The organism is Vannielia litorea (assembly GCF_018424695.1).
GTDB lineage: Bacteria > Pseudomonadota > Alphaproteobacteria > Rhodobacterales > Rhodobacteraceae > Vannielia > Vannielia litorea_A.
On sequence record NZ_QTNQ01000001.1, the window covers coordinates 1 to 113725 of the forward strand.

At 63.1% G+C, this 113725-nt stretch carries 108 protein-coding genes and 2 pseudogenes (1 of these 110 cut by a window edge); 59 read left to right on the forward strand and 51 right to left on the reverse strand.

Annotated elements, in window-relative coordinates:
• The 9 genes from DYI42_RS00005 to DYI42_RS00045 form a co-directional block, all read left to right on the forward strand.
• Positions 1-1283 (forward strand): IS3 family transposase gene (locus tag DYI42_RS00005; protein ID WP_213543976.1). Its coding sequence is split into 2 segments (ribosomal slippage), with 1284 coding nucleotides annotated over them: positions 1-268 and positions 268-1283; the frame shifts between segments, so codons are not numbered across the junction. This gene is flagged as partial in the annotation.
• A gap of 35 nt (positions 1284-1318) precedes the next feature.
• Positions 1319-2215 carry a hypothetical protein gene (locus tag DYI42_RS00010; protein WP_213544079.1) on the forward strand — a complete coding sequence of 299 codons (897 nt, stop codon included), beginning with the start codon at positions 1319-1321 and terminating at the stop codon, positions 2213-2215.
• 8 nt (positions 2216-2223) lie between these two features.
• Positions 2224-3387: a CaiB/BaiF CoA transferase family protein gene (locus DYI42_RS00015; protein WP_213543977.1), complete on the forward strand. Its 1164-nt coding sequence runs from the start codon at positions 2224-2226 to the stop codon at positions 3385-3387.
• 42 nt (positions 3388-3429) lie between these two features.
• Positions 3430-4650 (forward strand): acyl-CoA dehydrogenase, encoded by a 1221-nt coding sequence (locus DYI42_RS00020; protein ID WP_213543978.1) that lies wholly within the window; start codon positions 3430-3432, stop codon positions 4648-4650.
• A 13-nt stretch (positions 4651-4663) separates the two neighbouring features.
• Positions 4664-5422 (forward strand): electron transfer flavoprotein subunit beta/FixA family protein, encoded by a 759-nt coding sequence (locus DYI42_RS00025; RefSeq protein ID WP_213543979.1) that lies wholly within the window; start codon positions 4664-4666, stop codon positions 5420-5422.
• Complete coding sequence (locus tag DYI42_RS00030; RefSeq protein WP_213543980.1) at positions 5422-6348, forward strand: electron transfer flavoprotein subunit alpha/FixB family protein; 927 nt, start codon at positions 5422-5424, stop codon at positions 6346-6348. The genes DYI42_RS00025 and DYI42_RS00030 overlap by 1 nt, the downstream gene beginning before the upstream one ends.
• 174 nt (positions 6349-6522) lie before the next feature.
• Complete coding sequence (locus DYI42_RS00035) at positions 6523-7356, forward strand: MBL fold metallo-hydrolase (protein ID WP_244867331.1); 834 nt, start codon at positions 6523-6525, stop codon at positions 7354-7356.
• 216 nt (positions 7357-7572) lie between these two features.
• On the forward strand, positions 7573-7821 hold the full coding sequence (locus DYI42_RS00040; RefSeq protein ID WP_213543981.1) for a hypothetical protein: 249 nt from the start codon (positions 7573-7575) through the stop codon (positions 7819-7821).
• A 111-nt stretch (positions 7822-7932) separates the two neighbouring features.
• Entirely contained in the window at positions 7933-8679 is a 747-nt protein-coding gene (locus DYI42_RS00045) for a hypothetical protein (protein WP_244867333.1), read from the forward strand.
• Between the two features lie 241 nt (positions 8680-8920).
• Here the strand turns inward: DYI42_RS00045 and DYI42_RS00050 are convergent, their stop codons facing one another.
• Complete coding sequence (locus DYI42_RS00050) at positions 8921-9178, reverse strand: helix-turn-helix domain-containing protein (RefSeq protein WP_213543982.1); 258 nt, start codon at positions 9176-9178, stop codon at positions 8921-8923.
• Between the two features lie 157 nt (positions 9179-9335).
• Positions 9336-9656, reverse strand: a complete 321-nt coding sequence (locus DYI42_RS00055) for a hypothetical protein (RefSeq protein ID WP_244867335.1) — start codon at positions 9654-9656, stop codon at positions 9336-9338.
• Positions 9657-9800: 144 nt separating this feature from the next.
• Here DYI42_RS00055 and DYI42_RS00060 point away from each other — a divergent pair, with 144 nt between their 5' ends.
• The 17 genes and pseudogenes from DYI42_RS00060 (at position 9801) to DYI42_RS00140 (ending at position 22535) form a co-directional block, all read left to right on the forward strand.
• A complete protein-coding gene (locus tag DYI42_RS00060) occupies positions 9801-10157 on the forward strand; it encodes a hypothetical protein (protein ID WP_213544083.1) in 357 nt (118 codons plus the stop codon).
• A gap of 43 nt (positions 10158-10200) precedes the next feature.
• Entirely contained in the window at positions 10201-10821 is a 621-nt protein-coding gene (locus tag DYI42_RS00065; protein WP_213543983.1) for a lytic transglycosylase domain-containing protein, read from the forward strand.
• Positions 10818-11117, forward strand: a complete 300-nt coding sequence (locus tag DYI42_RS00070; RefSeq protein WP_213543984.1) for a TrbC/VirB2 family protein — start codon at positions 10818-10820, stop codon at positions 11115-11117. The genes DYI42_RS00065 and DYI42_RS00070 overlap by 4 nt, the downstream gene beginning before the upstream one ends.
• Positions 11118-11129: 12 nt before the next feature.
• Positions 11130-11408 (forward strand): type IV secretion system protein VirB3, encoded by a 279-nt coding sequence (locus tag DYI42_RS00075; protein WP_213543985.1) that lies wholly within the window; start codon positions 11130-11132, stop codon positions 11406-11408.
• Positions 11398-13761 (forward strand): type IV secretion system protein B4, encoded by a 2364-nt coding sequence (locus tag DYI42_RS00080; RefSeq protein WP_213543986.1) that lies wholly within the window; start codon positions 11398-11400, stop codon positions 13759-13761. The genes DYI42_RS00075 and DYI42_RS00080 overlap by 11 nt, the downstream gene beginning before the upstream one ends.
• The gene (locus tag DYI42_RS00085) at positions 13758-13925 is read left to right on the forward strand and encodes a hypothetical protein (RefSeq protein ID WP_169726939.1); all 168 of its coding nucleotides are present in this window, start codon (positions 13758-13760) and stop codon (positions 13923-13925) included. The genes DYI42_RS00080 and DYI42_RS00085 overlap by 4 nt, the downstream gene beginning before the upstream one ends.
• 10 nt (positions 13926-13935) lie before the next feature.
• Positions 13936-15069: pseudogene (locus tag DYI42_RS00090) on the forward strand (lytic transglycosylase domain-containing protein).
• An 11-nt stretch (positions 15070-15080) separates the two neighbouring features.
• Positions 15081-15896 carry a type IV secretion system protein gene (locus DYI42_RS00095; RefSeq protein WP_440870613.1) on the forward strand — a complete coding sequence of 272 codons (816 nt, stop codon included), beginning with the start codon at positions 15081-15083 and terminating at the stop codon, positions 15894-15896.
• Between the two features lie 10 nt (positions 15897-15906).
• Positions 15907-16563, forward strand: coding sequence for a virB8 family protein (locus DYI42_RS00100; RefSeq protein ID WP_088652949.1), 657 nt, complete (start codon positions 15907-15909; stop codon positions 16561-16563).
• A gap of 123 nt (positions 16564-16686) precedes the next feature.
• Positions 16687-17355, forward strand: a complete 669-nt coding sequence (locus DYI42_RS00105) for a TrbG/VirB9 family P-type conjugative transfer protein (protein ID WP_213544085.1) — start codon at positions 16687-16689, stop codon at positions 17353-17355.
• A complete protein-coding gene (locus DYI42_RS00110) occupies positions 17352-18734 on the forward strand; it encodes a TrbI/VirB10 family protein (RefSeq protein ID WP_213543987.1) in 1383 nt (460 codons plus the stop codon). Before DYI42_RS00105 ends, DYI42_RS00110 begins: the two co-directional genes overlap by 4 nt.
• Position 18735: 1 nt before the next feature.
• Complete coding sequence (locus DYI42_RS00115; protein ID WP_213543988.1) at positions 18736-19734, forward strand: ATPase, T2SS/T4P/T4SS family; 999 nt, start codon at positions 18736-18738, stop codon at positions 19732-19734.
• The gene (locus DYI42_RS00120; protein ID WP_213543989.1) at positions 19721-19915 is read left to right on the forward strand and encodes a hypothetical protein; all 195 of its coding nucleotides are present in this window, start codon (positions 19721-19723) and stop codon (positions 19913-19915) included. Before DYI42_RS00115 ends, DYI42_RS00120 begins: the two co-directional genes overlap by 14 nt.
• Positions 19912-20310 carry a hypothetical protein gene (locus DYI42_RS00125; protein WP_213543990.1) on the forward strand — a complete coding sequence of 133 codons (399 nt, stop codon included), beginning with the start codon at positions 19912-19914 and terminating at the stop codon, positions 20308-20310. The genes DYI42_RS00120 and DYI42_RS00125 overlap by 4 nt, the downstream gene beginning before the upstream one ends.
• A 6-nt stretch (positions 20311-20316) precedes the next feature.
• The gene (locus DYI42_RS00130; RefSeq protein WP_213543991.1) at positions 20317-21396 is read left to right on the forward strand and encodes a type IV secretion system protein; all 1080 of its coding nucleotides are present in this window, start codon (positions 20317-20319) and stop codon (positions 21394-21396) included.
• 313 nt (positions 21397-21709) lie between these two features.
• Positions 21710-21979 carry a hypothetical protein gene (locus DYI42_RS00135; protein ID WP_213543992.1) on the forward strand — a complete coding sequence of 90 codons (270 nt, stop codon included), beginning with the start codon at positions 21710-21712 and terminating at the stop codon, positions 21977-21979.
• Complete coding sequence (locus tag DYI42_RS00140) at positions 21972-22535, forward strand: hypothetical protein (RefSeq protein WP_174147571.1); 564 nt, start codon at positions 21972-21974, stop codon at positions 22533-22535. The genes DYI42_RS00135 and DYI42_RS00140 overlap by 8 nt, the downstream gene beginning before the upstream one ends.
• 70 nt (positions 22536-22605) lie before the next feature.
• Here the strand turns inward: DYI42_RS00140 and DYI42_RS00145 are convergent, their stop codons facing one another.
• The 4 genes from DYI42_RS00145 to DYI42_RS00160 all read right to left on the reverse strand — a co-directional run bounded on the left by DYI42_RS00145 (position 22606) and on the right by DYI42_RS00160 (position 28310).
• A complete protein-coding gene (locus DYI42_RS00145) occupies positions 22606-24630 on the reverse strand; it encodes a type IV secretory system conjugative DNA transfer family protein (protein ID WP_213543993.1) in 2025 nt (674 codons plus the stop codon).
• Positions 24630-26957, reverse strand: a complete 2328-nt coding sequence (locus DYI42_RS00150; RefSeq protein WP_213543994.1) for a relaxase/mobilization nuclease domain-containing protein — start codon at positions 26955-26957, stop codon at positions 24630-24632. Before DYI42_RS00150 ends, DYI42_RS00145 begins: the two co-directional genes overlap by 1 nt.
• A complete protein-coding gene (locus DYI42_RS00155) occupies positions 26944-27537 on the reverse strand; it encodes a transposase (protein WP_213543995.1) in 594 nt (197 codons plus the stop codon). The genes DYI42_RS00150 and DYI42_RS00155 overlap by 14 nt, the downstream gene beginning before the upstream one ends.
• 566 nt (positions 27538-28103) lie before the next feature.
• Positions 28104-28310 carry a hypothetical protein gene (locus DYI42_RS00160; RefSeq protein WP_213543996.1) on the reverse strand — a complete coding sequence of 69 codons (207 nt, stop codon included), beginning with the start codon at positions 28308-28310 and terminating at the stop codon, positions 28104-28106.
• A gap of 731 nt (positions 28311-29041) precedes the next feature.
• Here DYI42_RS00160 and DYI42_RS24405 point away from each other — a divergent pair.
• From DYI42_RS24405 to DYI42_RS00170, 3 genes are all read left to right on the forward strand, one after another.
• Positions 29042-29170 carry a hypothetical protein gene (locus tag DYI42_RS24405; RefSeq protein WP_274608772.1) on the forward strand — a complete coding sequence of 43 codons (129 nt, stop codon included), beginning with the start codon at positions 29042-29044 and terminating at the stop codon, positions 29168-29170.
• The gene (locus tag DYI42_RS00165) at positions 29167-29790 is read left to right on the forward strand and encodes a helix-turn-helix transcriptional regulator (protein ID WP_342344575.1); all 624 of its coding nucleotides are present in this window, start codon (positions 29167-29169) and stop codon (positions 29788-29790) included. Before DYI42_RS24405 ends, DYI42_RS00165 begins: the two co-directional genes overlap by 4 nt.
• A gap of 71 nt (positions 29791-29861) precedes the next feature.
• The gene (locus DYI42_RS00170; protein ID WP_213543998.1) at positions 29862-30719 is read left to right on the forward strand and encodes an NmrA family NAD(P)-binding protein; all 858 of its coding nucleotides are present in this window, start codon (positions 29862-29864) and stop codon (positions 30717-30719) included.
• Positions 30720-30879: 160 nt separating this feature from the next.
• Here DYI42_RS00170 and DYI42_RS00175 read toward each other — a convergent pair whose 3' ends face one another.
• The 3 genes from DYI42_RS00175 to DYI42_RS00185 form a co-directional block, all read right to left on the reverse strand.
• Positions 30880-31809 (reverse strand): DUF2493 domain-containing protein, encoded by a 930-nt coding sequence (locus DYI42_RS00175; protein ID WP_213543999.1) that lies wholly within the window; start codon positions 31807-31809, stop codon positions 30880-30882.
• A gap of 586 nt (positions 31810-32395) precedes the next feature.
• Positions 32396-33193 carry a hypothetical protein gene (locus DYI42_RS00180; RefSeq protein WP_213544000.1) on the reverse strand — a complete coding sequence of 266 codons (798 nt, stop codon included), beginning with the start codon at positions 33191-33193 and terminating at the stop codon, positions 32396-32398.
• 4 nt (positions 33194-33197) lie between these two features.
• Positions 33198-34214, reverse strand: coding sequence for an endonuclease/exonuclease/phosphatase family protein (locus DYI42_RS00185; protein WP_342344584.1), 1017 nt, complete (start codon positions 34212-34214; stop codon positions 33198-33200).
• 663 nt (positions 34215-34877) lie between these two features.
• Between DYI42_RS00185 and DYI42_RS00190 the strand changes: the two genes are divergently transcribed.
• From DYI42_RS00190 to DYI42_RS00205, 4 genes are read left to right on the forward strand one after another with little or no spacing between them, the layout of a single operon-like run.
• Positions 34878-35879 (forward strand): hypothetical protein, encoded by a 1002-nt coding sequence (locus DYI42_RS00190; RefSeq protein WP_213544002.1) that lies wholly within the window; start codon positions 34878-34880, stop codon positions 35877-35879.
• A gap of 4 nt (positions 35880-35883) precedes the next feature.
• Positions 35884-36966, forward strand: a complete 1083-nt coding sequence (locus DYI42_RS00195) for a hypothetical protein (RefSeq protein WP_213544003.1) — start codon at positions 35884-35886, stop codon at positions 36964-36966.
• Entirely contained in the window at positions 36959-37945 is a 987-nt protein-coding gene (locus DYI42_RS00200) for a hypothetical protein (protein WP_213544004.1), read from the forward strand. Before DYI42_RS00195 ends, DYI42_RS00200 begins: the two co-directional genes overlap by 8 nt.
• A complete protein-coding gene (locus DYI42_RS00205; protein ID WP_213544005.1) occupies positions 37938-38255 on the forward strand; it encodes a hypothetical protein in 318 nt (105 codons plus the stop codon). Before DYI42_RS00200 ends, DYI42_RS00205 begins: the two co-directional genes overlap by 8 nt.
• Positions 38256-38441: 186 nt before the next feature.
• Here the strand turns inward: DYI42_RS00205 and DYI42_RS00210 are convergent, their stop codons facing one another.
• The 12 genes and pseudogenes from DYI42_RS00210 to DYI42_RS00265 all read right to left on the reverse strand — a co-directional run bounded on the left by DYI42_RS00210 (position 38442) and on the right by DYI42_RS00265 (position 50824).
• Positions 38442-39170: a DUF736 family protein gene (locus DYI42_RS00210; RefSeq protein ID WP_213544006.1), complete on the reverse strand. Its 729-nt coding sequence runs from the start codon at positions 39168-39170 to the stop codon at positions 38442-38444.
• Between the two features lie 195 nt (positions 39171-39365).
• Positions 39366-39566 (reverse strand): annotated as a pseudogene (locus DYI42_RS00215) (hypothetical protein); the annotation flags it as partial.
• Positions 39567-39647: 81 nt separating this feature from the next.
• Positions 39648-39929 (reverse strand): hypothetical protein, encoded by a 282-nt coding sequence (locus tag DYI42_RS00220; RefSeq protein WP_213544007.1) that lies wholly within the window; start codon positions 39927-39929, stop codon positions 39648-39650.
• A complete protein-coding gene (locus DYI42_RS00225) occupies positions 39926-40366 on the reverse strand; it encodes a DUF6915 family protein (RefSeq protein ID WP_213544008.1) in 441 nt (146 codons plus the stop codon). Before DYI42_RS00225 ends, DYI42_RS00220 begins: the two co-directional genes overlap by 4 nt.
• A gap of 1 nt (position 40367) precedes the next feature.
• A complete protein-coding gene (locus DYI42_RS00230) occupies positions 40368-40754 on the reverse strand; it encodes a DUF6878 family protein (protein ID WP_213544009.1) in 387 nt (128 codons plus the stop codon).
• Between the two features lie 124 nt (positions 40755-40878).
• The gene (locus DYI42_RS00235) at positions 40879-45138 is read right to left on the reverse strand and encodes a strawberry notch-like NTP hydrolase domain-containing protein (protein WP_213544010.1); all 4260 of its coding nucleotides are present in this window, start codon (positions 45136-45138) and stop codon (positions 40879-40881) included.
• Between the two features lie 112 nt (positions 45139-45250).
• Positions 45251-45907: a DUF6927 domain-containing protein gene (locus DYI42_RS00240; RefSeq protein ID WP_213544011.1), complete on the reverse strand. Its 657-nt coding sequence runs from the start codon at positions 45905-45907 to the stop codon at positions 45251-45253.
• Positions 45907-46500 (reverse strand): regulator, encoded by a 594-nt coding sequence (locus DYI42_RS00245; protein WP_213544012.1) that lies wholly within the window; start codon positions 46498-46500, stop codon positions 45907-45909. Before DYI42_RS00245 ends, DYI42_RS00240 begins: the two co-directional genes overlap by 1 nt.
• 68 nt (positions 46501-46568) lie before the next feature.
• Positions 46569-48545, reverse strand: a complete 1977-nt coding sequence (locus DYI42_RS00250) for a ParB/RepB/Spo0J family partition protein (RefSeq protein WP_213544013.1) — start codon at positions 48543-48545, stop codon at positions 46569-46571.
• A 149-nt stretch (positions 48546-48694) separates the two neighbouring features.
• Positions 48695-49084 (reverse strand): DUF3768 domain-containing protein, encoded by a 390-nt coding sequence (locus DYI42_RS00255; protein ID WP_213544014.1) that lies wholly within the window; start codon positions 49082-49084, stop codon positions 48695-48697.
• Between the two features lie 73 nt (positions 49085-49157).
• Positions 49158-50087, reverse strand: coding sequence for an ArdC family protein (locus DYI42_RS00260; RefSeq protein ID WP_213544015.1), 930 nt, complete (start codon positions 50085-50087; stop codon positions 49158-49160).
• A gap of 287 nt (positions 50088-50374) precedes the next feature.
• Positions 50375-50824 carry a winged helix-turn-helix transcriptional regulator gene (locus tag DYI42_RS00265; protein WP_213544016.1) on the reverse strand — a complete coding sequence of 150 codons (450 nt, stop codon included), beginning with the start codon at positions 50822-50824 and terminating at the stop codon, positions 50375-50377.
• 97 nt (positions 50825-50921) lie between these two features.
• On the opposite strand from DYI42_RS00265, the gene DYI42_RS00270 reads away from it, so the two are divergent.
• The 3 genes from DYI42_RS00270 (at position 50922) to DYI42_RS00280 (ending at position 53883) form a co-directional block, all read left to right on the forward strand.
• Positions 50922-51809: an SDR family oxidoreductase gene (locus DYI42_RS00270; protein ID WP_213544017.1), complete on the forward strand. Its 888-nt coding sequence runs from the start codon at positions 50922-50924 to the stop codon at positions 51807-51809.
• A 51-nt stretch (positions 51810-51860) separates the two neighbouring features.
• The gene (locus tag DYI42_RS00275; RefSeq protein ID WP_213544018.1) at positions 51861-52766 is read left to right on the forward strand and encodes an NADP-dependent oxidoreductase; all 906 of its coding nucleotides are present in this window, start codon (positions 51861-51863) and stop codon (positions 52764-52766) included.
• 70 nt (positions 52767-52836) lie between these two features.
• Entirely contained in the window at positions 52837-53883 is a 1047-nt protein-coding gene (locus DYI42_RS00280; protein ID WP_213544019.1) for an LLM class flavin-dependent oxidoreductase, read from the forward strand.
• A 93-nt stretch (positions 53884-53976) separates the two neighbouring features.
• On the opposite strand, the gene DYI42_RS00285 is transcribed toward DYI42_RS00280, so the two are convergent.
• A complete protein-coding gene (locus DYI42_RS00285) occupies positions 53977-54702 on the reverse strand; it encodes a class II aldolase/adducin family protein (protein ID WP_213544020.1) in 726 nt (241 codons plus the stop codon).
• 113 nt (positions 54703-54815) lie between these two features.
• On the opposite strand from DYI42_RS00285, the gene DYI42_RS00290 reads away from it, so the two are divergent.
• Positions 54816-55802, forward strand: coding sequence for a TAXI family TRAP transporter solute-binding subunit (locus DYI42_RS00290; protein WP_213544021.1), 987 nt, complete (start codon positions 54816-54818; stop codon positions 55800-55802).
• A 54-nt stretch (positions 55803-55856) separates the two neighbouring features.
• Positions 55857-57761 carry a TRAP transporter permease gene (locus DYI42_RS00295; protein WP_244867339.1) on the forward strand — a complete coding sequence of 635 codons (1905 nt, stop codon included), beginning with the start codon at positions 55857-55859 and terminating at the stop codon, positions 57759-57761.
• Positions 57762-57883: 122 nt separating this feature from the next.
• On the opposite strand, the gene DYI42_RS00300 is transcribed toward DYI42_RS00295, so the two are convergent.
• The 10 genes from DYI42_RS00300 to DYI42_RS00345 all read right to left on the reverse strand — a co-directional run bounded on the left by DYI42_RS00300 (position 57884) and on the right by DYI42_RS00345 (position 69429).
• On the reverse strand, positions 57884-58825 hold the full coding sequence (locus DYI42_RS00300; RefSeq protein WP_213544022.1) for a LysR family transcriptional regulator: 942 nt from the start codon (positions 58823-58825) through the stop codon (positions 57884-57886).
• Between the two features lie 46 nt (positions 58826-58871).
• Positions 58872-60014 carry a mandelate racemase/muconate lactonizing enzyme family protein gene (locus DYI42_RS00305; RefSeq protein ID WP_213544023.1) on the reverse strand — a complete coding sequence of 381 codons (1143 nt, stop codon included), beginning with the start codon at positions 60012-60014 and terminating at the stop codon, positions 58872-58874.
• Positions 60015-60107: 93 nt separating this feature from the next.
• Positions 60108-61118: a TAXI family TRAP transporter solute-binding subunit gene (locus DYI42_RS00310; RefSeq protein ID WP_213544024.1), complete on the reverse strand. Its 1011-nt coding sequence runs from the start codon at positions 61116-61118 to the stop codon at positions 60108-60110.
• A gap of 48 nt (positions 61119-61166) precedes the next feature.
• Positions 61167-63029 carry a TRAP transporter permease gene (locus DYI42_RS00315; protein WP_213544025.1) on the reverse strand — a complete coding sequence of 621 codons (1863 nt, stop codon included), beginning with the start codon at positions 63027-63029 and terminating at the stop codon, positions 61167-61169.
• Positions 63030-63578: 549 nt separating this feature from the next.
• The gene (locus tag DYI42_RS00320) at positions 63579-64034 is read right to left on the reverse strand and encodes a MaoC/PaaZ C-terminal domain-containing protein (RefSeq protein WP_213544026.1); all 456 of its coding nucleotides are present in this window, start codon (positions 64032-64034) and stop codon (positions 63579-63581) included.
• 68 nt (positions 64035-64102) lie between these two features.
• Entirely contained in the window at positions 64103-64915 is an 813-nt protein-coding gene (locus DYI42_RS00325; RefSeq protein ID WP_213544027.1) for a p-hydroxycinnamoyl CoA hydratase/lyase, read from the reverse strand.
• Between the two features lie 66 nt (positions 64916-64981).
• Positions 64982-66547: a long-chain-fatty-acid--CoA ligase gene (locus tag DYI42_RS00330; protein WP_213544028.1), complete on the reverse strand. Its 1566-nt coding sequence runs from the start codon at positions 66545-66547 to the stop codon at positions 64982-64984.
• Between the two features lie 19 nt (positions 66548-66566).
• A complete protein-coding gene (locus tag DYI42_RS00335) occupies positions 66567-67871 on the reverse strand; it encodes a TRAP transporter large permease (protein ID WP_342344576.1) in 1305 nt (434 codons plus the stop codon).
• Positions 67868-68368, reverse strand: a complete 501-nt coding sequence (locus DYI42_RS00340; protein WP_213544029.1) for a TRAP transporter small permease — start codon at positions 68366-68368, stop codon at positions 67868-67870. The genes DYI42_RS00335 and DYI42_RS00340 overlap by 4 nt, the downstream gene beginning before the upstream one ends.
• A gap of 92 nt (positions 68369-68460) precedes the next feature.
• Positions 68461-69429: a TRAP transporter substrate-binding protein gene (locus DYI42_RS00345; RefSeq protein ID WP_213544030.1), complete on the reverse strand. Its 969-nt coding sequence runs from the start codon at positions 69427-69429 to the stop codon at positions 68461-68463.
• Positions 69430-69995: 566 nt separating this feature from the next.
• Between DYI42_RS00345 and DYI42_RS00350 the strand changes: the two genes are divergently transcribed.
• The 5 genes from DYI42_RS00350 to DYI42_RS00370 all read left to right on the forward strand — a co-directional run bounded on the left by DYI42_RS00350 (position 69996) and on the right by DYI42_RS00370 (position 75252).
• Positions 69996-71129 (forward strand): acyl-CoA dehydrogenase family protein, encoded by a 1134-nt coding sequence (locus tag DYI42_RS00350; RefSeq protein WP_213544031.1) that lies wholly within the window; start codon positions 69996-69998, stop codon positions 71127-71129.
• The gene (locus DYI42_RS00355) at positions 71126-72712 is read left to right on the forward strand and encodes an AMP-binding protein (protein WP_213544032.1); all 1587 of its coding nucleotides are present in this window, start codon (positions 71126-71128) and stop codon (positions 72710-72712) included. Before DYI42_RS00350 ends, DYI42_RS00355 begins: the two co-directional genes overlap by 4 nt.
• 44 nt (positions 72713-72756) lie before the next feature.
• Complete coding sequence (locus tag DYI42_RS00360; RefSeq protein ID WP_213544033.1) at positions 72757-73629, forward strand: amidohydrolase family protein; 873 nt, start codon at positions 72757-72759, stop codon at positions 73627-73629.
• An 84-nt stretch (positions 73630-73713) separates the two neighbouring features.
• The gene (locus DYI42_RS00365; protein WP_213544034.1) at positions 73714-74325 is read left to right on the forward strand and encodes a TetR/AcrR family transcriptional regulator; all 612 of its coding nucleotides are present in this window, start codon (positions 73714-73716) and stop codon (positions 74323-74325) included.
• Positions 74326-74361: 36 nt separating this feature from the next.
• The gene (locus DYI42_RS00370; RefSeq protein ID WP_213544035.1) at positions 74362-75252 is read left to right on the forward strand and encodes an NAD(P)-dependent oxidoreductase; all 891 of its coding nucleotides are present in this window, start codon (positions 74362-74364) and stop codon (positions 75250-75252) included.
• A 2-nt stretch (positions 75253-75254) separates the two neighbouring features.
• On the opposite strand, the gene DYI42_RS00375 is transcribed toward DYI42_RS00370, so the two are convergent.
• The 5 genes from DYI42_RS00375 to DYI42_RS00395 form a co-directional block, all read right to left on the reverse strand.
• Entirely contained in the window at positions 75255-76019 is a 765-nt protein-coding gene (locus DYI42_RS00375) for a citryl-CoA lyase (protein WP_213544036.1), read from the reverse strand.
• Between the two features lie 23 nt (positions 76020-76042).
• Positions 76043-77170, reverse strand: coding sequence for a CaiB/BaiF CoA transferase family protein (locus DYI42_RS00380; RefSeq protein WP_213544037.1), 1128 nt, complete (start codon positions 77168-77170; stop codon positions 76043-76045).
• A 142-nt stretch (positions 77171-77312) separates the two neighbouring features.
• On the reverse strand, positions 77313-79307 hold the full coding sequence (locus tag DYI42_RS00385) for a tripartite tricarboxylate transporter permease (RefSeq protein ID WP_213544038.1): 1995 nt from the start codon (positions 79305-79307) through the stop codon (positions 77313-77315).
• 69 nt (positions 79308-79376) lie between these two features.
• Entirely contained in the window at positions 79377-80447 is a 1071-nt protein-coding gene (locus tag DYI42_RS00390; protein WP_213544039.1) for a Bug family tripartite tricarboxylate transporter substrate binding protein, read from the reverse strand.
• A gap of 52 nt (positions 80448-80499) precedes the next feature.
• Positions 80500-81783: an acyl-CoA dehydrogenase family protein gene (locus DYI42_RS00395; RefSeq protein ID WP_342344577.1), complete on the reverse strand. Its 1284-nt coding sequence runs from the start codon at positions 81781-81783 to the stop codon at positions 80500-80502.
• Between DYI42_RS00395 and DYI42_RS00400 the strand changes: the two genes are divergently transcribed.
• Positions 81758-82570: an IclR family transcriptional regulator domain-containing protein gene (locus DYI42_RS00400; protein ID WP_213544041.1), complete on the forward strand. Its 813-nt coding sequence runs from the start codon at positions 81758-81760 to the stop codon at positions 82568-82570. The two genes, DYI42_RS00395 and DYI42_RS00400, sit on opposite strands and share 26 nt — an antisense overlap.
• A gap of 86 nt (positions 82571-82656) precedes the next feature.
• On the opposite strand, the gene DYI42_RS00405 is transcribed toward DYI42_RS00400, so the two are convergent.
• Positions 82657-83184: a MarR family winged helix-turn-helix transcriptional regulator gene (locus DYI42_RS00405; RefSeq protein ID WP_244867342.1), complete on the reverse strand. Its 528-nt coding sequence runs from the start codon at positions 83182-83184 to the stop codon at positions 82657-82659.
• A 231-nt stretch (positions 83185-83415) separates the two neighbouring features.
• Here DYI42_RS00405 and DYI42_RS00410 point away from each other — a divergent pair, with 231 nt between their 5' ends.
• The 6 genes from DYI42_RS00410 to DYI42_RS00435 all read left to right on the forward strand — a co-directional run bounded on the left by DYI42_RS00410 (position 83416) and on the right by DYI42_RS00435 (position 89617).
• A complete protein-coding gene (locus DYI42_RS00410) occupies positions 83416-84696 on the forward strand; it encodes a Rieske 2Fe-2S domain-containing protein (RefSeq protein WP_213544042.1) in 1281 nt (426 codons plus the stop codon).
• Between the two features lie 245 nt (positions 84697-84941).
• Positions 84942-85880, forward strand: a complete 939-nt coding sequence (locus tag DYI42_RS00415; protein WP_213544043.1) for a PDR/VanB family oxidoreductase — start codon at positions 84942-84944, stop codon at positions 85878-85880.
• On the forward strand, positions 85870-87057 hold the full coding sequence (locus DYI42_RS00420; RefSeq protein ID WP_244867344.1) for a Gfo/Idh/MocA family protein: 1188 nt from the start codon (positions 85870-85872) through the stop codon (positions 87055-87057). The genes DYI42_RS00415 and DYI42_RS00420 overlap by 11 nt, the downstream gene beginning before the upstream one ends.
• Positions 87054-88046, forward strand: a complete 993-nt coding sequence (locus tag DYI42_RS00425; RefSeq protein ID WP_244867346.1) for an ABC transporter substrate-binding protein — start codon at positions 87054-87056, stop codon at positions 88044-88046. The genes DYI42_RS00420 and DYI42_RS00425 overlap by 4 nt, the downstream gene beginning before the upstream one ends.
• Positions 88047-88060: 14 nt before the next feature.
• Positions 88061-88504, forward strand: coding sequence for a hypothetical protein (locus tag DYI42_RS00430; RefSeq protein WP_213544044.1), 444 nt, complete (start codon positions 88061-88063; stop codon positions 88502-88504).
• Between the two features lie 69 nt (positions 88505-88573).
• The gene (locus tag DYI42_RS00435) at positions 88574-89617 is read left to right on the forward strand and encodes an amidohydrolase family protein (protein WP_213544045.1); all 1044 of its coding nucleotides are present in this window, start codon (positions 88574-88576) and stop codon (positions 89615-89617) included.
• 405 nt (positions 89618-90022) lie between these two features.
• Here the strand turns inward: DYI42_RS00435 and DYI42_RS00440 are convergent, their stop codons facing one another.
• Both DYI42_RS00440 and DYI42_RS00445 read right to left on the reverse strand, forming a co-directional pair.
• Positions 90023-91510 (reverse strand): aldehyde dehydrogenase family protein, encoded by a 1488-nt coding sequence (locus tag DYI42_RS00440; RefSeq protein ID WP_342344578.1) that lies wholly within the window; start codon positions 91508-91510, stop codon positions 90023-90025.
• A gap of 213 nt (positions 91511-91723) precedes the next feature.
• Positions 91724-93075 (reverse strand): IS3 family transposase gene (locus DYI42_RS00445; protein WP_213544046.1). Its coding sequence is split into 2 segments (ribosomal slippage): positions 91724-92737 and positions 92740-93075, totalling 1350 coding nucleotides; the frame shifts between segments, so codons are not numbered across the junction.
• Positions 93076-93164: 89 nt separating this feature from the next.
• Here DYI42_RS00445 and DYI42_RS00450 point away from each other — a divergent pair.
• Positions 93165-95684, forward strand: a complete 2520-nt coding sequence (locus DYI42_RS00450) for a hypothetical protein (RefSeq protein WP_213544047.1) — start codon at positions 93165-93167, stop codon at positions 95682-95684.
• Positions 95685-95824: 140 nt separating this feature from the next.
• Here the strand turns inward: DYI42_RS00450 and qatD are convergent, their stop codons facing one another.
• Genes qatD through qatA form a run of 4 tightly spaced genes read right to left on the reverse strand, consistent with a single transcriptional unit; the run spans position 95825 to position 100753 of the window.
• On the reverse strand, positions 95825-96568 hold the full coding sequence (gene qatD, locus DYI42_RS00455) for a Qat anti-phage system TatD family nuclease QatD (protein WP_213544048.1): 744 nt from the start codon (positions 96566-96568) through the stop codon (positions 95825-95827).
• A 5-nt stretch (positions 96569-96573) separates the two neighbouring features.
• Positions 96574-97938: a Qat anti-phage system QueC-like protein QatC gene (gene qatC, locus DYI42_RS00460; RefSeq protein WP_213544049.1), complete on the reverse strand. Its 1365-nt coding sequence runs from the start codon at positions 97936-97938 to the stop codon at positions 96574-96576.
• Complete coding sequence (gene qatB, locus DYI42_RS24545; protein WP_342344579.1) at positions 97935-98810, reverse strand: Qat anti-phage system associated protein QatB; 876 nt, start codon at positions 98808-98810, stop codon at positions 97935-97937. Before qatB ends, qatC begins: the two co-directional genes overlap by 4 nt.
• Positions 98810-100753 carry a Qat anti-phage system ATPase QatA gene (qatA, locus tag DYI42_RS00470; RefSeq protein ID WP_213544051.1) on the reverse strand — a complete coding sequence of 648 codons (1944 nt, stop codon included), beginning with the start codon at positions 100751-100753 and terminating at the stop codon, positions 98810-98812. The genes qatB and qatA overlap by 1 nt, the downstream gene beginning before the upstream one ends.
• A 109-nt stretch (positions 100754-100862) precedes the next feature.
• On the opposite strand from qatA, the gene DYI42_RS00475 reads away from it, so the two are divergent.
• The 4 genes from DYI42_RS00475 to DYI42_RS00485 are packed head-to-tail and all read left to right on the forward strand — an operon-like array spanning position 100863 to position 103876.
• Positions 100863-101711 carry a type IV toxin-antitoxin system AbiEi family antitoxin domain-containing protein gene (locus DYI42_RS00475; RefSeq protein ID WP_213544052.1) on the forward strand — a complete coding sequence of 283 codons (849 nt, stop codon included), beginning with the start codon at positions 100863-100865 and terminating at the stop codon, positions 101709-101711.
• Positions 101701-102039 carry a nucleotidyl transferase AbiEii/AbiGii toxin family protein gene (locus tag DYI42_RS24715; RefSeq protein WP_274608775.1) on the forward strand — a complete coding sequence of 113 codons (339 nt, stop codon included), beginning with the start codon at positions 101701-101703 and terminating at the stop codon, positions 102037-102039. The genes DYI42_RS00475 and DYI42_RS24715 overlap by 11 nt, the downstream gene beginning before the upstream one ends.
• A complete protein-coding gene (locus tag DYI42_RS00480) occupies positions 101955-102614 on the forward strand; it encodes a nucleotidyl transferase AbiEii/AbiGii toxin family protein (protein WP_342344580.1) in 660 nt (219 codons plus the stop codon). The genes DYI42_RS24715 and DYI42_RS00480 overlap by 85 nt, the downstream gene beginning before the upstream one ends.
• Positions 102611-103876, forward strand: a complete 1266-nt coding sequence (locus DYI42_RS00485) for a hypothetical protein (RefSeq protein WP_213544053.1) — start codon at positions 102611-102613, stop codon at positions 103874-103876. Before DYI42_RS00480 ends, DYI42_RS00485 begins: the two co-directional genes overlap by 4 nt.
• Before the next feature lie 119 nt (positions 103877-103995).
• Here the strand turns inward: DYI42_RS00485 and scpB are convergent, their stop codons facing one another.
• The 5 genes from scpB to DYI42_RS00510 form a co-directional block, all read right to left on the reverse strand.
• Entirely contained in the window at positions 103996-104613 is a 618-nt protein-coding gene (scpB, locus tag DYI42_RS00490) for an SMC-Scp complex subunit ScpB (RefSeq protein ID WP_213544054.1), read from the reverse strand.
• The gene (locus DYI42_RS00495; RefSeq protein ID WP_213544055.1) at positions 104610-105563 is read right to left on the reverse strand and encodes a DUF1403 family protein; all 954 of its coding nucleotides are present in this window, start codon (positions 105561-105563) and stop codon (positions 104610-104612) included. Before DYI42_RS00495 ends, scpB begins: the two co-directional genes overlap by 4 nt.
• Before the next feature lie 145 nt (positions 105564-105708).
• Positions 105709-106767, reverse strand: a complete 1059-nt coding sequence (locus DYI42_RS00500; protein ID WP_244867348.1) for a TniQ family protein — start codon at positions 106765-106767, stop codon at positions 105709-105711.
• On the reverse strand, positions 106764-107696 hold the full coding sequence (locus tag DYI42_RS00505) for a TniB family NTP-binding protein (protein ID WP_244867351.1): 933 nt from the start codon (positions 107694-107696) through the stop codon (positions 106764-106766). Before DYI42_RS00505 ends, DYI42_RS00500 begins: the two co-directional genes overlap by 4 nt.
• A complete protein-coding gene (locus DYI42_RS00510) occupies positions 107693-109339 on the reverse strand; it encodes a Mu transposase C-terminal domain-containing protein (RefSeq protein WP_213544057.1) in 1647 nt (548 codons plus the stop codon). Before DYI42_RS00510 ends, DYI42_RS00505 begins: the two co-directional genes overlap by 4 nt.
• A gap of 210 nt (positions 109340-109549) precedes the next feature.
• Here DYI42_RS00510 and DYI42_RS00515 point away from each other — a divergent pair, with 210 nt between their 5' ends.
• Both DYI42_RS00515 and DYI42_RS00520 read left to right on the forward strand, forming a co-directional pair.
• The gene (locus tag DYI42_RS00515) at positions 109550-110554 is read left to right on the forward strand and encodes a tyrosine-type recombinase/integrase (protein ID WP_213544093.1); all 1005 of its coding nucleotides are present in this window, start codon (positions 109550-109552) and stop codon (positions 110552-110554) included.
• A gap of 58 nt (positions 110555-110612) precedes the next feature.
• Entirely contained in the window at positions 110613-111509 is an 897-nt protein-coding gene (locus DYI42_RS00520) for a recombinase family protein (protein ID WP_027263653.1), read from the forward strand.
• Here the strand turns inward: DYI42_RS00520 and DYI42_RS00525 are convergent.
• Together DYI42_RS00525 and DYI42_RS00530 are read right to left on the reverse strand one after the other, a co-directional pair.
• On the reverse strand, positions 111493-111888 hold the full coding sequence (locus DYI42_RS00525; protein ID WP_017467198.1) for a PIN domain-containing protein: 396 nt from the start codon (positions 111886-111888) through the stop codon (positions 111493-111495). The two genes, DYI42_RS00520 and DYI42_RS00525, sit on opposite strands and share 17 nt — an antisense overlap.
• The gene (locus DYI42_RS00530) at positions 111878-112105 is read right to left on the reverse strand and encodes an AbrB/MazE/SpoVT family DNA-binding domain-containing protein (protein ID WP_009815510.1); all 228 of its coding nucleotides are present in this window, start codon (positions 112103-112105) and stop codon (positions 111878-111880) included. Before DYI42_RS00530 ends, DYI42_RS00525 begins: the two co-directional genes overlap by 11 nt.
• A gap of 313 nt (positions 112106-112418) precedes the next feature.
• On the opposite strand from DYI42_RS00530, the gene repA reads away from it, so the two are divergent.
• The gene (repA, locus tag DYI42_RS00535; protein ID WP_027263652.1) at positions 112419-113606 is read left to right on the forward strand and encodes a plasmid partitioning protein RepA; all 1188 of its coding nucleotides are present in this window, start codon (positions 112419-112421) and stop codon (positions 113604-113606) included.
• On the forward strand, positions 113603-113725 hold the 5' portion of the coding sequence (gene repB, locus DYI42_RS00540; protein WP_057796633.1) for a plasmid partitioning protein RepB. The gene runs 894 nt beyond the window's last position; only the first 123 of its 1017 coding nucleotides appear in the window; its start codon is at positions 113603-113605; its stop codon lies beyond the right edge, outside the window. Before repA ends, repB begins: the two co-directional genes overlap by 4 nt.

The window sequence follows — 113725 nt, forward strand, 5'->3', positions numbered from 1 at the left end:
AGGAAGCATCATTCGGCCGAGGAGAAGATCCGGATCGTGCTGGAGGGCCTGCGCGGCGAAGACAGCATTGCCGAGTTGTGCCGACGCGAGGGGATCGCGACGAGCCTGTATTACAGCTGGTCGAAGGAGTTCCTCGAGGCCGGCAAGAAGCGGCTCGCGGGCGACACGGCGCGGCAGGCGACGAGCCCCGAGGTCAAGGAGCTCCGGCACGAGGCGGTCGCTCTCAAAGAGGCCGTCGCCGACCTCACGCTCGAGAACCGCATGCTCAAAAAAAGCATGCTCGGGGATGGGGAGTTCGAGGAATGAGGTACCCCGCATCCGAGAAGCTCGAGATCATTCGGCAAGTGGAGCGGTCTCACCTGCCGGCGAAGCAGACCCTAGACCTGCTCGGCATTCCCCGGACGACCTTCTACCGCTGGTATGATCGGTATCTGTCTCTGGGCAAAGCTGGGCTCGAAGATCGGGCGTCATGCCCGGCGCGCGTCTGGAACCGGATCCCGGACAAGGTGCGTGACGAGATCATCGAACTGGCCCTCGACGAGCCGGAGCTGTCGCCGCGGGAACTGGCTGTGCGGTTCACGGACACGAAGCGCTACTTCGTCTCGGAAGCCAGCGTTTACAGGCTCTTGAAGGCACAGGACCTAATCACGAGCCCGGCGTTTGTGGTTATCAAAGCTGCCGACGAGTTCCGAGACAAGACGAGCCGACCGAACCAGCTTTGGCAGACCGACTTCACCTACTTCAAGGTGGTCGGCTGGGGGTGGTTCTACCTGTCGACGATCCTCGATGATTACAGCCGCTACGTCATTGCCTGGCGGCTGTGCACGACGATGAAGGCATCGGACGTGACCGCGACGCTGGAAGATGCCCTGGTCGCCTCGGGCTGCGACCGTGCCAAGGTTGCGCATCGGCCCCGGCTGCTCAGCGATAATGGCAGCAGTTACATCTCCGGGGAGCTGGCCGACTGGATGGCCAGCCAGGACATGGATCATGTTCGCGGTGCCCCGCGCCATCCGCAAACCCAGGGCAAGATCGAGCGCTGGCACCAGACCCTCAAGAACCGCGTCCTGCTCGAGAACTACTACCTGCCAGGCGCCTTGGAAACGGCGATCGCCGACTTCATCGACCACTACAACCACCACCGCTACCACGAGAGCCTCGGCAACCTCATCCCTGCCGATGTCTATCTCGGCAGGGCTGAAGCCATCCTGCGACGACGAAGGGAGATCAAAGCCAGGACCATCGAGAAGCGCCGCTTGCTGCACCGCCAGACAGCGGCATAAACTGAAACCCCAACGAGCCAGACCCTCCGTTCGAGATCAGGCGCTCGTGTTCCAAATCACCTGACGACGGACATGGCGACCTTCCTGGATTAGACACTTTCAAAGGTGAGATCTTACATTCCGCCACGTTCCAGAATGGTGCGGATTACAAGGGCAAGAGAGCGATGGTTGTCGGCACAGGCAACAGTGCGCATGATGTCGCCCAGGATCTTTATATGAAGGGCGCTGAAGAGGTTTCAATCCTTCAGCGCGGGCCAACTTGCGTCGTTAGTCTGCAACCAAGTGCCGAGATGATCTATAAGATTTACTCCAATGGCGATCCACTGGAAGACGTCGATCTGATTGCCGCCTCGACCCCATATCCGGTCCTGGTAGATGCCTACAGGTCTATATCGCAGAAGGCCGCCCAAATCGACGCAGACATGCTTCAAGCCCTTAACGATAAGGGGCTAAAGACCTATTTTGGCGAGGACGGTACCGGCTTTCAAATGATGTTCATGCGCGGAAAAGGCGGCTACTACATCGACGTGGGTTGCGCTGACCTAATCGCCGACGGCAAAGTTGACATCGTCCAACACAGCGAAATGGACCACGTCGAGGCCAACGGAATGCGAATGAAGGACGGCAGTCTGATCCCGCTTGACCTTCTAGTGCTTGCAACCGGCTTCAAAAACATGCAGGAAAACATCCGGCTTATCTTCGGCGATATGGTGGCGGAACGCGTCGGCCCGGTCTGGGGGTTTGACGAGCATCACCAAATGCGCGGGATGTGGCGACGAACCGGTCAGGACGGGTTCTGGATCACCGGCGGTTCGCTGCTCGATTCCCGCATCTTCTCACGCTATCTCGCGATCGAAGTGAAGGCTGCGCTTCTAGGAATGTTGCCTGCCCGATCAGAGCTTCCGCTTGCCGAAAAGGTCGAAGCGATTTGACACCCGAGATGACAACGGTCCCCCCGCAGTCCGGACCTCTCGCCGGCATTCGCATTGTTGAGTTTGCAGGCGTGGGCCCGGGGCCGTTCTGCGCAATGTTGCTCGCCGACATGGGTGCCGAAGTCATCACCGTGGACCGGGTCACGGCCCATGGGCTGGGGATCAAGAAAGAACCGCGACACAACCCGACGTTACGCAGCCGTCAATCGATACGTATCGATCTGAAAACGTCGAACGGATTGGCCACCGCATTACGTTTGGTCAGCCAGGCCGACGCTCTCATCGAAGGCAACCGCCCGGGTGTGATGGAGCGCCTCGGCATCGGGCCCGCCGAATGCCTTACGGCCAATCCGGCGCTGGTCTACGGTCGGATGACCGGCTGGGGGCAGGACGGACCAATGGCGCAGGAAGTGGGCCATGATCTCAACTATCTCGCCCTCTCCGGCGCCCTTTCGCTTCTGGGACCACGCGACCGCCCGCCCACCATTCCGCTCAACCTACTGGCCGATCTAGGCGGCGGCGGCGTCTATCTCGCCCTCGGCATCCTCGCCGCGCTGCTCGACGCCCGCACCAGCGGCAAAGGACAGGTTGTCGACGCCTCCATGCTCGACGGCATCGGCTCGCTGATGACCCACCAGTTCGGCTACTTTGGCGCCGGCACATGGTCTGACAAGCGCGAGGACAACTTCCTCGACGGCGGCGCGCCCTGGTACAACACCTACGAAACCTCCGACGGCAAGTTCGTCGCCGTCGGCGCGATCGAGCCCAAGTTTTACCGCGTGCTGCTGGAGGCCATGGGCATCGACCCCGACGAGGTGCCAGAAGCGATGGACCGCGCCTCCTGGCCCGGGCTGAAGAAACGGTTCGCCGAGATCTTCAACCAGCGCAGTCGCGCCGAATGGGAAGCGATCATGGAAGGCAAGCCCGCCTGCTTCGCCCCGGTCCTGCGTCCCGAGGAGGCGGTGAATCACCCTCACATGCAGGCGCGGGGCAGCTATGTCGACGTCCAAGGCATCACCCAACCCGCCCCCGCGCCCCGCTTTTCCCGCACGCCCAACGCCGTGCGCAGCGCACCGCCCGAGCCGGGGGCCAACACGTACGACGTGCTCAACGGCTGGGGATTTTCTGCGCAAGAGATCGAAGACCTCGCCGCCAGTGGCGCCATCGCCTGACCGGCCCGTGCCCGGCCCGAAACAGCCTTAAAGGAGACTCCGATGAACGTTCAGTCCCCCCTGAAGCCCAAAGACGCCCCCGATCTCGGCCCCTATTCCTGGGACGACCCGTTCCGGCTTGAAGACCAGCTTTCCGAAGTGGAGCGGCTGATCCGCGACGCGGCCCGCAACTACGCCGCTGAAAAGCTCGCGCCCCGTGTCATCGCAGCGTACCGCGACGAGGCCGTTTCTCCGGAGATCTTCGCCGAAATGGGGCAAATGGGCCTGCTTGGCGTCACCATCCCCGAGGCCTACGGTGGCGTCGGGGCCTCCTATGTGTCCTACGGTCTCGTGTCGCGCGAGATCGAGCGCATAGACTCCGGTTATCGCTCGATGATGTCGGTGCAAAGCTCGCTGGTGATGTATCCCATCTACGCCTACGGTACCGAGGAACAGCGCCAGAAATACCTTCCCAAGCTGGCCTCCGGCGAGTGGATCGGCTGCTTCGGCCTCACCGAGCCCGATGCCGGCTCCGATCCGGGCAGTATGCGAACCGTGGCGAAGAAAACCGAGGGCGGCTACGTGCTCACCGGTACCAAGATGTGGATCTCGAACGCCCCGATTGCTGATGTCTTCGTGGTCTGGGCCAAGTCAGAAGCCCACGGCGGCAAGATCCGTGGTTTCGTGCTGGAAAAAGGCATGAAGGGCCTCTCCGCCCCCAAGATCGCGGGCAAACTCTCCCTGCGGGCCTCGGTGACCGGCGAGATCATTCTAAAAGGCGTCGAGGTGGGCGACGACGCGCTTCTGCCCAACGTCGAAGGGCTCAAGGGCCCCTTCGGCTGCCTCAACCGCGCCCGTTACGGCATTTCCTGGGGTGTCATGGGCGCCGCCGAGTTCTGCATGCACGCCGCGCGGCAATACGGGCTCGACCGCAAGCAATTCGGCAAGCCGCTGGCCCAAACCCAACTGTTCCAGAAGAAGCTGGCCGATATGTCGACCCAGATCGCCATGGGCCTACAGTCCTGCCTGCGGGTGGGCCGCCTACTCGACGACGCCGAGGCAGCCCCGGAGATGATCAGCATGATCAAGCGCACCAACTGCGGCAATGCACTGGATATCGCCCGGATGGCCCGCGACATGCACGGCGGCAACGGCATCTCCGAGGAATTTCAGGTGATGCGCCACGCCGCAAACCTTGAAACGGTGAACACCTACGAGGGCACCCACGACGTCCACGCGCTGATTCTCGGACGTTCTATAACCGGCCTCCAGGCCTTTTTCTAAGGAGGTTGGACCAGTGAAAATCCTCGTCCCCGTCAAGCGGGTGATCGACTACAACGTGAAAGTCCGGGTGAAATCGGATGGCTCGGGTGTCGATCTTGCCAACGTGAAAATGTCGATGAACCCCTTTGACGAGATCGCCGTCGAAGAGGCGATCCGCCTGAAAGAGGCCGGGACCGCCGAAGAGGTGATTGCCGTCTCCATCGGCGTGAAACAGGCGCAGGAAACGCTGCGTACCGCGCTCGCCATGGGCGCCGACCGGGCAATTCTCGTGGTGGCCGCCGATGACGTGCACCAGGACATCGAGCCGCTGGCCGTCGCCAAGATCCTTGCCAAGGTGGTCGAGGAAGAGCAGCCGGGCCTCGTGCTCGCCGGCAAGCAGGCGATCGACAACGACATGAACGCCACCGGCCAGATGCTTTCGGCCCTGCTGGGCTGGAGCCAGGCCACCTTCGCCTCCGAGGTGAAGGTCGAGGGCGACAGCGCGGTGGTGACCCGCGAAGTGGACGGCGGCCTCCAAACCATCAAGGTGAAGATGCCCGCCATCGTCACCGTGGACCTGCGCCTCAACGAGCCGCGTTATGCCTCGCTGCCCAACATCATGAAGGCCAAGAAGAAGCCGCTGGATGAGAAGACCGCCGAGGATTACGGCGTGGATGTCAGCCCGCGCCTTGAAGTGGTGAAGACCTCCGAGCCCGAAACCCGCCAGGCCGGCGAGATCGTGCCCGATGTGGATACGCTGGTGGCCAAACTCAAAGAAAAGGGGGTCGTGTGATGGCTGTTCTCCTTCTTGCCGAAGTGACCGATGGCGAACTGTCGATGGACGCGACCGCCAAGGCTGTCTCGGCCGCCAAATCGCTGGGCGAAGTGACCGTACTCTGCGCCGGGGCTTCTGCCGCCGCCGCCGGTGAGGCCGCCGCGAAGATCGACGGCGTGGCCAAGGTGCTGGTTGCCGAGGATGCCTCGCTGGGCCACCGCCTGGCGGAGCCGACCGCGGCGCTGATCGTCTCCCTCGCGGGCGACTACAGCCACATCTGCGCGCCCGCCACGACGGACGCCAAGAACGTCATGCCCCGCGTCGCGGCGCTACTCGACGTGATGATTTTGTCGGACGTCTCCGGCGTGGTCGATGCCGACACCTTCGAGCGCCCGATCTACGCTGGCAACGCGATCCAGACGGTGAAGTCGAAGGACGAAAAGAAGGTTATCACCTTCCGGACCTCGACCTTCGACGCCGCCGGCGAAGGTGGCGCGGCTTCGGTGGAAAGCACCGCCGCCGCTGACAACCCGGGCCTGTCGGAATGGGTCGAGGACAAGGTGGCCGAGAGCGACCGCCCCGAGCTGACCTCGGCTGGCATCGTCGTCTCCGGCGGCCGCGGCGTGGGCTCGGAAGAGGACTTCGCGCTGATCGAGAAGCTGGCCGACAAACTCGGCGCCGCCGTGGGCGCCTCACGCGCCGCAGTCGATTCCGGCTTCGCGCCGAACGACTGGCAGGTGGGCCAGACCGGCAAGGTCGTCGCCCCCGAGCTCTACGTCGCCGTGGGCATCTCGGGCGCGATCCAGCACCTCGCCGGGATGAAGGACAGCAAGGTGATCGTCGCGATCAACAAGGACGAGGAAGCGCCGATCTTCCAGGTCGCCGACTACGGCCTCGTCGCAGACCTCTTCACCGCCGTCCCGGAGCTTATCGAGAAGCTCTGAGATGGATTTCACCCTCTACCTTCTCCCTGAGGGCGAAACCCTGGTGACACCGATAGTATCGGTGCCGCCGCTTTTCCGTACCACGAGGTTGCCTGTGAAGAAGCGCCGTCCGGACAGGATCCGCCCGAACTGGTTTCGGACCTTGGCAGGTTCTCTTACGAAGGAAATCGCCTGTTGACCGAGAAGATGTTCCTTGAGGAATCCGAACCAGTACGCGGTCGAGTAGTGCCAATTGCCGGCGGGCTCAGGCGGCTCGTCGCCAACAATCCAGGCAAGATGACCTACCACGGGACCAATAGCTATCTGCTCGAGAGTTCGGAAGGTATGTACGTCATTGATCCGGGGCCGGCCGAACTGGGCGGACATTTGGACGCAATCGTCGAGCATCTGGGAACCAACGGAGCCGGGATCCTCGTCACGCATCACCATTCCGACCATTTTGGGGCGGCGCCGGCTCTGCGCGAGCGGACGGGAATGCCTGTCTATGTTTCGAGCACATTTCCCGACGACGCGTTCGAACCGGACGGCTATCTCGAGGACGGCCAAGTTATCGCCGGCCTGACCGTCCTGCATACGCCCGGGCATGCCAGCGATCACCTCTGCTTCGCGAGATCGGACGGTGTGCTCTTTTCGGGCGACCACGTGATGAGCTGGAACAGTTCGATCGTCAGCCCACCAGACGGGAACATGCGCGATTACTGCGAGCAGCTCCAAAGACTCATCGAGCGCGACGACCAGATCTATCTCTCCGGACACGGGCCGGTTCTTCGCGATCCAAAACCTTACGTCCAGCGGCTGCTCGGCAACAGGATGAGGCGGGAAGCCGAGATCCTTGCCCATCTGTCAGCGGCGCCTGACACGATCCCGGAGATCGCAGCCGCAGTCTACCAGAAGGCTGACCCGCACATCGCGAAGGCAGCTGAACGGAATGTCGCGGCGCACCTTGAGAAGCTTCTCGCGGAGTCGCGCGTCGTCCAGAATGGCGCGCTATGGCAGGCGATTTATTAACATAAGTTCTATTATGCGATTCTTGGTAAGCTTTTGGATTCACGTCATAATTCGTCCTCTACCACCTCCCTGTGGACGAATTCCTGGCGGCGCCGGGTTTCCCGGTGCCGCCTCCTTTTCCAGCGAGGCGTAAGGAGCCCAGCCAAAAAACCGAACGCGACACTGACTCGCACGGTTCGGGTGACCACCGCAATCGGCTCAGAAAGGCAGGTACCGATGGATGCCAGACAGGACGAAGGCACGGCGATTGCCCGTTTGGTCGGTGGCTCATCGAGTCGGACTGTCGGCTGGGTGTATCTCTGGAACACGTTCGAGCTTGGCGTCCTGTGGCTGCGCCGCGATCTGGCACCGGAGTACATCGAACCGCCGCTGGACCCGGAGGTTCTTGCAAGGGCCAAGTCCGTGACCACCGACGAGATCACTGCGCTTCTTGATAGACTCGCAGCGGGTGGGACAGCCCGGTAGATTGAATGGGTGTCGGACGCCAGGCCCGATCATCCATTGATATATTTTGCGTGACATTGCTATATTATTGATGAATGATACGGGAAACCTCCATCCTGATGGACCCCGCCCATGCTTCGCTCAACCACCCGTTACATTGTCGCCGCCGCCATCGGCGCTCTCCCGTTCCTGGGCGGCACAATCCACGCCTCGGCACAATCCTACCCGATCGATTGCGCGATCCTGCTGTGCCTCTCAGGCGGATGGCCGGCATCCGTTCCCTGCGCGCGGGCCCGCGCCGAGTTTATCCGGCGGATCACGCCCTGGCCCGTTGAACCGCCGCTGCAGATATGGCGCTGCCCGATGGGCGCGTCGTTCCACCCCAACGGTGACGGCGACCACAGCGGTCGCCTCTACGACATCCTGTTTGACAGCGCCCCCCTGCCCCAAAGCCGTCCTGTAAACCAGCAGCGAACCGGGACTGACGCCACACCGGCAGTACTTACTTTGAACCCGGATCGAGATGCCAGGTTGCCGAATGGGCTCGCGCTACACCTGGCACAGGACCGGGCAGACATCGATATCAGCGGCCCCGAGTTCAATTTCGTGCGCTCGATCCGAGTCTATGACGTGCGATACGCCCGACAGCATGAATCCGGCCGCGATGGGAATTGCAATCGAACCGCGACGGTCCGCCTCGGAACCTACGGGGTTCAGGGTGAATTCGCCTGGACGCCATCCGCTCCGACGTCCCTGCCCGACGCCCATCTAGGCCTTGAACGGTGGGGCGAGCATTGCCCGGGCATCTTTCATCGGTCGGTCTTCGTCGACTGGCGCGATTACGAGGGCAACTACGGCTACGAGCAGGTCAACTACTGAGCGACACATCGTGCCTGCTCGTCGCGTGGCAAAGTGAACAGCGCCTGCCCCACATGACCCTGGCCGTCCCGGATGACTCTGTTGTGACCCTTGAGCCACCACTCAGGACAGAACTCGCACAATACTATAGGGTTGTCTTCCGCGCGTTCCGCGAGCCCGCGGCCCTGACCACTACCAGTCGGAGATGAACGAGCCGTGCGCCTTGCGCCAGCTTCCCATCGACTGACGCCCACTTCCAGCTTCAGATCCTATGATCCGGCTCCGTCGCGCCCTCTGCAACCGACAACAATTCGTGAGCCTCTATCCCCAGGGCCCGCGCGAGCACGATCAGCTCGATGACGTCGATCCTGCGCTCGCCGCTCTCGACCCGCGCGACGAAGGACTGATGACACTTTAGCCTCCCGGCGAGTTCCTCCTGCGTCAACGCAGCAGTCTTTCTCGCCGCGATCAATGCATCGCGCAGCGCCTCATGTCCCGAACTCCTGATCGTCTTAGCCACGCGTCACAAACCTCTTGTGAACGGGCTAATCCAGTTTGTAGATTATCTAAAAAGTGGATATTGTGGGCGCGACATGGATTCTGCGGTCAAACCTGTTCCTTCGTATGGCATCGTGGGCCCTTCCAATAGATCCACGACAGGTTCGCGCTTCCAGACGTCACCGATCGATCGTCTCCAGGAAACGTCCGTATTCCTCGCTCACTTCGCGCGCTTCTTCGAAGGCCCGCGCACGCTCAGCTTCGAGACAGCGGAAGTAGCGCTGGATGTTGCGGATGTAGAGCTCGAAGTCGCGCCGGATGAGATCGGCGTAGTCCCGGGCGGCCTGTGCGTCGCCTGGGACATAGGGGCGATTCGGGGCGAGGCAGGATTCGGCCGAGGCATTTCCGGTGGATAGAAAGAGCAGAAGTATAGCCTGCGATGCGCAAGCCCCACTCAACCGGAGGTTACGCAAATCCCTTAATTTCTTGATCAATCGCATGCGCCCGGTTAATCCATTGCGTGAGCGAGAATCCGCCTGCCGCGCGGTCAATATATCTTGTGCGTCAATACTATATCATTGTATGTCTGGGCTTCTACATCTTTGGCCCGGTCATTCGCCTTTATGGAGAACGTGATCCGGGTGATGGACCTAGAAAAAGAAGCCCCGAATGTGGTCACCGAACCCAGATTCCGCGATCTGGTCGCCAGCGGCTATCGCGTCGAAGTTGTCTGCAAGGAGGACGCCTTCAAGAAAGGCCCCAACTGGCACGGGGTCTGGATTTTGCGGGCTGTCAGCGACGAAGGCGTCGAAAAGCTCTTGGTCACCGCCCGGACCCGGACCTCGCGCAATGATATCAAGATCCGCGAGATCAGGACTGTCACCGGCGTCATCTCCTTCCTGCAGGGCATCGGCTTCTCCCATGCCGACATCCCACTCGAGGAGGGCAAGCGGACGGTCCAAAAGCTCTCAGGCGAGGAGATTTCTGCCCGCCGGGGCTAGCGCCCTTCTTTTAACCTTCCTGAGCTTTCCGGCGTCAGCCGAAATGGTATTGGTAATGGGGAGCGACGGTTCGCTCTCCCCGTCGGCCGCGCAGACAAGCTTTACCCGCACCTACAATGACGGGATCGGGCAAGGATCCGCTTCGGACGGGCTGCGCATCTTTGGCGAGGACAAGGATGCTGCAGAGAACTATAAGTTCCGGGTCGCGGCTATCGCACCGTATGGGCCCGCGCCTCGCCCGGACATCCTCGCGGCGATCCAGGACACCGGGCTGCGCTATTCCGGCCACCCCGGACTTCGCGCGGCGGACATCACCGTCACGGACTGGCTCAAGCTCTATCGGGCCAATATCGAGATCGAGAGCGCCTATGATCCGCGCGCCGTCTCCCATGCCGGGGCCATCGGGCTCGGGCAGCTCATGCCCGACACGGCCCGCGCGCTCGGGGTCGATCCCCATGACTGGCGGCAGAACCTCGACGGATCGGCCCGCTATCTCGCGCTGATGCTGGCCGAGTTCGGTGACGTGCGCCTCGCGCTTGCCGCCTACAGTGCCGGACCCGACGCCGTGCGAGGCAACGGCGGCATTCCCCCGTTTCAAGAGACCCATTCCCACGTCCAGCGGGTGCTGGCCGTCTTCAACCGGCTGGAAGGAGCGTCCCCATGAAGCCATTGACGAAATCCCTGATCACCCTTGCCGCTCTCCTCATCGTTGCGGCAGAACCGGCCCTGGCCCAGAGCATCGATCTCTCCCCGATTCAAAGCTTGCTTCAGGGTATCGTGGACGCGCTGACCGGACCACTTGGCGTCGTCATCGCCACCCTCGCGGTCCTCGGCGTGTTCCTCAGCTGGTTCTTCAACATCATCGATCTGCGCCAGGCGCTCTGGGTGCTGGTGGGCATCGCGGGCGTTGCGGCCGCACCGACCATCGTCGCCGCGGTCTTTGGTGGTGGTACGCCGTAAGGGGTCGGCAACGTGGCAGAGCGCTCCCCCCTCTTCCTGGGCCTTGTCCGCCCGCCGAAGCTCCTCGGCCTGCCGATCATGTACGCCATGGTCTGGCTCTTCGGCTCGGTGCTGCTCTTCGTCTGGGTGCAGCACATGGTGGTGCTCGGTGTGGCGGCGGTGCTCTACCCTGTGCTCTGGAAGGCGGCGGACTGGGATCCGCGCTTCATCGACGTGATGATGACGGCGCTCCAGGAGACGCCGCCGACACGGAACCGCGCCATCCACGGAGGCGACAGTTATGCCCCGTGATGAGACCTACGACGAGCGCACCCTGTTGCCAGACTGGTACGCCCGGGAAAAACGCCTCGCGCATATGCTGCCCTATGTCAGCCTCGTCGATGACAACACCGTCCGGACCCGGGTCAACGAACTCTTCCAATGCGTCCGGCTGAGCGGGGTCAACAGCTACACCACGGACGATACCTATCTCGACAAGGTGACGGCGCTCTTTGCCCGGATCATCGCGCAGCTGGGACCCGAGTTCAGCTACTACGTGCACAAGGTCTCGAAGTCGATCACCCCGGACTTGCTCCCGGTCCAGGGTGACGGCTTCGCGGCGGCGGTGGATGATGCCTGGCGTGCAAAGCTTGCCACAGCAGGTCTTCGGGACAAGACCCTCACACTCACCATCATCCACCGCCCGCCACCCAAAAGCTTCCTTGGTTTCGTGAATCGATCTGCACCGGAGCGGTTCAAGGAAGAGACGGCCAAACGGATCAGACGTCTCAAGGAGGCGGTCGGCGTCTTCACCTCCGGCCTAGCCGAACTCAAGCCCCGCATCCTCTCGGCGACCTCCGGCGAGTTGGTCGGGTTCCTCGGTTCGCTTAACACAGGTCGCGAACTGCCGCTTCACCCCGCAAACCGCTACGGGTTTCTGGCCTACAACGTTGCCAATACCCGCGTGACGTTTCTGGAGGATCACTTCGAGCTCTCGGACGGTGTGGTCGGCCACCGCTTCGGCAAGAGCTTCACCATCGGCGAATATGCCGAAGGGACGACCTGCACCATGTTCGACATGCTGAACCTCCCGGTCGACATGATCGTCACGCACTCTTTCACGCCGATCAATTCGAACCTGATGGCGGGCCGGATCAAACGCCAGAAACGCCAGATGCAGGCCTCGCAAGACGCCGCGCTTTCGCTCCTCGAGGCGCTCGACATCGCGCATGATGATCTTGAGGCCAAACGCCAGAGCTTCGGTGAGCACCACATGGTGGTGACCGTCTTCTGCGACAGCCTCGAGGAGTTGCAAACCCTCGGGGCCGAGATCGTGAACGCCGCGGCCGCCGAGGGCGTGAAGATGATCGGCGAGCGGATGGCCGCGAAATCGCACTACTTCAGCCAGCATCCGGGCAACCAGCCGAAACGCGTCCGCGCCAGCGCCGTCACCAACCGCAACTTCGCGGATTTCGCAGCACTTCATCGCACGCAGCTCGGCAAGGAGAAACACCAACTGCCCTGGGGCCAGGAGATCACGCTCTTCCCGACGCCGGAACAGAGCGCCTATCGTTTCTCTTATCACGAACAGGGTTCACCCGAGAAAGAGCCCACCAGCGGGCATACCCTGATCCTGGGTCGTCCCGGCTCGGGTAAATCCGTCCTCTCGGCCTTCCTCATGACGCAAGCCAGGCGGGTCGGCGCCCGCATCTTCGTCTTTGATTATCGGCTCGGGATGGAGATGGCAGTCCGCGCCAATGGCGGGCGCTATGCCTCGATCAAGGCGGGACAGGCGACCGGCCTCAACCCGCTCTGGACCGAGATCGATGAGCGCGGCACGGCCTGGCTCTCTGATTGGCTCGCCTCGCTCCTCTATCGCTCCGACAAGCCCCTGACCCCGGCCCAGACCAACCGCATCCAGGAGGTGGTCCGCCAGAACGCCACTGCCAGTAACCCCGCTCTTCGGAACTGGAAGGACTTCGCGTCGCTCTTCGTCTCGACCGACGACAATGGCGATCTGCACGAGCGGCTCTTCGAGTGGACTGAGGACGGCCGCTACGGCTGGATCTTCGGCCAGAGCCTCGAGGACACCTTCTCCCTTGATGGCGATGTCGTGGGGTTTGACCTGACCGGCATTCTCGACAGCGAGAGCGAGAAGGAACGAATGGCGGTTCTCTCCTATCTCTTCCGCCGGATCGAGCGGGAGATCGAGGACCGTCGCCCCACGATCATTGTGATCGACGAGGCATGGAAGGCGCTCGACAACCCGTACTTTGCCGAACGGCTCTCGAACTGGCTGGTGACCGCCCGGAAACAGAACACGGTCGCGGTGATGATGACACAATATGCGAGCCAGTTAGAGCGCACGCGGACCGGCAAGACCATCGTCGAGGCGGTGCCTACCCAGATCCTGCTCCCGAACATCCGCGCCCACGCCTCGGATTACGCGATGCTCAACCTCTTCGAGAAGGAACTCGACGTGCTCCTCAACACCGGCAGCGACAGTCGCCTCGCGCTCATCCGTGACGACAGCGGCTCCGTGGTGGTCGATGCCGACCTCTCCGCCCTCGGTCCTCTCCTCACCATCCTCGGCGGCATGGAGAAGGGCGAAGCCCTCGTCGGCTCCGACTACCGCGACAGACCTGATTTCTGGAGGCTCCCATGATCCGACCCCTCATCCTCCTCGCCGCACTCGGCGTTCTCTCTTCTTGCGCCGAATATCGCGAGCCCCAGGCCAACTGCTTCGCCTTCCGCGCCTCGTTAGATCAGGTCGAGCCGGATTGCATCTTCACACCCATCGGAAACCCGGAAGACGGCGTTGAGGTCTAGGGTCGCACATATCCTCCTGGCGGCTCTCCTACCGGCGGCCGCGCTCGCCCAGGGCGTTCCCACCAACGATTCCGGGCTGACGGCCCGCGATATCGTCGAGACGGGCGACCGGGACGCCGACCTCGCCGTCCAGCGTGAAAAACTCACCGTCAAAGAGCTCCTGACCGAGATCGAACGGGAACAGCTCGCCACGCTGCGCGCGATCCTAGACGCGCAGACGAGCTTCGGAGGCTAGGGTCTTCCGGGCATGGTCGCCGATCTGGAAAGCGGCAGCGACGATCCGGACCGGTCCGCAGCGGCGGTCTATGGCTCCGGCGACGTCGATCCCAATCCGGGCGCCGCGGGTATGTTCGGGGATGCGGCAGAAAACATCGAGCAGCTGATCATCCGGGTCGCCCAGGAGACCCACGGGCGGCCCGGGGTCGGGCGGGCCGGACTGTCCGTCGTGCAATGGCGCGCCCTCCTGCAGGCGCTCATCTGGCAGGAGAGCCGCTTCTCCATCGGCGCACGCTCGCCCGTGGGCGCCTTCGGCCTCACCCAGATCATGCCGGGCACCGCGAGCGATCTCGGGATCAACCCGGAATATTATGACAGCCCCTACCTGCAGGTTACAGGCGGCGCGCGCTACCTCGCGGCCCAGCTCAACACCTTCGACGGCAACGTCGTCAACGCGCTCGCGGCCTATAACGCGGGCCCTGGCCGGGTGTTCGAATATGGCGGCGTACCGCCCTTCAAGGAGACCCAGCACTACGTCGCGGTCATCCCCGAACGCTACAATCTCTACCTCGCGCGGATCGGCGGCATCGAAGCGCTCGGCACGATCGACCCCGCGCTTCTCGCCAACGCCCATCTCTCGCTCAGCGGGTTCGGCGCCGCCTTCTACGGCAGCAATTCCCGCACCGCCATCCGGCAGGCCGCCCTGCGCATCCAGGACATCGTCATCCGGATCGGGAGCACAGAGGACATCCAGGAGAGCATGGCGCTCAACACCTATGCCCGCGCCGAACTGGTCCGGCTGATGGCCGCGCGCATTCGCCTAAAAGCCGCACGGACCCAACCGCTCAGTGCCGCCCTATTGGCCCAGGCCGCGGCCCGTATGGCCGAGAACGAATTCATGGAGTTCACATTGGAGGATCTGGAGTGATGCCCCGCAGAATGTTCATTTCAGCACCACTTCGCACCTTGACCCTGGCCAGCGTCCTGGCGCTTTGCTCGCCTTTCGTGACCAGCGCCCCCGTCCTGGCCCAGGGTGTGCCGGTCGTCGACACCCAGAACATCGCCCAGAACATCCAGCAGCTCCGGCAGATGATCGAGGACGAGATCCTGCAGAATGAGCAGCTCGTGCAACTCCGCGAACAGCTTGCCACGCTTACGGAGCAGCTCGCCGAGCTACAACGAACGTATGAGGCGTTAACGCGTCTGGCAGAGCTGCCCGAGATCATCCGAACACAGATGGAAGACGAACTGAACGGTCTCCTGGACCAGGAGTTCGGCGACATCATCGCCACGATTCAAGCGATCAAGACAGGGGATTTCTCCGGGCTCACCGGGTCCGGTGCCAGCGAGATCGAAACCCAGATGGACCGGGTGCTGGCCGATCTCGGCTTCGACGAGGACACGCTCTCGGAAATGGCGCGCAGTGGCAATCCCGGGGCCGAGCGCGTGGCGACACAGGCCACGACCGGCGCGCTGGTCTCGGCCGCGGCCCAGAACAGCTACGAGGATGCCGGGCAATCGCTCGAACGCGTCGACCGGCTCGTCGGGCTCATCGACGACATGGATGAGCTGAAAGAGAGCGTCGATCTCAACACGCGGGTGACGGCCGAGCTTGCCATCGCGCTCGTCGCCATGTGGCAGCTCGAAGCGATCCAGACGGTGGGCGACGGCACCGGCGGCGTGATCGATGCCGCCACCATCGCCGAAGAACAACGCTTCATGGAGTTCACGCTCCCGGAACTGAATGCGGATTGAGGGCTGATTGTTGGACGAAGAAACCGCCATCATCGAGGAGGAACTGGTCTACGGCGCGCTGAGACGGGAACGGCTCTGGCAGCGCCTGGGACTCTTCGGCCTTGGCTTTGGCATCCTGGGCTGCCTCAGCGCGGCCGCCGTGGCCATCCTCGATGTCGATCCGCCCCCCGTTGTTGTGCCTTACGACCCCGCCACCGGCTTCGCCCTCCCCGAAGCCACCGTCGGGGCCACCACCGTCACCGAAAACCGCGCCATTATCGAGGCGGAGGTCTTCCGCTACGTGACCGACCGCGAGGTTTACAACCAGCTCGACAATGACGTGCGCATCCGCAGCGTATTGCGCCGTTCGGACCGTGCAGCAGGGGCCTCACTGCGCCAGATCTGGAACTCGGCCAATGCCGACTATCCCCCGACCGTCTATGGACCCAACGCCCGCCTCGACGTCGAGATCCTCAGTATCAACCTGATCGGCAACAACCGGGCCACGGTGCGGCTTCGCAAGCGCCTGACCTCGATCCAAGGGGTTCAGGCGGGCCTCTTCACCGCGACGCTCCTCTTCGAGTTCCGCCCCGAGGAGAGCCGCTCCATCGACCAGGTCTGGACCAACCCGTTTGGCTTCACGGTTGTCGAATACGCGATCCGCTCGGACAGATTGGAGAACCAGTAAGTGCGTTTCCGGAACAAAAAATCAGAGAACGCCTTGCCAGCGCCCCAAATGCGCGAGACATGGCAGGGCAATAGCAATGCGAAACTCGCCGGACACGCCCGGGCGTTCGTCGCGGCCTTTTTGATGGTCTCTCTGTTTGCGTCCCACGCGTCAGCCGAGGCGATCCCGCGCGGGGGACCCAACGACCACCGCGTGCGGGTCGCCTCCTATCAGGAAGGCCAGGTCTACAGGCTGAACGTTTCCCTGACCCATGTCACGACCATCGAGTTCGGGACAGGCGAGAGCATTCGCTCAATCATCGCCGGCGACACGGAAGGATTTGAGATCGACGGTGTGCCCGGCGGGCGGGCCTTTGCGATTAAACCCGTCGCGCGCGGCGTCCACACCAATGTAACCATCTACACCAACAGACGGAGCTACTATTTCAACGTGAACGAGGTCTCGAGCCCGACCTTCTATGTCGTGCAGTTCCGCTACCCCGAGGACAATCGCCGCCCTTCCAACGCCATCGCGCGCGCCGCACCGAACACGAATTACCGGGCCAGCGCACGGACGGAGTTCACGCCGACCCGGGTCTGGGACGACGGCACCTTCACCTATTTCGCCTTCCCTCGAAACGCACCCGTCCCGGCGATCTTCCGCTACACGAACGGGCGCGAGCGCACGGTGAACACGGGCGCGGTCGAAGACGGTGTGATCCGTGTCTCGGGCGTGGGACGCCAATGGGTGCTGCGTCTGGGAGAGGACGTGGTCTGTATCGAGGCGACCCCGCCCGCGGAGGCCGCCTCATGAGTGACAATAACACCGATCTCGAACAGCGCCTCGCCGCGCTCGAACGGGGCAATCCGCGCCACGGACCCGCCCCGAAACGCCGCTCACCGCTCCTCGCCCTCCTCCTCGCAGGGCTCATCCTGGCGGGCGGCTTGGTCCTCTTGCTGTTTTCGGGCCCGGGGGAAGAGGTAGCCCTGCCGACGGCCACCCCGGACGAGTTCCAGACCGAGGGTGACGGGTTCGGAGAGATCGAACCCTTCGTACCGCCGCCTGCCCCGGAACCCGAGATCGTTCTCGTCGAACCAGAACCCAACGCCGAACTTCTGGCGCAGATCGCCGCACTCCAGGCCCAGATCGAGGAGCTGCGCGACGCGCCGGGCACCGACGCCGGGGCGGACAGCGCGGCAGCCGAGGCGATCGATGCGCTGACCGCACGGATTGCCGCCCTACAGGACGCCTCCGAGAATGCTCAGGAACAATTCCAGGCCGAACTGGCCAAGCGAGATCGGGAGCTGCAACAGCTGCGTATGGACCTGGACCTCGCGCGGCTGGAGGCCAACAAGCCGGCACCCGCCCCGCTAGGACCCACCGACGAAGAGTTGCGCGCCCGCGAAGAAGAGCGGCTGCGGCGCGAGGAAGAGGCGCGCCGGCTGGCCGAGCTGCAACGCCGGGCCGAGGAGGAGCGTGCCTTCCAGGAACGGCGGATTTCCTCCCCCGTCATCGCCTTCGGCGGAACGGGCGGCGCCAATGCGGGCGAGACAGAACTTACCCAACGCACCTTCGGCGAGGTGACAGACTTCGTGCTGAACGGTGCGTTGCCGAGCGCCATCACACAAGCCGAAGTCATCGCCAACCCCTCGAACACCGTCATCCAGGGCACGATGATCCAGGCCGTGATGGAGACCGCGCTCGATAGTTCGCTCCCCGGCCAGACCCGCGCCATCATCTCCGAGGATGTGTTCAGCTATGACGGCTCGCGGCTCCTGATCCCGCGCGGATCGCGCCTGATCGGGCGCTACCGCTCCGGTATCGAGATTGCCCAGAAACGTGTCACCATCGCCTGGGACAGGATTGTCCTGCCCAACAACCAGACCGTCCAGATCAGCTCCTTTGGGGGAGACGCGTTGGGCCGTTCGGGTGTCACCGGTTTCGTCGATACCCGCTTTGATGAGCGCTTCGGATCTGCCGCGCTGATCTCGATCATCTCAGCGGCTCCGAGTGCAGCCTCGGCTCAGGTCGAAGACGAAACAACAGCCGAAGTCCTGCAGGATGTCGGGGACGATCTGGCCGACGCCACTGACAGCGTGATCGGCGAATATCTCTCCATCGGTCCGGTCATCTATGTCGACCAGGGCGCGCGCGTCACCGTCATGGTCGACCGCGATCTGGAGATTTTCTGAGATGACGCTCTCCTACCTCCAGACCTCGCTCGACAAGCTGAAGGACGCCGCGCGCGACGACGTCATCGAGATCTGCATCAACCCGGACGGCACCTGCTGGGGCGAGTTCCAGGGCGATCACTTCATGCGCGCACTCGATCAGCGACTGACGGTTACGGAGGTGCGCGATCTTGGCAACCAGATCGCCTCCTCAGCCAACACGACAATGAGCAAGGACAAGCCCATCGTCTCGGTCTCGATCACCTATCGCGACCGCCCCATCCGCGCCCAGGTCGTAACCCCGCCCGCGGTGCTCGCGGGCATGTCGATCTCGCTCCGCTTCTTCTCGAGCCTGCCACTTGATAAAATCGATCTTCGTTTCCTTTACGGCGAAGAACGCAAGCTCGAGGAACTGCGCCAGGAGAAAAACCGCGCGCTGCGCGAGGTCGTTGCCTCTGGCGACATCTACGCGGCCATCCGCTTCTGCGTCGAGAACAAGCTCAATATGATCGTCTCCGGCGGCACCTCGACGGGCAAGACCGTCGCGGCTCGGAAAATCCTCTCCTACGTTCCGAATGACGAACGGATCGTCACCATCGAGGAAGCCGCAGAGCTTCTCCCCGCTCAGCCGAACGCGGTGACCCTGATCGCCAACCGGGACGCTGAGTTCCAATCCGCCGATGTGCTTCTGACCGCGACGCTGCGCATGCGGCCCGACCGGATCATCCTCGGCGAGGTCCGCGGCAAGGAGGCCATGACCTTCCTCGAGGCGATCAACACCGGACATGGCGGCTCCATGACGACATTGCACGCTGAGACGCCCCAGCTGGCGGTCCAGCGTCTCGCCATCGCCGCGCTCAAGACCGAGATCCCGATGACCTACCAGGACATGGTCCAGTACATCGAAAGCTCTATCGATGTGATCATCCAGGCGGGCCGCGAGGACGGCCAACGCGGCATCACGGAATTCTATCTCCCCGGAACCGATCTCAGCGGAGGCATGACCCATGAAGCGGTTTGAATATCAGATCATCACCTATCCGATGGACAAGAAAACCAGCCTGATCGCGATGCAGGACGACCTGAACGCCCGTGGACGGGATGGATGGGAGGTCGTATCCGTAAGCACGTCCGAGTTCGCGCATCTTGGCCACACCGCGTTTCTGAAGCGTGAGATTGCCGAAGGAGCTGGCGCGAAATGAGAACCGCCTTGCTTTGCATCTCGATCACCGTTGTGGGGTTTCCGGCTGCCGCCGAACGCGACCTCGTCCCCTCTCTCGACAGCGCGTCGGATGTCTGCATCGATCGGCCCGCTGAGCCTGAGAGGATGCAGAACATCGCCGTGCGAGAGGCATACAAACGTGTCCTGGTGCAAGACACTTACCGTGCTCAGAACCTTGAACGTATCGTCGAAACCGGATCCTGCACCTGCGACACACGCTTCCCGTCCTGGGAGGCAGCGGAAACGGAGTTTCGGGAGCGTTTCACCACAGCCGAACGATGGGAAATGCTGGAAGCCTCGGACACTTACAACCGGCGCGCCAACGCGTTGGGACCTGACGCGATGGCGATCTGCGAAGCCGTGGGCAACTGGTAACGGATCATGAGCGTCGTCACCTACTTCGTCGAAACCTCGCAAGGCTACCTGGATTCTGCCGCAGAGACGCAATTCGGCGCGGTGGCGGCGACAGTCGGCACGATGCTGGTCCTCGGAACGACGCTCGTAGTCATTCTGGTCTGTGTGAACATGATCTACCAGTACCGTGCCATGGACGGGCGCACTGCTTTCTGGCTCGCGGTGAAAGCCGGCCTCATAGGAGTCTTCGCGACAAATTGGGTGCAGTTTAACGCCTTCTCCTCCGCTGTCCTAAACGGCATCGACAGCATCGCCGGGTCGCTTGTCGCCTCGGTCGGCGGCGGCACGCCCGGACCGTCGGGGACCTTCGCCGAGGAATTCGACCGGCTGATCGCCGAGCTTGGCGAATACCTGAACGCGGCCGGTTCTGAACTGAACTGGATGGCCGGGGCGTTGCTTGACGTTCTTGGCGTGCTCCTGCTCTCGATCCTAGGCGGGCTCGCCGCATTCATTCTCGTGGCATCCCGGCTGATGATCGCACTCCTGATAGGTATCGCGCCGGTGATGATCTTCCTCACCCTCTTCGAGGTGACCAAGGATTATTTCGCGCGCTGGCTCTCGGCGCTGATCTCCTTCGCGCTCTATCCGATCGTCGTTGCAGGCGTTTTCGCGACAATCACCGGCGTCAGTTCGGCACTGATCGGCGAGCTCGGCGACCCCGAGGGCGCGTCCAACATCGGTGCCCTCATCCCATTTTTCATGATGGTGCTCATGGCCAAGGGGTTCATCATCGCGACGCCGTTCATTGTCCGCGCGATCTCGGGGAACATCATGATGCCAGCGCTATCAGCAGGCCTTGGCGGTGCATACGGGTTCGGTCGGGCGCTTGGCGGCAGTCAGCAGGCTTACAATCGGTATCTTATTGGAGGAGCGACTGACGCTGAATATGCTGCGCTGCGTGCGCGGCAGTTCTTCGGGATGCAGACAATGCCGCAGAGGCCGGGTGTTAGCCAAACCGTTCCGACGAACCCTGACACTGGTTCGGGCAGCACAGGCGCGCGAATGCTGGCACAGTTGGCCCGCCTAAGCAGGCTGGGCCGAAGGTAGCATTGACCGTCAAAGGCTTCACCGGCGGGAACATGTTCTTTGCGAGCCCATACCTTTGCCTTCAGCAGAGCTCGCGGCAAACTGCCTGAACGGATTTACCTTGGCACCATCATGCCATGTCCGGGTGAAGCGGAACGGCATCGGCGCCGGTGTTGCTGTCTGAGACGTCTATCCCGTATCCCCTACTCACATCAAAGCATTTGACGGCAAGCTTCCTATGGGAATGAGCAGGTAGCGGGCAGTAAATTGGAGCGACGTTCTCGTTGAATTTTTAACTTGTCACTTGACAATTTAAGAGAGTGGGGTATCTAAGGTGCCAAGGAAGAAGCACACATCAAAGGAAATCGAGGCCCTCATCCAGGAGCTCGAAGAGCTGGGATGGGACCTTATTGAGGGCAAGGGGCACGCGTGGGGGATCCTCCGATGCCCGGCTAACGATAAGGATTGCCGCTGTGGCGAGTTTTGTCAGATGTCTGTCTGGTCGACCCCGAAGAATCCACAGCAGTTCGCGAAGCGGATCCGGCAGAAGGCCCTGGCCTGCGTGAAGCTTCAGAAGAACGACGAAGGTAATGCCGATGGCTGAAGAATTCGAATTCGAACTGGTCTTTGCACTCCCCGACGGGGAGCACGATGCGTTCGCGCTCTCTGACGCGATCTTTGAGGCGGGTTTTGAAGATGCCCTCGTGGGCACCGGCAATGCCGGTCTTCTGGGTGTAGAACTGGAACTTGAAGGGGATGAGGCCGAGAGCGCGATCCTTGAAGCGGCGCGGGCGCTGATCAAGGCACTGCCGCAAGGCACAGTCCTGCGCGAGGTCCGTCCCGACCTGGTATCTCTCGCGGATGTCGCCGAGAAGCTCGAGGTGAAGCGACAGGCGCTCCAGCAGCGCAAGATGCCCCTCCCAGTTGCGGGTGGCCTCTACCGCATCGATGAAATGATCGAGGTGCTGATGGAGGCCTCAAACCCGGCAAAGGGGCAGCGTCGCCCTCGATTCAATCTGGCTTCCGCCGCGAAGTGGTTTCGTGCGGGCCCCGCGGCCCGCAGGGTGAACGCCCAGTTGACGATGCGTGAGATCGACCCTGCGACGATTGAGCGAGCCCCTCGACCAGAGCGCGACGACCCTGGTTTTCTTCACCCGTGACAATGGTCGGCTCAAGGGCGTGGCCGCAAGACGCCATCGCGACATTCTTTCGTGTCGCCCGCATGGCGGCTCAGCCAAGCCCGAATTTCTCGCCCGCCTCGCTGACGTTTGCTTCCGAACCGGACATCTCCGCCTCCAACCGCTCCAGATCACTCACGGCGTCCTGTACCCGGACGACATCGTCTTCTGTCGCAGCCTCCACCTCCAGATCTGCCTGCCGCCCGAATTCCATCTCGAACTGCCGCTGATCGTCCGCGAGGACTGCGGCACGACCGCGCCGAGGCGCTTGAGCCGGACCTGGCTCAATGGGTGCATTCCCTCCGGTTTCCGTAAGCCCCATCCTGGCCTCGAAATCGCGTTCCGAGAGACCTGACCCACGCGGAGCCGAAGGCATCGCCCGGACACTCAGGGGCAATTCCCCCATCGGAGGGACCGGCCCCTTCGGAAACGGCAGATCCCCCTCCTGCGCCGCGTGGATGCCTTTGAAAAACGGATCCTCATAGTAGACCACCCGCTTCGCCCGGATCGGCATCTGCGCGTCCACGACCACCACGATCTCATCAAGCGGCAGACGTCGTGCCTCATCTTCCGGCAGGAGCGCGACCTCCTCCGTCCGCTCGGACTGGCTGCGGCCCTCGAACGGGTTCTTGCCGACCGCGCGGGAACGTGTGACCACGGTTTTGGTGGTCTTGCCCACGGCCTTGCTCAGCTCCTCGACGGTCTTTTCGTCCGAAGGCGTCAGGTAGAGCTTGATCCCGGCATTACCCTGCAAGGCCCGACGCGTGTTCTCGCCGTAGATCTCGTCGATGGCCGGGATGGTCTGTGTGACCACCGCAAGATGTCCACGATAGGCGCGCAGTACTTCGATGCTCTCGGCCACGATCGGCATCTTTCCGAGCCGGTTGAACTCGTCGAGCATGATCATGACCGGCCAGGGCTCGTCTGGACCCGGCTCCTTGTCCTGAAGCGCCGACAGCAGGTCCGAGAAGAAGAGCCGGATCAGAGGTGCCAGCGGCTTCACCATGAGGGGTTGGACGACAAGGTAGGCGCTGAAGGGTTTCTTGCGGATCGTCCGGAAATCGAAGTCTGAGGTCGCCGTCGCGTCATCGATCGCCGGGTTCTGCCATTGATCGAGGCCAGAGGTCATCAGGAGCGAGACATAGGAGGTCAGCGTGTCGTTGTTGGTCGAGGCCAGCCGCGTGAAGATGAGCCGCGCCGCGGCGTTCTGGACCTCATGGGCGCGCGCGAGATATTCCTTCTGCTTCTGCCCGCCCGAGGCGGCGATGCGGTAGATCTCCCCGAGCGTCGGCCGGCGGCGCTGGAACGCGAGTAGCCCGGCCGCGACGAAGAGATCGATCCCGCCCTTCAAAAGACCTTGCACCCGGTCGTTGTCGTTCTGCAGGAAGAGCGTTGCCAAGAGCTGCAGCTCCATCTGCTGGCGGGCCGGGTCTTTAAGCTCATAGATGCGCAAGAGTGGATTGTAGCGATGCGTGCGCCTGTCCTCCCAATCCGTGGGCGCGAAGCGGAACACCGCGTCACCCTGTGCCGCCCGGTGGCGGGCCGAGGCCTCGAAGCATTCGCCCTTCACGTCCAGAACGACCGCCGAGCCCTGCCAGGTCAAGAGGTTCGGGATGACAAAACCGGTGGTCTTGCCGCGACCGGTCGGGGCCACGATCAGCGCATGCGGGAAGGTCCGGGAGCAGAGGAACGGTGCACGCGATCCGGGCTTGCCCAGCTTGCCGATGACAAAACCCGTGCCCGGCGCGCCGAAGAAGCCGTTCCGCTTCATCTCGCGGCGGGTCTGCCAATGGGTATAGCCGAACCGGGTCAGGGCCGAGCCCGACATCGCCAGGCTCATCATGAGGCCCGCCACCCCGGCCCCGCCCATGATCAGGTTGATCAGGCGAAAATCATCGGGGCGGGCGGCCCCGATGGCGCGGTAGTTCTGGGCGATATAGAAGAAGTTGATCTCGGCCCGGAAACCCAGGTCCCGGAACGTCACGACAGCCGAGGCGATGACATAGCCGATCGCGATAGCGACCAGTGTGACCAGCGCGACGCCGAGGGCGAGGCGGCCCTTCCCTACCCCTCCCATCAGTGCGTCTCCCCGCGCTCAGTCTCACCATCGACAAGATCGGCGCGGTGGAGCTCGAATTCGCGGTCGGCGATCTCCTCGACCACGGCGCGGGTCGCCTCGCTGTTGGCGGTGGCCGCGTCCGACTGCAGGTAGGTCTTCGCGGCGTAGAGCCGATCGAGACGGTCTTCGATCTGGGTCATCAGCACGTCGACATCCCCGTCTCGGAGCCGCTCGATCTGCGCCGCGTCGAGCTCGCGCTCGACGGCGTCGCGGTAGGTCAGTCGCTGACCGTAATCCTGGAACGGCGACTGCAGATTGCCGGCGCGTTCGTGATCTACAACCCGCCGCAGATCGGCATCGGCAATCGGTGCGGTTTCAGCGGCTTCAGTTTCGCGCTCGTCGCCAAACCGTTCCTCGCGCTGGTCGAACTGCGTCTCCCGCAACTCGTGTTCACGGCGGACCTGGTTGAGGGCCTCGCTGTCGCGCAGTTCAGTGACGGCTGCATAGGTCGCGCCAAGCCCGCGGGCGAGATGCGACGGCATATCGGGATAGCGCGCGCGGAACTCGTCCGTGACGGCATCCGCAACGGGGGTCCGCGCGTCGCGACCTTCCATGATCCGGTCGACTTCGCGGGTGATCTCGCGGGCCCGGGCCTCGTCGGTGATCCGCTCCCGGTAGGGCTCGGACCGGTCGATCACGTCGCCCGGGCGCGCGAGCAGTTCGGGATGCGCATCGAGGTAGCTGCGTTGCTCTTCTTCGATACGCCGCTCCGCGCGGGAAGCAACCTCCCACTCCCGGGCTTCGATCTGCTGATCCGTCAGGCCGTCCGAGCGCATGTCCTGGCGGATGGCGCGCTCCATGTCCTCAGTGGCGTCCCGATGATAATGGACCCTCTCCATGACGGTGCGATCTTCCACGACACCGTCCTCACGCAAGACCCCTGCCCGCTCCAGAGCGACGCCGAGCTGGACATGGGCCCGATTGAGGGTCTCGCGCGCCGTCTCCAGATCCGCGCGGCGCTCGAGGTTGAGACCGTCCCTCTCGGCCACTCGTGCCAGATCGTCCGCGATCCACTGGCGCTCAAGTGCCGCGTTCTGCGCACCGGTCTCCATCCGGGCGACCACCACGGAAGAGCTGATCCCGGTCCCACGCAGCGCTGTGTCGACCTGCGCCCGGACCTCGGGGTCCCGCAACCGGTCGAGCCGGGCCGCATCGATATTGGTTTCGGAATAGACCCCGCCCTCCGAGGGCTTCTCGGCCAATGTCATGGAGCGCAGCCCCAAGGGCTGCATATGCGCGAGCCGCGACTGGATCTCGTTGAGGCTGCGCTCGAGCCGCGGCCGTTCGGCCTCCGGCTTCGCATCAATCATGCCCTGGACGCGCGCGACCTGATCGGCATAACGGGTCCTCAGATCCTCGAACGATTGCTCCTCTGCCATGTAGACGCCTCCTTCCAAATTCAGCTTGCCGCCCTTGGCCAGAAGCTCTCCCGAGCGGAACAGGGCCTCGGCGATGTCCTCGCGATTGTCGGCGGAGGCCTCCGCAGCGAGCGCGTGATAAACAATCCGGGTGTTGGCGATCTCTTCGAGCGCGCGGTCAAGATCCGCCCCGACCCGTGGCCGCGTCTCCGTGGCCCGCCCCTCGTCCTTCGCCGCATAGACCTCGCGGGTGCGCGGCGGGTAGTGCACGACACCCCGATCGAGCCGCCGCGTGGCCTCGAGTCGCACCCCGAACCTCTCGGCCTCCTCGACCATGGCGAGGCGGAAGTCGTCGTAGTTGAACCGATGGTCCCGGCCAAGGAAGAAGAACTCGCCCTCCTGCGATCGGCGGTTCAAGACTATATGCGCGTGAGGGTGATCCCTGTCCTCATGGACCGCGATGATGTAGTCGAAATGCCCCTCGTCCGACTGGAAGAACCGCTCCGCGACATTGGCGGTGATGTCGCGCACGTCCTCGCCCCGGGTGCCGATCGGATAGGACATGAGCATATGCGTCGTCTGTCCGAGCTTGGGCTTGAACCCCGCACTCCACCGCTTGGCGAACCGCTCCGTCAGGTCCTTGATCTCCGATCCCTCAAGCCTCGTCTTCCCATCCAGGAACCCGCTGCTGTCCACGATATGCGAGGACTTGGTGGTGAGGTAATCGAGCTGGTTCATCAGCTGCGATTTGGTATGCGTGCCCCCGCCCCGGATTGCCTTGAAGACCGCCGCACGATGCCCCGCAGCGGCGCGCACGAGCTGCCTCTGCCGGGACGCCTGCAGCCCTTGCATCGAGCCCCGGATGCGACTCCAGCCATCCCGGAAGATCTCTCCGGTGACTTCATGGACGGCATCATTCAGCCGCATGGGCAAACTCCCTCAGCGCGGCGGTCGCGGATAGCTGCATGGCATCCCGACGACGGCGCAGCAGCAGATCGATCTCGTCAGCGGAATCAAGGATGAACCGCGCCAGCCCACGCATCTGCGCGAGGCGCAATTCGGACAACTCTGCGTTCGGTGCGGAGCCTTCCCCCTGCCCCGCCCGGCTGGCTTTCATCATCTGCTTGGCGACCTGTACGACGCCGTTACCGACCTCGTGCAGGGAGGCCCGGTAACGTGCCATCTCAGCCGCCAGCTGCGCATCCGGAACGAAGGTTCCGCCCGCCGCCTGGATCAGCCGCCGGACCCCCTCCGTGCGGGTCTCGATCCCCGCCGCGGCCAGGACCTCATCCAGCGCCCCAAGCTCGTCAGGGGTCAGCTTCACCGTCACGGCGGCGGTCGCCACGGCCGCATCCTTCTGGCGTTCTTCGTCCGCCTTCAACGTGTACTGGATGGCCCGCAGGGTGACCCCGAACCGCTCCGCGAGCACGGAAGTCCCCACTCCTTCTCCGGCCTCACGGATAATCTCCGCTCGCTCCGTCTGTGTCAGTCTCTTGGTCCGGCTCATACGAAGAAAGCCCCCCTATTTCCTGCCACCTTCATTCAAGGTCGCTTTCATCATACGAAACTATATGTCACGGTCAATGCAATATTATTGTAGATTGCCCCCAGGCGACCTTGAATTCCGCTTCAAGCCGAGCACCGCAGGTGCGAGGCCCGGCCCGAAGGGCCCAGAAAACCCAACCATCTCCAACCGCACCTCGGCCGCCCGTTGTCATGCCCGCGCCCGAGGGTCTGGCCGAACACGGACCCGTGTTCGGACGGAGGCGAGGGGCGGCGCACAAACCCCCCGACGGGGCTGACGGACAGGGTCAAGGGCGGCCAGATTTGGCTCGGCCCAAATCTCTGCCGGAAAAACCGGCGGGCTTCAGCCCGGCTGTTATTCCGGATGGCCCCCTTGAGGCTGGCCGGCAGACCTGTTCCAGGCGATCTCTGAAATCCCCCGTCAGGACCGTGCACGGTCCTGACACCTTATCGGGGACACCGGCCGAAGGCAGGGGGCCCCGGTCTTGGCGCAGCCTTCCCTGGAACAGGGAAAGGACCGCCCTGGGGCGGTCCTTTCTCGTGGGAGGATTACTCCTGCGGTTCCTTGGAGTTCGGCGGGAACATCACCAGCTCCTGGACCGCGACGGGGAAGTCGAGTTTGAGGCTGAAGAACTCCGAGCCGTCCCCGTTGCGGGTGTTGCGGAACATCGCGCCGACGCGCTGGAAGCGGGTGCGCTCCTGACCTTCGTTGTCGGTGAACTTGACGGGAACGGTGGCGACGTAGTGGTTGGTCATTTGGGTCTCTCCTTTTTGCGATGGGGATCACCCGGCACGGGGGAAAAGGGAGGTCCGCAAACACAAATGCGGAGGGTCCGCGCGCTCCGCGCGTGGAAACCGTATTTGTGTTTGCCGGAGCGTGAGCGGAGGGCACGGACCGCCCGCCCCCGTGCGATCCACATCTATGAGCAAAGAGGGGAGACCCGGATGTGCACCCCGCTCCTCAGCCGCCTTCGGTCCTGTCGAGTTATGTCAGACCTGACCAGGTCCGCACCGCTCTCATCCAACGCGGCGACGCGATGTTCCGCCCACGCCCGATCGGCACGACCGCGATCGTCTGCCTCAACCTCGACTTCCTGGTCGCGGTCTCGCGATCCGGAGCGGTGATACAGCCGCGGGTCTGCCAGCAGGGTTGTCCGCCCGGACGGGTCGCCGTCATCGGGCGGCGCGGTCGTTGCGCTGCGCCCGCCCCAGCGATCTGCACCCGGACGGGCGGATCGCGGGGTTTCTGGCGCGCATGAGGGCAACCCCGCCGGCTGGCTCCGTCAGGAGACCGCCGCCGGGGTATGCCACTCAGCACGTCCAGAGGCCTCGTGTTCCGGGTGGAGGCCGACACGGCCGGAACCTGCGAGCGCGGTGACGGCGGAGCAACCGCCGGCAGGGGTCCGTCATGACCGCAGACCGATCACCGATCCTCCCCGGCATCTTACGGACCGATCTCGACCGGTTGGAAAGCAGGGCAGCCCGGCATGACCCGCCAGACCGAGCGGATCGTGCATCGACGCGGGCAGGTCGATACCGATATGATCATCACATGCAAAGATCAGGCCGACTTCTTCAACTTCTCCAAACGCTCCGTGGCAGGCGGTCCGCCGTGACCGCGAAAACCCTGGCGCAGATGTTTCAGGTCTCTGAGCGCACGATCTATCGGGACATGGAGACGCTTCTGGAACTGGGCGTGCCGGTCGAGGGGGAAGCGGGCACGGGCTTCATTCTGCGCCCGGGGTTCTTCCTGCCATCCATGGCCTTCACCCGGGACGAAGCGGATGCCGTTCTTCTGGGCCTGCGCTTCGTGATGGCGCGCGGGGACGAGGAAATCGCAAAGGCCGCCGATACGGCGCTGCTCAAGATCACCGACGGTATGGGTGACGAGGCCGAGGCGCGCATGCTCGGGGCGGGTCTGACCGCAGGGCCGGGTGAGAATGATCAACGTGAAGAGCTTGCGATGATCCGGGGCGCGATGCGGGACCGCCGGAAGTTGGAGATCACCTATCGCTCCGAAAGCGGGGTTTGCGTCCGTCGCGTTGTGTGGCCGGTCGCGCTCGGTTTCTTCGACAAGGTCGAGATGCTCGCGGCCTGGTGCGAGCTGCGCGACGCGTTCCGGCACTTCCGCGTTGATCGTGTCGAGGCACTGTCCGCGCTGGAAGAGGACGTTCCGCGATCCCGCGAGAGCCTGTTGACCGCCTATCGCCGGATCGAGCCCTACGCGAGGGTCTGAGCGAGGGTTCCTGACACATTCTGACCGGGCTCGGGTGTAATCCCGACCCCAAACGATAGAAGGAGGTTGGGATGTTTGTCATACTCGGTGGTACAGGACAGGTCGGATCGGCGACGGCGCGCGCGCTTCTGAACGCAGGCCAGGAAGTGACGGTCGTCACCCGCGACGAAGACCATGGCGCGGATCTCAAAGCGTCCGGGGCGAAGATGGCCGTGGCCGATATTCGCGATACGGACGCCATGCGCGCGGTGTTCCGAACCGGCAGGCGCGCGTTCCTGCTTAACCCGCCGGCGGACCCGTCAGGCAACACCGACGCAGAGGAACGCGCGAATGTCGCGGCGATCCTGTCGGCGCTCGAGGGGTCTGGCCTTGAGAAGGTGGTGGCCGCCTCGACGTACGGGGCCTTCGAGGGAGAACGCTGTGGCGATCTCACGGTTCTCCATGAGCTGGAGCAAGCCCTGATGGATCAGCCCATTCCCGCCGCCATTAACCGAGGCGCGTACTACATGAGCAACTGGGTCGGGGTGGCGCAGGGAGTAGCGGAGAGCGGCATCCTGCCGAGTTTCTTCCCGGCAGATCTCTCCCTCCCGATGGTCGCGCCTGCCGACCTCGGAGAGGCTGCCGCGAGACGTCTCATGACAAAGACGGACGATACCGGAATCGAGCATGTCGAGGGACCGGCGCGCTATTCGGCTCGGGACGTCGCGGCCGCGTTTGCTGCCGTGATGGGACGTTGCGTGGACGTTCAGGAAATACCGCCCGAAGCCCTTGAAGAGACATTCCTCCAGTTCGGCTTTTCGGAGGAGGCGGCGGCCTCCTATGCCTGTATGACGCGTTGGGTCATCGACGGAAAATCTGACTCAGTGGCGACGTTCAGGAAGGGAGCGATCTCACTTGAAGCCTATATCATATCAGTGCTGAGCGGATAAGGTGTTGGTACCAACCGCTCTTGCAGGTGTGAGACCAAGGGGAGGTCTGAAGGCATCGCGGGCATGGTTGCTTCGCGGGCTCAATCCGCCCATTCGATTTCTTCACCGCCAACACCATGAAAACGACGAAAGGGCCGCGCCGCGCGCGACCCTCTCCTATTCATTCTCCTGCTGTCTTCTTCGCCGGATCGGCGACCCGCATCACCGTCAGGCCTTTCGCCTCGGCCTTCTGTCCGAGGTTGAGCGCGACCCCGTTGCCACCGAAGAGCACGACCCCGGTCGCGGCGAACTTGTCGTCCAGCATCTCGTCGTTGCACTTGAAGGGTGCCGCCCGCCCATGTGCGGACCAACGCGGATCGAAGCGCGCCTGCGCAACGCCTCGCGCCCGAGCCCACCGGGCGGCGATCATCTCGGCCCCGTGCTTGCCACCCTTGTGGCAGAGGAAGATCTCCTGGTTGCGGTTCTGCCGGATGCGCTCGCGAACCTTGTCGAGTGTCGTGAAGATGACGTCGATATCGGTCCAGTCGGTGGCGCCGGAGACGATCAGGGGAACTCCCTCGACCTTCGACTTTTCTGCGGTTTCGCGGTCATGCTGTTCCAGGAGCTGCCGGGCTTCAAACACGGCCCCGGTCTCCTGAGCGCGAGCGCTGGCCCGCGATCCCGATGCCGGGATGAAGGCATGTCCCGTCTCGACCTCGTAGCATTCCGCCGCCGCCTCGCTCATCACCTCGATGGCCCCGACGATCTCGCGGACCTGCAGGAAGCGGGCCTGCGCCTCTTCGAGCGCGGTCTCGGCGATCTCCGATCCGTCGTGGGATTTTGCCAGGGCGCCGATCTTGTCGGCGGTGCGGTCGAGCTCCTTGCCGAGAGCGATCTTGCGGCGCTGCAGGATCGTGGCGAGCCCGTGCGCGAGCGGTTCGATCTCGGTCTCGAGACCGGTGCCACGCAGCTGGCCGAGCAGGGCCTCGAAAGTCTCGCGGACGATGCTGTCGGTCAGGGCGTGATCCTCGGGGATGGGCAGCTCCGCGTCTTTCTCCGTCAGGCCGAAAAGTTCGATGGTCTCGTAGGCGTTCGCGTTCTCGTATGTCATGTTGGTGTCTCCAGATGTTCGGGGAACCACCACGTGAGTGTGGTGGCATGGCCGTACGTCTGGTTCACCGAATCTGTCCGGGTCAGGGACGGCGAAGCCGCCGGCGCGCCGGGCGCAAAAGTTTTCCGGGCGCATCGCCCACCACAGGCGCGTCATCGACCACTGGACTGCCCTCTTCACCCCCGCCGCCCTCGCCGAAAAGTTTTGCGATCCTTGACGCGGGCTGATTTGGGGGCCATCCGGAGGATATGCTTCCGCACTCATGTGTGTGTGTGTTGACGACAGGTTTGCCCGACGCGAGCAGGCAAAGGGCGCGACCGGACGCGGGAGACGGATGGAGCGGCGGGATCGTTTTGGCCTCCGGCCAAAACAGACCGGAGCGCAATCCGGCGGAGCGGCCGGGGAGCGACGTGCTCGCGAGACGGGCAAACCGGGATGCCGGGCGCAACGCCGCGGTGAGGCCGCATGGCCGAATGCGCGACGGGCCGCAGGGCCGTTCTCGCCTGCGACTTGGCGTACCGAGCAGGGGAGGCCGTAAGGCTAAGGAAGACATGTGGCGGACATCAGGGATCAAGCCACTTGTATGCTACTCCGCCCGCATGTCCCCGAGGTCCGCGTCGAGCAGATCGATCGTGGGATCGCCCAGGGTGACGAAGCCGCCGTCGACCGCGCCTCGTTCGATCGACAGGATCGCCTCGGCATAGGGAATCTCGGTGACGGTGACGCCGAGCGCCTCCAGTGGGCCGACGACGAGGCCGCGCCCCGGTTCCGCGAACCTCGGAATCCGTAGCTTGAGGCCCTGCAACACGTCAACGCCCTCAAACTCCGGCTCAAAGACCGTCTCGGCTGCGAACACATTCCGGCCCTTGTCCGGGTCGTAGAGCAGGATCAAGGGGGTGATGGATTGCTGAACCCTGGCCCAGTCGATCCGACGCAACAACACCCGGTAGGCATCGCTGCGTACCTGTCGATCCGGGTTCTGGATGAAAACTGTGTAGTACCTGTCCGGGAACACCACCGACACGGAACTGTGCCTCGTGACCTCCAAATCGTTTGCGGCGGTGGCCGTGGCAGATACCGAATACGTCCCGGGGACCAGGAACCTGCACATGAGTTGCGCGGCCACGGCATCACATTGCGCGACATGCGAGCGGCCCACCGGTTGCCCCGCGACACGCCATGTCAGTGTCGACACATCCGGATCCGCAGTCGCGTTGAATTCGGTGTCGAGCCCGACCTGTGCCGTGACGCTTTCGGGGGTGATTTCGAGGGAGGGCGGCTCCGCAGGGGCGGTCGCACGTCCCAGGACCCACCCGCCAATCCCCACAATCGAGGCCACTGTCACACCGACCAGAATCTGTCCGCCAAGACTCTCTGAAAACATCCGCCTACTCCGAGACGATCATCACGATCGGACAATGATCGCTCGGATAGGCTTCCGCAAAGGTCAGGACCTTCCCGTCGGCAAAGGGCTGAAGGCTCCCGTCGCATCGGGTCAGCGCGGCGCCGGGATCGCGGAACACGTAGTCACCCGTCAACTCGATCTGATCCGCCTTCAGCGTCACACCTTCCGCGAGGTTCTCCACGACGAAGAAGTCGATCTCGGCGCTGCTGCGGGGCGTGAAGAGCCATGGGCGCAGCCCCTCGGCCTCGAACTGCGGGTTATTCGCCATGGCTTCCTCGCCCAATCGAGCGAAATCGAACGCGAACGAGGACCAGCACGCGCGTGTCTCGGCACCCGGCAGGATGTGTCCCTGCGGCACGTTCGGGAAGAATTCCGCCCGGATGTTGTCCGCCCCCTCCAGAAGTTGCCGGTTGAAATCCCCTGCCAGGATGATCGTCGCCTCGTCGGCCTGGGCGTCCATCCAGGCGCGCAGGCGTCGCACCTGCTCGCGCTGCGTCGCACAGTCATCCTCCGTTCCGGGCTCGACAGAATTGTTCTTGCAGGTTGCCTTCAGGTGGATCGACGGCACCAGGTAGCGTCGCCCTTCGACCGACAGATCGACGCCCACGCCGCCGCGCACCGGGCGTGCGGGCGCGCCGCATTCGTTCTGATGCGGCACGGCGAGCTCATCGATCTGGAAGAAACCGTGCGCGAACGTGTCCCTGATCGCGATCGCATTGTATATGTCGTCGGCATTCGCCGCGCATTTCTGTGCGTTTTCATAGCAGCGGGTCTCGAACCGGAAGCTGTACCCGTCGGGGAGGACCGCTTCCAGCGCCGCGACGCTGCCAATCTCCTGGAACGCGATCACGTCCGCGTCGATGGACGAAATGATCTCCCGGATGCGGGTGTAGTCATCCGCGTCGCGGTCGAACCCGCGCAGTTCCGAGCCCGGCACCCCCAGGTTCGCGATGTTCCAACTGGCCACCGTGAAGGGTGCCGCGAGACCAATGGTCGGCACGAGCAAACATGGAAAGACGAAATGAAAGCCCCGCATCTAAAACCCTCTTCTCAGAATTGAAATCATCGGAAAATTGTTGGTCTTGAGACCACGATACGACAGTATCGATGATTTCGCGACCCGAGATCCTGTGAGTGCTTCAGTGCGGACAAAAAAAAAGACGCCATCCCGGGAGGTGGGATGGCGTCTGATCTCTTCTGCCCACGCCACGGGAGGAGGTGTGGCGCAAACCTGAGGCCGATCTCCAGGGAGGAGGAGAGGAGAGCGATCTCAAAAGTAGGCTAGCCCGAAATGCTGCGCCGCAACAACGGCAAATGCTGCAATGCAGCCATGCACTTCATGCAATGCTAAACTACGCGACCCTTCGTATACTATTGTCGAGCGACAATTATGGGTGACCCGTCAATATTCGATATGTGTCCACAGGCGTTTGTCTAAGTAATTTCGAACGCGGAACCACTGGCTACGCGACGCCTGTTCATCCGGCATTTGCCCGGAAAGGCCGACGGAGATAGGCTTTTGCAAGTTCAAAGGAGTGAGTCTCAGGTGTTGCCAACGGTTCATTACATAGACCGCCCCAGCTTCCCTGAAGATCTGTTCAAAGACGTTGACTCGGCACAGTTGCGGATGGCGCTGAGAAACCTCCAGACTGCGGCGCGTGCCGTGACCAGTGCCATGCGGGACATGTATGCCTTCCCTGACGGCGGCGATCTCAAGGTTGGCGTCACTCCGGAAACCCACTTGAACGCAAGGGCCCGCCAATCGCGCTTCGGCGGTCCGTTCTCGATCGAGTTTACCTCCGGCTACGTCCTTTGGGCGGCCGTCGTAAGCTCGGTACTCGCCCGCATGGTGGCCTCCGGGTTTCGCCTCGAAAGGACCGTGTCCCTGTCGTTCCGTGACTTCGCGGAGGACGTGGGGACGTCCGGGGTGCAAACCTGTGTCGACGTGACGATCAACGAGATCGGTCCGGACATCGAGGGCAGCTGGCTCTTTTTCTTCGAGTCGCTCTATCTGCCGGTCTTGTTTCACGAGCTGGCCCATATCGTGCGAGGGCATCTCGGCCTGCTCAGACAGCGACAGGGCGGGGCGGGCCTGTGCATGGTGGACGAGTTGATGAGCCAGGATGCGGGCAACACACCTCCCGGCTTTCCGCTACGCGATGTCGAGATCGATGCGGACGTCTACTGCTCGGGTCTGTCCGGCGAGTTCGCCTTCGCGCGATCCGCGACCCTGCCGCGCTGGCAGTATATGACAGGCAAAGAGAACCTTTATGCCGAATTCGTCGGATACGCACTCTTCGTGGTCGGCCAGGAACGCATGGCACGCGACAGGATCGGAACCCGCGACACCTACCCGTCGCCAAATCTGCGGTTGCTCCTGCACTCTGTCGCCCACAGGGCGCGTTGGAATGTGGAACATCCCGAAAGTGACTATTTCGCGGAGATCTTTGAGCCCGCCATGGAATTATTGGCACCGCTCGAACCGGCGTTCCCCGAGCTCGATCTCCTCCGGGACACGATTACCAGGGAGGGGGAGGCCGACCTCAGGAAAGAGATCGCCGCCTATTTCGATCAGGACCCCGAAACGGAGGACGGGCTTTTTGCACCCTTCGCGTTCGACGCGCGATGGAGCGACCCCATCCCGAAATTCTTTGGGATATCCTGATCGAATGGAAGAAGTCTCGCGTGCGTTTTGGAAGGTAGATCCCATCGTCAGGTCTATGGGCGGATGTCTCGACGTCACGGGGCTCACACCGGTCGAGACGACACTGGTGCACTGGACCGAACATGTCTTCGACATCAACATAGGCCTCCTGGACGCGCGCGATCCGGACCTCGATATCAAGGGCATCGACCTCGTCATCTCGGCTGGCGATGCGCCGAACGCGGCCGCGCGCCAATCGGGCGATCGCCGTGCAGTCATCATAAGCCTCGGCCTGCTACGAAAACTGTGGCGGTTCCTTACGGCCGCAGCCCATCATCCGGACGTGCTTTCGCGCGCGCACCCCCTGAAGGATCCGGGCAAATCTTGGAAAGAGGCGCTCGACGGCCCGCTCATCGCCTTCGATGACTGGTCGATGGAGGCGGAGCGTGCGGAGTACTTCGTCGACATTCTGATGCAGATGTTCGACTACGTGATTTCGCACGAACTCGCGCACCTCCTGCGGCGGCATATCGATCTCCTCTTTCCGGACGCGACACCCGGCTTCGTCGACGAAGCGGCAACATATCTGGACCAAGCCCCCGGCCGATCGCCAGACATGCTGCCGGAAACGCTACAGGATATCGAGTTTGACGCGGATGCGAACGGGCTGAACCAAATGCTCCTGAGCATGGATGAGAAACACCCGTTTCAGATAGGCTGGACAGCGGAGGATGGGCTCGAATACGGCTTCCAGCTGGCGTTCGCCCATATCCTTGTCATGCGGGCGCTCGACACGAGGGAGGGTCCGGTGGATCGACCGGGGACGGAATATCCCTCCCCGCTCTTTCGGGCGATGAACTTCACCAACCTGGTGTTCAGATCCCTTCACGACCTGGTGCCGTGTGACTTTGAAGAGTCGGTGCGCGTCCACGACACCGCCTGGTTCGAGGCGAGTGAGATCTCCAAAGACATCGGTTTCGGCGACGGCAGATGGTTCGGGGAAGGCCCCTCGGACGCGGATCACGAGAAGTTCCTCGTCAGCGAAGCACGATATTTCGAGGCCACGCGCCGGATCGATCGCATCCTCGACGGTGATGACAATGGGTGAGGAAGACCTCGAAACCCTGACCATGATCCGCGTCGCCGGAGAGTTCGTCACCTACGTGCTCTTCCCCGGGATCGACGAGACAGCCTTCGCCGAACGGATAGACTGGAGGCATCGCGACAGTGCGAGCCTTGACGCGATCATTTCGCCCTGGCGCAAGGATCGCTATCGCATCGCGATCGGAACCGCTGTACCCGATCTCATCCTGTCTCGCCTCCAAGCCGTCAACATCGAAGGAGAGACCGCAGCTCAGGCCGAGCGGCTGGGCGGGATCGAGCCCGCAATGACGCTGACATGGTTTGCCGGTGTCGCCTTCTTCGCCACCCACGAAGCCTGCCACGCCGCAGCAGGCCATGTCGCCTATCAGAAGGCGCTGAATCCGGAAACAAGCACGGGTGACTTGCCGCGACCTCTGGATCTGGCGACATTCCGGCTCCTGTCAGAGCTTGAAGCCGACGGGGCCGCCGCAGCCAGCCTCCTGTCGGCGGATTATGAGCTGATGCGCACGATCGAGGGGCTCTCATCCGACGGTGACGACAGAGCCGACAGCGCCATGATGTTCATCGTCATCGGCGTCTTCGCGACCCTGGAACTTCTCGCCTCGGAAGGGCCCGTCGAGGATGGGTATCCAACGCCCGAGACGCGCTACCTGAACGTGGTCGCGGCCGTGTTCCGCCACGTGGCACCGCACCTTCTCCTGCTGAAGTCGGGCGACTATGTTCGCCGCGAGGCGAGCGGCGAAGAGGTGCAAAACGTCGCGGACAGGTTTCGCCACTCGGTCCTTCCGGCGCTCGCCGCTCTGAACCACTTCGATGTGACCACGCCCTTCGGGGAAGACATTGCGGCGCTTCTCGGCGGGGCGGTCCCAAACAAAAGTGAGGCAGGGCGAGGCCTTACGCGCTATAGTCGCAACCGGGCCCGTTTCATGCGGGCATTGAATAGATTTCGAGAGACACGGATGTGGGACGATTTCAATGACTGACGTTGTGGTGGTGATGCGCCTTGCTGGCGATGACGCGGACGCGTCCAAACAGGATATCCTCGCGCTGTTGGAAGGCGTGGCCGATGCGGACGTTACCGACAGCTCGGTCGATGCGGCACTGGGCATGACCGCAAAAGAGCTTGTGCTGACCGTGACGATCAGTTTCGCGACGTCCGTCTCGGCGAATTTCGCAACCAAGGCCATCGAGGACGTGTTGCAAGGATCGCTACCGGGCCAGGTGACGGTCGAAGAGATCTTTTGTGAGACGCCCTCCGAGAACGATGGCACGATGGAAGAGACCCCGGAGTGATGCTTTGCCAGCGGGGCTATCGGACCGACGGATTTCGCCATCATCCTGCGACGCACAGGCCGTTGACCTCGAACTGACCCGCCACAAAGAAAAACGGGAGCCGCGTTTCCGCAGCTCCCGTAGGTTAGGCAGACCGGGCCGGTCTAGGCCGGCCCCGTTTATCGATCGGGACCAGGTCCCGTCACATCAGGACACCAGAGACAGTCCCGCACCAGCGTCCCGCTCGCGCGCACCGCTCTCGACGAAGGGAATGATCGAGAAGGTCTGGCCGCCGCGCTGCTCCTCGTTCTGCACGGCGTTTACCCGCAGATCGCCATCGGGCGTGTTGATGAGGAGCGAGACGTAGTCGTTGCCGGTGCGGTTGCTCTTCGCCATCCAGGCCGAACCCACGCGGATCGGGTGGCCCTTGGGCGAGGAGACCTCGATCCGGTAGTCGGGATGGGTTTCTTCGGTCTTGAACGTGTTCTCGATCAGCATGAAGTCGAGGTCGAACATCATGTTGGCGATGTAACCGGCGAAGGCGTTGTCTGCATCCATCGCGGTCAACTCGCCCGAGATCGAACCGGACTTCATGCCACCGTTCGAGACCAGCGGGATGATCTCGAATTCACCGGTCATCGCTTCGCGTGCTTCCTTGGTCTGCACGGCGTTGACCCGGAAGGGCCCGAGGCCGACATCGATCTGCATCGAGATGTAATGGTTACCGGTGGTATTGCCGGTCTCGTTCCAGGCCGTGCCGATACGCACCTTCCGGCCCGACTTGTTCACCGCGGTCACATCAAAATCCGGGCTGCGCTCGGACATCTTCGTGCGGGTCTCGAGCTGGATCGCGATGTCGAACCGGCTCGAGTGGATCATGCCGGAATAGGCGGTGGCTGCGGTCTCGGCATTCTTGGTCAGGGTTCCTGCGAACATGGGTCTTCTCCTTGGGTTTGCCGCTGCCCGGCACTTGGCCAGAGCACGCGGGATTGCTTTTCGACCCCTCATGGGATCGCAAAACCCGAAAGCCCTCTTTCCTTTCTCTCCTGACCGTCAGCCCTACCCCGCGCCCGAACGGGTGTCCGACGTCGCCCCGCGCGCGTCCCTCCCCTGCTCTGCAGCAGCACCCTAGCGCGGCTCCGATATGAAAAAGTCGACCTCGGCCCCGTTCAGCTGTCGGCCGCTCCGGTCGGTCAGACCGATGGTGCTGCCGTTCGGCACGTAGGTGATGAGGTACTGGCCGAGGCCATCCCGATGCACCCGATACCCCTCGTTCGCCCAGTGGACGGGTTTGCCGGCATCCACGGCGGCCTTGATATCAATGATGTTCATCTGGACCTCCATTTCCATGTTGGTTCTGGAAACAAGAGAGGCCCGATCCTCCGATCGGGCCTCTGTGCAACCGCGATTGACCTACCAGTCGAAGACCTCGAGATAGGGGACTGGCGGGACATCCCGATCGAAGAGGACGTAGTCGCACCCGGCATCCAGCGCCAACGCCATGACCGCCTTGAAGGCGTCACAGTCTATGCCTTCCGGCATGTCGGCGAGCGTCTCCGGGACGGAGAACAGCCAGCCATACTCATTCTGCAAGCTCGGCGATTTGGCGAAGAGCCCGTTCTCGATGGCCTGGACGGTTTGTTCAGGCAGATGTGCGGTGCTGCAATCGTAGAATCTGCGGACGTTGCGCATCATGATCCCCTCGCCTCCATCCAGTCCTTGAGGCCGAGGATCGTCTTGCCCTCAGCCACCTCGGCCAGCCATTTCGTGCGCGGATCGCCGACGGGCTCATGCGCCGGCCCGTCGATATGCCCGTTGGCCATCCAGGGCTCGGGCTGGATCCGTCCGAGCCAGTCGGCGAGGCTCGGGATGCGGCCCTGACAGTCTTCGCGGACATGCTGCTCGCCGATCCAGCGGATGGGAATCTCACGCCCCGCCTCGTTGGTGAGCGAAAGCCCGAAAACCCGTTCGGCTTCGAAGATGCCTTGCGTATGATGGCGCAGCGCACGGTGGGTGAAGATGGCGAGATGCTCCTTTGAGGCATCGAACCAGTCGTGGACGGCCTGATAGTCGGATGGCTTTCCGCCGAACTTCCGGGCCGAGCTTTCGGCATGATGGAGGGGATGGGCCATGTCACAGCCCCTCATCGAAACTGTGGGAGCATTCAACGTAGCGGTCGGCATGATCGAGGGTGATGCTGTCGGCGGTGACATCCCAGGTCAGCGTGCCATAGCCGCCCTCGTTGTTCTCGAAGCCCGGATGCTGATGATAGGCGAGCGACCAGGCGAAGTCGCCAAGCCTCGTGGAGAGATCGTCGGGGAGCGCAATGCCCACCGGCTGCACCGTCACGTCTTCGATATTCCCGGAATCGCCGTAGCCCTCGTATTCGGCAACTACCTCTGTAACGCCAAGAGCGCGTAATTGCGGGAGCAGTTCGCTCCGGGCGGCCTTGTTGGCGGTCTCGCGCTCGAGCTGCCATTTTGCCATCGTCTCGGCAAAGGTGGTCTCGGAGTTGGTCATGGGTCTCGTCCTCTTGTCTGGGATTGGGGAAAGCGCCTAGCGGTCCGGAGACCCGCCACAACGCCAGAACGCGGACGGGCAAAACCCCTTCCACGTTCCCCCGACCCGAGGCCCACTTTTCCTTTCAGGCGGCGCGATCAGCCTTGGAGGCTGATCCACCCCCCACGATCCGACCCAGGATCGCGTCGGTATCGACGCCCTCCCCATGCGGCACGAAGACCCTGAGCTGGAAGGCGATGATCTCGGTGAAACACCCCATGGCCTTCAGCCCGTCGATCGTGCCGCGGTCGGCCCCGTCGATTTCGAGACGGGCCGCGCCGGCGATCCGGCGGCGGGTGAGCGTGAGACCCCGGCCCAGATCGACCGGCGCGGTGGACCCGAGTGCCGCTGTCAGCATCTCCTGCGAGGTTTTCGGCGTGCCGACCATGAACCGCGCGCGAAGGGCCGCGGCGCCGTCCTCGCTGACGGTGCGGCCGATCATGCTCCCCTGCCCCTCAGGTGTGACCCGGTAAATGCGCTCGTTGCCCGAGGGGATGTCCTTCCAGATCGGCAGTAGCAGCCCGGTAAGCAGATAGAGCTTCGTCGTCGTCACCTTCGGCAGGCCATCGGCCTCTTCATCCCAGAGGCGGCGGAACTCGGGCTTTTCGATCTCTTCCCAAGCGGAGGCCTGGAACTTCCCTTCCTCGACATAGGTGGATCCGCTCGGGCGCGTCACCTTGCGCATGAGCGTGACGATCTCCTCGTCATACATCTGCATGGGCCGCGAGGAGATCAGCGCCGCGCGCCCCGAGGCGCGATTGACCATCGGCTGTTTGTCCGGGTTTCGATCCAGCGCCTCTTCGGCCGAGTGGACATGGACAGGGTCCGTCACCTCGAGTCCGATGATGCGCGTCACCGCCCCGGAGCGCGGACAGGTCCAGAGATCTTCCACCGAGACCTGCTCGATCCGCTCGCCGCGCAGCGTCTCGACGCCGAGGTCGAGCGTGCCTGCCGCCCGCGCCCGCTCGGTCTGATCGGCAATCCGGCTCATGAACTCGGCAAAAAGCGCATTCTGCATGTGGATCGGCAGGGCTAGGACACGGTTTAGGAAGCGCTGGATCGGCGGCAACTCTTCCAAGAGCACGCCGTCCTGGTCGATCAGTCGAAGAGCCGTCCAGTCGCTGAACTGTTCGTAGCTCATGGCCGCCGCGCGCCCGGCGGCGAGATCGGCGTAATAGCCGCGCAGCGCACCCCTTGCGATCGGGCTTTCGAGATTGTCCTCCTCGCGGAACATGCCCTGGGAGCCGGTCTCGCGCTGGCCCTTGGTGAGGGCGCCCAGCTGATCGAGCCGTCGGGCGATCGTGGAGGTGAAGCGTTTCTCGCCGTGCACATCCGAGGTGCAGACCCGGAAGAAGGGCGCTGACACTTGAGCCGAGCGATGCGTGCGGCCGAGCCCCTGGATCGCCGCATCGGCCCGCCAACCGGGTTCCAGCAGATAGTGCCGTCGCCGCTTCTGGTTCTTGGCCGTTTGAGCGGCATGATAGGACCGGCCCGTCCCGCCGGCATCGGAGAAGATCAGAACGTCCTTCTCGCCATCCATGAAGGCCCGGGTTTCTGAGGTATTGCTGCTGGCGGACCGCTTCTCGATGAAGAGGGCACCGTCGCTGGATTTAAGCGGCCGGATCGAACGCCCGGTTACCTCGGCCACCGCCTCGTCACCGAAGGCCCAGAGAATCTGATCAAGCGCCGAGGGGATCGGCGCGAGCGCCATCAACTCCATCATGGCGGCATCGCGCAAGGCTTCGGCCTCGCGCGAGACGACCAGGGCGCCATTCGCATCCCTCAGCGGCTCGGCCACCATGTTTCCGTCGATCTCGACCAGCTTCTGGGCATGGATCGGGAAGGCCTGTTCGAGGTAGGAGAGCACATAATCCCGAGGCGTCAACGCCCCCTCGACCAGCTCGTCTTCGGGGTCCATCGCCTCAAGCCGGCGCTTCAAGAGGCTCTCGCCCGTCGAGACCACCTGAATGACGCAGGCATAACTCGACTCCAGATCCTCTTCGATGGCGCGGATGACGGTCGGGGCCTTCATGCCCATCAGGAGATGGTTGAAGAAACGCTGCTTGGTGCTTTCGAACCGGGATTTGGCGGAGGCCTTGGCGGCGGAGGCGTTGGTCTGACCGGAGGCGTCGTTGACGCCAGTCGCGGTCAGGGCCGCCTCGAGATTATGGTGGATCGTCCGGAAGGCCCCGGCATAGGCATCGTAGATCTCGATCTGGGCGGGTGTGAGCGCATGTTCGAGCACGTCATATTCCACGCCGTCGAAGCTGAGTGCCCGTGCCGTGTAGAATCCGAGGGTCTTGAGGTCGCGCGCCACGACTTCCATCGCCGCAACTCCACCGGCCTCCATCGCCGAGACGAAACTCTCCCGGCTTGGAAAGGGGTATTCCGGACCCTGACCCCAGAGCCCGAGCCGGGAGGCATAGGCCAGATTGTGCACGCTGGTGGCGCCCGTCGCCGAGACGTAGAAGACCCGGGCGCGCGGCGCGGCGAGTTGCAGGCGCAGACCGGCCAAGCCTTGCTGGGAGGGTTTGACCCCCCTGCCCTCGTCGGACCCGGCGGCATTCTGCATGGCATGGGCCTCGTCGAAGGCCAGAACGCCCTCGAAGCCGTCGCCCATCCAGCCCAGAACCTGGCTGAGCCGGGTCGTGCCGCATTTGCCTGCGGACCGGAGTGTCGCGTAGGTCACAAAAAGGATGCCATCGCCCATGGAGATAGGCTGGTCAGGCTTCCATTTGGAGAGCGGCTGGATGTCGGCGGGCGAGCCGCCGAGGTCGGTCCAGTCGCGGATGGCGTCCTCGATGAGCGTGGCGGATTTCGATATCCAGACCGCCTTGCGCTGTCCCGCGAGCCAGTTCACCAGGATGAGCCCCGCGCATTCCCGGCCCTTGCCGCAGCCGGTGCCGTCGCCGAGGAAATAGCCGAGCCGATAGGCGCGCGCCTCCGGGTCATCATCAGCACGGGTCATCCGGGTCTGGTCCTCGTCAATGGTAAACCGCCCCGGTAAATCCCGCGCGTGCGCGTCGTTTGCCATGAGAATGGTCTCGAGCTGGGCCTCGGAGAGATGGCCCCCCTCGATCAGGCGGCCGGGCAGCCGCAGGTCTGAGGCGGCATCGCCCGACGGGACCGGGGGTGCGACAGAGGCCATGGCGATGCTTTCGACGAGCGGCGTGGGATGTTCCTGGGCCCCCGTGATCTCGATCCGCTGCGGGCGGTAGCGGGCATAGATGTCCGAAACGGGCGTGTTTTCGCGGGGTGTGTCGAGGCAGGTGAAGGCCAGCGGGATGGCGGCATGTGATTTGGGTTTGGCAGACGCCGCCTGGGCGATTGGGCGCTTACGTGCAATAGGGACACCGACCCGGCGCGACCCACGCAGCACCTGCGCAGTGGTCTGGACAAGAGGGGTGATTGATCGAGCCGCGGCGATGTCATCGACGATTTGCCGCGCCGCATCCAAATCGTCGACAGCGGGGCGGACAAACTCGACGTCCTCCTGCACCTTGTCGAAGACCATGAGCTGAGTCTCGACGGTGGTGCCGAGCTTGCGGTAGACGTGGCCAGGGATGATGAGCGCAAGGCGCGGATTTGCGATGGCCGAGGCCCGTGCCCAATGGGCCGCGTCCCGTTCCGGCGTGAAGCCCATCGGCATGATCGCCACGAGACGCCCGCCCGGCGCGAGGCGCTTGGCCGCCGAGATTAGATGTTTCGCCGCGATATGCCTGTCTTGCGAGCGGTCGACCGAAGAGGCGAAGGGCGGATTCATCACGATGACGCCGGGAAGCTCGGGCACCGCCAGCAGATCGTCGATATGCTCGGCGTCGAAATCGGTCACCTCGCTGCCAAACACCGCCTCGAGAAGCGCCCGGCGGAAGGGATCGATCTCGTTGAGCATCGGTTTGCCGCCTGCGCAAACTGCAAAACCGGCCAATGCGCCGGTCCCGGCCGAGGGTTCGAGGACGGTTTCGCCGGGGCGAATGGCGGCTGCGCGTATAACCAGTGCCGCAAAGGGCAGCGGCGTCGAGAACTGTTGAAGGCGAATCTGTTGCTCGGAGCGCCGGGTCTCCGTCAGGAGCCGTGTAGCGAGCAATCTGGCCATCGCAAGCGCGTCCGAACCGCTATCCCGCACAAGCTGCATAACCGCGGCGGCCTGCATCAGGTCATAGGCCATGCGCCAGGACCACGCGCCGCCGGCATCGCTACCACCAAAGGTCTCGCGCATGATCCGAGCGAGCGATGAGCTCTTGAGCGGTTGCTTCTCAATCTCGCTGCCGATCAGGCGAATGGCCTGCAGAAGGTGAGGTTTCGAAGGGAAATCGCGTGCGAATGCCGGGCTTCGGTTGTCCATATCGTCTGTCCTTTGAGTCAGGTTGTGGGTCCGACAGGACAGAAAGCCGCCTCTGCGCTTTCAAACGCGCGGAGGCGGCTCAAGGCTGAACAGATAGCGATGTTGCCGGCGGTCAGGAATCGTTCCCGGCGAAAAACTCGGCCAGAACCGGACTCGCCTCACTCTTCGCCGAGCCGAGGAGCTCGGACCCGGCGAGCGAGGCTTTCGACAGACGCACGAGTCCGCCCGTTTCCTCGACGCGGTAGCAGCGGCGCTTTTTCCCTCCGCGCCGGTAGTGGGTGGCGGTCACGATCTGGCAGGTGCTGCCGTCGGTCAGCGTGACGGGCGCGGCGAGCTTGATCCTGTCGCCTTCGTCGTAATCCGGGATCGCCGCCCAGTCCCGGCAGCGCTGGCGCCAGGCATGGGCATAGCTGTCGGAATCCTTCAGCTCGGAGAGCAACGCCAGAAGGCTGAGCGGCGCCCGCGACTCCACCGGCCCGGCAGCCTCCTCCATGTCCTTGTAGCCCCAGCAGCCATCGTCATAACGCGTCAGAAACACAGCCCCGAAGGTAATCGCTCCGTCGTCGTCGGTCACGTAGGTCGCATCCTCGACCGGCGAGCCGTCGACATTCGTGAGCCTCAAAGCGGCATACCAGGTCGATCCGACCTTGGAGGCCTTGAGCAACACTGTCTTGCGGGTATCAGTCTCGAAGGTGCAGAGCCGGGCGATTTCCGCTTTCTCGTCCGCGTAGCTCTTCACGCGGCGGTCGGTGTAGAAGAGCCAGCCCACTATGCCGCCCTCCGGTCATCAATTTCGATGAGCGCGTCGAGCGGCACCCGGTAGGGCAGCATCTCGTCGAAATCCTCGCAATTGCCGTGGTTCTGCACGATCGCATGGGTGTCGGTGGCATCCCTGAGGATCACCCGGAATGTTCCACCGAGGCCGGAGGGGACATCATAGGTCCCGCCGATCAGGTAGTCGGCGGCGCGGCGCAGGAAGACGCGGATCGTGTGGCCGTCGGTCGCCAGCCGGATGGTGTCATGGCCGCGGTCGATGAGCATCTGCACATCATCCAGAATGTCGGTGTAGAACTGGCCCGTCAGATCGCGAAACGCCGCCTGCCGGGCCGCCATCCAGTCGGCGTCCCGGAACGGGTTGATGCCCTCAGCGAAGGCATGGGCGGGATCGGCGCGTTCGGTGGTGACGATCCGTGTCGACGTGCCATCGATGCCGTTCGAGCGCAGATGGACGCCGTTGCCGACGATCAGGATCAGGGCGGGTTTGCCGACCGACCCGTTCCAATTGGGAAGGAAGGTGGAACAGCCGCGCGCATGCGCGATCTGGGCCGCGACGCTCGCGGCGGAGAAGCTGAGAAGTGCCATGGGATTTACCTGTGAGTTTGAGAGAGGTGCGACCCGCGCCGGACATGCCGGGCGGGTCGCCTGCTCGATCAGGCCGCTTCTGCGACCTCGGTTTCGTCTCCGGGCGTCTCGGCCTCGCTGGCATCAACCGGTTCGACGCCTGCCGTCTGCATCATCGGCGGGCACCAGGAAGCAACCGCCGCGCGCTGCGCATCCGTGAGCGTTGCGAAGGGCTCCGCGAAGAGCTTGTCGCAGAATTCGACGACTTGCTTCTTGGTCGAAGAGGCCAATGTCACCGCCTCCTGTGCGAGCCCCAGCTCCTCGCCGAGGATCTTCAGAAGCCAAGCCTTCTTGAAGCGGTTGAAGAGTGCCGCGTTCGGCGTCCAGTGCGCCCGGATGTCCGGCATGATCTCGACCTCGAAATCGTGCATCAGGCTGTCGCGCTTCCGGTCCCGCGCAAAGCAGGGTCGTGTCGTACTGGACGTGACAAAGGCCACGAGCTTTGCCTTCTCGCCCGTATCGAGTGCCCGGAAGAGGGCGAACTGATCGGCTGGGGACTTCGCGTCATCTGCCCAGGAGAGGTCGAGCGCGTCACGGGCCTCGGCCACCTGCTCGAGCGAGGTGGTGTCGATCTCTTCGATCTTCGCGTGGCTGCGATACTCCTGGCGGGCGTCGACCTTGATCGCTTCGGTCACGCTCATGCTGTGGCCCAGCCCATCGGTGACGAGCTTGAAAAGCGTGAGATCAAGCGTGGCCGCCGGGTGCGTCGCCATGGCGGCGCCGAGCGCCATCGCGCGTTCGGTCTTCAGATCCTCGGTCAGCGAGGCGGGATAGGTGATCTCATCACTATCCGCCGTGCCTTTCTCGCCCGGCGCGGTGGAAGCAGCCTTGCCGGAGCTCTCCGCCTTGTCTTCAGGACGCACCAGGCCAACATGCAGGGAGATCTTGCCATGCGACCAGGCAGCAATCACACCGGAGCGGGCAAGATCCTCGGCGCTGTAAGCCTCCTGCAGATCCCGTGCCTCGGCCTCCAGTTCGTCGACCCGATCGTAGAGATCATTGTACGCCTCGTCTTCGAGCTCCTCGTTCTCCATCTCGTGTTCGAGCTTTTCGATTTCGGCAGTGATCTCATCGACGCGCTTCTGGCCTTTCTCGTCGGGCTCGACCGGACCCGGATAGACGCGGCCATAGTCCGCCATGGCGGCATAGTCGTACTGGATGACCGCATCGGCCCAGGCAAAGCCGATCTCAGAACGCGCCTCTTCGGCGGCGGCGGCGAGTTTCTCCAGCAGGATCGTCTCGACCAGCGTGGAATCCTCGAGCACGGAATGCTCGTCCAGGAGATCGGCCGCGATAGCACCGCCGCGCGCCTCGTAGTCTTTCCTCACGAAGGCGCCGATATCGTCGCTGACCTGCACGCCGCGGGACTTCAGTGCGTTGCGGACGGTATGGGCCTGGATATAGTTGTCCTCCCTGGTTAACGCCTCGAAGACCTCGCGTTGCACCTCCTGGCTCGGATGATCGGCGAAGGCCTTCATCGTGTCGAGTGTGATCGACTTGGCGCGCGCCGCGGTACGGATGTCGGGATGGATGAGCCCGTAGCGCAGACGGCCCTTCACGGCCGCCACGGTCGTACCGAAGGTCTTGGCGATGGTCTCCGGCGTCTGGCCATCGACCTCCATCATCCGGGCGAAGGCCTCGAACTCGTCGATGGCGTTCATCGGCGCCTGGGTGATGTTCTCGGCCAGCGAGAGCGCGGTGGTCACATCGCAGTCGTCAGGAACCAGGCGGCAATCGATCTTCGTGCGACTGGTGAAGCCTTTGACGGTCTTGTCCGCGACGAGTTCCAGGAGCGCCGCGTGGCGCCGGCCGCCTGCGAGGACACCGAACTTGCCATCGATCTTCTGGACGAGCAGCGGTTGCAGGAGGCCCAAAACGGCGATGCTGGCCTTCAGATTTGCGATGTTCTCGGAGGCATAGGTCTCGGGGGAATTGCTCCGTACGTTCGCGGGATGGGCGACGAGGTCGCCGATGGCGACGGTGGTAGGTTTGAACGTGTGAGTCATGACATGTCCTTCTCGACGTGTTTGAGAGGGCCGCGCGGGTTGTCGCGCGACCGGTCCCCGGCTCCGGGAACCAACAGGACAAGGGGCCCACTTTCCCTTTCGGAGGGTCAGTGGGCCAGTCGGTGTTTAAGAGGGAGGTGCGCCCTGCCCTACCAGTCGTGCGCCATCATGATGGTCAGCACGCGCATGGTGGTTTCTGGATTGTCGGGCGCCTCGGCGCCGTAGCGGAAGTCGGAGTCTGCTTCATACAAATCCACTTTCCAGAACACAGTCTCGCCGCGGATCGTGACGGCCCCGAAATCGTGCCAGCCTTCGGGATCGTTCTCGGGCTCGAACGTGTCGAAGGCACCAGTGGCCTGAACGGCTTCCGTCACAAAGCCATCGCCGGCCTCGATCAGGGACTGGGTTACGACGAGGCGGCCCTGGATCGGCTGATCCGGGGTGATGCCAAGGCAGGCAAACCTGCGGAAGGCGTCGTTCTGGGATGCGATGGCGGCGACGTCGGGCGGGGAGATCTCGGCGGGTTCGGGGGTGCTCATGGGTCTGTCCTTTCCGGATGGGTTAAAACCACCAGACCTAAAGCCAGCTTTTCCTTTGCTCTGGGGCATCACCTCACGCGGCCCGATCGGCATCCCCCGCCCTGCCCGCCTCCGACCGGGCAATCAGATAGTCGCAGGCCCTCTGCGCGTCTGCCGCATGCTTGAAAATCGCATTGGTGTCCGAGCGCAGGACGCGGAGCCAGTTGTAGAGGTAGGCCGCGTTCATCTCGAGCGTATGCGCCGTGAATCCGAGCCGCTGGCCCAGGAAACAGGACGTCAGCTCAGCCACGATTTCTTCGCGTGCGTAGGCAGTGTTCCCGAACCGGGACAGACCGTAGTTGCGGTTCAGGCGGTGCGGCGCCTTGGTGGCATGAGAATACTCATGCGCCCAAACGCCGTAGAAGTTTCGCGGGTCCTGAAACCGTGTGATGGGCGGCATGTAGACCTTGTCGACAGCAGGCATGTAATAAGCCTCGTCGCCCGCGAACACCGTGGTGATGTCGATGGCCTCGAAGAAGGCCTGCATATGCACGATCGGCTCTGCGGTCGGATGATCCGGCACGGGATCGGGGTCGGGATGGAAACTGTCCGGGAGCCCTTCGATCTGACAGGCGTTGAAGACCCGGTAGGATTTCTGGAAACGGAAGACGCGGGCGTCGTCGGTCTCGCCATCGTCAGCCGCGTCAGCCCCCTCCCCCTGTTTCCGGCTTTGCCCGTAATAGACCACCAGGGAAGATTTTTCGCCTTTGCGAATCCTGGCGTCCATGGCGTTGGCCTGTGGCATCGTCATCCAGAAGGGCGAGGCGTAGCCCGCCATCGTCGTCCGCATGGTGAGCAGGAAGTTGTTGACCCCCTGGTAAGGCTCGCCGCTCACACGCAGAGGCCGGGAACTGCCACCCGCCGTCCAGGGCTTGCGCCACGGCAGGACTCCGCGTTCGATGATCCGGATGAGCTCGTTCGTGATCGACGCAGCAGCGTTGAATTTGGGCTTGGATTTGGCCATGGGGGGTCTCCGATGTCAGAAGGAGCGCACGGCAACCGTGCGCGGATCGGAGAACGGCCTTGGAAAGCAGTTCCGAGGTGGAGGAGCAGGATCCTTCCGGAACCCCGCCAGACCCCTTTCCCGCCTTCTCCGGATCCAACAGGACCAAAGGCCAGCTTTCACTTTCTGGAGGCAGAAAGGCACAGACCGGAGGGGCTCCCTACCGACAGGAGATCGGCCCGTTCGGGGGAGCCGGAAATCAAACGATCAATTGGTCGGCATGTCTTGTGAGATCAGATAGGCGCAGCTCATACTGATAGCTGAGCGGCCAGGGACTCTTCTCGGTCGAATGTTTCACGCGCCTTGCGAATATCCTCATGGCGTTTGTCGGCCCAAACGATCAGCGCCGCCAGCGGTTCCAGCACCGAGCGACCGAGATCCGTCAGACGATAGTCAACCTTTGGCGGCGTCGTTGGATAGACGGTCCGCTCCACCAGGCCATCACGCTGCAACGATCTCAGCGTCTGGGTCAGCATCCTCTTGGAGATATCGCCGACCGCCTTGTTCAGTGCGCTGAACCTCTTCGGCTCACATGCAAGCAGCATGAGGATCAGCACCGACCACTTGTCGCCGGTGCGGTCCAGCACGTCACGTACCGGGCAGTTCGAGGCGTCGACACCCTCGGCCTGCCAGGCCTCGAAGTGGCGGATGATCCCTTCGGGGACGTCAGGGAGGTTACTTTCGTGTTCCCTGGTCATCTGAAACTGCCTCCTTACAATCCCTCACGAGAGTGGGTAACTGAAAGAGACCATACCCCATTTCCGCACCATGTGCAAAGCGTGAAGGATCCCACCCATGTCAGACCAGACAGCCAAATACCTCGTCACCGGCGCTTCAGGCCAACTCGGAAGCCTTGTCCTTGCCGATCTAGTGAAGACGGTTCCCGCAGAAAACGTTGCCGCGCTGGTAAGGCGACCGGAATCCGCGGCTCCTCTTGAGGCATTGAACATCGAGGTACGCATTGGCGATTACGACGACCCGGTTTCGCTCGAACTGGCCTTCAAGGGCGTCGACCGTCTACTTCTGATCTCCGCGTCCGAAGTCGGCAAGCGCACAGCCCAGCACAAGAACGCCATCGACGCCGCCAAAGCTGCGGGCGTCGGCTTCCTCGTCTATACCTCCATTCTCAGGGCCGACAGCACGCCGATCGGCCTCGCCGCCGAGCACATGGCGACGGAAGAGGCGATCAAGGCCTCGGACATCCCGCATGCCATCCTGCGCAACGGTTGGTACACCGAGAACAAGACCGCCTCGATCGCCCCCGCGCTCGAGCATGGCGCCTATATCGGCGCGGCGGGCGATGGACGTTTCTCCAGCGCGGCGCGCCAGGATTACGCCGAAGCCGCCGTCGCTGTCCTGACTGCTGAAACGCCCGAGCCTGGCGCCGTCTACGAACTGGCCGGTGACGAAAGCTATTCGATGGCCGAGTTTGCCGCGGAAATCGCAAGCTCTGCCGGAAAACCCGTTGCCTATGTCGACATGGGCGAGACCGAGTTTGCCGGAGCGCTGGAGGGCGCGGGCTTGCCGCGTCCGATTGCAGCCATGCTCGCCGATAGCGATGCCAGTGCGGCTAAAGGGGCGCTTCAGGACGACAGCCACACGCTGCAACGCCTGATCGGCCGACCGACCACGCCCTGGGCCGAAACGGTGCGTGCCGCCGTCAAAGAGCTGACATCCGCCTGAAGCCGGGCCCGAAATCGCCCAAGCGGATCTCTAGAGTCAAAGGAAAGCATCATGAAAGCAGTTCAGTTCAGTGAATACGGGGGGCCGGAGGTCCTGAAAGTCGTCGAAGTCGACGAACCGCATACTGGCCCGGGCCAGGTACGGATCGCGGTCCGTGCCGCCGGGGTCAATCCCGCCGAATGGAAAATACGCGCAGGGTACTTTCAGGAGTTCATGCCGGTCGAGTTTCCTGCGGGTGTGGGCTTTGAGGCCGCCGGGATCGTCGATGAGATCGGCGAAGGTGTGACGGGTGTTGCGGTCGGCGATGCGGTGTTCGGGCATGGGTCCAGCACTGTCGCGGAATACGCGGTACTGACCTACTGGGCGCACAAGCCCGACGACATGCCTTTCGACGTGGCCGGTGGCCTTTCCGTCGCTTCGGAAACGGCGATCCGTGCCCTGAACTATGTCGGCACGAAAGCGGGCGAAACGGTGCTGATCTGCGGCGCTGCGGGCGGCGTCGGCTCGGCGGCGATCCAGATCGCAAGGGCCCGCGGCATCACGGTCATCGGAACCGCGAGCGCGGCTAAGCACGACTATCTGGCCGAACTGGGAGCAACCCCGACGAGCTATGAGCCGGGCCTGGCCGACCGCGTGAAGGCACTTGCGCCACATGGCGTCGACGCCGCTCTCGACCTTGCGGGCGCGGGCATCATCCCCGAGCTGATCGAAATCACCGGCGACGCGTCCCGTGTGATCTCGATTGTCGATTTCACCGCCCCGGAACAGGGTGCGCAGTTCTCCCCCACTCCGCAGGAGCATCCGGAACGGGCACTTCAAGAGGCCGCCAACCTGTTTTCCGAAGGGGCTCTGAAGCTGCGCGTCGAGAAGACGTTCCCGATGGCACAGATTGTCGAGGCTCAAGCGCTGAGCGCCGAAGGGCATGTCACCGGCAAACTGGTCATCACGGTAAGCTGAGCCGAAGGACTGAAATAGACCTGCAAGATCCGGGCGGCCCGGACCACCGAGTTCAACGCAACGAGGCCCCATGGAAATCGGACTCTTCACCTTTGGCGATATTGGCACCAACCCGCAGACCGGGCTGACCGTCACAGCACCCGAACGCCTGCGCAACATCGTCGAAGAGATCACGCTTGCCGATCAGGTCGGGGTCGATGTCTACGGGCTGGGCGAACATCACCGGCCGGACTACGCGGTATCGTCGGTCGCGGTTGCGCTGGCAGCCGCCGCTATCCAGACCAAAAACATCCGGTTCACCAGCACCGTTTCGGTGCTCAGTTCCGACGACCCGGTGCGGGTGTTCCAGCAATTCGCCACCCTCGACGGGTTGAGCGATGGACGCGCCGAGATCATCGCCGGGCGCGGTGCCTTCATCGAGTCCTTCCCGCTCTTCGGCTACGATCTCGACGACTACGAAGACCTCTTCATCGAAAAGCTGCAGATGCTGCTGGAGATCAACAAGCAGGAGCATGTGGCCTGGCCGGGCAGCAAACACACCCAGGCGCTCGACGGGCTCGGGGTCTATCCCCGGCCCGTCCAGGACCCGCTCCCGATCTGGATGGCGGTCGGCGGCACGCCGCAATCGGCGGCGCGGGCGGCAAGCCTCGGCCTTCCCGCGGCCTTTGCCCTGATCCTCGGCGGCGAATGGGCGCGGCTTGCACCCCTGCTTCAACTCTATCATCAGACAGGTCACTCCAGCGGGCAGGATCCATCCCGCCTGAGAACCTCGCTGAACGCCCATGCCTTCGTCCACGAGACGATGGAGAAGGCGATGGACATCTATTATCCGGCTCATTCCGCCCGGATGGGCGAACTTGGCCGAGAACGCGGCATGTCGGCGCAAAGCCGCGAGACCTTCACCGCCTTTTGCGGCCCGCGCGGCGGCTATTTCGTCGGTGGCCCCACCGAGGTGGCCGAGAAAATCCTTGCCGCCCATGAGGCGCTGCGATTCGAGCGGATCATGCTGCAGTTTGGCGTGGGCGTCATCGACCATCGCTCCATGCTGGACGCCATCGAAATCCTGGGAACCCGTGTGATACCCGAAGTGCGCCGCGGGCTGGCCAAGTGCTCATAGAACCTGGAACTTGCCCCGGAGGTCGCAGGACGAGGCCCTGCTCGTCCGGCGGCCACTTTCAGGCACCGGCCAAACATGCCGGTGAGCCGAAGATCAGAGACCGTCCAGATTGGCGCGGGATGTCCAGAAATCCCATGTCCGCTCGACGACGAGCGGAAGTGCTGTCATCTCGCCGGTCTTGCTCTGCTCGCCGGGCGACATGGAGACGATCTCTCCTCCCAGCACATGAGTATTCAGAAGGAGCTTGGCGTTCACCTCGAAGTAGATCGCAAGGAGAACGGCACGCTTGAGCGAATCCGCTGCGACCACCGAGCCGTGGCCGCGCATCAGGGCAGCGCTCTCGCTGCCGAGCGCGGAAGCGAGGTCGAGGCCCTGCTCCTGTGTTGTGACCAGCATGTTGGTATCGCCGAAACGGGTCCGGATGTCCCAAAGCGGGGCCGGGTTGGGAATGCCGCCGGCCGTGTGTGCGATTTGGACCAGCGGCACGGAGGACACGCTGAAGGGAACGACCGAGGGGCTGTGGCTATGCACGACGGCCATGACATCGGGGCGCCTTTGGTAGATGGCGCCGTGGATCGGGCGTTCGGCGAAGAGGCGATGCTGGGTTTCCGCAACCGGCGCGTTGTCGAGGGTGAATTCCAGCAGGTCGCTTCGGCTTACCAGTTCGGGGCTGCGCGAGCGGGACAGCAGGTAGCGCTCAGGATCGCCGGGGTGCCGGATGCTGACGTGCCCGAAGGCATCGACCACACCCTCCCGCGCCAGGATACGACTCGCCGTGGCAAGATCCCATTTCGCGGAGTCGAGCGCGTCTGCGTCCATGGTCTTTCCTTTCGAAGTGCGGGTCAGGTCGGGTTTGACTTGCACCAGCGGAAATTAGTATGTCAATGCTTAGATAGCTAAGCGAACGGCCCGCATGGCCGAGGGAGGAAAAAATGAATAGGTTCACACAGTTTGCGAGCGTTGCGGCACTTGGCCTGCTGAGCGCGTTGGGTCCGGCATCGGCCCAGACATACAATCTGACCCTTTGCGGCGCGAGCCCGGGCGGTCTCTGGAGCCTTCTCGGCGCCGGTGTCGATGCCGCCGTCAAGAAGGCCTACCCCGGCTCGACGGTAACCTACCAGACCTCCGGGGGAGGCCTGGCCAATGTCGGTCTTCTCGACAAGGGCAATTGCGATCTGGCCATCATCCACGACGCGGAGGCGAAGGCGGCGATCCAGGGCCTTCCTCCCTTCGATGCACCTGTGGAGAGCCTGGCAACGCTGGGGGTGCTCTACACTTGGGCGCCGATGCAGATCATCGCCAATGCGGACTTCGTGCAAGAGCATGGCATCACCTCTCTCGAGGATATCGCCACACAGCAGATTCCGGTTCAGGTCGTTCTGAACCGCCGAGGCAACATCGTCAGCGGCATTGGCGAAGCGATGCTGGTGGCTGCCGGCGCGAACCCCGAGAACATCGCGTCCTGGGGCGGCGACGTTCAGTATGCCGCGTCGAACGAACAGGGCGACCTGATGCGCGACCGGCGGGTGGACATGCTGATCAACTCGCTCTTCGTCAATCACAGTTCGATCCGCGAACTCGCTTCGGCCATCGACGTCAAACTCCTTCCGATTTCCGCAGATACCGCGCAGGCGGTCATCGACGAGTGGGACATTCAGAACTTCACCATTCCGGCCGACGCTTATGACTGGGTCGATGAAGACGTGGCGACCATTACTGTCTCGGCGCAACTGTTCGTTCGCGCCGACGCGGATGACGCGTTGGTCGGCAACCTGACCAAGGCGCTGACCGACAACTTCACCGAGCTGCAAGGCGTTCACAAGGCGATGGCGCCGCTTGATGTCGAACTCATGTCCTCAGCGACGACGGTTGACTATCACCCGGCGGCGAAGGCCGTGTATTCGGCAGCCGGCTTCTGAACAAGTCAATGACAGACAGTGGCGGCGGCGACTTGATCGCCCGCCGTCCTTTTCATGCAAGGCAATAACGTGCTCGGTCTTCTCTTCAACACCGGCGCCAGACGCCGGCCCGCCGGTTGGCTGGGCATGGCTGCGCGTATCTTCTCCGCTCTCACGACTGTATGGGTCGTCTATGCAGCCGCGTTCTCGCGTCAGGACGCCCTGACCCTCACCATGACCTTTCTCGCGCTGATACTGGTGCTCACCTTTCTGCTGGTCGGGCCGTCGTCGAATTCCGACCGGGAAAAGGTCTATGTGCCGGATTACGCGCTCTCCCTGGCTTCGGTGGTGTGCGGGGTCTACTTCGTATCGCAGGCCGACCAGATCGCACAGCGGATCACGCTGCTCGATCCGCTTTCAACCGCTGATCTCGCCTTTGCGACGGTCGTGCTCCTCCTGACGATCGAGGCGATGCGACGGACCGTTGGTATCGGCCTTACACTGATTGTGCTGCTGTTTCTGGCCTACAACCTCTTCGGCCACCGGCTGAGCGGGATGCTGGGGCATGGCTACATCAGTTATTCCCATTTCGTGGATATTACTGTTTTCACCACCGACGGGCTGTTCGGCGTGCCACTGCGGGTTGCCGCGACCTATGCCTTTCTCTTCGTTCTTTTCGGGACGGCCCTGTCGAAGAGCGGCGGGGCGCAGTTCTTCTTCGATCTTGCCGCCTACCTGACGGGCCGTTCACCGGGAGGGCCGGCGAAGATCGCGGTCGTATCCTCCGGCCTCTACGGCACGATCTCGGGGAGCCCGACCTCCGATGTGGTGACGACCGGCAGCGTGACGATCCCGATGATGAAGAAGATGGGGTATCGGAGCGACTTCGCCGCGGCCGTCGAAGTCGCCGCCTCGACCGGGGGCAGCCTTCTGCCGCCGGTCATGGGGGCGGCAGCCTTCATCATGTCGGAGTACACGGGCATCGACTATGTCGATATCGCGCTGGCCGCGCTCATTCCGGCGCTGCTCTACTACCTGCCGATCTACGTGCAGGTCCACCTGCGGGCACGGAAGGCCGGGCTCGCCGGCGTGGATCGCTCGAGCATACCGCCCCTCGCTTCGATCCTGCGCGAGGGCTGGCTTTTCATCATTCCGCTCATAGTCATCAGCTGGTCGCTGCTCGACGGCTACACACCGACCTACAGTGCGCTCTACGGGCTCGCCGCGGTCTTCGTGGTGGCCATGCTGCGCAAATCGACCCGGCTCAGCCCGAAAGACATCTTCGAGATCCTGTCGGAGAGTAGCATTCGGATGGTGGCGGTTGCCGGGGCCTGTGCCGCGGCCGGCCTCGTGATCGGGGGCATCACCATGACTGGCCTAGCCTCGAAGTTCTCGTCGGTCGTGTTCCTGATTTCGGGGACGGATATCATCGCCTCGCTGGTGATCGCCGCAATTCTTACGACGCTGCTCGGCATGGGCATGCCCACCCCGAGTGCCTATATCCTCGCCGCTGTCCTGATCTCGCCGGTCATGCAGCGCCTGGGGATCGAGCAGCTCTCGGGGCACCTCTTCATCCTCTACTTCGCGGTGATGTCCGCGCTGACACCACCGGTGGCCGTGGCTGCCTATGCGGCAAGCGCCATCGCCGACGAGAACCCCCTGCTCATTGCGGCTCAGGCGGTAAAGATCGCGCTCGGCGCCTTCCTGATCCCCTTCGCCTTCGTTTTCCATCCCGGGCTTCTGATGATCGGCAGCCTGCCTGAGATCGTCTTCGCCGTGGTCAGCGCGGTACTCGGCCTCTCCGCCGCCGCCATCGCCATTGAGGGCTATTTCTTCGGCCTGATGCCGAGCCTGCTGCGCTGGATCGTCTTTGCGGCGGCTCTGGCGGTCCTCTTCGGAAACATACTCGTCACCGGGATCGGTCTGGCCCTGATTGGGGCGGTGTTGTGGGTGCAGTGGCGGGGTGTCTTGCCCAAGTAACCCTTTCTTCGGTTGCGCGAAGAAGGCGGCCCGCCGGTCACAAGGGCCGTCGCGCCGCAACAGTCCGGCTGCGGGTTCAGGTGCTGGTTGTCATGCTGGTTGTCGTTGTGTGCAAGGGCCCGTCAGGGCAGCAGCAGGTGTCTGGTGCTGCGAAGATTGTATTCGTTCAGCAAGTCGAGAATCGCGTTCCGCAGCCAGGTAATGCCGGCGTCGGTCTCGGAACGCCGGTGCCAATATACTCGCAGATCGATGGTCGGTAGGTTGAACGGAACATCGACCATCTTCAGGCGGGCAACATCCGAATAGAACTGGGCCAACGTCTCCGGTGCGGTCGCGATCAGATCGGTCTTGGCGACGATAAGGGGCGCGGCCAGGAAATCGGTGACCTGAAGCGCTATCCGGCGTGAACGATTCTGTTGCTTCTGTAGCGACTTCGCAATGATGCCGTCACCGCCGCTGACGGAGGTGACGGTCACATGTTCCAGCGACAGGTAGTCTTCGAGGGAGAAATCCTTGCCGACTGCCGGGTGATCTTCGCGAGCCACGCACATCCAGCCATCCTTGAACAGCGATTGCTGCAACACCCCCTGTTTCAGATAGGGCCAGACGCCGACCGCGAGATCGAGTTCGCCCTTCTCCATGGATTCCAGATGGTGGGACGGATGCGACTGGATCGCCACGAGGCGGATACCGGGGGCGACCCTGCGGATGAACTGGGAGACCGGCGGAAGGAACAGAAGCTGGCCGACCTCCGACATCAGCACCGTGAAAGTGCGTTCAGAGGTCGCCGGGTCGAACTCCTGCCCTGCCCTCAATGCATCACGGAGCGACGAAAGTGCGCTCGACACGGTCGGCTCGAGTTCGAGGGCACGGCGTGTGGGCACCATACCGCGCCGGGTGCGAATGAAGAGCTGGTCGTTGAGGGCATCGCGCAGGCGGGCCAGCGCTCCGCTCACCGCCGGCTGGGACAGATGGAGGCTGCGTGCCGCGCCCCCCACGCTTCGCTCGCGCAGGATTGCATCGAAGACCACCAGCAGGTTCAAATCGAGTCGATTGGTATCCATATCCCGGATAATGCTATGCGCTGAATTCGGCGAAGGGAATAAGCACTTACGCCGGGCTGCTGCGATAGCTGCGGATGAAATCCTCGTTCAGCACCATGCCCCAGCCCGGTCCGTCCGGCACCTCGACAAAGCCGTTTCGTGGCGGTTGGTGGTTGGCAACCAACTCCCTATGAAACGGATCGGCGACTTCGGAATAGGTTTCCACGTGGGTCGCCTTGCGTGTCGATGCCATGAGATGCAATGCGACCTGCGGCTCCATATGCTGCGCCATGGCGATCTCGTGCCTCTCGGCGAAGGCGGCCACCCGTCGCCAGGCAGTGGGCCCGCCACCGATCGACGCATCGAAGTTGCACACATCAATGGCGCGGGCGGCAATCATGGTTTCGCAGCCCATCGGCGTGATCTCCATCTGTCCGGCGGCCAGTGGCGTCTCCACGGCCTTGCGCAATCGGGCCAGTTCGGCCACGTCGTTTTCCCAGTAACACGGCTCCTCGATCCACCCGAGATTCAGGTCGGCGGTCATCCGCGCGAAGGTCAGCGCGTCCTCGTAGCTCCATCCCTGGTTGCCGTCGGGGATGAGAACGAAATCCGGCCCCATCGCGCTACGGAGCGCCCGAAGGCGGCGCGCATCCCCTTCCGCGTCGAGAGCGCTGAACATCCCGACCTTGAGCTTCATCCCGGCAAACCCCTCGCGGGCCACCTGCTCGGCCTCCTTGATGCAGTCGCCGTCCTGCCAGCCCGCCGGCCATGGGCTAACCATGGTGACGATTGGGAGCCTGTCGCGCCTGCGCCCCCAGAGGTCGGCCAGTGCCTGCCCGGCCCGCTTTCCCGCGAGATCCCAGAGCGCGGCGTCGATCACCGAGATCGCCCGTGTCAGGATTGGCCTGCTCCAATAGGCCGGTCGCGTGGTTGCAAACATCCTTGCCCAGAGCGTCGCGATGTCTTCCGCCGACTGTCCGATCACCAGCGGGGCGAGCACGGTCTCCACCGCCCGCGCGACATCGGCGCCCGGAAAGCCAAGCTGCGTGAAATAGGCCTCGCCGGTCACGCCATCGGCACTCAACCTGACCACGACGGCATCGCGCGTTTGCCCCCGTCCAGCGCCCTTGGCGACCAGAACGCCATGGCGAAGACGCTCTGGAGCCACCGGAACTTCAAGCGCGATCGTTTCCAGAGTGTCTATTGCCATGATACCGTGCTGCTCCGTAGCGACAGGAAATCCGTCAGATTTTTTGGGGTCGTGCGGCGGCTCGCCTCTTGCGGCCGCCGCTCTGATTGGATGCTACTGGGAAAGCGCGAGCAGTTCCGCCTGACGCGCATCCATCTCGTCAGTCCAGGCGCCAACCTCCTTGAAGAAGCGCACCGCGCCTTCATGGTAGGGCACATCGAACTCCTTCTGGAGGAAGTACTCCCGGTTGAGGCTGGCCTCGAGAACGGCGTGAGCCCCGCGGATGCTGTCAATTTTCTCCCAGAAGGTCTTAGTCGCGGTATAGACCATGTCGGCGTCGGTCTTGGCACCGGTCGTGAAGTAAAGATCCCAGCCCATCGCCGTCATGTCCTGATCGACACCGGGCACCGCGCCGGCCATGCGCTTATTCGCCACCGTGCCGGGCATTTCGGCCTGAAACCGCGCGACGGCCTCGGCATCCCCCTCGGGAATGACCGGCAGATACCGCACGCCGCCAACTGCCGCAGCGGTTTCCTGTACGCCGCTGTTATTGATGGTGCTGAAGGCGATATCGACGGCGTTCTCCTTCAGCGCCTGTAGGCTCGATCCCGAGTTCGGCACAGGAACGATGTCGAAGTCGCCTTCCGACATGTTCTGCGCGGCCAGCGCGCCAGTGGTGAACAGAAGCGAAATGAGGTGGCTCGGATACCCGCCGGCAAGCCGTGCCCCCTTTGCATCCTCCAGCGTCTGGTAGGGAGAGTCTGCGCGCACGATGAACGCCGCATCGAAACGGGTGATCGCGCCGATCAGCCGTAAACCGGGATTGTGCATAAATGGCTCCTTGCCGCGGTAGGCTAGGGCCAGATCAGGGCCGGAGTTTACCGCGAACGCCAGTTCACCACTGTCCAGAAGCCCCAGATAGACGCTTGATCCCGTCATCGGCTGAACCCGCATTTGTAGCGGGCTCTGCTCCGAGATGGTTTTGGCGATGGCGGCGGCGGAGGTGTAGGCAAAGGAGCCCTGGGCCGTCGATCCGATCCCCGCGGACATCCGGTCCTGTGCGTTCGCCGACATCGCCGAAACGCTCACCAGTAGCGTCGCAGCAATCCCGGTGATCTGTCTCATGGTATTTCCCAACATTGTATTTCCTCCCTTGGATGTTGGCTTGAAAGTTCACTGTCCCGCCGGTGTCGCGGCCCGAGCGGAAGACGCCCGGTTGATGCTCAGCGCGGCCAGCCCGACAACGAGCGCCACGATCACCACCGCAAGCCCGCCAACACTGCTCGGCATCAGATTGAGAAAGAGGAACCCGACGGCAGCTCCCAGAAGAAGGCGGGATGGCCATCGCATCGTGCCGAGCCCGTATCCGGTAGCGACCACGGCGAGGCCGCTGACCCCGCATGCCGCGAGAACGATGGTGACAAGGTTCGTCCACCAGTCGGCGGCCAGGATCAGCCCCGGGAAATAGACGAACAGGAAAGGCACGACGTAGGCCGTCGCGGCGAGCCGGGCCGCTGTCCAGCCGGTTGCCATGCCGCTTGCCCCGGCGATGGAGGCCGCCGCGATGGCCGCAAAGCAGATTGGCGGCGTGATCTGGCTCGAAACCCCGAAATAGAGGATGAACAGATGCGCCCCGAGCGGCTCCACACCGAGATTGATCAGTGCCGGGCCGATCAGCACGGCCAGCAGCAGGTAAACCCCGGTCGTCGGCATGCCCATGCCCATCAGGATCGACATGCCCGCGCCGAGGATCAGCAGCAGCAGCAGGCTGCTCTGCCCGACCTGGGTGAGAAGCAGGGAGAGCGAGAAGGCGAGGCCGGTGATGTTGAGCACGCCGATGATGATCCCGGCGAAGGCACAGATTAGCGCGATCTCGACAATCGCCGCGCCGGCCGTATCCACGGTGTCGCGGATGCGGAAGTTCAGGCTTCGGGTCTTTAGCGCGTGAACGGCGAATATGGTGGCGATCCCCAGGAAGGCCGCCTTCTGGGGCTGAAAGTTCAGGCCGAACATCGCATAGACGATGACCACCAGCGGGATGGCGTATATCCCGTTCTCCTTCAGGATCTGCGCTGTCGGCTTGCCGTTGTATTCGGTGGTCCCGATGCCGTCGCGGCGCGCAATCAGATGCACCTGGAGCAACAGGCAAAGATAGTAGAGGCAAATCGGAACCAGCGCCGCAAGCGCGACCTGAGCGTAGGGAATGCCGAGGAACTCTGCCAGCAGGAAGGCCGTCGCCCCCATGATCGGCGGCATGAGCTGGCCGCCCGAGGAGGCCGCCGCCTCGATCGCGCCGGCCTGAACCGAGGTGTAGCCGGATTTCTTCATCAGCGGGATCGTCACTGAGCCGGTGCTCACCACATTGGCAACCGCGCTGCCCGAGATGCTGCCGAAGAGCGACGACGCCAGCACCGCCACCTTGGCCGGCCCGCCCGCCGAACGCCGGATGAGCGACCTGGAGACATCGGTGAAAAAGTCGCCGCCTCCGGTGGTGAACAGGATCTGCCCGAACAGGACGAAAGCTAGAACCACCCCGATCACGATGGCGATGGGGATGCCGAAGAGCGCATTGACGTCGGAATAGAGGTATACCACGAGCCGCGAATATGAGGTGGCCTGTGCGTAGAACACGCCCGGCATGTAGGGCGCCAGAAACGCGTAGCTGAGGAAGACCGCCCCGACCACGATCAGCGTCCAGCCGGCATAGCGGCGGATGCCCTCGAACAGCAGCACCAGTGCGATAGTTCCCAGCACGATCAACTCGATCGGCCGCTGGAACGACATCATCAGGATCCAGTTCCAGTTCAGGGCAGGATAGGCGCCGCAGACGAAGGACGCGGCGGCCGCGCCGTAGTCCCAGAACGGAACCGTCCGCTCGGGCACCTCACTGAGACGGCCGGACCGATGCAGGAAGCCGACCGCCATCGTCAGGCCGAAGAACAGCGCGAGATACTGCTCCTTGAAGAAGGCGTATCCCGCCAGCCGCGCGATATCGAGCGCATAGACAGCGCCGAGCGCTACGATTGAGGCGCACAAGCACGTCGCGATCCAGGCGTGAACTCCCTGGAGCGCGCGCTTGCGGGTTCGTATCGAGATTTCATCCATGCCGCCGCCAGCCGTTCAAACGGAAAATACGGGTTCGGAAGGGACCCGCTTGCCGAAGTCGGCGATGGCAAGCAGCCGCCCGGCGCATTCTGGCCCAGTCCTTTGCCACCTGCGGCATCCTTTCAACTGCACGCGAACCTTTAGGTCGCATTCAACGCCATTCATAATTCCCTCCCCCTCGGCTGATGCACGAAAAGACGCGCAATCTCCTTGTCAGCCTAGCATTCCGTTAATTCTCAGTCAACGAAACGCGCTGCGATGTTCCCTCTATTATTGTTTAATATCAATATATTAAGAACATTCATCGCCAAGGAAAGACACCCCCGCAAAGGCGGGGTCATTCCCTCTTTTGAAGATTTTCTTGATGCCCTAAAGGCACCCCAATTCTATGCATCACTTACATTTCGAGTTCTCTTTCATTTATGAAAACCGACCCTCCCTAATTCACTTCAGGCTGGGACCGGAAATTGGATTACTTTTTCATTTTCCAGGGCCCGTTCCTGCCACCATGTGGCTGGAGATGCCCTCAACCACCGCCTCGCTGCGCTGGTTGAGGAGCTGTTGACGGAACTGGAGAATGCCCCTGTCCCCTGACGAGCTGCGGCGCTTGGAGTGCAAAGTCAGTTCGAGGTGCAGGGTGTCTCCCGCGACCACCGGCGCCCTGAAAGCCCATTTCTCCAGGCCGAGCAGCAATACGACCGGCTCGTGGAAGGTCAGCAGGCCCGCCGTCATCCCGAGCATGATCGCCGTCAGGTAGCCGCCGTGGAGAACCGGCTTGCCAGCCGGGGTATCGCGGGCAAAGACGGCATCGCAATGCACCGGATGCCAGTCGCCTGTCACCATGCAACCCATGGAGAAGTCGGTTTCGCCAATCGTGCGGCCAGGGCCGACGAGCTTTTGCTCCGGACTCAGCATGTCGTAGCTCAACAGGGTCATCGCGAGGCCTCCGTTCGGCGGGCGCGGAGCGGCTTCCGGTCTCGGAAGGCCGCCCCGGTCCCTGTTTTTCAGCTTTCGACGCTTTCGAGGCCGGGCTTGTACTTCTTGCCGAGGAAGTCGCCGATGCCCTTGTCCATCCAGCCGCCGCCCTGGCGCATGGTGAGCTGGTCCTGCTTGGCCAGGGTGTAGTCCATCGAGGCCTCCCAGCTCATCTCCAGCGACAGGCGGTAGCCGTCCTTGGTGGCCCGCAGCGCCTCGCCGTCCTTGGCGGCGATCTCATGGGCCAGCGCCATGACGTTCTCGCGCAGTTCGTCCGCGGGCACGGAGTAGTTGATGAAGCCGATCCGCGCCGCCTCCACCCCGTCGAACGGGCGCCCGGTGAGCCCGTAGAACAGCGCGTCGCGCGGTCGGAACAGGTTGGCCATGGACTTGCTGACCGAACCGCCCGGGAAGAGCTTGAAGTTCACCTCCGACAGGCCCATCCGGGCATCGTCGGCGGCCACCGCCAGGTCGCAACCCTCGATGATCGAAAAAGCGCCGCCGAAGGCGAAGCCGTTGATCATGGCGATGGTCACTTTGGGGAAATACCGCAGGGTGCGGCCACGCCATTCGGTCGCCGCGCGATAGGCCTTCTCAAAGCCGACCTTGTCGTCGCGGTTCTTGAGGAAGAACTCCTTGAGGTCCATCCCGCCGCAAAAGGCTGGCCCAGCGCCGGTTATCACCACCACGTTGATGTCGTCGCGGTAGCGCAGCTCCTCCAGCACCTCGACCATGTCCAGATGCAACTGCGGGCTCATCGCGTTGCGTTTGTCCGGCCGGTTCAGCGTCACGATGGCAACCTTGCCCTCCTGCTCGACCTTGATCGTCTCCAGTTCCATCATCGGTTTCTCCTTTGATCTGATGTGAATTACGGAAGAATTTCGGCGCCGCGCGCAGCGGCGGCCCGGCTAGTTCACGTTGCGGCTCCGGCCCTTCCAGAACGGTTCGCGGAGGGCCTTCTTGTCGATCTTCTTGTTCGGCAGGCGCGGAAGCTCGGCCAGGAAACTGATGCTCTTGGGTTTCTTGTAGCTCGCGATATGCGCGCGGCAGTGCTCCACCAGATCCCGCTCCCCGGCCTCCGCTCCCGGCTTCAGGACAACGAAAGCCTTGACGGCCTCGCCCCACCGCTCGTCCGGAATGCCGATCACCGCGGCCTCCGCCACGGCGGGATGCAGATAAAGCGCCTCCTCGACCTCGCGGGGATAGATGTTTTCTCCGCCCGACACGATCATGTCCTTCTTGCGGTCGAGGATGGTGAGGAAGCCCTCACCGTCAAGGCTGCCGACATCGCCGGAATGCATCCAGCCACCCTTCAGGGCCTGGCGCGTCGCGGCCTCATTGTTCCAGTAGCCGCGCATCATGGAGGGGCCCGCGATCAGGATTTCGCCCATCTCGCCAATCGGCAGGTCGCGGCCCTGATCATCGACGATGCGGATCGCGAAATGCAGGGCCGGCTGACCGGCCGAGGCCAGGCGGTCCTTGTCCGCCGCCCCCTCGATCTTGTGGTGGTGCGGCTGGAGCACGGTGCCCATGCCGGTCTCGGTCATGCCGTAGATCTGGAGAAAGATCAGGCCGTAGGTCTCGATCGCCTCGCGCAGCGGGCCGACTGCCAGCGGGCCGGAGGCGTATTCCACCAGCCGGAGCGCCGAGTGATCCCGGGGCGCGGCGCGCTGATGCGCCACCAGATCCTGCACCATCAGGGGGGCGAGATGGGTCATCGTCGCGCGGTGGCGTTCGAGCTGCTCCGACACCGCGGCGATATCGTATTTGCGCATCAGCACGATCGCGGCGCCGCGATAGCTGCACCCGAGATGGGAGCACTTCGCGCCGATGTGGTAGAACGGCATGACCAGGAGCATTCGATCTACCGGGCCGATCCCAAGCTCGCTCGCCATGATCCTCGCGAAGTGGACCTGGCCCCGATGGTCGTGCATCGCGCCCTTTGGCCGACCGGTGGTGCCGGAGGTGTAGATCAGATAGGTCAGATCCTGCGGGGCGGGCCGGGTGCGCGGCGGTTCCGGCGAGGCCCCTGCCAGCAGGGTTTGATAGGCCTCCGCCCCCTCGCCGTCGATGCAGATGTAGCTGACGATCCCGGGGTTGCCGGCCTTCAGCTCTTCGACGATCCCGGCGTATTCGGTTTCGTAGAGCAGCACGCGCGGCTGAGAATCCTTGAGGATGTAGTCGATTTCCGGGGCGGAGAGCCGGTAGTTGATCGGCACCAGCACATAGGCCGCGGTTTCGCAGGCCGCATAGGCCTCCAGGTAGCGCGGGCCGTTCTGCGCCAGGATCGCCACCCGGTCCTGCCGCCGCACGCCGAGGCCGGACAGGGCGTTGGCGAGGCGGAAGGCGGCATCGCTGAACATCCGGTGGCTGACCTCGACATCCTCGTAGATATAGGCGGCCCTGTCGGGATGCAGCGCGAGATTGCGGTCGAAGACGTCGCGCAATGTCTCGATGTTGTTCAGTTGGTGCATGGTTCGGGTCTTCCTGAGGTCATTGCAGGGCGTGCGGCAGCCAGAGCGCCAGCGCGGGAAAGAGGACGACGATCGCGATGCGCAGCAGGTCCGCGACCGCGAAGGGAACGATCCCCGCAAAGATGGTCTTGAGCGGGATCGAGCGGTCGATACCGTGGAGGATGAACACGTTGATCCCGACCGGCGGGGTGATCATGCCCAGTTCGATAGCCATGATCAGCACGATCCCCCACCAGACGGGGTCGTAGCCGAGGCCAGTGACCACGGGCAGGACGAACGGCAGGGTGATCACCATGCTCGAAATGGTCTCGAAAACGCATCCCAGCACCAGATACATGGCGAGAATCCCGGCGATGACGACCAGAGGCGGCACATCGAGCGCGCCGAACATCTCGGTGAGCGCGCCCGGCAGCCGGGCGGCGGTGACGAAATAGGTGAAGATCGACGCGCCGATGATGATGACGTAGATCATCGCCGTGTTCGACGCGGTTTCGCCGACCATGCGCATCACCTTCTCGCGGGTCAGGGAACGCCGGCCGAGGGCGAAGAGGAAGGCGACGAGCACACCGACAGCGGCCGCTTCGTTGACCGTGAAGACGCCGGAGTAGAGCCCGCCCATCACCGCACCGATCATCACCAGCACGCCCCAGCTCCCACGGGCGATCTTCGCGCGTTCGGCCCAGCTCAGGCGCTCTCCGGCGGGGGCGGAGTTCGGCCAGAGCCGGACGAACACCAGCACCGCCAGCATTTGCAGCACCACCGCCAGAAGCGCCGGGATCAGCGCCGCGATGAAGATGTCGATCACGAACTCCCGGGCGAGGAAGGCATAGATGACCATCACGATGGAGGGTGGAACGAGCATGCCCAGCGTGCCACCGGCGGCGATGGTTCCGGTCGCCAAGGCGGGGGAGTAGCCGCGCTTCAGCATCTGCGGCAGGGCGATCTGACCCATGGTTGCGGCTGTGGCGGGCGAGGAGCCGCAGACTGCGCCGAACCCGGCACAACCACCGACCGTGGCACAGGCGAGTCCGCCCGGCCAATGGCCCACCAGTGCGTAGATCAGGCGGTAGATGTCGTCGGAAAGGCCGCTGACGGTGGCGAGCGATCCCATCAGCAGGAACAGCGGAATGACGGCCAGGTTCGCATTGCTCAGCACCTGCGCGGGTTCGGTGCCGAAGAGCGTGATCGCCGGACCGAAGCCCGAGATCACCCCGAAGCCCACGAAGCCCGTGATTCCCATCGCAATCCCGATCGGGATGCGCAGGAACATGAGCATGAAGAGCCCGGCAAACCCCAGCGCCGTGATGCCAAGCGGGCCGATCACAGAGGGCCTCCTTCAGGGCCGACAACGGCGTCGGCATCACCGTCGCCTCTCAGCGCCTTTGCAATCACCAGCAGCTGGACCGGCAGGCAGACCGCCAGGAAGGCCGTCGCGGCCATCCACCACGGTGCGATCGGCCAGGCCAGGAACCAGGTTGTGGCGCCGGACCGGAGCTGGTCGAGGCTGTATATCGCTAGCCGCCAGACGATGACGGCGAAGAACACAAGCGTCACCGCCGCGCCCAGCAGGCCCAGCAACCGATGGGCGCGCGGCCCGAACAGGGTGGCGACAAAGTCGATCGTGAGGTGGTAGCGCTTTTCGAACGACAGCGGCAGGAAGGCTGCCACCGCCACCAGGCTCAGCAGTTCCGCGACTTCGGAGACCCCGAGGATCGGGCTCGAGAAATAGGTTCGCAGCAGCGCATCGGTCACGGTGAGCGCGGCCACGGCCAGCAGCGCGGCCACACCGATTGCAGCGAGCGATTTGGTTATCGTGGACATGGTGTTCCTGTTGCTTAGCCTTGGCGTGCGCCCCGGGGAGCGCCGCCTCCGGTCGGCCCGGCAGCCCCTGGGCGCCGGGCCGGCGTGCCGCGCTAGTTGGCGGCGCTCGCGGCGGCGTCGAGCTCGGCCTTGAAGGCCTCGAGCAGCGCGGCGTTCTCCGGCGATTTCGCCGCCCAGTCGTCGACCACGGGTTGCAGCGCCTCGGTCCAGCGGGCCGCCTCCGCCGCATCGGGGGAGACCGCCGTCTGGTCCGGGTCGGCCTGCACCTGCTCCCTCACCGCGCGCTCCTCGGCCTTGAGCACGTCGCCCCAGCGGCGGGCGAAGGCGGCGCCGCCGTATTCCTCCAGCACCGCCTTGGCCTCGTCTGGCAGCTCGTCGTAGACCTGCTGGTTCATCACCAGCAGCGCGGTGACGCCGCCCATCGGAAAGTCGAAGTGATGGGGTGTTGCGTCGATGATGCGAAAGGCGTTCACCAGGGTCCAGTCCTGGAGCGTTCCGTCCAGCACGCCGCGGCTGATGTTCTCAGCCACGGAGGGGGTCGGCATCCCCACCGGTGTCGCACCAAGAAGCGCCGTAGCCTGTGCGAAGACCGGGCCAGCGGCGCGCAGCCTCAGGCCCTTCATGTCATCAAGGCTGTTGACGGGCTTCGAGGCATGCACCTGGTAAGGGCCGGTCACATCGGCCGCCAACACCTTCACGCCCGGATACTTCAGCAGGCCCTTTTCGACCAATCGGGTGACGGCGATGCCCGCCACCGTGGGGTCGTCCCACAGGAACGGCAATTCTGCGATTTCGTTGCCCGGAAACCGCCCCGGCGTGAAGGACGGGATGATGATGGCGATGTCGGCAACGCCGTTCTGGACGATTTCGAGCTGCGCCGCCGGTGCCCCGAGCTGGCCACCGGCCAGCATCTCCACCTCCATCGTTCCGCCCGAAGCCGCAGTGACATCTTGCGCCCATGGGCCATAAACCTTGGCCGGCCCGAAGGCCTGCGGCGGTTCGAAAACCGAGAATGTGAGCTTCTGCGGTTCGGCCGATGCCGCGCCCGCAACTAGGGTCATGACCGCGCATGCACAGGCAAGCGCGCTTCTCCTGATGAACATGGATATCTCCTCCCAATTTCACCACAAGGTCCGCCAACTGCGGGACCGCAGCGGGCAAGGACTGTCTGGCGGGGTCACTACAGAAACTTCTGTAAAATTTGTCAAATTGCCTTTGTTCTTCATTAATATCTGAAATGGCGATATTGCTCTACATACTCCAGATTTCGTCGTGTTTGCAGTCGGATGGGCTCTCGGGCCGAGAGGCGGGCCGCGACGGTCGGCGCGGGGTGACGAATGCGCACCGCGTTAATCCGTGAGAAGTGGGGAGAACGGACGGGAGGCAGGGCACTATGGCAGGGCGACGTATCGTTCCGTCGGGCGGCCTTGGCTGTTGAAGAGTCGGGGGCGTCGTGCTACTCGAAATAAAGATGCATGTATGCATGTATCTTTACACAGTCGGGCGCGGTGTTTTTGACAAGGCGCAAATTCCCGTCCTGGCTGCGGAGGAGGACATGGGCGCATGGGCCTCGGGCGCTGGCCGGTGTCGGGCCGGACAGGCAGATGCAATTCGGAGGGTGAGCGCGGTGGATTTTTCCTTCACTGAGCGACAGCAAAATCTGAAGGACGAGGTCGCGTCCTTCGTGGACGGGCTCGACCGCGGCGAGATCGAGGCCTTCGAGCGGCGAAGCGAGTTTCCGCGTGAGATCTATTCGGAGATGGGCGCGCGGGGCTGGGTTGGTGCGATGGTGCCGCCCGAGTATGGCGGGCTCGGCTACGGCGCCGTCGAGATGGCCATCCTGACCGAAGAGCTGGGGCGGATCGGCCTGGCGGCGCTCACGCTCTCCCTGCATGGCGAGCGCACGCTGCTGAGCCTCGGTACGGACGCGCAGAAGGCCCAATACCTGCCTCGGCTCTCCACGGCGGAGGTCCTTTCTGCGATCGTGGTGTCCGAGCCGGAGGTCGGCTCCAGCATGAAGCAAATGAAGACCCGCGCGGTGCGGGACGGCGACGACTATGTGATCAACGGGCGCAAGACCAACATCACCCTGGGCCGTGAGGCCGATCTGATGATCACCTTCGTGATGACCGAGGCGGGGCTGACGGTGCTGCTGGTCGATGGCGACACCCCGGGCATCTCCTGCCGCAAGCTCGACGCGGTCGGCTGGCGGCTCGAGCCGCATTACGAGATCGACTTCACCGAATGCCGGGTTCCGGCCTCGGCATTGCTCGGCCAGGAGGGGCGCGGGCTCGACGTGTTTTTCGCCACCTTCGACCTCACCCGCATCTGCAATGCCTCGCACCTGATCGGCATCGCCCGGTCGGCGCTCGACAGCGCCATCCCCTACGCCACCGAGCGCCAGGTTGGCAGCAGCAAGGTGGCCGATTTTCAGGGCATTCAGTGGATCATCGCCGAACTGGCGACCAAGCTCGAAACCGCCAGCCTGATGCGCTTCAAGGCGGCCTGGATGGAAGACCAGGGCGTGAAGCACGTGCGCGAGACGGCGATGACCAAGCTGGTGGCGATGGATCTGGCCAACGACGCCGCCAACCGCGCCTTCTCCATCGTCGGCGGCTACGGCGGATACCGGACGGCGCCCTTCGAGCGCTATCTGCGCGACGCCAAGATCGGGCTGGTCACCGGCGGGTCAGCCGAGGTGATGAAGAACACAATCGCCCGCGAAACGCTGCGGGACTATGGCTACAGGCCGCCGAAATGAGCGGGGACAGGGGGGCACATGCCATGGGGCAGAGCGAGAACGAGATGACACTGGCGGATGCGATCCGGCTGAACGCGAAGTTCGCGCCCGCGCGCACCGCCTTCATCTGCGAGGACCGGCGGGTCAGCTTCTCGCAGTTCGCGGAGCGGGTTTACCGGCTGGCCAATGCGCTTTTGGCGAAGGGGATGAAACCCGGGGACCGCCTCGGCATCCTTTCGACCAACCGGATCGAATTCATGGAGGCCTATGGCGCGGCCGAGGTCGCCGGGTTCATCGCGGTGCCGATGAATTACAGGCTGGCCGCCACCGATGTCGGCTATATGGCTGGGAATGCTGGCATTTTGGCGTTGATCCTCGAAAATTCCTACCGGTCTCTCACCGCAGAGCTGCACGGGGTCGAGATTTTCGAGTTCGAAGGGAACGGTAACCCCGAAAGTGGCTACGAAAAACTGCTCGCCAGCGGCAGCCCGGACGATCCACATTGCCCCATCGCCCCTGGCGATCTTGCCTATATGTTCTACACCGGCGGCACCACGGGCAAGCCCAAGGGCGTGCTGCTCGACAATGCGGGGCAGATGGCCAATCTAAAAGCCATGCTGATCGAGGCGGCAATCGCCCCGGCCGACACCCTGCTCACGGTGATGCCGCTCTATCATATCGGCGGCAAGAACTTCGCCACCGCCCACTTCCACCGCGGCTGCACCGGCGTGCTGATGCCGAGTTTCGATCCGGAAACACTGATCTCGCTGATCCGCTCCGAGGGCGTGCGCTGTGTGCTGCTGGCGCCGACGATGATCAGCATGATTGTCGAATACCTCGACGGGCGAACGAGTACCGATCTGGGGCTGAAGAGCATCTACTATTCCTCGGCGCCGATGCCGGTGAGCCTCTTGCGCAAGGCCATCGCGCTCTTCGGGCCGGTGTTTATGCAGTTCTACGGGCTAACCGAGTCCGGCCCGGGTGCGACGATGCTGGGCAAGGAAGACCACGACCCCGACGGGCCGCCCGAAGTGCAGGCCCTGCTGGCCTCGGCGGGCCGACCGATGATCCACAACGACGTGGAATTGGTCGATGACAATGACAGGCCGCTGACCCCCGGACATGTCGGCGAGGTCCGTATCCGCAGCGCCGCGCTGATGCGCGGTTACTGGAACAACGAGGCAGCGACCAGAGACAACATGCGCAACGGATGGGTCTATTCCGGCGATTACGGCATGTTCGACGAGAACGGCTTTCTTTTCGTCGTCGGGCGGAAGAAGGAGATGATCGTGAGCGGGGGCGAGAACATCTATCCACGCGAGATCGAGGAAATCCTCAACGCCCATCCCCAGATCGCCGAGGTGGCCGTGGTCGGGGTGCCCGACAAGAAATGGGGCGAGGCGGTCAAGGCGGTGGTCGTCGCCCGGCAGCCGAACCAGATCGGCGAGGCCGAGGTGATCGCCTACTGCGAGTCACGGCTGGCAGGGTTCAAGAAACCGAAATCGGTGGAATTCTGGCCCGAACTGCCGAAAAGCCCACTCGGGAAAATCCTCAAGGACGAAATCCGAAGCCGCTACTGGGCGGGGCGGGATCGCAAGATCTGAACCCGCGTCAGCCTGTCATATGTCGAAGGGAGCCGAGGACCGACATGACTGAATTCAGGAAATACGACACCCAGATGCGCTCGCCCGGGCGCATGCCGCCGGCGGGAACCTGGGACTGTCAGATCCACGTCTTCGGCGATCCCGAAAAATATCCAGTGCGCAGCGGGGCCGCCTATGCGCCCTTTGCCGATGCGACGATCGAGACGGCGCTGAAAATGCACGAGGCAATCGGCGTGGCAAAGGGTGTCATCGTTCAGTCAACAGTGCATGGCACCGATCACTCAATCCTCTACGATGGCCTTGCCCGGGCTGGCGGGGCCTATCGCGGGGTCGCCATCGTTAACGATACCATCAGCGACAAGGAGTTGGAGCGCCTGCACGAGGCTGGTGTCAGGGGCGCGCGGTTCAACTTCTGGAAGCAGCTCAATATCGCGCCCGATCCTGACGAGTTCCTGCGCTCTCTGGAGCGGATCAAACCCTTTGGCTGGCACGCGAAGATTCATTCCGCAAAGGATGAATGGCTGGATATCAAAGATTTGCTGACCAAGATCGACATCCCGGTGGTGATCGACCACCTGGGCCACCCAGATCTGAGCCTTGGGTCCGACCAGCCTGCGGTGCGGATGCTTCTCGATCTGCTGCGCAACGAGAACTGGTGGGTGCTGGTGTCGAATGCCGACCGGGTCTCGTCGATGGACCGCGGATACGATGACGTGGTCCCGCTGATCCAGACCTATCTCGATCACGCGCCCGACAGGGCCCTGTGGTGCACCGACTGGCCGCATGTGCAATATACCAAGCGTATGCCCGACGAAGCCGAGTTGCTCGAACTGCTCTACAAGGCGGTTCCCGACGACGGGCTGCTGCGGAAGATCCTGGTTGACAACCCCGAGAAATTCTTCGGTTCTTCCACATAATCCGCAGCCGGGCACCGCTCCGGATGCACCGCGACACTGGAGGCAAGCATCTCCTCGAAGCGAGCTGAAACCGAGACGCCGGAAATGGCGAATGATGCGGGGCGGAAACCGCGGCTGACGCAGGAGCAGCGCAGCGCGCGCTCGCGCAAGGCGCTGCTGAAATCCGCAATCACCTGCATCAGCGACCTGGGCTGCGAGCAGGCGACCGTCGAGGTGATCGCACGCAATGCGGGCTTGTCGCGCGGCGCGGTTCAGCATCATTTCGGCTCCCGGAAAGAAATTCTCGCTGCCGTTGTCGATGACTTCGGCACATCGCTTTCGACGGCCCACAAGATTCCGCCGGACCTGCCGCTGGATGCGCGGCTCGACAAGGCGATCGACCTGACCTGGGAGCGTTTGAAAACCCCGCATTTTCTGGCCGTCATTCACATCTGGCTCTCGCTGAAGCACAGGCCCGGCATGCGCCCTGCGATCGCCCGAAAGGTCAAGCAGATCGAGGTGCAGCTCGATACCGAATGGCAAAACCTTTTCGTCAACAGCGACGTTGAGGCACCGAGGGTATCCGCCACGCGTCGGCTGGTTCTGGCCACGCTGCGCGGCCTGGCGCTGAGGAAACTCTACTTCTCCGGGACGGCGGAGTGGACCGACGAGATAGACACGTTGAAAAGGCTGGCGCTGATGTCGCTGCGGAGCTGATCGCGGCGGCAGGCGCAGGCGGGGGAGAATTGGAAAATGACACCAGTCGTGGCCGTGGTCGCCATGGGAGAGATGGGCGCGGGCCTGGCCAGCCTGATGGTCGGCTCGGGCGCACGGGTCCGCACCTGCCTCGCCGGGCGGAGCGCCGGGAGCTTCGAGCGCGCCGACAGGGCCGGGGTCGAAATCGTCGATAGCGACGCAGAGCTGCTGAGGGAGGCCGATTTCTTCCTCTCCGTCGTCCCGCCCGCCGCCGCCAAGGCAACGGCGGAAAGATTTGCGCCGATCCTGAGTGAACTCGACATCAAGCCGATCTATGTCGACTGCAATGCCATCAGCCCGGCCACCGCGCGGGAGGTCGGCGATATCGTGGCTGCCAGCGGGGCCGGGTTCGTCGATGCCTGCCTGCTGGGCAACGCGCCGGCGCCGGGGGGGCCGCACCCGCGGATGTTCCTTTCCGGGGGGGCCGCTCAAAAGGTCTCGCTTTTGGCGGACTACGGCTTGACAACGCAATGTCTCGACGGCGAGGCAGGGCAGGCGAGCGCGCTCAAATGTACCTATGCCGCCCTCGGCAAGGGGCTGATCGCGATTGCCGCCTGGTCGGTGCTCGGAGCCCGGCGGCACACCGTGGACGAGGTGCTGGCGCAGGAGGTGGCGCAGTATCAGCCAGCGCTGGCGACGATCCTGTCGAGGATGCTGCCGGAGATGGCGCCCAAGGCCTATCGCTGGGTCGCGGAGATGCAGGAGATCGGGGCCTTCCTCGGCGAGATCCCGGGCGGGCAGCCCGGGTTCGAGGCGATCTCGGGCCTGTTCGACGCCGTGGCCGGCGACGGCGGGGCTGAAACCGTGGCCGAGGCCGCCGAGCTGGTGGCCTCGATCGAGGCGTTTCTGGCCACCGGGCCGCTCATCGCGGCGGCCGGACGGCGCTAGGTTCAGCCGGCTTCCGGTGGCTCGTATTCGAAGGCCTCTTCCACGTCGAGCCAGATCTGGCGGCCCGAGCCGGTCTCGAGATCTTCCTGCACATGGCCGACGAGGCCACCGGCCCGCGACACCACGGCGATGCAGCGCATGATGGTGACGGGAATGCCGATTTCCAGCATCAGCGCGGCCAATGCGCCGGTGGCGTTGATGGTCACATGGCGCCCATAGGCACTGTCGGCCTCTTCCGAGAGCGTCTTGAGAAGCGCGATCACGTCGCCTTTCACCCCTGCGGCCAAGGCAAGCTCGAACAGGCGCGGCGAGCGCGGGTCGTCTGGCTTGTGCAGGTTGTGGCCGAAACCGGGAAGCCGTTTGCGGGCCGACCTGTGCTCGGCCACCACGCGCTGGCAATAGGCGGCGCGGTCTTCCTCCTTCAGCCCGGCCTCGAGCAGCCTTCCGCAGCCATCCATCGTGCCGGAAAACACATCGCCCACGCAGGTCAGCCCCGCCGACATGGCGATCTGCACCTGGTCCGGGTTGCAGTCGCGCACCAGCCGCGTGACGATGGCGTGGGGCGTCATCCCGTGTTCCATCAGCGTGACGAGGCAGAGATCGAGAACCTTGGTCTCGGTCGCGTTCGGCATCCGCCCGGTCGAGAGGAAATAGAGGATCTCGGTGAAGGAATACTGCCCGAGCAGCTCATGCACCAAATCCATGCCCCGCCATGTGATCGAGGTCTCGTCGAAGGTGGCGATACGGGTCTTCAGCTCTCCTGGCATTCGGAAAATTCCTCTACTTCTCGCTAGTCTGACGTGGTGATGTAGTCGTCGGTATGCTCGCCGAGCAGCGGCGGCGGACCCTGGGGCTCGATGCGCTCGCCGTCGAACCAGATCGGGCAATGGAGCGAGCGCACCTCGGTGCCGTCGCTCGCCCTGGAGCCATAGAAAGTTCCGAGGTGGCGCACCTGCGGATCTTCGACCGCCTCGGGGATCGTGTTGATCGGGGCGAAGGGAATATCGAAGCTCGAGAGCCGCTCGATCCAGGCGTCACGGTCGCGCGCCGCGAAGACCTCGTTCAGCCGCTCCGCCAGGAGCGCGTAGTTTTCGAACCGCTTGGGGCGAGTCTCGAACATCGGAGCGGTCCTGAGGTCTTCGCGCTCGATCGCGGCGCAGAGCGCGTCCCAGAACTTCGGCAGGGAGGAGAGGTGAAGCGCGAGGCAACGACCGTCGCGGCAGCGCACCGCATAGCTCTGCGACGCCGCCACGCGGGTGGTCGGCGTGACGGTCATGCCGCTATCGTCGAAGGCGAAAGGATCGGGGATGAAGGCCATCGAGGCTTCGAGCATGTTCACGTCAACCCGCCTGCCCCCGGCCTTGCGCTCCCGTCCCAGCAGTGCCGCGAGGACGCCGAGCGCGGCATACATGCCGGTCACGTTGTCGGAGATCGTCGGGCCGGTCATGCGCGGGTTCTCGGGATCGACGAACATGCCGGCGATGCCCGCCAGCGACTGCGCGACGGCATCATAGGCCGGGCGGGCCGCATAGGGCCCGTCCTGCCCGAAGCCGGTGATCGAGCAGCGGATCAGCCCGGGATTGAGGTTTTCGAGCGTGTCGTCATCCAGCCCGAGCCGACTCAACACGCCGGGTCGGAAATTATCAATGAGCACGTCCGCGGTCTGCACGAGGGATCGCAGCTTGTCCTTCTCCTCCTCCACCGACAGGTCGAGAACCACGCTGCGCTTGTTCTTGTTGTAGGCCTGAAAATGCGGGCTGTAGGTGCCTCCCAGGAAGCTCCTGAACGGATCGCCGCCATCGGGCCTTTCCACCTTGACGACCTCGGCCCCGAGCTCTGCCAGCAACGAACTGGCGTAGGGCCCGGTGATCACCGCACCGAGCTCGATCACCCGAATACCCTCGAGAGGTCTGTTCATCTTCCTTCTTCCTTCCATCAGGCCCCGGGCCGGGGCCGGTCTATCGTTTCATTTGCGTGTCGTGCTCCAAGTCACCCGGTCGCCGGCGGGTCGGGCGGCTTCGGCTGACGTCTGCACCTTTCGAGGTCGGAGCGGCGGGGCATCAAGTCCATCCCAGCCAGGACAGCGGCGCCTCGATCAGCGCCGGGTGCCAGAGAACGCCGCCGAGCCGGTCGAAGACGAAAAACAGGATCAGCCCTCCGCAGAGCGCCTGGGCAAGCGCCAGCCTCCAGCGGCGGCGGAAGGTTGCCAGCGAGTAGGCGCCCATCGCGACAACGATGACGAGCGGTTGCGCGATCAGGTAACTGAGCACGACAATCGCGCCCAGCCAGAACAGCGTGGCGCCCTCCCGCCAATCGCCAGCGAGCGCGGCGGCCCCGGGCCAGCGTGGCCGGGCCGCCGACCAGTCCTGCCGGGCGGTTGCCAGGGCGAGCAGCACCAGCGGCCCGGCCGCGAACAGCGGGAAAAAGCGGCTGTCCCACGGCCAATCGAGCGAGGTGACTGTCGCGTAGATGGCCAGGGCGGCGACGATGAGGCCCAGAATCGCCGAACTCGCCGTGGTCAGCGCCGGATCGCCCTCCGGGTTCTCGATGTAGGCCGTGTCCGTTCCCGCACGGCGCCTTTGCTTGCGCTTCTTCCATTCGGTGCGGATGCCCAACAGGAGAGTCAGGATCACCAGCACCGCCAGCACCAGGCAGGCCGGTCGCAAGAGCCATGAAAACCCGTGGATCTGAATGGACAGATCCAGCGAGCTTTCGATGATCGGCCCGATGATGAAGCCCAGGATGAAGGCCGGGCGCGACCATTCGGCCCGTTTCATGGCAACGCCGATAAGACCGAAGACCAGTAGCGTGATCCAGTCGCCCATCTGGTTGCCGGTCATCCACGCCCCCATCAGCACAAAGAGCGTGACACCCGGCACCAGCAGGCGGCCGGGGACATAGGCGAAGCGCGCGAACTGGCGGCTCCAGAGCATCAGGACGGCGGCCCCGAGGATGTTGGCGATGACCAGGATGATGACCAGGCTGAAGGTCACGTCGAGATGGCGGCTCAGCATGGCCGGGCCGGGCGTGAGCCCCTGGATCAGGAAGGCGCCGAGCAGGATCGCCATCGGCGGGCTGCCGGGGATGCCGAAGACCAGGGTGGGGATGAGCGCCCCGCCCTTTGCCGCGTTGTTGGCGGTCTCCGGGGCGATGACGCCGCGCACATCTCCCTTGCCAAACATCTCGCGGTCCTTGCTGGTCTGGACCGCGTGGCCATAGGCGATCCAATCGACGATGGCGCCGCCCAGGCCGGGGAGCATCCCCACATAGGTGCCGATGGCGCCGCAGCGGAGCACCAGCCACCAGTTGCGGACCGCGTCGCGGATGCCATCCAAGAGGCGGCTTTGCCCGTCGGCCAGCGCTTCGTTGCGAGCAATCGGCTTGCCGTGCCGCGACAAGTCGATGATCTCGGGCAGCGCGAAGAGGCCGAGGACGACCGGAACCAGAGGGAGCCCGTCGAGAAGGTAGATGAAGCCAAAGTCGTAGCGGGCGATGGCGCCCTGGGGCGCATAGCCGATCATCGAGGCGAGCAGGCCGAAGGCGGCTGCGGCCAGCCCGGACAGGATCGAACGTCCGCTGATCGAGCCGACCATGACGAGGCCGAGCAGGCCGAGCATGACAAACTCTGGGGCGGCGAAGGTCATGATCAGGGGTTTGACGATGGGAATGGAGACGGCGAGGGCGACCGCCCCGAAGACGCCGCCGATGGCAGAGACGGTGAAGGCCGCTCCGAAGGCGCGCGGGGCTTCACCCCGCTTGGCCATCGGATATCCGTCAAGTACCGTGGCCTGCGAAGCGGCCGTGCCCGGCACCCCGAGCAACACGGATGATAGCGTGTCGCTGGTTGTCGTCACCGCGAACATGCCCAGCAGGAAAGCCATCGCCGAGCCGGTGTCCATGGTGAAGGTGTAGGGCAGCAGAATGGCCATTCCGGTGAGTCCGGACAGGCCGGGCACGATGCCCAGGCACAGGCCGATCGCGATGCCGGCCAGCAGGAAGGCCGGCGCGGGCCAGGTGAAAACGAGAGAAGCGCCGGAAAGGATGACATCCAACATCTGGATTCGTATCTCGATGAGGGGGAGGGGTAACCAGGGCCGTGGAGGCCCTGGTTGTGTCTCGTGCCGTCAGTTGGAAGAGGCTTGGGCTGCGTAATCCTTCAGGAACGCCTTGGTCTCCGGCGCGGCGTCAAGTTGCTCGTCGATCAGCGCCTCCGCCTCATCGCCGAGCACGAAGACCGGAACGAACTTGAGGCTCTGCAAGGCATCCTGCTTGAATTCCTCGTCGTCCCGAAGGTCGGCGAGGGCCTGGCGCAGCGTCGCCACGGCCTCTTCCGGCGCGCCGGGTGGCAGCGCGATGATGCGCAGCATCCGGGTGGAGAGCCGGTTGATCGTGTCATAGGCCTCCCAAAGCGGGCCTGAAGGTTCCTCGCCTTTCACCTGAACGTAAAGGTCGTAAAAGGTCGGGATCGACTCTGGCACGCCTTCGGCGCCCGTCGGCTTGCCATCACGCCAGACCTCGTGCTGGAACACCGGAATGACTTCTCCGGTCTCCACCATGGTCGGGACCACCACCGACATGTAGGAGGGCACGGTTTCCTCGAAGAACTGCAATTCGTTCTGGAGAATGGCCTGCCGCGCGGGCGCGCTTCCCTTGAACCCGGTGACGTGCCGGTAATTGGCGCCCAACAGGTCGAGCGACATGCGGATCAGCAAATCCTTCGACACGGCGGGGCGGAAGCCTCCCGACAGGAACTGTTCCGCCTTGAGAATGTCGGCGGGTTCCGTCATGCCCGGCGCGACATCGGTGCGGACATAGGCGACCGGCACGCCCTCGACACCGCCGATGACCTCAAGGTCGCGCAGGTCGATCGTCAATGCCGGATCTTCCAGAAGCTGATATTCATAAACCGAGGTGAAGTAGGACATCGTAAGCCCGTCCGGCTGGGCCGCCTCGCCGAGGTAGTTGGTCGCCACCAGACCTCCCGCGCCGCCCATGTTTCGCACGATAACATCCGGTGCGCCGGGAATGTGCCTGGCCAGGTGCTTGGCCACCAGGCGCCCCTCGATATCGGTCGGTCCGCCGGCCGGATAGTTGATCAGCACATCGAGGCGCTTGCCTTCGTAGAAGGCATCCTGCGCCTGCGCAGTCGCGCCGAATGCCAGCATGGCACAGGCCAGCAAAAATCGTTTCTTCATGTCTTCCTCCCTGTTTTTTCAGTCGCGAACCAAACCGGTTCGGTTTTCACCCCTAAACGCACTCCTCCAACACGCGGCGGGCGATCGCCATCCGCATGACCTCTGACGGACCCTCGGTGATCATGAAGCTCCGCTGATCACGCCACATCCTCTGGATCGGCAGGTCGAGCGTGAGCCCCATGCCGCCGTGAAACTGCATACAACGATCCGCGACCCTGAAGCCCATCTCGTCGCCATAGACCTTGATCATGTAGCTCTCGAGCCGGATGTCCTCGCCGCGATCCAGTTTCCAGGCCGCCTGGCGGGTCATCAGTTGCGTCGCGTGAAGCTCCGTCTGGCTGTCGGCGAGTGCCCATTGCAGCGACTGGCGTTCGGCCAGCGGCTCGCCGAAGGTGCGGCGCTGCGTCGCGTAACGCGCGGTCAGCTCAATGCAGCGGCGGGCCACGCCACAGGCCCGCGCCGCGTGCCGTATCCGCCCGAGGTTGATCCATTTCTGCGCCAGCGCAAAGCCTTGCCCCTCGTCGCCTACGCGGTTGCCGACGGGCACCCGCACGTTCTCGAAGGTAATCTCGCAGGGCGCGTCGCCCATCATCGTCCGGTGCCGCGCTGTGATCTTCACCCCCGGCGTGCCCATATCGACCAGCAGGCAGGTGATCTTGCCCTTGCCGCCGTCCTCGGCAGGGGTCTTGACCATCACCTGCGCGAAGTCGGCCTTTTCGGCGTGGGTAATGAACCGCTTGGTGCCATTGACGACATAGTGTTCGCCCTTCCGCACCGCCCGGGTCCGAATGCCCCGCGGGTCGGCCCCGGCGTCCGGCTCCGTCTGGGCAAAGCACGTCTGCTTCTCTCCCCGGCAGACAGGGTCGCGGTAGCGCTCGGCGAGATCTCCGGTCAGGCCTGCGAGAATCGGGCCGACGGCCGGGCCGAAGATCGACTGGTCGCGGGCGGGCAGCGCCGTGGTGCGGCTGATTTCTTCCCAAAACACCACCATCCCGAGGGCACCGAGTCCCGCGCCCCCGAGTTCCTCGGGCAGGTCCAGCAGCCAGAGGCCGGCCTCCTTCGCCTTGGCGGTGATGGCCTTGCGCTCCGCAGCGGGGAGGGTTTCATCATCGCCCAGCTTGCTTTCCAAGGGGATGAGCTCGCGATCGACGAACCGGGCGAGCATGTCTCGAAACGACGCCAACTCTTCGGGTAGAGCCAAATCCAAGATGTTTCCCCCCAAATGAAACGAGACGAGTGGGCCCACGCGCCTCTTGACTGTGCGCACAGCGCACAATATGGTCATATTACGCACAACATAGAGATCTAAGATGAAGTCGTCAACACAGGGGCCCATCGATCAGGCGGACTGGTTCGTCACCTCGCTCGATCGCGGATTGCGCGTTCTGCGCGTGTTTGACGGAAGCACACCGATTATGCGCGTCAGCGAAGTGGCCAAGCGCGCGGAAATATCGAGAGCGGCAGCACGGCGCTTTCTGCTCACCCTCGAAAGTCTTGGCTATGTCGGTTGCGATGCAGAACAGCGCTACTTTCTCAAGCCACTCACGCTCGCGCTCGGCTATTCCTACCTGTCGTCGATCGGAATCGCCGAGCTTGTGCAGCCGATTCTCGATGCCACGATGGCCGCGACGGACGAATCTTGCAGCATGTCCATTCTTGTGGGGAACGAGATCGTCTATCTTGCTCGGGCAAAACCACACCGACCACTGCAAATCGTGATCCGACCGGGCGACCGGCTACCCGCCAGTGTAACCTCGATGGGGCGGGTGCTGCTATCCGGCCTTTCAGAACAGGATCTGAACGAATACCTCGAAACGGCCGAGCTCAGGGCATTCACGGATTACACCATAACGGATCCGGGCCTGTTGCGTGCGCGCATTGAGGCGGCGCGCAACGACGGCTACGCGCTTGTCGATAGCGAACTGGCGATCGGCATCGTGTCCATTTCTGTGCCAGTGTGCGGCCCCCAGGGCGATGTTCTGGCGGCACTCAACATCGCCAGCCAGGCCAGGCGGAGCCGGGGAACCGATCAGGTCTTCCCGCATCTTTCGAAGCTCCAGTCCGCCGCCGACCAGGTAGCAAAGATTCTGGCCTCGCTTCCCGCCGGGTTCTTCCACAGCTGAGCATGCCCGCAGAGCGGAACAGCCCGCCTCTCAGAACGGAAGTGGACACGCTGCCACGGGCCCGCCGTTACCGGCCGTCGATGTGGCTATGCAGCCGGATTGCCCTTGGTCGGCGGGACCCGCACACCGCGTCGGGCAGCATCGGCTTCGTCCTTTTCGAGATTCTGTATGATTGCCGTCAACGCTTTCCGAAGGATGTCACGCTCTTCGGTATTCAGCCCCACCACTGCAATGTCGTTGGCTTCGATTGCCAGCGGTTCGATCTGATCGCGTAACTCCCACCCGCGGGGCGTCAGATAGGCGTGCTGCCGACGCTTGTTTCCCGCAATGTTCCGACGCTCAACATATCCAAGCTCCTCCATTCGGGTCAGCGCGGCATGTGCTGTCGGCTCCGTAAGATGGGCGCGTTCACTCAGCTCGCGTTGCGACAGGCCATCCTCCTGCCAGAGAATGCGCAGGAAGATCCACTGGCCGAAGGTGACATTCTGGGTCTTCAACCGAATTTGGAGAGACCTGTTGAAGCCACGCGCTGCGAGGCGGACGAGCCTCGCGATGCGTTCATCGCCGCGATTGCCCATACCGTTAATGTTCTTGCATTCGTTGATTTCTCTCATTCGATCAGTAGAACAACATCGCAGCCCAATGCCAAGTAGTCCATATCGGGGCCGCAGGCACCACCACCCATCGGATGTGCCCGGCACAGCGGCGGATCCATTGGATCGCAAAAGCCGGCAAACCTGGGCGCATGGCGCAATTCTTCTGTTGACACACAAAACTTAGATCACGAAGATTATAACGGGAAAGCTGGCACCGGAGTCGGCCTGTTGTTGTCCGGAGGAGGTCACATGCTCACACCTGAAGAAAACGAACTGCTCACCCGCGTGACGGGAGATGCACCGATGGCCAGGCTGATGCGTCAGCACTGGACGCCGGTCTGCCTGATCGAGGAGGTGGCGGAGGCAGACGGCAAGCCGCTGCGGGTCGAGGTTCTGGGCGAGAGCTACGTGGCCTTCCGCGACACCAAGGGCCGTCTCGGCATGCTCGACGAGCTCTGCCCCCACCGCAAGGCATCGCTGGTCTATGGTCGCAACGAGGAGTGCGGCCTGCGCTGCCTCTACCACGGCTGGAAGATGGACGTTGACGGCAATGTCGTGGCCATGTCCTCCGAGCCCGAGGGCAGCCCGCTGATGGACAAGGTCAGGGCGCGCTCCTACCCGGTGCGTGAATGGGGCGGTTTCGTCTGGGCCTGGCTGGGCGACAAGGACGAGATGCCCGAGTTCCAGCCCCCCGCCTTCGCCCCGACCGAAGACACTCCTGTCTCGATCCTGAAAATTCGCGTGCCGGCCAACTGGGCGCAGATTCACGAGGGCCAGATCGACAGCGCCCATTCCTCGTCGCTGCATTCATCCAACATGGTGCCGGCGCGGGTCGAGGGGGCAGCGGCTGACGAGAAGTCGTGGTATCGCCCATCGACCGACAAATCCCCGCGGATGCAAACCGAAACCACCGGCTACGGCTTCCACTACGCGGCGATCCGCAAGCCGATCAAGAATGCGCAGACCCACAACTACCTGCGCATCACCGAATTCGTGGCGCCCTACTATTCACTGATCCCGCCGAACAACAACTACAGGGTCGCCAGCGTCATCGTGCCGATCAACGACGATGAAACGGCCTTCCACTTCCTCGCCTTTGGCGGTCCAAACGTTCCCTCGACCGAGGAATGGCGCAAGTTCGCCTATGCGGTGCCGGGTGTGGATGTGGATCACAAGTGGCGCCCCGTTCGAACGCTGGAGAATGACTTCCTGCAAGACCGCGAGCGGATGAAGGAAGGTCATTTCACTGGCATCGACGGTATCCCGAACGAGGATATCGTGATGTGGGTCTCGATGGGCAGCCGGGTTCAGCGCCATACCGATGTTCTGGGGGCCTCGGACCTCGCCATCGTCGAGTTCCGCCGCCTGATGGCGGATGCGGCCAAGAAGGTCGCCGAAGGCGGCGCGGCCATCGGCACCGACTCGAAGGTTCCGCAAAGAGTGATCGCCTCCCACGAGGGGGTCTATCCCAAGGAGACCGACTGGCGCACCTTGGTCGATACCTCCAACGTGACCGAGGCTGCCGAATAAGGCCACGCCCTGTTCCTCATAGACCCGCCCGGGCCTGCCTAGCCCGGGCGGGTCGAGCTTGAGTGCAACGACATGTAAGGCACAGGTTTTCCGCACGCATCCAAACGCGCGGCCCGCGCCATCAGAAGACAGCGCGTCAGCGGCAGGGAGGCCTGAAGTGCCATTGCGGCGCGAACTATGCAGTTGACAGCAAAAACTTAGCTATCTAACCACGCTGGGCGCTGTGCAAAGATCGGGAGGGTTACATGAAGCAGATCAGAATGCGCGTCGAGAAACGGCGCGATGTGACTCCAGGTATTTCAGAATTCACGCTGGTGCCGACCGACGATGTCGATCTTCCCGGCTTCGATCCCGGCGCCCATATCACGGTTGAGACGCCCTCGGGAGCGATGCGCCGCTATTCGTTGGTGAACGACGGCACCGACCCCGCGGCATATGTCGTCGCCATCAAGCGCGAACCCGAATCGCGGGGCGGCTCCGCCTCGATGCACGCGGAGGCGCTTGAGGGCTACGAGCTGAACGTCGAGCCACCCGAGAACGATTTCCCGCTCACCGATGTCCAGAAGTACCTGCTGATCGCCGGCGGGATAGGGATCACGCCGATCTACGCGATGGCCCGCGACCTCGACAAGCGGGGCAAGGCCCTCCGGATCATCTATGTCAGCCGAAGCGCGGAGGAGGCGGCCTATCTCGCCGAGCTGAACGAGGATTTCGCCGGTCGGATCATCGTCCACCATGACGGCGGAGACCCGGCAAATGTCTACGACTTCTGGGACGACCTGGCCACGCCGCGGGCGACCCATGTGTTCTGCTGCGGCCCCAAGCCCCTGATGGAAGAGATCAAGGCGGTCTCCGGTCACTGGCCCGAAGGGCGCATCCACTTCGAGGATTTCAAACCCGTCGAGGTCGTGCGCGAAGACGATACCGCCTTCGAGGTGGAACTGAAGAAAAGCGGCGAGACGGTCACCGTTCCGGAGGACCGTTCGATCCTCGAGGCGCTGCGCGATTCCGGCCATGCGACGAGCAGCTCCTGCGAAAGCGGCACCTGCGGCACCTGCAAGACCCGCCTGCTCGCGGGCGAGGCTGACCATCGGGACATGGTCCTGATGGACGAGGAGAAGGAAGATTTCATCATGATCTGCGTGTCGCGGGCCAAGTCCGGGAGACTGGTTCTTGACCTCTGATCCCGTTCGCCTCGGCGTTGCGGGGCTCGGGCGCGCGTTCATGCTCATGGTGCCCACCTTCAATGCCGATCCGCGCGTGAAGCTGGTGGCCGCCGCCGCTCCCCGGGCGGAGAGCCGTGCCGCCTTCGAGCGCGAGTACGGCGGCAGGGGGTATGAGACGGTCGAGGCGCTTTGCGCCGATCCCTCCGTCGAGGCGATCTACATTGCAACCCCGCACCAGATGCATGTGGATCATGTGCTGGCCGCGGCCAGGGCGGGCAAGCACATCCTCGTCGAGAAGCCGCTGGCGATCTCGATGGAGGATGCCGACCGCATGGTCGATGCGGCCCGCGGCGCCGGGGTGCATCTGATCGTCGGCCCCAGCCACAGCTTCGACCCGCCGGTGGAGCTTGCCGCGCGGCTGATCGAACGCGGTGAGTTCGGGGCGCTGCGGATGATCCAGGCCCTGAATTACACCGATTTCCTCTATCGTCCCCGCCGCCCCGAAGAGTTGAGGACGGAAGAGGGCGGCGGCGTCCTGTTCAGCCAGGCCATTCACCAGATCGACATCGTCCGGCGCCTTGCTGGCGGCATGGCGACGAACATCTTCGCGATGACCGGCGCCTGGGATCCGAAGCGCCCGACCGAGGGCGCCTTCACCGCGCTCATGACCTTCGAGGCTGGCTGCATCGCCAACCTGACCTATTCCGGCTACGCGCATTTCGACAGCGATATCTGGATGAACGATGTCGGCGAGCTGGGCCAGCCCAAGAAGCCCGGCTCCTATGGCGGCGCCCGCCGTGCCCTGAGCAATCTCACTCCCGATGACGAAACGCGCCTCAAGACCACGCGGACCTTCGGAAGCGGAACCACGGTCGATGCGGCGCATAACGAGCATTTCGGGCCGATTATCCTTCTTTGCGACCGCGCCGACCTCAGGCTCACGCCCGATGGCATCGAGGTGTTTTGCGATATCGAGCGCAGCTTCATCGAGGCGCCCTTCGGCCCGGCGCCACGCCGAACGGTGATCGATGCCCTGGTCGCTGCCGTCCGCCGGAACGACCCGCCGGTGCAGACCGGGGAGTGGGGGCTTGCGAGCCTCGAGGTCTGCCATGCGATCCTGCGATCCGCCGCATCCGGCGTGCCGGTCGCGTTGCAGCGCCAATGCAAGACGAAATACGAGGAGCCGACAGGATGACCAATCTCACACTTTCCCTGGCCATGGGGAACTATGACAGGACGCGCGCGATCGTGGACGGTCGGGTGCAGATCGACGGGGTCGATCCCGTTCCGATGCTATTGTCGCCCGAGGAAATGTTCTTCCGCGCCTTCCGGCACCAGGCCTTCGACATCAGCGAGCTTTCGCTCTCCTCCTATTCCATCTCCGTCGCCCGGGGCGATCCGCACTATGTGGCGATCCCGGTCTTCCTGAGCCGGGCCTTCCGGCACACCTCGGTGTATATCCGCACCGACAAGGGCATCGACAAGCCGGAAGACCTGAAGGGCAAGCGCATCGGCATCGCCGAATACCAGCTTTCCGCCAATGTCTGGGTGCGCGGCATCCTGGAGGAAGACTACGGCGTGAAGCCCTCCGATGTGGTCTGGGTCCGGGGCGGCATGGATACTCCGGGCCGCCCGGAAAAGATCAAGGTGCAGCTTCCCGACGATATCACCATGGAAGAAGCGCCCGAAGGCAGCACGCTGAACGGGATGCTCGCCGCCGGAGAGATCGACGGGTTCGTCGGCCCGCGCTGGCCGCGCTGCTTTTCCGAAGGCCATCCCAACGTCGGGCGGCTCTTTGCCGACAGCATCGGCACGGCCGAAGACTACTTTCGCCGCACCCGGATCTTCCCGATCATGCACGTGCTGGGGGTGCGCCGAAGCCTGGCCGAGCAATACCCGTTCCTGCCTGCCGCGCTGCTCAAGACCTTCACCGAGTCCAAGCGCTTGGCCGAGGAGGCCCTGTCGGACACCTCGGCAACCAAGGTCACCATGCCCTTCGTCGAAGACACCCTGAACCGCGTCCTTACGCTGATGGGCGATGACCCGTGGAGCTATGGCGTGGCGGCGAATGTCGGAGTCTTGGACAAGTTCCTCGACTATCATGCGGCCCAGGGCCTGTCGCCGCGCCGTGTCGGGGTCGAGGAGCTGTTCCACCCATCGACGTTCGAAGCCTACAGCCTCTGAGGGGAGCTTCTGAAATGGAAGACTACAAACCCGGCGACATCGTCGAGATCGAAACCTCCAAGGGGCTTGCCTACGTGCAGGTCACCCACGTCCATCCAAGCTATCCACCGGTCGTGATGTTCCTGAACGGACCCTGCGATAAACGGCCAGAGAACGTTTCCACCCTTGCCCGGGTGGGGGACCATACCGTTGCGATGGTTCCGCTGAACGGTGTGCTCAAGAAGCTCGGGCTTCGCCACGCCAAGGCGGGCGAGGCCGAAATTCCCTACGCCGAGCGCAAGTTCCCGACCTTCCGGATGCCGGTGCGGGGCAAGCAGGGCGAGATCATCTATTGGTGGTTCTGGGACGGGCGGGGACTGAGCTACGCCACCGAGCTGGACGAGGCCGAGAAGAAGATGCCGCTGCGCGAGGTAATGTCGTCCGAACGCTTCATCGAGCAACTGCTTTCGGAGGGATGATTGCAGGCCCCCTTTTCGCGCCGGACCGGCGCGGCGCGCCAGCACCGAGAATGGGAGGAGACAATCAACATGGGCAAGCACCTTGCCGAAGCGCCGCTCGAGCCGGATTTGCCGATCATCGACAGCCACCATCATCTCTTTGACCATGCACAGGACCACTCGATCGGCAGCGCCGCCAGAAATCGATTCCTGATTGACGAATACTGCGAGTTCATCGACGACGGCCACAATGTCATCGCTTCGGTCTTCTGCCAGACCACCGTCAAGACCATGCAGCGGGCCTATGGCCCCAAGGAACTCCGCCCGGTTGGCGAAGTCGAATTCGCCAATGGCCAGGCGGCGATGGCGGCGGGGGGCGCCTACGGCCCCTGCCTCGTGGCGGCGGCCATCGTCGGTTTCGCCGACCTGTCGCTGGGCGATGCGGTGCGGCCCGTGCTTGAAGCCAGCATCGAAGCGGCGCCACACCGCTACCGTGGCATCCGGGATCACAGGCTCTGGGACGAGGATCCCACGGTTCTGGGTGCACGCTACAATACCAAACCGCACGACTACCTGGACGACGGGTTCCGCGCCGGGTTCAAGCATCTCGGACAGCTCGGCCTGACCTTCGACGCCTTCGTGCTGGCGCCCCAATTGGCCGACGTCGTCGATCTTGCGGGCCGCTTCCCCGACACACAGATCGTGCTCAACCACTTCGGCGGACCGGTCGGCGTGGGCCGCCACAAGGGCAGGATGGCCGAGGAGTTCCCGGCTTGGCGGGCACATATGGAAGAGATCTCCAGATACGGCAATGTCGTCGTCAAGCTGGGCGGGCTGGGCACCTTCCTGTCCGGATCGCCCAGCTACAACGTCGACCCGCCAGCCAGTTCGGAGCAACTCGCCGAAGAGTTCCGCCCCTATACGGAAACCACCGTTGAACTCTTCGGCGCCGACCGCTGCATGTTCGAAAGCAACCTGCCAACCGACCGGACGGGACCGTTCGGCAATGTCTGCAACGCCTACAAGCGGTTGACGGCGGGATGTTCGCGGGAGGAGCGGGAGATGATCTTCGCAGGGACCGCAAAGCGCGTTTACCGCATCGACTTGCCGGATGACTGGCCCAGCCCCGCATGAGGCCCGGCCCGGCGCAAAGACCGCTCCCGGCGCCGCGCGCGGCGCCGGACTGCTATTGGCACTATGCGCCATCATGGTCGCTGGCCGACGGAACACAGGTAGTCGGGGTTCAGCTCAGGAAGGCCCCGGTGGGGGCGGTCGCCGTCCCATCGTTCCAGAACCCGCACAGACGATGATAGGCCGCGATCTGCCGGGGCATCTGCCGTCCGCGCTCAACACTGCCAGGAACCGACCCCCGAGGCCGGGGCGGCGCATGGTGCCGTCCGAAGCCGTCATGCCGAAATACCCCGCCCGCTGATACGCTGGTGAAGACTTCCCGCCATGCCGCAGCGAGCGCTCCCCGCGCTGATAGGGCACTGAGGTGGGGCTGAGACGGTTGGGGGCCGTGACAGCCGTGTGCCAGGCCTAGTTCGCCTGCCCGGCGAGATTGACGTGGATGTTCTTCTCATGGGTGAAGGAGAGCAGTTCCCCGATCCCTTCCTCACGCCCGATCCCCGATTGCTTCACGCCGCCGAATGGCGCACCGAGGAAATGCAGGCCAACCTCGTTGATCCAGACGAAACCCGCTTCCGCCCGGGCGGCGGCACGATGCGCGGTCGCAAGATCCTTGCTCCAGATCGAGCAGGTCAGGCCGAAGTCCAGATGGTTGACCTCTTCCATCATCTCCGCCTCGTCGGACCACCGCCGAACGGCAAGGACGGGCCCGAAGATCTCTTCCCTGGCAATGGTCATGCCGGCGGTGACATCGGCAAAGATCGTCGGCGCGATGAAGTACCCCTCGGCCAGCGGCCCTTCGGTAACGGCATGGCCGCCGGTGACCACCCGGGCGCCCTCGCGCTTGGCGCTGTCGATATATCCCATGACCTTCTCGAAATGGGCGCGGCTGACGAGTGCTCCCATGGTGGTGGCCGGATCTGTCGGGATGCCGGGCTTGTAGCGGGCGATCTGCGACACCACGCGGTCGAGCACCGCATCGTGCAGATCGTTGTGCAGGAAGGCCCGGCTCGTCGATCCGCAGGACTGGCCGCACCAACCGAAGTTCATGCCGCGCACGATGGCGTCCGCAATCCGGTCCGGGTCGCTGTCGGGGTAGGCGATGAGGGCGTTCTTGCCCCCAAGCTCCAGCAACACCGGCTTCAGCGTTTCGCTGGCGCTGCGCATCACCGCACGGCCCGCGCCGACCGAGCCGATCAGCGTCACCTTGGCGACATCGGGATGCGCGGCCAGGGCGGCCCCCGCCTCGGTCCCGCCGGGCAGCACGCTGAAGGTGCCGGCGGGCATCAGACCGTCCACCAGTTCGGCCAGCCGCAGGGCCGACAGCGGGGCCTGCGCCGGCGGCTTGATGATCACCGCATTGCCCGCCGCCAGCGGCGCCGCCATCTTGCCGCCGCAGAACATGAACGGATGGTTGAACGCCAGAATCCGGGCCACCACGCCCAGCGGCTCCCGCACCGTCATGTTGAGCCGGTCCGGCCCCATCGGAATCGTGTCGCCCTTCATCTCGGTGACGAGGCCCGCGAAGAACTCCATCTGTGCCGCGGCGACCCCGGCATCGCCGCGCATCTCGGTATAGGGGTTGCCGCAGTTCGCCGCGTCGATCAGGGCCAGCTCGTCGCCATGCTTGCGCAGCAGCGCCGCGATCTCCTTAAGGATCTTCGCGCGTTCGAGCGGCGTGACGTCCCGCCATTCGCGGAATCCCCTTCGCGCCGCCTCGACCGCCACGTCGACATCGACCCGACCGGCTTCGGCGACCGTAGCCAGCACGTCTCCTGTCCCGGGGTTGAACGTCTCTGCGTATTGCCCGGTGCGAGGGGGGATCCACGCTCCACCCGAGTAAAGGTCGAGATGGCCAGGTATCGCGTCATGAAAGTTCATGGTGGCTGCTTGTGACATCTGGCTCCCCCAATCGTGGTGCGGCGACTCGCCACGCAACGTATGATAATGTAAGATATCTAAGAAGATAAGTGCAATACCCGAACGCCCACGGCTGGAAACGGCGAACTGGAAACTATGGCTGTCAATCGGCAGGGAGTGTCCGTCGTCAGAGTTTTCCGGAGAGCCGAGGCGGTTTCATAACGGAGGCTCTGGTTCGGTTTCCTTTGAAGTTTAGGCGGCCGCGGCTTGGTGCTGCAACCGGCGTTTTCGGATAGTCTGTTTCTTGATCTTCTCTCTCATCTTCAGGATTTTTGCGCCTCGGCCGTGATAGACTTCGGTGGGTGTCAGGTTGTTCAGGCTCTCGTGGTATCGGTTGTTGTTGTAGTGGTCGACGAAGGCGCTGATCTGCCGCTCCAGGTCGCCGGGCAGGTAATAGTTTTCCAAGAGAACCCGGTTCTTCATGGTCTGGTGCCAGCGCTCGATCTTACCCTGGGTTTGCGGATGATGCGGCGCACCACGGACATGATCCATGTGCTTGTCCTTGAGGTATTCGGCCAGGTCGGTCGCGACGTAAGAGGCGCCGTTATCGCTGAGCAGCCGTGGTTTGTGCACGACGGTCGCGCTGTTGCAGCCCGAGGCGTCCAGTGCCAACTCCAGCGTGTCGGTCACATCCACAGCCTTCATCGTGGTGCACAGCTTCCAGGCAACGATGTAACGGCTGTAGTCGTCGAGGATTGTGCTGAGATAGAACCAGCCCCAGCCGATCACCTTCAGATAGGTGAAGTCGGTCTGCCAGAGCTCGTTCGGGCGCGTGGTCTTGTCCTTGAACTCATCGGCTGCGCGGATCACGACATGGGCCGGCGCCGTGATCAAATCCTCGGCGCTGAGGATGCGATACACGGATGATTCCGAGACGAAGTACCGCTTCTCGTCGGTGTATTTGACCGCCAGTTCCCTAGGCGTCAGGTCTTCGTGGTCGAGCGCGAACTCGACAACGTCCTCGCGTACCTTGTCCGGGATGCGGTTCCACACTGACTTGGGCCGTGGGGAACGATCAGCCAGGGCATCGACGCCACCGTCGCTCCAGCGAGCGTACCAGTCATAATAGGTGCTGCTGGGGATGCCGAGCTTCTTCAGGGTTTGCCGGGTTGGCAGGTGCGATGCCTCGACCGTGCGGATGATCTCAAGCTTCTCTGAGGCGGGGTATCTCATTCTTCGTCGCCCCCATCCCCGATCATGCTTTTTTTGAGCAGACGGTTCTCAAGCGTCAGCTCGGCAACCACCTCCTTCAGGGCGGCAGATTCCGACCGCAGTTCTTTGACTTCCGGGGATGTCGCTTGTCGCGCCGTGTCACCCGCCAAGCGGTTCTTCCCAGCTTCAAGGAATTCCTTCGACCACGAATAGTACAAGCTCTCTGCAATCCCCTCGCGGCGACATAGCGCGGCGATGCTCTCCTCGCCACGCAGGCCCGCCAGGACAATCCTGATCTTCTCCTCGGCAGAGTAGTGCTTGCGCGTTTTGCGTTTGATGCCCCTGACCAGCTTATCAGCGGCGTCCTTCGATGTTCCGGATGTCTTGTTCATCTTCGCTCCATAATGGCTTCGATGAACCAGAAATCCTCCGTTGCTCAAACCCCTAAATCTCTCCGGTGGGCGCTGACGTCAGACACCGGATGGCGAAACAGTTTCGTCCCTCCGTACTTGGGAGTGACGCGCCTACGCGGATTGCTTCACTGCCATCGGAAATCCGCAAGCATGTACTGCATGAAATCGCATCGAATAGCGGAATTGACGGCCTCGATCTTGCGACCGCAATAGCGAAGAGTGACCGCGAGCCGGAAGTGAAAGCGACGGTTGTCGATGCGCTGTCATTTCGACGGGCGGACCGTCACGTCGCTGACTTATTAGAGGACGCAGGCGACGCGACCTACGACATCCTCGTCCGAAAGGGTCACCTCGACGAGATTGCAGTCGACGCTGTCCAGCAGGAACTCGAGCGCGCGCGCGAAAGGCGCACTGCTGGCGGAATATCGCACAATGAGCGCCTGCGTACGCTTATCTACTCGCCACGCGGAGATGAATGCGATGCCGACATTGCTGAGTTTGTTGCGGAAATGGAGATCGACCGCAAGCGCGATAGCGATAGCGATAGGCATCTATTGTACGAAGTACGGGAACGCTATCCGCAGGCTCTCGCTAATGGGTTGCTGCGTCGCCTGCGCGAACGCCGCGAGCTCTTCTACGGCGCGGATAATGTTCTTGCCACCGCCGGCTTTGCCCTTGAGGACGATGAACTGCTCGAAATTGCCCTCGAAGAGACAAACCGTCACGACGACCGCGCCGAAGCTGCCGCCTCAGTGCTGGGACCAGTCGCTGTTGGCCGGCTGATCGACGCGTATCTTGCCGCTGGGAAAGTCGTGCGCGACGCCAGCGGGAAATACGATCAGGCTGCGGGTGATCGCTACCACGGTCTGCGAGACCGTATCTGCCACACGCCGGGCGCAAGTTTGGTGGCCGCGATTGAGGCGCGGGCGGCAGATGCCGATATTGAAGAAATCGTCCAGTTAGCCGAGCTGTTTTCCCGTGAGACCTACGGCGATGAAGAACGGGCGCGACCCTTTAGCGAAGAAGCCTTGGCTGGAATCGGCAAGCTGGCGTGCGAATGGGCTGAGCGCATGCTCGCCGGAGGGGATGAGAAGCGCTGGCGCGTAGCTACCATTGCAACGATGATGAGCTGCGCACCGTCCGTCGCGCATCTTCCACTCTTGAAGAGAATGCTTGACGACAATTTACATCGCTATCGGTTTTTCCGCGAAAAAGCGACCGCGAGCGGCTGGAAGGATCGCGACGCTGTGCACGAAGCGCAGCATCCACACATGCATGAGTACCAACGAGCGTTCTTGGCGATCAATGTGCCGGAGACCGCAGCGCTGATGCGTGAATACCTGACGGATGAGCATTTTGGCGAGCTCGCGGCGCGTGTGCTAGCTGCCCAGTGGTCTCAGGCAAATGAACCCAAAGACGACAAGAAATTCCTGATCGGCGTAGATTTCTCGCGCGTCGAAACGCGCCGGGAGGCCCGCGCCGCCGATCCCGCCGCGACATCTATCGAAGCGGAGACTATCTTCGGCGCAATCGAGACCTTGATTATCGATGGTTCGTCAGATGCTCAAGTGAAGCTGGCAGTTGCGCTCGGCATTGTGGGAGCACGGCTCCCTCACGGCCAACGTGACGCGACGATCCGTAAGCTAATTGCTCTCGCGCCGCGGCAGGCTCGCGCAGCCTTATTGTTGTCGCTGGTTCTCTCTGGCGAGGACATCGAAATAAAGCTCGTGGCCAACGGCATAGCTGAGACCTTCGAGGCGGCCGAGAAGGAGACTCGGATCCTGACACAGAGCGACGCGTATCAGCTTCGCGATTGGTTGCGCCTCTTGCCGTTCGCCACGCCTGTCTCCGACCTGCCCGTCATCGTGCGCAGCATGCCGGAGGCACAGCGCAATCCACGAATGCTCGAAGAGATGATCCGCGGACTTGGCAGTTCGTCTTCGGCCGACGCAGAAGACGCGTCTTTCGCGCTCGCTGAAGATGACCCGCGTCTCTACCAAAACCATGCGTGGCGCGCGACCGTGCTGAGCATTGGCACCGTGTCAGCAGCGCACCGCTTAGTTGACTTGACCGTTAGCGGCGCGCTCGACGCCAAGTCACACGACAGTTGGCATTGGCAACGCGAATTGGGAGGCTTTATTTCGGAGTTCTCCGAGGTCCGCACCTATGTCTACGACCTATTGAAGGATGGGCCAACAACCAAGCAGCTTGCCTCGCTTGCTGGTGCAATTGCCGAAGACCCAGGTACGGACGGTGTATTGATGCTGATTGATTTTGAGAAACGAACCGGACGCTCATACGTGGGTCGCCTGTCCATCGAAAGTGTCGTGTCTGAACGCGTTCCCGCCGAAGACTGGGAAAACGCATACAATATAGTGCCCGTCGCGGCGACCGAACTACGACGAAAGCTGCTGGCAATGACGGACAGCGGCGACAGAGACGATCCCGCCGCCCGCTGTCTCAAACTAATAGACAAGCTCCGAGACGAGTACGGTGCTCCAGAATCTGAGCCTCGCCATCCCGACATAACGTCCGAGAAGCCTTGGCCGATCCTAGCATCGGCTCCAATTTCTGACGACGCGAGCTGAAAGATCGCCATGCTAACTCATGCAGTCGACACAACAGGTGCGCACTTCCACTTCGCAACGTCGTGGCGTTCGAACACGCCAAAGATCCGCTTCGCTGTTTTGACTGTGTTCCGTAGAACACCCGACGTGTCACTATCGCGCTAGGAAACGATACGTGAGAGGTTGCCGTTGACGAGGCGCGAGACTTCCTCCGGTGTCTTTGACAGCACCTTCCCTAGAGCCTCGAGAACGGGCCCTACGTCTCCCGGGCTGACAGGCGTCCCGTCGCGCTCCACGAATGGGCCGTCAGTCTCCGTGAGAAGTGTGTTTTCCGGGATCGCTCGGATGAGAGCCTGACCTTTCGGGTTCGCGAACATGCGTTCGTTCACGGAGAAGAAGCAGCCCAAGTCGACCGCACGGCGCGCCTCGGACACGCTCCCGCTGAACCAATGGAGCACAATCCTGCCCCTCTCAGGAGGGAGGAACTTTTCCACCATGTCCAGGACATGCTTCGCGGCACGGGCACTGTGTACGCTCACGATCTTATCTCCTGCGCGCGCGCACCGCCGCAGTACGCGCTCGAAGATCATTTTCTGCTGATCGAAGGAGCGATAGTGTCGCGGGCTGGCATCGAGCCCCACCTCGCCGACGTAACGTGTCTCGGGTAGAAGGTCCTCGAAAATCGATATCTCAGACCCCCTTTCGGAAACAAGCTGAGGGTGCAGACCGATTGCGACACGAACGAAGGCGCTGCCCTTGGTGAGTTCGACGTTTCTGGGAAAGGCACGCGGCGTGGTGGTCACGGCGAGGGTCGCGACCTCCTCCGCGTCGCATCGACGGATCGCCTCCGCCAGGTCGGGGTAGAGGTCGAGATGTGCGTGGAAATCGACGCGACGCGGTTTCAAGACACTCACCCCGGCTCGGCGACCACGCCGTCAAGTATGTCGGCAACCTCAAACACGCCCCGGCGAAAGACGTCAGCGTAGGAGGGTATCTCGGCTGGCACGTCGATCAACGGCCCCGGTTTGTGGACTAGTATCCGCGCCAGCCCGGGATCGGCACGCAGCCTTTCGACCATAAGCTGAAACGAGCGAACATGCTCCCCTTCGGCACGATCACTTCTAAGTGTCTGGGCAGACAGATCTTCAACGGTGTAGGTTGTAGGGTCGTTCGTTCCAAGTCCGGCGTGCAACGAGGCGCGTCTGATCATGCACGGCACGCAATACCCGCAGTGGCGAGGGGACAGGCCCTTGTATCGAGCCTTTGCGGGAGAGGAGCATGACATGGACGATCCCACGATCCGACGTAGGTAGGGCAGGTCGGCACAGTCCCCAACCATCTCTCCTTTCGTCTGGTGCCGATAGGGGTTCTCGATGGTCGCATCGAGCTCGAGGCTGTCAATCAACCGTTGGACGCTTGCCATGAAATGCGGATGAGCCGTCCGGGTGCTAAGCGCTCCGAGGCGGAGCGGATCCAGCGGAACGTTCAGGGCGATGAGCCCGTTCTCCGGAACGCTCACCGTCGTCCGCATACCGAACGATGCCGCTGCCAGCGTCGCGAGCGCGTAGAACAGGAACGAGCGGCCACGCTGCGTGTCCTCGACCTGGCCGGTGTCGAGAGCGTTGCGATCGAAGCCGAGCCTCACGCGGAGCGACTTGAAAGCGTCGTCGCCGAATTTCGTTTCGAGCCGTTCGAGCAGGTAAGACTGCGCCTTGGCAGTCTCAGCGTCCCAATAGTGGCTGACGAAGAGCGGTCGGCCGCCTGAAGTCAACGTGTCGATGGCGGCGATCAGACTGTCGAGGCCGCCCGAGAAGAGCGACACACCTTGCAGTCCGTGCAAGGGCAACTTGTCGGTGTCAGTGGCGAGAGTCTTGTGACTTGCAGGTCGTTGCCTCACGAACAGGCGCCAACGATCGCCTGTCAGGAAACGCAACATGCGTCCCACGTGCTCGGTGATTTCAGACCACTGATCTCTATCGTGAACCGGGAGGTAGAGATCGATCTCACGCGTCCAGCCGCCCTGCCCGTTGACGGCCCTGGAGATGCGGGTGTCGGACGCGTTTACTAGGGCCGCGAGCAGGGCCAGATCGATCGCAGCCTCCGGAGTCCGAAGGCCGAGGCCAGAAAGCTGTTCCAAGGCCTGTCCAAGTCCGAAGGCCAGGCGGCCGTCCCCGTCGAGGAAGTCCAACTCGTGGACAGCAGAATCGCCCTGCACGATTGCGACCTTCGCCTTGTCCTTGGCGCCGAGACGGGCGACCAGACTGAACCGTCTCATTCCGCCTCTCTCAAGGTCTGCATCAATTCTAGAGAGGCTGCATAGAGGTCGGTCACGTACTGGTCTATCTGACTTGTATCTAGAGTGGACAGTGTATCGCCCGCAGCCTGAAACCGGTCCCGGACGCAGCCGACCACGAAGGTGTGCAGCATGCGTTGCGCGCGTTCGACCGCGGCGGTGTCTTCGGCGAGTTTGATCGCGTTTGTGCCGACCTCGTTCAAAATCTTACCCTCGATCGAGCGTGCCACCACGCCGATGAAGACCTCCTGTAGATCGTCCTGGCTCAGTTCGTCGAAGTTGCCGAGGCCTTCGGCGGCCAATGCGGCGATCGTCTCCAGGAGCGCATGACGTGCGAGAGCCTCGTCGATCGTACCGCCGGGCGGACAAAGTGCGTCGGTGAGCGCGACGAAGACCTCTTCGGCGGGCGCTCCGGCGAGGCCTTCAAGGTTGAAACGCCGCAGGGCCTCAGTCGGTCCCGACTGGGATATGGCGGAAGCGAGCCCGGCGATCCCGCCCGCCACGGCCCGAGAGCTTCCCATCTGCCGAGCCGTGGCGCGACCTCCACCGGCGGTGGACACGAACTTTCCCGCCCCGCGTCGGATCCGGTCTCCGCTTCCGGACCGCGTGCCGGACGACATGTCGGTCTTGGCCCCGCGAAAGCTCTGTCCGGGAGCCGGTGGCACGATCGGCGGATATGGAGCCGGAGGCGTCGGGGCCTGAGGGGGTCCGTCCGGTGCCTGTCCATCGTCCGGGGCACCGTCCGTTCCGTCGGGAGGAGGCTCCGTGGGAGGGGCCGCTGGTTCAGGTGCCGGTTCACCGACCCAGGAGGGGACCATCGGTCTGCCGCCGCCGAAACTTCCCGAGGTTCCCATCAGCGCCTCCCCCGTTTCCCAAGTGACGCAACTTTTCCGACGGCCTTGGCGGCCGCACTTAGGCTGGAATTGTCGTCACGATTGGACCAGTCGGCCAATAGCGCTCCATAATCTGCCGCGGGCTCTGCCTCGGTGAACGCCCCGCCCCAACCCGTCACCACCCAGGGCCCGAGTTTCTTCGCTGGCAAATCTTTGAAGAACTTGACCAGGGACGCCTGCAAGAAAGTATGCTCCTGACAGATTGCTGCCAGACCATGGATGCCAGGTGGCTCCTCTCTCAGATCCTCGACGTCGGCCACCTTGGTCCGCAGCGCGTCGAAGAGCTGTTCGGCTTCGACCGAAGTCAGCCGCTTGATCTCGGCCGACACCTGTCTAACCTGAAGCGGCGGCCCCATCAGTTTACCGAGGAGCTCGTCCAGTTCTCCCAACTGCGCCTGTGCGCCATAGCCTCCTCGCCGGTCACGGCTGACGAAAACGTAGGGTCTGAGATCGACCTCGGAGAGCGACGGAGAGATCGCGGCCCACCGCTTGGCCCACTCTACATTCGGCCACTCGGGAAGATCGGGTATCGAGGCCGGCTTCTTGTCGCCCGTTGCCCGTTTCCCGGCACTCGCTGCAGCGTTGTCCGGTTTGGCGGCGGACGCATTCGCTTCCAGCGCGTCGAGTTCTGCAGAATGTCCCGTCTCTGCCGCACCGCGCGCGAGTGTGTCGAAGACTTCGGGCGCGAACCGCTCGGCCAGCATGATCTTCGCGAGCACGCCCAGGTTCAATTCGTCGGCAAAGCCACGCTCCTCGGCGATCGCGAGGCGCATCGCCATCGTGTTGATGAAGCGCTTGATCTGGCGCGGGTTGCCTCGTGAGCCGTCGGTGAGGATCGGAGCGATCCGGTAGGCGATGTCGAGCGCCCGTTCGACGGCGTCCGGAATCGTCCCGAATGCTTTGGTCAGAGTGGGACGGTCCAAGCCAGGGCCGGTCCAGGGTCTCTGCAGAGCCTCCCGGGCGATCGGCACCAAGGTCTCGAACTCTCGTGATGCTTCGCCGCATTCGTTCAGCACCAACAACATCGCCACATAGATGCGCGTTTCAGCGTAGCCGAGCGCCGGAAGTCGGAACGGCACCTGGATGAGCTTCTCCAGGTAGTTGCGGGCGTAGGTGGCCGGACCTGTGGAGGTCGGAAGGTCTGGGAAGTGCTGTCGGACGCTGTACTCGATCATGCCCTCGTCGGCGGCGATGACGAAGGCTGCGCGCGGGACGAACAGGAAGAGGCGTATGGCTTCCAACGTACCGATCGCGGTCTGCGGCAGGCACCGGTCCAGGTCGTCGACCAGAACGATCAGGCGATCGATGTCGGCGACCTCGAGCAGCTCTTCAAACTCTTGGCGAAACGCGTGCATCTGTTCGGGTGTGCTCTCCTGTTCCGCCTTTTTCAGAAATGATCCGGCGCTCGCGACCAAGGCCTTTGCGTTGTCAGGTGTCAGCGCCTCGGCCCCGTTCGCCATGATGGTTGCGGCCGCGTCGCGAATGTCGGAAAGCGTTTCCGGCGTCGGGATGCCCGTCGCGAGTGTGACGCCATAAGATCCCGCCTTGCGGGCTGCCTTCATCCAGTCGATGCGCCGCCAGAGTTTCTTGGCCTGATCTTTGACCTTCTGTGACCCGGACCTGCTCTTGACCAGCTCTTCGACGATGGTCTCGATCAGGACGGTCTTGGCGTCATCGAACCCTTGAAACAGCCACCCGTTGAAACGGATGCACAGGGTTCTGTCATCGTTCTCGCAGGCTTCCTCGACCATCATGAGAACGCTCGATTTACCCGCTCCCCAATCGCCATGCACGCCAACGCTGAGTGGCTCGTCCGATTTTTCGGATACGATGCGCACAACCGTCTTCGCGACCGCCTCGTAGTAGAGCAGGTCGACCGAAGTCTCATTGTCGGCGACGATCATTCGTGAAGTAGCCCAAGTTTAACTAATTGGCTTTTTCCTTACCATGAGTTACACAATCGGACCAAGATCAAACTGAACGCCGGTTTACAAATTGCAAGATAAACAAACCATGAGTACGCAACGGGGGCAGAAGCTAAACGCACTCCAACGGCTCTTGCCGGAAGGTTTGGTCGCAAGCACGCAGTGGCTGAAGGATGCTGGGTACTCGAGCGCACTGCGGAGCAAATATGTGTCGAACGGTTGGCTCGAACAGCCGGCGCGCGGGATCTACAAGCGCCCCGGAGCGGAGACACAGTGGCAACATATGGTCGTCTCGCTCCAGTCCATCATGCGTCTGCCGGTCTCGGTTGGAGGACTCACCGCCTTGGAAATGCAGGGCTACGGTCACTACGTCCCGCTCGGGAACCGAAAGCGAGTCGCTCTCTACGCGGAGGCCCGCCTTCCGAAGTGGCTCGATGAGGTCAGTCCGTCGATACAGTTCCAGACTCACAACGCGCACCGCCTCTTTAAGACTGACACCGTCACGAGAGCGATCGAAACCTTGCCCAAGTTTCCGTCCGAACATGACGAGACACAAGCGAAGCCTCTGGACGGTGGGTTGCGTCTGCATGTCTGGGGCGACCGTGCTTGGCCAATGATCGTGTCCACGCCCGAGCGGGCGACACTTGAATTTCTGGACGATGTTCCGACAAAGCATTCCTTCGAGCATACAGCCGACCTTTTCACCGGTCTGGCGAACCTCAGTCCTCGCCGTGTGCAGAAGCTTCTTGAGACCTGTGACAGCGTCAAGGTCAAGAGACTGTTCCTGTGGTTCGCCGAGCGGGACGCACACGCTTGGTTTGGACGCCTGGACCTTGCCTCGATAGACACGGGTCGGGGCAAACGGGTGATCGCCAAAAACGGGCGGCTCGATGCAAAGTACCAGATCACGGTGCCGGAGGGCATGCATGGCGATTGAAGAACGCTACCGTCAACAGGTCGACCTGCTTGTGCGCGTCCTGCCGTCCGTGTCACCCGAAGAAGTTTTCGCCTTGAAGGGCGGCACGGCCATCAACCTGTTCGTCCGCAACCTGCCGAGACTTTCCGTCGACATCGACCTGACCTATTTGCCGATCCGGCCGCGGGCGGACTCGCTTTCTGAGTCGAGCAAGCGCTCCGTCGGGTATCGACATCGATCGCAAGCGCTATCCCCGAGGCAAAGGTGTACGAGAGCCGTTTGCACAAAGAGGGTACGTCGAATCGGCTGGTCGTCAGAACGCCTGACACACAGATCAAGATCGAGGTGACGCCGGTGACCCGCGGTTGTGTCTTCGAGCCTGTTACGATGCCGGTCGCGCCAGCGGTCGAGGACCAGTTTGGCTATGCGGAGACGCCGGTCGTTTCCTTCGAGGATCTGTACGCGGGCAAGATCGTTGCCGCGCTCGATCGCCAACATCCAAGGGATCTGTTCGACGTGAGAGGCCTTCTTGCCAACGAGGGTATTTCCGACAGCCTTCGCCGTGCATTTCTCGTCTACGTCGTAAGCCACAACAGACCCGCGGCGGAGATACTCGCGCCCAACCGTCGCGATCTTACCAAGGATTTTGAAGACAACTTCGTCGGCATGTCGGTCAATCCGGTCTCACTCGTAGAACTTGTTGATACACGTGAGAGACTGATCGCCACGATCGTCGCAGAGATGCCGCACACGCACCGGGACTTCCTCGTCGGGGTAGAGAAAGGCGATCTGCACTGGTCATCTGTCGGTCTCGACGACATGGCGGAATTGCCCGCCATCCGCTGGAAGCTCTCGAACCTCGACAAGCTACCGTCGGAACGCCGCGGCGCACTCGCCGAAGACCTCTTGAGGGTTTGGCGATGAGCGACACGGTATTCTGGTCATGGCAGGATGACCTTCCCGCACGATCGAATCGTGCGTTCATACGCGACTGCCTGGCCGCAGCGGTCGATCGCGTGAGCAATGCGCTAGACGTCGACGAGATGGAGCGTGTGGATCTCGACCACGACACGAAAGGCACGCCCGGAATGGCGGACATCAGTCAGACCATTCTGGAGAAGATCACTGGATGCGCGGTCATGGTCGCGGACGTCACCCCAATCGTTCGGACGGAAGCTGGCAAGGCGTTGCCCAATCCGAACGTAATGGTCGAGCTAGGCTTCGCGATGAACGCGATCAGGTTCGACCGCATTATCGCTGTCTTGAACACCGCGAACGGGGACCGCGTCGAAACACTACCATTCGACATTCGGCACCGGAGGATTCTGACATACGCGCTCGCCGAAGATGCGACGAAAGCGGATCGGAGAGCACAACGTGATGCACTCACTTCGAAGCTCGCAGACGCCATCGCCGTCAATATCTCCCAGGTTCGTGACGAACGGTCCGCTTCGGATGAGATCGTGGGAGCGGCCAGTGACCCGGGATCGGACGGCCTCTGGAATGCAGACTGGCCAATCCAGCATGTTGGACCTTTCGGTGCGAGGCAAAAGGTAAGTCCGGTCTCGGTGTCCCGTGCTTGGCTCAGAGTGATACCGGCTGGTTTTCGCGACGGCGTTCCTCCGATCTCAGCCGTTGAGCAACTTTCCGGGAACGCACGCCTTTGGGCACCGAGAGGGGCTGGGAACGGAGGCGATTCTGGATCAAGCGGATTTGGCTTCGTGTCTTACTGGATATCGGGCGAAGAAGATGACGGCACACGGCAGGCCCACAACTTGGCCTCGTTCCTGGAGGAAACGGGCGAGGTCTGGATGTCTGATGGCGTCGCCTTCGATCATCGAAAGGACCGTAACTGGATATCCTACGCGCATCTGCTGACCAACTGGGCGCGGGGATTGGAGAACGCAATGGCCTGCCTGGACGCCCTTGGCGCGTCGAGTCGTCGACGCGTGATCGTCGGCGTCGAAGGACTGGAAGGCGCATTCTGGCCAGCACAGGATGGGTACATTCCGGCGCAGTCACGCAAGCCCGACCTGCTCTATGACAGAACCAAACGCACATGGCCCGCCGAGGTCCAGACGGAGTGCCTCAGAACGGCGTGGAACGGTCTTCGCAACGCCTTCAGTCTCGATCCGATGACGGAGGAGGACTTCGCCAGGTACTACGAGGTCAGGAAGAGGAGCTAGGCCCCGTGCGACCAAGCCGATCAGCATGAGAATTGCATCTGTACAGCGGCGCGCTGCCCGTGTTGCTTCGGTATGCGGCACAGACCAACCGCTGGCAGATTCCGGCAAAGGTGCGTCTCTCAATACGTAATCGGGTCTTCCGTATCACCGAATTCCAGCTCCGGCAGGTCCCGCAGACTCTGCAGATCGAAGGTCACCAAGAAGGTCTCCGTGGTCACGAAGGTATGCGGCGCCCCCGGCCGCGGCGATCTGGGTCCGCTCGCGATGAGGTCCTTGTAGCGCAGCCGGGCCAGCAGATCGCGGCTGACCTCCTTGCCGAAGATGTCGGCTAGGCCCGCCCGGTCGATCGGCTGGTGATAGTCGATGGCGCATAGCACGCCCATCTCCATCTCGGTGAAGGCCAAGGACTGCTCGCCAAGATCGGCCGCGACCTTGATGGCATCGGCGAACTGCGTTCTCGTTCGGAACATCCAGCCGCCGGCCACCTGGACCAACTCGTAGGGACGGCCGGTCAGCTCGGCCTGGATGTCCTCGATCAACATCTCGACCGAGGCCCCCTGCCCCACCACGCGCGCCAGGTCCTCACGGCCGATCGACGAGGCACTGGCGAACAGCACCGCCTCGATCCGCCCCATCCATTCGCGCCAGCGCAGTTCCTGTGGCAGATCGTCGAGTTCCCGGTCAAGGACGGGGACGCCTTCCTCCGCCGGTTTCCGCTTCCGGGTCGCGACCTTCATGATGCGATCCCGTAGAGCCGGAAGGTCTGCCGCCCGGTCAGTTCCCGTGCCACGCCCAACTCGACCAGCCGGTCGCAAAACCGCCGCGCGGCCCGGTCGGTCATAGGAATGTTGGTACCACGGATGCGCGGCGACAGCATGGAGGCCGGTGCCACGGCATCCTCACTCAGAAATAGGTCAACCGCCGCCTCAGATCCTTTCGCGCGCAGCTTCGGGGCGACGGTGTGAAGGGCCGCGGCGCACCGGGCCACGTCCCGCGCCAATCGGATCGACTCTTCGACCGACTCGAGGATCCGCAGCTCGACTGCCAGATCGGCCCCCTGCCCTTCTGCGGTCAGGCCGCGCAGAACCGCCTTTGTCAAATGCTGCGCAGTCACGGGCAGCACCTGCTTCCAGTTCAGCGCCCGCGCGAGGACGACGTCCGAGAGCAGACAGGCCACCCGCTCCGCCCGGTCGTCGGCGTCGAGCACGGCACGCAGGACCGCCACGCAACCCGCGAGCGGCCCATGCATCCGGGTGCGCTCCAAACTTGCATCGAGCCACACGCCCACCTCGCCCGCGAAGTCAGCGCCGACGAGGTCGGCAATCGCACCAATTTCGCCTGCCAGTACGCGCACGGCATCTCTCCAAAACGCCAGCAGATCGCCGTCGGGCCCCCGCGCCTCACCGGGCGGCGTCAGGTGGTAGGCATCCCGGATATCCGCCCCTCGCGCCAGCCGCCCTTCCAGTTTCGAGGTGGCGGTTGCCGCGCTGAGAGCCAGCCGGTTCGCGAGCAGTTTCATCGGCACGCCATACCTGAGATCGCTGACCAACTGGTCGAGCACCATCAGCGCCGCCCCTGACCGAAAGGCCACAGTTTCAAGGGTTTCTGGCCGCCCTGAGGTGACCCAGCGAGGTAGATGCGGTAGTTTGGCCAGGTCGTTTTGGATCGCGGTCGGCTGGTATGTCATGCCACAAGACTAATCCCTCGCGGCGCTTTCGTCCACAATATGATGTGTAAACCGCCCCACCCTGCGGCTCCTCGCTATGTCCAATAAGTTTGCCTTATCGGACATAAATGAGTTAGGCTCGGGAACATGCGCTGTCGCTTTAGTTTCATGGGTGGATTCGGCCGAAATTGCCTCTCTCGTCGAGGAAATTTCCATTTAACCGGTGGACGGACCTCTTGCTCAATCTGTGGACTCGTTCCGCTCCAGCGTCAATCGTGCGCTTTCCTTTGCCGTTCCGTAGATCCCGCCCATTCGTGAGCCACGGCAATAGTGCGGCACGCCGGAACAGGACGAGGGCGGCCTGCGGCAGGACCGCGCCGGGCACCAGATCTGCTCCAAAGAGATCGTGCAAGACCACCAGCGTCAGAGCCCGCCAGCACACCGACAGGTGCTGAAGAGGCGCAGGCCGACCGACGGCCGCACGGGCCTCGTATGGACAATTCCAACCCGGTTCATCGTACCAGAGCGCGAGGACGGGCCGGGCCGCCCCGTCGCGATCGAGCGGCGCCCACAGAGTGCGAATTGCATGCTCGAGTCGATCGAGACGGCCAGAGTCCCCTCTGACGATTTCGCTGATCTGGCGTTGGAGCTCGAGAACTCCCGCAGCGAAATCCACCTTCAAAGGGTCCTCTGTCTCCCCTCCCCCGCCGGTCAGAACGGTGTCGCACTTGCGACAGAAGGGACGCAACAGGCCATTCAGCATGCGAAAAGAAAGCCTCAGGCGGCCGAGACAGGCGGGGCAGCGGTCCAGAAGCATGGTCCGGTGCGTCGGGCAAACCACCTGCTCCGCCAATCGCCAATTCACCCGAAGATAGGCGTCCCGACCGGCAGCGACATCCGCATCGAAACAAGCAATACAGCTTGGCACCGTCTCGTTCAGAAACCAATCCTGCGGCTGATCAGGATATCGGGACGCCAGTGACCTGCGCCGAAGCCGTTCCGGATCGATCCTACAGGCCTTATCCCAAACCCTGCGCAACCCCATACCCGGCACCACATCGTCAGCCTGCCGCGCGCAGGCGTCCCTGCCCCCATGCCCCGCCAGGTAAACCACCAGCTCAAGAGGCTCCGCCCCGTAGCGCGCGGCAACCCGCGCCATCCAGGACGAAAGCAGTTCGTCCCGGAACGGACGCGGCGCAACTGGCAGTCCGGCCCGCACCATCATGCCCCGACCCGTTGTTGCACGGGCTTTCCCCGCCGCCGAGCGGTCTGGGTCATCGAGACCAGCGGTAGCACCAGATTGTCGCCAAAACTATCCGCGTCGAGGCGCTCTTTGCCCGATCGGACCGCATCTTCCGCCGCCGTCTCGATCAGGCGGAAGATGCGCGCCGTCACGCCGGAGGTCAGCTTATGAATCCGCTCTCTGGCCTCCCCGCTGATCAGATCGGATGCCTCGCGCAAGGGCAGGATGCGTTCGAAACTTTTCAGGAGCCCGGCAAAGGCAGCATCGTTCTGCCAAGGCTTGATATGGAACGCCTCGAAGCGCTCGGCCAGTTGTGCATCGGTCAGCAGGGCCTGCCGAGCCAGGTCCGTTCCGGCACACACGAGTGGAATCCGCAGGTCATTGGCCAGAAACCGGATCGCATTGAGAAAAATCCGCTGTTGCCGGAAGGTTCCGGCCAGCATGCCGTTCACCTCGTCGAGAATGATCATCTTCGCCCCGACGGTCCGCAGCAGCGACCGGCAGATATCCTTCTCGCGGGCGAGCGTGCCGCCTGTCATCGCCGGCGCGCCCATGCTGGCCAGAAGTTCGCGGTAAAGATCGCGCTCGATGGGCTCGGATGGCACTTGCGCAACAACCACCGGACGGTGGTCAACGCCGGTGATCTGGCTGAATTTCGGCGGGTGGTCGCGTTCAAACTTGCGGACGATCTTGGTCTTGCCCATGCCGGTGTCACCGTAGATCAGCAGGCAGGGCATCCGGTCACGCGGCGGATAGGTCAGCAGGTTTTCCAGACGTGCCAGTGCGGCCCCGGACTGATCGAAACCGATCCAACGGTCGGCCCTGATCCAGGCAATGCGCTCATCATCCGGCAGCGCCGCGAACCGGCGGTAGGCCGGATCGAGATGTGCAAATACGCTGTCCCCGGTCATGACCATTCCTCAACTTCGAAGCCCGGGTGGTCCCTAAGCACATTCTCGCTGTCCTTGGGCTCCTGTTCGGCTTCCTCAGCTTCGTAGGCTCCTACCCCATCAAGCGCTCGGTCCCGTCGTTCAGAAATTCGCCTGGCCTCCCGTGTCCTGGTGCTGGCCGCATCAACCAGAGCGCGCTGTTCCTCGATCACTGCGAATATGAGGTCTTCATCCTCGAGCGCGCGCCCGCGTTCGCGCAAAATCGCCTGCGCACGGCGATGTTCCGCAAGGGTGATCGAGGGATGGCGCAGGTCCGCAAATCGCACAGGGTATCGCTGCCCCTCAGGGCTCCGGACAAAAACTGTGGAGAGATCGCGCGGATCGTAGGACACGCGCAATTGGCGGTCTTGCCGACCCGCCCAGAGGCTCAGGACATCGTCCCAATACCGCAGGCCGAAGAGATGGATGCCATCGCGGCGCACCATGCGTTCCGTACTCGGCAGGAAGTCGATCCGGAACCCCTCCGGATCGTATGGCCGGCGCAAAGGTACCTCGCGGCGCCCATAGGCCTCGTTCCAGGCCGCAACTGGCGGAATCCCGAGCGAGCGGTGCCGTTCAGCATGATAGCGGGTGATTTCCAGCGCCAACCAGTGCTCCAGCTCGTCGAGCGTCATCGCCGATTTGCCCACGGAATCGTAGTCACCGCGGTCCTTGATGCTGCTGAAGGTCGATCCGGGCAGCAGGTGGACCGCCCCCATCATCGTGCCGATCAGCCGCTCGATGTGACCGCCGTAATGTGGCGCCCCTATCGGCCGGTACGGCAACGAAATCCCGTGCTCCTCGGCGCCCCGCTTCATCGCTTTTGAGCGGAACTCCTTGGCATTGTCGACGTGAATGGTCTCCGGCAATCCCTCGGCGGGCCAGTCTGCGTCGATCCCCAAGCTCTCCAGCCAGTCGAATTTGGGCTGCACCAAGTGCTGAATGGCCAGTGCAACCGACAAGGCTGATGGCGGCTCCAGCGTCAGATAGAACCCTGCCACCATGCGGCTGGCGACGTCGATAGCAAGGGTCAGCCAGGGCCGTTGCAAAGGCTTCCGATGGACCCGGTCCACCACGATGACATCCACCAACGTGTGGTCGATCTGAACCACCTCATAGGCCCGTTCGACCTGATAGCTGCCTGACACCGGGTGATGGCGCTGGCGAGAGGCCTTAGCGCCCTCACGCGCCGCCATGAGTTCCGCCGGATCTATCGCCGCCACACGGTCCCGCAGCGTGGTCCAGCACGGGGGACGCAAACCCCGCTGACTGCACCGCCTGCGCACCTCCTTTTGCAGGGCGTTGATGCTCGGCTTCTGGAGGGACTTGTAGAACTCCTCGATCGCCCCCGAAATCACCGCTTCGATCTCGTCAGGCAGCCGGCGGCTGCCCATCGGTGTCCCAACCTGAGCCGCCAGCAACGAACTGGCGACCGGGCGCGCCTTGTACGCTGAGATCAACTCGTAGAGTCGGGAGCGCTTGAGGCCAAGATCGCGGCAGGCCTTGAGAAATTCGGCACGGTTCGGTGTCGCCTGGCTTGCAAGGCGGCGGATCACAGCTTCCCGCGTAACCGCCTGTTCCCAAGCAGCATCCTCGACGGCGTTGATGTCTGCTCGATCCACCATAGCCAAAACCCACAAAAGAGTGTCTTATGTCCGATAATGAAACTATAATCCGGGAATGAAACAAGAACATGAACGTAATAATATCAATACGTTAGTGTCCACTCATGGAACAAGAACGACACCCCAGACGCCGAGAAATCGACCTCAGCGCCCTCCGATTCGAACAATCAAGCTCAGCGCGACGAGAGAGACCAAGTCAGCACCGACCCCATCGCCCTACCGGCCCATGTGGCCGGGTCCGGCACGCTCGACCGGCTTGTCGACACCGCCCGTGATTACGCCAGGGCCTCGACCGCCGAGAACACCAACAAAGCTTATGCCGCCGACTGGAAGCACTTCGCGCGTTGGTGCAGATTGAAGGGAACGGATCCCCTCCCCCCGTCTCCCGAAATGATCGGGCTCTACCTGACCGATTTGGCAGCGCCGGCGAAAGGCACCCCTGCCCTCTCCGTCTCTACGATCGAGCGCCGCCTGTCCGGCCTGGCCTGGAACTATGCGCAACGCGGCTTCTCGCTCGATCGCAAGGACCGCCATATCGCCAACGTCCTCGCTGGGATCAAACGCAGGCACGCGCGCCCGCCTGTGCAAAAGGAAGCGATCCTGCCCGAGGACATTCTCGCCATGGTGGCCACCCTGCCCTTCGATCTGCGCGGCCTGCGGGATCGGGCGATCTTGCTGATCGGCTTTGCAGGCGGTCTGCGCCGCTCCGAAGTCGTCAGCCTGGACGTCAGCAAAGACGACACGCCTGACAGTAGCGGATGGATTGACGTCTTCGAAGATGGCGCGGTTTTGACATTGAACGCAAAGACAGGCTGGCGCGAGGTGGAAATCGGACGCGGATCCTCAGAACAGACCTGTCCTGTGCATGCGCTCGAGCAATGGCTGCATTTCGCCAAGATCGATTTCGGCCCCGTGTTCACCCGCACGTCGAGGGACGGGAAGCGGGCGATGGACGAGCGGCTCAACGACAAGCATGTCGCGCGCCTCATCAAGAAGACGGTGCTGAAATCCGGCATCCGAGCCGAGCTGCCCGAAAACGAGCGCCTTGCGCTGTTCTCCGGTCACTCGTTGCGCGCCGGTCTCGCAAGTTCGGCCGAAGTCGATGAGCGCTTTGTCCAGAAACAGCTCGGACACGCCTCGGCCGAGATGACCCGCCGCTACCAGCGCCGTCGCGACCGGTTCCGGGTGAACCTAACCAAAGCAGCCGGTCTCTGATCGCACGCTCATTCGGTCGTTTATTGGAGATATCTTAAATTGCAAACGGCCGGATTTCATGCCCCTGATTGGCTATGCGCGCGTATCGACAGAGGATCAGACACCCCTGCCCCAGTCTGAGGCCCTGCAAATCGCGGGATGCGTCGAAATCTTCGAAGAACACGCCTCAGGCGGCAATCGCGCGCGGCCAGTGCTTGCGCGCGTTCTCGAACGCGTTCAGATCGGCGACACGCTGGTCGTCGTGCGGATCGACCGGCTTGCGCGGTCCTTGTCGCATCTTCTCGAGGTGATCGAGAGTCTGGAGGCGAAGGGTGCCTTCTTCCGCTCCCTGCAAGACCCGATCGACACGTCCTCACCGCAGGGCAAGTTTACGCTGCAGGTTCTGGGCGCCGCAGCCGAGTTCGAACGCGCTCTGATCCGCGAACGCACAAAGGCCGGGCTTGCCTCTGCGCGCGCCAAGGGTCGCGTTGGTGGCAATCCTGGGCTAAGCGCCAAGGATCCCGTCGCGCTGCGCAAGGTGCGGCTGGCGCGACAGGACGGCTACATGGAGCGCCTGAACGAGACCGCGCAGGATTGGGTACCCCATGTGCGCCGCTTGCGCCCCGATATGGCTTGGGAAGACGTCTTGCAGATTATCAATGGCCCCCTGCCCCATGATCGACGCTGGACGCAAAGCCGCTTGCTTCGCGCCGTAAAGGCATATGTGCGCGACGGGTTTCTGCCCGATGAAGTGCTTGGCCGCGCCGGACGCCGCGAAACCGACGATCGCCTGCCTGCCATCGTGGCGGCCATCAAAGGTTCGGACCCCGATATCACGCTACAGGCGATCTGCGACCGATTGGAATCCATGCGTGAGCGGACTCCACGGGGACGTACAAGCTGGCAACCGTCCTCCGTCAGGATGCTGTTGGAACGGGCGGAGCGACTTGGGTTGCTGGTCAGGCAAATGGATTGACGACGCGCAGCCGATCTTCGACCAGCAATCCGTCGTGCATGTCCTCAGTCCATAACGTCGTGCACCCAGCGATCAGCGCGGCAGACACGATCATCGAGTCATAGACCGATAACTGGTACTTCGCTGCCAACGCGCGACCCACTTGATGGGTTTGAATCGTGAGGTCCTCGACAGGGCATAAGGACTTAATACCCTCAAGAAACGCTCCGGTATCTTCCCAACTGAGACCAGCTTTCCGTCGGCAATTTACCATCGCTTCGTTCAGGACCTGAACGCTGATCCGGGGTCCCTGCCCCAGAATTTCCTCCGCCCTCTCAGCCTTTGGACCATCGTCGAGCAGGTAGAGCACAACATTCGTGTCTGCGAATTCAGCGCTCATGCGCGGCGTCGCGGCTTAGACGCGCGTCCTTGGGCAGTTTTCCGCGAAACCGCCTTAGCCCTTGTAGAACTTCATCGGCGCGAGGTTGGCGTCTCACAAGAATGGTTCCATCGTCCTTTACCAGGTCGACCTGATCGCCTTCCTTTAAGCCGAGTTCTCTCACAAGATCCGCGGGTAGCCGGACGGCAAGGGAGTTTCCCCATTTGGCAACTTGCATCTTGTCCTCTCATGCATGGATAAACATCCAATAATGTATATCCAGAACTGCCAAAAGGCAAGCTCTGGTGCGCTCAAAGCCATGCTGGAGCCCTCCGACAAGAGTTCTCCCCTGTCCCTTTTCGTGAGATGCGGTGCGTTACACCATGCAGCAGGAAGCCTAACAGCCTTGTGTTCGGTGACGACCCGCCCACTAGATGTGGAAAAACCTTGCGCGAATCCGACTCTTGCGCCAATAGTCACGGAAACGAGGCAAAAAACGTCAATTTCCGTGAACACGCCAAAGACGCGATGTCTCGGAAGCGAGAGGGCAGATGGATAATACCTTTGTGCATGAGGATCTCAACGCGGTGATCCGCCAGCATTCGGAATGGCTGGCGAACCAGTTGCATTCGCAACGTGAGAGCCTGTTTCCACCCGATGCCGAGAAGACCATGCGCAAATTCACCTCTGGTGAGGCTGCGGCGCTGCTCGGCGTAAACGATTCCTATCTTCGCAAACTCAACTTGGATGGCAAAGGGCCTTCTCCCGAGCTGACCGCCGGCAACCGTCGTCTTTACTCGGCGCAGGATATCCAAGCGCTGCGTGTGCTCCTTGAAAAAACCGCTCGCAAGCCGGGCGATTACGTTCCCGGACGACGAGAGGGTGATCATCTTCAGGTCATCGGCGTGATGAATTTCAAGGGCGGGTCCGGAAAAACAACAACCTCTGCCCATCTCGCCCAACGGCTTGCCCTGCGCGGATATCGTGTGCTGGGCATTGATCTTGACCCACAAGCTTCCTTCACCGCGCTGCACGGCGTTCAGCCGGAATTGGACCTCGAAGATGGCGGCACTCTCTACGATGCGATCCGCTATGAGGACCCGGAGCCGATCCGGTCGGTCATCCGCAAGACCTATATCCCCAATTTGGACTTGATCCCCGGCAACCTCGAATTGATGGAGTTCGAGCACGACACCCCGCGCGCGCTGGCGCAGGGCAATGCCGGACTTTTCTTCTTCCGCGTGAAGGAGGCGCTGGCCCAGGTCGATGAGGACTACGACGTGGTCGTCATAGATTGCCCGCCGCAGCTTGGCTTTCTGACCATGTCCGCCCTGTCCGCGGCCACGGGCGTTCTGGTGACCATCCATCCAGAGATGCTCGATGTGATGTCCATGTCGCAATTCCTCCGCATGACAGCCGACCTCATGGACGTGATTGCCGAGAGCGGCGCTGACATGTCTCATGACTGGATGCGCTATGTTTTGACCCGCTACGAGCCGCAGGATGCGCCGCAGAACCGCATCGTGGCTTTCCTGCGAACAATGTACGGCGAAGCCGTGCTGAATTCGCCCATGTTGAAGTCTACAGCCATCTCAGATGCGGGCCTGACCAAGCAGACACTTTATGAAGTGGAACGCAGCGCGTTCACGCGTTCCACCTATGATCGCGCGATTGAGAGCCTGAATACGCTAAATGACGAGATCGCCGACCTAATCCAGAAAACCTGGGGGCGCACATGACCAGTGGCAAGAAGAAGCGCATGTCAATGCTGGACAGTCTCGCGGCAGCTGGGGCCCCCTCCCCTGCCCCTCAGACAGGTGCTGTGACACCGATGATGACCTCGAATCGTGCCCTTCGG

Excerpts from the sequence above, each read along its gene's own strand:
- DYI42_RS00015 (WP_213543977.1), top strand. The coding sequence starts at position 2,224 with ATGACAACGGTCCCCCCGCAGTCCGGACCTCTCGCCGGCATTCGCATT.
- DYI42_RS00020 (WP_213543978.1), top strand. The coding sequence starts at position 3,430 with ATGAACGTTCAGTCCCCCCTGAAGCCCAAAGACGCCCCCGATCTCGGC.
- DYI42_RS00030 (WP_213543980.1), top strand. The coding sequence starts at position 5,422 with ATGGCTGTTCTCCTTCTTGCCGAAGTGACCGATGGCGAACTGTCGATG.
- DYI42_RS00040 (WP_213543981.1), top strand. The coding sequence starts at position 7,573 with ATGGATGCCAGACAGGACGAAGGCACGGCGATTGCCCGTTTGGTCGGT.
- DYI42_RS00045 (WP_244867333.1), top strand. The coding sequence starts at position 7,933 with ATGCTTCGCTCAACCACCCGTTACATTGTCGCCGCCGCCATCGGCGCT.
- DYI42_RS00055 (WP_244867335.1), bottom strand. The coding sequence starts at position 9,656 with ATGCGATTGATCAAGAAATTAAGGGATTTGCGTAACCTCCGGTTGAGT.
- DYI42_RS00060 (WP_213544083.1), top strand. The coding sequence starts at position 9,801 with ATGGACCTAGAAAAAGAAGCCCCGAATGTGGTCACCGAACCCAGATTC.
- DYI42_RS00065 (WP_213543983.1), top strand. The coding sequence starts at position 10,201 with ATGGTATTGGTAATGGGGAGCGACGGTTCGCTCTCCCCGTCGGCCGCG.
- DYI42_RS00070 (WP_213543984.1), top strand. The coding sequence starts at position 10,818 with ATGAAGCCATTGACGAAATCCCTGATCACCCTTGCCGCTCTCCTCATC.
- DYI42_RS00080 (WP_213543986.1), top strand. The coding sequence starts at position 11,398 with ATGCCCCGTGATGAGACCTACGACGAGCGCACCCTGTTGCCAGACTGG.
- DYI42_RS00085 (WP_169726939.1), top strand. The coding sequence starts at position 13,758 with ATGATCCGACCCCTCATCCTCCTCGCCGCACTCGGCGTTCTCTCTTCT.
- DYI42_RS00095 (WP_440870613.1), top strand. The coding sequence starts at position 15,081 with ATGTTCATTTCAGCACCACTTCGCACCTTGACCCTGGCCAGCGTCCTG.
- DYI42_RS00105 (WP_213544085.1), top strand. The coding sequence starts at position 16,687 with ATGGTCTCTCTGTTTGCGTCCCACGCGTCAGCCGAGGCGATCCCGCGC.
- DYI42_RS00110 (WP_213543987.1), top strand. The coding sequence starts at position 17,352 with ATGAGTGACAATAACACCGATCTCGAACAGCGCCTCGCCGCGCTCGAA.
- DYI42_RS00115 (WP_213543988.1), top strand. The coding sequence starts at position 18,736 with ATGACGCTCTCCTACCTCCAGACCTCGCTCGACAAGCTGAAGGACGCC.
- DYI42_RS00120 (WP_213543989.1), top strand. The coding sequence starts at position 19,721 with ATGAAGCGGTTTGAATATCAGATCATCACCTATCCGATGGACAAGAAA.
- DYI42_RS00125 (WP_213543990.1), top strand. The coding sequence starts at position 19,912 with ATGAGAACCGCCTTGCTTTGCATCTCGATCACCGTTGTGGGGTTTCCG.
- DYI42_RS00130 (WP_213543991.1), top strand. The coding sequence starts at position 20,317 with ATGAGCGTCGTCACCTACTTCGTCGAAACCTCGCAAGGCTACCTGGAT.
- DYI42_RS00140 (WP_174147571.1), top strand. The coding sequence starts at position 21,972 with ATGGCTGAAGAATTCGAATTCGAACTGGTCTTTGCACTCCCCGACGGG.
- DYI42_RS00145 (WP_213543993.1), bottom strand. The coding sequence starts at position 24,630 with ATGGGAGGGGTAGGGAAGGGCCGCCTCGCCCTCGGCGTCGCGCTGGTC.
- DYI42_RS00150 (WP_213543994.1), bottom strand. The coding sequence starts at position 26,957 with ATGCGGCTGAATGATGCCGTCCATGAAGTCACCGGAGAGATCTTCCGG.
- DYI42_RS00155 (WP_213543995.1), bottom strand. The coding sequence starts at position 27,537 with ATGAGCCGGACCAAGAGACTGACACAGACGGAGCGAGCGGAGATTATC.
- DYI42_RS00160 (WP_213543996.1), bottom strand. The coding sequence starts at position 28,310 with ATGACCAACCACTACGTCGCCACCGTTCCCGTCAAGTTCACCGACAAC.
- DYI42_RS24405 (WP_274608772.1), top strand. The coding sequence starts at position 29,042 with ATGACCCGCCAGACCGAGCGGATCGTGCATCGACGCGGGCAGGTCGAT.
- DYI42_RS00170 (WP_213543998.1), top strand. The coding sequence starts at position 29,862 with ATGTTTGTCATACTCGGTGGTACAGGACAGGTCGGATCGGCGACGGCG.
- DYI42_RS00175 (WP_213543999.1), bottom strand. The coding sequence starts at position 31,809 with ATGACATACGAGAACGCGAACGCCTACGAGACCATCGAACTTTTCGGC.
- DYI42_RS00180 (WP_213544000.1), bottom strand. The coding sequence starts at position 33,193 with ATGTTTTCAGAGAGTCTTGGCGGACAGATTCTGGTCGGTGTGACAGTG.
- DYI42_RS00195 (WP_213544003.1), top strand. The coding sequence starts at position 35,884 with ATGGAAGAAGTCTCGCGTGCGTTTTGGAAGGTAGATCCCATCGTCAGG.
- DYI42_RS00200 (WP_213544004.1), top strand. The coding sequence starts at position 36,959 with ATGGGTGAGGAAGACCTCGAAACCCTGACCATGATCCGCGTCGCCGGA.
- DYI42_RS00205 (WP_213544005.1), top strand. The coding sequence starts at position 37,938 with ATGACTGACGTTGTGGTGGTGATGCGCCTTGCTGGCGATGACGCGGAC.
- DYI42_RS00210 (WP_213544006.1), bottom strand. The coding sequence starts at position 39,170 with ATGTTCGCAGGAACCCTGACCAAGAATGCCGAGACCGCAGCCACCGCC.
- DYI42_RS00220 (WP_213544007.1), bottom strand. The coding sequence starts at position 39,929 with ATGATGCGCAACGTCCGCAGATTCTACGATTGCAGCACCGCACATCTG.
- DYI42_RS00225 (WP_213544008.1), bottom strand. The coding sequence starts at position 40,366 with ATGGCCCATCCCCTCCATCATGCCGAAAGCTCGGCCCGGAAGTTCGGC.
- DYI42_RS00230 (WP_213544009.1), bottom strand. The coding sequence starts at position 40,754 with ATGACCAACTCCGAGACCACCTTTGCCGAGACGATGGCAAAATGGCAG.
- DYI42_RS00235 (WP_213544010.1), bottom strand. The coding sequence starts at position 45,138 with ATGGACAACCGAAGCCCGGCATTCGCACGCGATTTCCCTTCGAAACCT.
- DYI42_RS00245 (WP_213544012.1), bottom strand. The coding sequence starts at position 46,500 with ATGGCACTTCTCAGCTTCTCCGCCGCGAGCGTCGCGGCCCAGATCGCG.
- DYI42_RS00250 (WP_213544013.1), bottom strand. The coding sequence starts at position 48,545 with ATGACTCACACGTTCAAACCTACCACCGTCGCCATCGGCGACCTCGTC.
- DYI42_RS00255 (WP_213544014.1), bottom strand. The coding sequence starts at position 49,084 with ATGAGCACCCCCGAACCCGCCGAGATCTCCCCGCCCGACGTCGCCGCC.
- DYI42_RS00260 (WP_213544015.1), bottom strand. The coding sequence starts at position 50,087 with ATGGCCAAATCCAAGCCCAAATTCAACGCTGCTGCGTCGATCACGAAC.
- DYI42_RS00265 (WP_213544016.1), bottom strand. The coding sequence starts at position 50,824 with ATGACCAGGGAACACGAAAGTAACCTCCCTGACGTCCCCGAAGGGATC.
- DYI42_RS00270 (WP_213544017.1), top strand. The coding sequence starts at position 50,922 with ATGTCAGACCAGACAGCCAAATACCTCGTCACCGGCGCTTCAGGCCAA.
- DYI42_RS00275 (WP_213544018.1), top strand. The coding sequence starts at position 51,861 with ATGAAAGCAGTTCAGTTCAGTGAATACGGGGGGCCGGAGGTCCTGAAA.
- DYI42_RS00280 (WP_213544019.1), top strand. The coding sequence starts at position 52,837 with ATGGAAATCGGACTCTTCACCTTTGGCGATATTGGCACCAACCCGCAG.
- DYI42_RS00285 (WP_213544020.1), bottom strand. The coding sequence starts at position 54,702 with ATGGACGCAGACGCGCTCGACTCCGCGAAATGGGATCTTGCCACGGCG.
- DYI42_RS00290 (WP_213544021.1), top strand. The coding sequence starts at position 54,816 with ATGAATAGGTTCACACAGTTTGCGAGCGTTGCGGCACTTGGCCTGCTG.
- DYI42_RS00295 (WP_244867339.1), top strand. The coding sequence starts at position 55,857 with ATGCAAGGCAATAACGTGCTCGGTCTTCTCTTCAACACCGGCGCCAGA.
- DYI42_RS00300 (WP_213544022.1), bottom strand. The coding sequence starts at position 58,825 with ATGGATACCAATCGACTCGATTTGAACCTGCTGGTGGTCTTCGATGCA.
- DYI42_RS00305 (WP_213544023.1), bottom strand. The coding sequence starts at position 60,014 with ATGGCAATAGACACTCTGGAAACGATCGCGCTTGAAGTTCCGGTGGCT.
- DYI42_RS00310 (WP_213544024.1), bottom strand. The coding sequence starts at position 61,118 with ATGAGACAGATCACCGGGATTGCTGCGACGCTACTGGTGAGCGTTTCG.
- DYI42_RS00320 (WP_213544026.1), bottom strand. The coding sequence starts at position 64,034 with ATGACCCTGTTGAGCTACGACATGCTGAGTCCGGAGCAAAAGCTCGTC.
- DYI42_RS00325 (WP_213544027.1), bottom strand. The coding sequence starts at position 64,915 with ATGATGGAACTGGAGACGATCAAGGTCGAGCAGGAGGGCAAGGTTGCC.
- DYI42_RS00330 (WP_213544028.1), bottom strand. The coding sequence starts at position 66,547 with ATGCACCAACTGAACAACATCGAGACATTGCGCGACGTCTTCGACCGC.
- DYI42_RS00340 (WP_213544029.1), bottom strand. The coding sequence starts at position 68,368 with ATGTCCACGATAACCAAATCGCTCGCTGCAATCGGTGTGGCCGCGCTG.
- DYI42_RS00345 (WP_213544030.1), bottom strand. The coding sequence starts at position 69,429 with ATGACCCTAGTTGCGGGCGCGGCATCGGCCGAACCGCAGAAGCTCACA.
- DYI42_RS00355 (WP_213544032.1), top strand. The coding sequence starts at position 71,126 with ATGAGCGGGGACAGGGGGGCACATGCCATGGGGCAGAGCGAGAACGAG.
- DYI42_RS00360 (WP_213544033.1), top strand. The coding sequence starts at position 72,757 with ATGACTGAATTCAGGAAATACGACACCCAGATGCGCTCGCCCGGGCGC.
- DYI42_RS00365 (WP_213544034.1), top strand. The coding sequence starts at position 73,714 with ATGGCGAATGATGCGGGGCGGAAACCGCGGCTGACGCAGGAGCAGCGC.
- DYI42_RS00370 (WP_213544035.1), top strand. The coding sequence starts at position 74,362 with ATGACACCAGTCGTGGCCGTGGTCGCCATGGGAGAGATGGGCGCGGGC.
- DYI42_RS00375 (WP_213544036.1), bottom strand. The coding sequence starts at position 76,019 with ATGCCAGGAGAGCTGAAGACCCGTATCGCCACCTTCGACGAGACCTCG.
- DYI42_RS00380 (WP_213544037.1), bottom strand. The coding sequence starts at position 77,170 with ATGAACAGACCTCTCGAGGGTATTCGGGTGATCGAGCTCGGTGCGGTG.
- DYI42_RS00385 (WP_213544038.1), bottom strand. The coding sequence starts at position 79,307 with ATGTTGGATGTCATCCTTTCCGGCGCTTCTCTCGTTTTCACCTGGCCC.
- DYI42_RS00390 (WP_213544039.1), bottom strand. The coding sequence starts at position 80,447 with ATGAAGAAACGATTTTTGCTGGCCTGTGCCATGCTGGCATTCGGCGCG.
- DYI42_RS00400 (WP_213544041.1), top strand. The coding sequence starts at position 81,758 with ATGAAGTCGTCAACACAGGGGCCCATCGATCAGGCGGACTGGTTCGTC.
- DYI42_RS00395 (WP_342344577.1), bottom strand. The coding sequence starts at position 81,783 with ATGGGCCCCTGTGTTGACGACTTCATCTTAGATCTCTATGTTGTGCGT.
- DYI42_RS00405 (WP_244867342.1), bottom strand. The coding sequence starts at position 83,184 with ATGAGAGAAATCAACGAATGCAAGAACATTAACGGTATGGGCAATCGC.
- DYI42_RS00410 (WP_213544042.1), top strand. The coding sequence starts at position 83,416 with ATGCTCACACCTGAAGAAAACGAACTGCTCACCCGCGTGACGGGAGAT.
- DYI42_RS00415 (WP_213544043.1), top strand. The coding sequence starts at position 84,942 with ATGAAGCAGATCAGAATGCGCGTCGAGAAACGGCGCGATGTGACTCCA.
- DYI42_RS00425 (WP_244867346.1), top strand. The coding sequence starts at position 87,054 with ATGACCAATCTCACACTTTCCCTGGCCATGGGGAACTATGACAGGACG.
- DYI42_RS00430 (WP_213544044.1), top strand. The coding sequence starts at position 88,061 with ATGGAAGACTACAAACCCGGCGACATCGTCGAGATCGAAACCTCCAAG.
- DYI42_RS00435 (WP_213544045.1), top strand. The coding sequence starts at position 88,574 with ATGGGCAAGCACCTTGCCGAAGCGCCGCTCGAGCCGGATTTGCCGATC.
- DYI42_RS00440 (WP_342344578.1), bottom strand. The coding sequence starts at position 91,510 with ATGTCACAAGCAGCCACCATGAACTTTCATGACGCGATACCTGGCCAT.
- DYI42_RS00450 (WP_213544047.1), top strand. The coding sequence starts at position 93,165 with ATGGCGAAACAGTTTCGTCCCTCCGTACTTGGGAGTGACGCGCCTACG.
- qatC (WP_213544049.1), bottom strand. The coding sequence starts at position 97,938 with ATGAGACGGTTCAGTCTGGTCGCCCGTCTCGGCGCCAAGGACAAGGCG.
- qatB (WP_342344579.1), bottom strand. The coding sequence starts at position 98,810 with ATGGGAACCTCGGGAAGTTTCGGCGGCGGCAGACCGATGGTCCCCTCC.
- qatA (WP_213544051.1), bottom strand. The coding sequence starts at position 100,753 with ATGATCGTCGCCGACAATGAGACTTCGGTCGACCTGCTCTACTACGAG.
- DYI42_RS00475 (WP_213544052.1), top strand. The coding sequence starts at position 100,863 with ATGAGTACGCAACGGGGGCAGAAGCTAAACGCACTCCAACGGCTCTTG.
- DYI42_RS24715 (WP_274608775.1), top strand. The coding sequence starts at position 101,701 with ATGGCGATTGAAGAACGCTACCGTCAACAGGTCGACCTGCTTGTGCGC.
- DYI42_RS00485 (WP_213544053.1), top strand. The coding sequence starts at position 102,611 with ATGAGCGACACGGTATTCTGGTCATGGCAGGATGACCTTCCCGCACGA.
- scpB (WP_213544054.1), bottom strand. The coding sequence starts at position 104,613 with ATGAAGGTCGCGACCCGGAAGCGGAAACCGGCGGAGGAAGGCGTCCCC.
- DYI42_RS00495 (WP_213544055.1), bottom strand. The coding sequence starts at position 105,563 with ATGACATACCAGCCGACCGCGATCCAAAACGACCTGGCCAAACTACCG.
- DYI42_RS00500 (WP_244867348.1), bottom strand. The coding sequence starts at position 106,767 with ATGATGGTGCGGGCCGGACTGCCAGTTGCGCCGCGTCCGTTCCGGGAC.
- DYI42_RS00505 (WP_244867351.1), bottom strand. The coding sequence starts at position 107,696 with ATGACCGGGGACAGCGTATTTGCACATCTCGATCCGGCCTACCGCCGG.
- DYI42_RS00510 (WP_213544057.1), bottom strand. The coding sequence starts at position 109,339 with ATGGTGGATCGAGCAGACATCAACGCCGTCGAGGATGCTGCTTGGGAA.
- DYI42_RS00520 (WP_027263653.1), top strand. The coding sequence starts at position 110,613 with ATGCCCCTGATTGGCTATGCGCGCGTATCGACAGAGGATCAGACACCC.
- DYI42_RS00525 (WP_017467198.1), bottom strand. The coding sequence starts at position 111,888 with ATGAGCGCTGAATTCGCAGACACGAATGTTGTGCTCTACCTGCTCGAC.
- DYI42_RS00530 (WP_009815510.1), bottom strand. The coding sequence starts at position 112,105 with ATGCAAGTTGCCAAATGGGGAAACTCCCTTGCCGTCCGGCTACCCGCG.
- repA (WP_027263652.1), top strand. The coding sequence starts at position 112,419 with ATGGATAATACCTTTGTGCATGAGGATCTCAACGCGGTGATCCGCCAG.